The organism is Calothrix sp. FACHB-168, assembly GCF_963889195.1.
In the GTDB taxonomy this organism is placed as follows: Bacteria; Cyanobacteriota; Cyanobacteriia; order Cyanobacteriales; family Nostocaceae; genus Aulosira; species Aulosira anomala_A.
In genome coordinates this window covers 115,344-230,686 of sequence record NZ_CAWPNJ010000074.1, presented here as the reverse complement: position 1 = coordinate 230,686, position 115,343 = coordinate 115,344, and the positions used below count along the sequence as shown (strand labels likewise).

General features: G+C 40.7%; 89 protein-coding genes, 1 tRNA gene and 1 pseudogene (2 of these 91 cut by a window edge). 40 read left to right on the top strand and 51 right to left on the bottom strand.

Annotated elements, in window-relative coordinates:
• From AACW45_RS34245 to AACW45_RS34230, 4 genes are all read right to left on the bottom strand, one after another.
• Positions 1-313, bottom strand: the 5' portion of a protein-coding gene (locus AACW45_RS34245; protein ID WP_190630304.1) for a hypothetical protein. 299 nt of this gene lie to the left of the window's left edge; the window shows 313 of its 612 coding nt (coding positions 1-313); the start codon lies at positions 311-313; its stop codon lies beyond the left edge, outside the window.
• Positions 314-548: 235 nt separating this feature from the next.
• Positions 549-1,577, bottom strand: coding sequence for an alcohol dehydrogenase catalytic domain-containing protein (locus AACW45_RS34240; RefSeq protein WP_190630371.1), 1,029 nt, complete (start codon positions 1,575-1,577; stop codon positions 549-551).
• 86 nt (positions 1,578-1,663) lie between these two features.
• On the bottom strand, positions 1,664-2,227 hold the full coding sequence (locus tag AACW45_RS34235) for a Uma2 family endonuclease (protein WP_190630302.1): 564 nt from the start codon (positions 2,225-2,227) through the stop codon (positions 1,664-1,666).
• A 42-nt stretch (positions 2,228-2,269) separates the two neighbouring features.
• Positions 2,270-2,356: transfer RNA gene (locus AACW45_RS34230), tRNA-Ser, on the bottom strand.
• Between the two features lie 94 nt (positions 2,357-2,450).
• On the opposite strand from AACW45_RS34230, the gene AACW45_RS34225 reads away from it, so the two are divergent.
• From AACW45_RS34225 to AACW45_RS34205, 5 genes are all read left to right on the top strand, one after another.
• Positions 2,451-2,819: a 2Fe-2S iron-sulfur cluster-binding protein gene (locus AACW45_RS34225; RefSeq protein ID WP_096645582.1), complete on the top strand. Its 369-nt coding sequence runs from the start codon at positions 2,451-2,453 to the stop codon at positions 2,817-2,819.
• A gap of 89 nt (positions 2,820-2,908) precedes the next feature.
• Positions 2,909-3,535 carry a thermonuclease family protein gene (locus AACW45_RS34220; RefSeq protein ID WP_190630300.1) on the top strand — a complete coding sequence of 209 codons (627 nt, stop codon included), beginning with the start codon at positions 2,909-2,911 and terminating at the stop codon, positions 3,533-3,535.
• A 141-nt stretch (positions 3,536-3,676) separates the two neighbouring features.
• On the top strand, positions 3,677-4,489 hold the full coding sequence (locus AACW45_RS34215) for an inositol monophosphatase family protein (protein ID WP_190551662.1): 813 nt from the start codon (positions 3,677-3,679) through the stop codon (positions 4,487-4,489).
• Between the two features lie 207 nt (positions 4,490-4,696).
• Complete coding sequence (locus AACW45_RS34210) at positions 4,697-5,659, top strand: tetratricopeptide repeat protein (protein ID WP_190630298.1); 963 nt, start codon at positions 4,697-4,699, stop codon at positions 5,657-5,659.
• Between the two features lie 155 nt (positions 5,660-5,814).
• The gene (locus AACW45_RS34205) at positions 5,815-7,035 is read left to right on the top strand and encodes an ATP phosphoribosyltransferase regulatory subunit (protein ID WP_190630296.1); all 1,221 of its coding nucleotides are present in this window, start codon (positions 5,815-5,817) and stop codon (positions 7,033-7,035) included.
• 117 nt (positions 7,036-7,152) lie between these two features.
• On the opposite strand, the gene AACW45_RS34200 is transcribed toward AACW45_RS34205, so the two are convergent.
• Positions 7,153-16,278 (bottom strand): CHAT domain-containing protein, encoded by a 9,126-nt coding sequence (locus AACW45_RS34200; RefSeq protein WP_190630294.1) that lies wholly within the window; start codon positions 16,276-16,278, stop codon positions 7,153-7,155.
• A gap of 208 nt (positions 16,279-16,486) precedes the next feature.
• Positions 16,487-17,356: a trypsin-like peptidase domain-containing protein gene (locus AACW45_RS34195; protein ID WP_190630291.1), complete on the bottom strand. Its 870-nt coding sequence runs from the start codon at positions 17,354-17,356 to the stop codon at positions 16,487-16,489.
• 415 nt (positions 17,357-17,771) lie between these two features.
• On the opposite strand from AACW45_RS34195, the gene AACW45_RS34190 reads away from it, so the two are divergent.
• The 3 genes from AACW45_RS34190 (at position 17,772) to AACW45_RS34180 (ending at position 21,093) form a co-directional block, all read left to right on the top strand.
• Positions 17,772-19,562: a ShlB/FhaC/HecB family hemolysin secretion/activation protein gene (locus AACW45_RS34190; protein WP_190630290.1), complete on the top strand. Its 1,791-nt coding sequence runs from the start codon at positions 17,772-17,774 to the stop codon at positions 19,560-19,562.
• Between the two features lie 122 nt (positions 19,563-19,684).
• Positions 19,685-20,257, top strand: coding sequence for a hypothetical protein (locus AACW45_RS34185; protein WP_190630288.1), 573 nt, complete (start codon positions 19,685-19,687; stop codon positions 20,255-20,257).
• 53 nt (positions 20,258-20,310) lie between these two features.
• Complete coding sequence (locus AACW45_RS34180; RefSeq protein ID WP_190630370.1) at positions 20,311-21,093, top strand: ABC transporter ATP-binding protein; 783 nt, start codon at positions 20,311-20,313, stop codon at positions 21,091-21,093.
• Between the two features lie 38 nt (positions 21,094-21,131).
• Here the strand turns inward: AACW45_RS34180 and AACW45_RS34175 are convergent, their stop codons facing one another.
• A complete protein-coding gene (locus AACW45_RS34175) occupies positions 21,132-21,902 on the bottom strand; it encodes a response regulator transcription factor (RefSeq protein ID WP_190630286.1) in 771 nt (256 codons plus the stop codon).
• A gap of 554 nt (positions 21,903-22,456) precedes the next feature.
• Here AACW45_RS34175 and AACW45_RS34170 point away from each other — a divergent pair.
• Positions 22,457-22,711 carry a DUF6761 family protein gene (locus tag AACW45_RS34170; RefSeq protein WP_096645592.1) on the top strand — a complete coding sequence of 85 codons (255 nt, stop codon included), beginning with the start codon at positions 22,457-22,459 and terminating at the stop codon, positions 22,709-22,711.
• Positions 22,712-22,875: 164 nt separating this feature from the next.
• Here the strand turns inward: AACW45_RS34170 and AACW45_RS34165 are convergent, their stop codons facing one another.
• The gene (locus AACW45_RS34165; protein ID WP_190630284.1) at positions 22,876-23,031 is read right to left on the bottom strand and encodes a hypothetical protein; all 156 of its coding nucleotides are present in this window, start codon (positions 23,029-23,031) and stop codon (positions 22,876-22,878) included.
• 87 nt (positions 23,032-23,118) lie between these two features.
• Here AACW45_RS34165 and AACW45_RS34160 point away from each other — a divergent pair, with 87 nt between their 5' ends.
• From AACW45_RS34160 to AACW45_RS34135, 6 genes are all read left to right on the top strand, one after another.
• Positions 23,119-24,492 carry an NB-ARC domain-containing protein gene (locus tag AACW45_RS34160; RefSeq protein ID WP_190630282.1) on the top strand — a complete coding sequence of 458 codons (1,374 nt, stop codon included), beginning with the start codon at positions 23,119-23,121 and terminating at the stop codon, positions 24,490-24,492.
• Positions 24,493-24,717: 225 nt separating this feature from the next.
• Positions 24,718-25,104, top strand: coding sequence for a 6-pyruvoyl trahydropterin synthase family protein (locus AACW45_RS34155; protein WP_190630280.1), 387 nt, complete (start codon positions 24,718-24,720; stop codon positions 25,102-25,104).
• A gap of 2 nt (positions 25,105-25,106) precedes the next feature.
• Positions 25,107-25,280 carry a hypothetical protein gene (locus AACW45_RS34150; protein ID WP_190630279.1) on the top strand — a complete coding sequence of 58 codons (174 nt, stop codon included), beginning with the start codon at positions 25,107-25,109 and terminating at the stop codon, positions 25,278-25,280.
• A gap of 370 nt (positions 25,281-25,650) precedes the next feature.
• Complete coding sequence (locus tag AACW45_RS34145) at positions 25,651-26,172, top strand: hypothetical protein (RefSeq protein WP_190630277.1); 522 nt, start codon at positions 25,651-25,653, stop codon at positions 26,170-26,172.
• A 22-nt stretch (positions 26,173-26,194) separates the two neighbouring features.
• Positions 26,195-26,476 (top strand): hypothetical protein, encoded by a 282-nt coding sequence (locus AACW45_RS34140; protein ID WP_190630275.1) that lies wholly within the window; start codon positions 26,195-26,197, stop codon positions 26,474-26,476.
• 683 nt (positions 26,477-27,159) lie between these two features.
• The gene (locus tag AACW45_RS34135; RefSeq protein WP_190630272.1) at positions 27,160-27,375 is read left to right on the top strand and encodes a hypothetical protein; all 216 of its coding nucleotides are present in this window, start codon (positions 27,160-27,162) and stop codon (positions 27,373-27,375) included.
• A 44-nt stretch (positions 27,376-27,419) separates the two neighbouring features.
• On the opposite strand, the gene ribD is transcribed toward AACW45_RS34135, so the two are convergent.
• From ribD to AACW45_RS34075, 12 genes and pseudogenes are all read right to left on the bottom strand, one after another.
• Positions 27,420-28,607 (bottom strand): bifunctional diaminohydroxyphosphoribosylaminopyrimidine deaminase/5-amino-6-(5-phosphoribosylamino)uracil reductase RibD, encoded by a 1,188-nt coding sequence (gene ribD, locus AACW45_RS34130; RefSeq protein ID WP_190630270.1) that lies wholly within the window; start codon positions 28,605-28,607, stop codon positions 27,420-27,422.
• Between the two features lie 412 nt (positions 28,608-29,019).
• Positions 29,020-29,913 (bottom strand): DUF2207 domain-containing protein, encoded by an 894-nt coding sequence (locus tag AACW45_RS34125; RefSeq protein ID WP_190630268.1) that lies wholly within the window; start codon positions 29,911-29,913, stop codon positions 29,020-29,022.
• Between the two features lie 547 nt (positions 29,914-30,460).
• A complete protein-coding gene (locus AACW45_RS34120; RefSeq protein ID WP_190630267.1) occupies positions 30,461-31,339 on the bottom strand; it encodes a DUF2207 domain-containing protein in 879 nt (292 codons plus the stop codon).
• A gap of 162 nt (positions 31,340-31,501) precedes the next feature.
• Positions 31,502-32,239 (bottom strand): DNA-binding response regulator, encoded by a 738-nt coding sequence (locus tag AACW45_RS34115; protein WP_242045459.1) that lies wholly within the window; start codon positions 32,237-32,239, stop codon positions 31,502-31,504.
• Between the two features lie 484 nt (positions 32,240-32,723).
• Positions 32,724-35,405 (bottom strand): ABC transporter substrate-binding protein, encoded by a 2,682-nt coding sequence (locus tag AACW45_RS34110; protein WP_190630265.1) that lies wholly within the window; start codon positions 35,403-35,405, stop codon positions 32,724-32,726.
• A gap of 80 nt (positions 35,406-35,485) precedes the next feature.
• A complete protein-coding gene (locus tag AACW45_RS34105) occupies positions 35,486-36,592 on the bottom strand; it encodes a DUF1822 family protein (protein WP_190630263.1) in 1,107 nt (368 codons plus the stop codon).
• Between the two features lie 79 nt (positions 36,593-36,671).
• Positions 36,672-37,394 carry a hypothetical protein gene (locus AACW45_RS34100; protein WP_190630261.1) on the bottom strand — a complete coding sequence of 241 codons (723 nt, stop codon included), beginning with the start codon at positions 37,392-37,394 and terminating at the stop codon, positions 36,672-36,674.
• Positions 37,395-37,629: 235 nt separating this feature from the next.
• On the bottom strand, positions 37,630-39,405 hold the full coding sequence (locus tag AACW45_RS34095) for a serine/threonine-protein kinase (protein WP_190630259.1): 1,776 nt from the start codon (positions 39,403-39,405) through the stop codon (positions 37,630-37,632).
• Between the two features lie 519 nt (positions 39,406-39,924).
• Positions 39,925-40,170: pseudogene (locus tag AACW45_RS34090) on the bottom strand (zinc ribbon domain-containing protein); the annotation flags it as partial.
• 52 nt (positions 40,171-40,222) lie between these two features.
• Positions 40,223-40,684 (bottom strand): DUF4079 domain-containing protein, encoded by a 462-nt coding sequence (locus tag AACW45_RS34085; protein ID WP_190630258.1) that lies wholly within the window; start codon positions 40,682-40,684, stop codon positions 40,223-40,225.
• 235 nt (positions 40,685-40,919) lie between these two features.
• Positions 40,920-41,315 carry a DUF1830 domain-containing protein gene (locus tag AACW45_RS34080; RefSeq protein ID WP_190540855.1) on the bottom strand — a complete coding sequence of 132 codons (396 nt, stop codon included), beginning with the start codon at positions 41,313-41,315 and terminating at the stop codon, positions 40,920-40,922.
• Between the two features lie 387 nt (positions 41,316-41,702).
• Positions 41,703-41,843: a hypothetical protein gene (locus tag AACW45_RS34075; RefSeq protein WP_190630256.1), complete on the bottom strand. Its 141-nt coding sequence runs from the start codon at positions 41,841-41,843 to the stop codon at positions 41,703-41,705.
• Positions 41,844-41,908: 65 nt separating this feature from the next.
• Between AACW45_RS34075 and AACW45_RS34070 the strand changes: the two genes are divergently transcribed.
• Positions 41,909-43,498, top strand: a complete 1,590-nt coding sequence (locus tag AACW45_RS34070) for a photosystem II high light acclimation radical SAM protein (protein WP_190630254.1) — start codon at positions 41,909-41,911, stop codon at positions 43,496-43,498.
• 391 nt (positions 43,499-43,889) lie between these two features.
• Here AACW45_RS34070 and AACW45_RS34065 read toward each other — a convergent pair whose 3' ends face one another.
• The gene (locus AACW45_RS34065; protein ID WP_190630252.1) at positions 43,890-44,027 is read right to left on the bottom strand and encodes a hypothetical protein; all 138 of its coding nucleotides are present in this window, start codon (positions 44,025-44,027) and stop codon (positions 43,890-43,892) included.
• An 81-nt stretch (positions 44,028-44,108) separates the two neighbouring features.
• Between AACW45_RS34065 and AACW45_RS34060 the strand changes: the two genes are divergently transcribed.
• Positions 44,109-45,503 carry a DICT sensory domain-containing protein gene (locus AACW45_RS34060; protein ID WP_190630250.1) on the top strand — a complete coding sequence of 465 codons (1,395 nt, stop codon included), beginning with the start codon at positions 44,109-44,111 and terminating at the stop codon, positions 45,501-45,503.
• Positions 45,500-46,135 carry a pentapeptide repeat-containing protein gene (locus tag AACW45_RS34055; protein ID WP_190630248.1) on the top strand — a complete coding sequence of 212 codons (636 nt, stop codon included), beginning with the start codon at positions 45,500-45,502 and terminating at the stop codon, positions 46,133-46,135. The genes AACW45_RS34060 and AACW45_RS34055 overlap by 4 nt, the downstream gene beginning before the upstream one ends.
• 113 nt (positions 46,136-46,248) lie before the next feature.
• On the opposite strand, the gene AACW45_RS34050 is transcribed toward AACW45_RS34055, so the two are convergent.
• The 4 genes from AACW45_RS34050 to clpS form a co-directional block, all read right to left on the bottom strand.
• Entirely contained in the window at positions 46,249-46,413 is a 165-nt protein-coding gene (locus AACW45_RS34050; protein WP_199331002.1) for a PIN domain-containing protein, read from the bottom strand.
• Positions 46,410-46,637, bottom strand: a complete 228-nt coding sequence (gene vapB, locus AACW45_RS34045) for a type II toxin-antitoxin system VapB family antitoxin (RefSeq protein WP_096645609.1) — start codon at positions 46,635-46,637, stop codon at positions 46,410-46,412. The genes AACW45_RS34050 and vapB overlap by 4 nt, the downstream gene beginning before the upstream one ends.
• Positions 46,638-46,706: 69 nt before the next feature.
• On the bottom strand, positions 46,707-47,528 hold the full coding sequence (locus tag AACW45_RS34040; RefSeq protein WP_190630246.1) for a CPBP family intramembrane glutamic endopeptidase: 822 nt from the start codon (positions 47,526-47,528) through the stop codon (positions 46,707-46,709).
• A gap of 242 nt (positions 47,529-47,770) precedes the next feature.
• Positions 47,771-48,052, bottom strand: a complete 282-nt coding sequence (clpS, locus tag AACW45_RS34035; RefSeq protein ID WP_190630244.1) for an ATP-dependent Clp protease adapter ClpS — start codon at positions 48,050-48,052, stop codon at positions 47,771-47,773.
• 236 nt (positions 48,053-48,288) lie between these two features.
• On the opposite strand from clpS, the gene AACW45_RS34030 reads away from it, so the two are divergent.
• Positions 48,289-48,651, top strand: coding sequence for a hypothetical protein (locus AACW45_RS34030; RefSeq protein WP_190630242.1), 363 nt, complete (start codon positions 48,289-48,291; stop codon positions 48,649-48,651).
• A 207-nt stretch (positions 48,652-48,858) separates the two neighbouring features.
• Here AACW45_RS34030 and AACW45_RS34025 read toward each other — a convergent pair whose 3' ends face one another.
• A complete protein-coding gene (locus AACW45_RS34025; protein WP_190630240.1) occupies positions 48,859-50,031 on the bottom strand; it encodes a pyridoxal phosphate-dependent aminotransferase in 1,173 nt (390 codons plus the stop codon).
• A gap of 208 nt (positions 50,032-50,239) precedes the next feature.
• Complete coding sequence (locus AACW45_RS34020) at positions 50,240-50,437, bottom strand: hypothetical protein (RefSeq protein ID WP_190540890.1); 198 nt, start codon at positions 50,435-50,437, stop codon at positions 50,240-50,242.
• A gap of 473 nt (positions 50,438-50,910) precedes the next feature.
• Between AACW45_RS34020 and AACW45_RS34015 the strand changes: the two genes are divergently transcribed.
• From AACW45_RS34015 to AACW45_RS34000, 4 genes are all read left to right on the top strand, one after another.
• Positions 50,911-51,213, top strand: a complete 303-nt coding sequence (locus AACW45_RS34015; RefSeq protein ID WP_190630238.1) for an STAS domain-containing protein — start codon at positions 50,911-50,913, stop codon at positions 51,211-51,213.
• Between the two features lie 260 nt (positions 51,214-51,473).
• Positions 51,474-54,146 (top strand): TIGR03960 family B12-binding radical SAM protein, encoded by a 2,673-nt coding sequence (locus tag AACW45_RS34010; RefSeq protein WP_190630236.1) that lies wholly within the window; start codon positions 51,474-51,476, stop codon positions 54,144-54,146.
• 548 nt (positions 54,147-54,694) lie between these two features.
• A complete protein-coding gene (locus AACW45_RS34005; RefSeq protein WP_190630234.1) occupies positions 54,695-56,839 on the top strand; it encodes an Rne/Rng family ribonuclease in 2,145 nt (714 codons plus the stop codon).
• Between the two features lie 7 nt (positions 56,840-56,846).
• Positions 56,847-57,536 (top strand): ribonuclease HII, encoded by a 690-nt coding sequence (locus tag AACW45_RS34000; protein WP_190630232.1) that lies wholly within the window; start codon positions 56,847-56,849, stop codon positions 57,534-57,536.
• Here AACW45_RS34000 and AACW45_RS33995 read toward each other — a convergent pair.
• Entirely contained in the window at positions 57,523-58,110 is a 588-nt protein-coding gene (locus tag AACW45_RS33995) for a DUF1997 domain-containing protein (RefSeq protein ID WP_190630230.1), read from the bottom strand. The genes AACW45_RS34000 and AACW45_RS33995 overlap by 14 nt on opposite strands.
• 939 nt (positions 58,111-59,049) lie before the next feature.
• Here AACW45_RS33995 and pheA point away from each other — a divergent pair.
• The gene (gene pheA / locus AACW45_RS33990; RefSeq protein WP_190630228.1) at positions 59,050-59,919 is read left to right on the top strand and encodes a prephenate dehydratase; all 870 of its coding nucleotides are present in this window, start codon (positions 59,050-59,052) and stop codon (positions 59,917-59,919) included.
• A 102-nt stretch (positions 59,920-60,021) separates the two neighbouring features.
• Here pheA and AACW45_RS33985 read toward each other — a convergent pair whose 3' ends face one another.
• From AACW45_RS33985 to AACW45_RS33945, 9 genes are all read right to left on the bottom strand, one after another.
• A complete protein-coding gene (locus AACW45_RS33985; RefSeq protein ID WP_096645619.1) occupies positions 60,022-60,672 on the bottom strand; it encodes an LON peptidase substrate-binding domain-containing protein in 651 nt (216 codons plus the stop codon).
• A 266-nt stretch (positions 60,673-60,938) separates the two neighbouring features.
• Complete coding sequence (gene rpsJ, locus AACW45_RS33980; protein WP_010998474.1) at positions 60,939-61,256, bottom strand: 30S ribosomal protein S10; 318 nt, start codon at positions 61,254-61,256, stop codon at positions 60,939-60,941.
• Between the two features lie 175 nt (positions 61,257-61,431).
• The gene (tuf, locus tag AACW45_RS33975; protein WP_190630226.1) at positions 61,432-62,661 is read right to left on the bottom strand and encodes an elongation factor Tu; all 1,230 of its coding nucleotides are present in this window, start codon (positions 62,659-62,661) and stop codon (positions 61,432-61,434) included.
• A gap of 22 nt (positions 62,662-62,683) precedes the next feature.
• Positions 62,684-64,762: an elongation factor G gene (gene fusA / locus AACW45_RS33970; RefSeq protein WP_190630224.1), complete on the bottom strand. Its 2,079-nt coding sequence runs from the start codon at positions 64,760-64,762 to the stop codon at positions 62,684-62,686.
• 138 nt (positions 64,763-64,900) lie between these two features.
• Positions 64,901-65,371, bottom strand: a complete 471-nt coding sequence (gene rpsG / locus AACW45_RS33965; RefSeq protein WP_096645622.1) for a 30S ribosomal protein S7 — start codon at positions 65,369-65,371, stop codon at positions 64,901-64,903.
• A gap of 384 nt (positions 65,372-65,755) precedes the next feature.
• Positions 65,756-66,139 (bottom strand): 30S ribosomal protein S12, encoded by a 384-nt coding sequence (rpsL, locus tag AACW45_RS33960; RefSeq protein WP_086687982.1) that lies wholly within the window; start codon positions 66,137-66,139, stop codon positions 65,756-65,758.
• A 121-nt stretch (positions 66,140-66,260) separates the two neighbouring features.
• Positions 66,261-66,608 (bottom strand): HesB/IscA family protein, encoded by a 348-nt coding sequence (locus AACW45_RS33955; protein ID WP_190630222.1) that lies wholly within the window; start codon positions 66,606-66,608, stop codon positions 66,261-66,263.
• A 222-nt stretch (positions 66,609-66,830) separates the two neighbouring features.
• The gene (locus AACW45_RS33950) at positions 66,831-67,259 is read right to left on the bottom strand and encodes a phosphomannose isomerase type II C-terminal cupin domain (protein WP_096645624.1); all 429 of its coding nucleotides are present in this window, start codon (positions 67,257-67,259) and stop codon (positions 66,831-66,833) included.
• 282 nt (positions 67,260-67,541) lie between these two features.
• Positions 67,542-69,569 (bottom strand): phosphodiester glycosidase family protein, encoded by a 2,028-nt coding sequence (locus AACW45_RS33945; RefSeq protein WP_190630220.1) that lies wholly within the window; start codon positions 69,567-69,569, stop codon positions 67,542-67,544.
• A gap of 727 nt (positions 69,570-70,296) precedes the next feature.
• Between AACW45_RS33945 and gltB the strand changes: the two genes are divergently transcribed.
• On the top strand, positions 70,297-74,997 hold the full coding sequence (gene gltB / locus AACW45_RS33940) for a glutamate synthase large subunit (RefSeq protein ID WP_190630218.1): 4,701 nt from the start codon (positions 70,297-70,299) through the stop codon (positions 74,995-74,997).
• A 385-nt stretch (positions 74,998-75,382) separates the two neighbouring features.
• Here the strand turns inward: gltB and AACW45_RS33935 are convergent, their stop codons facing one another.
• A complete protein-coding gene (locus tag AACW45_RS33935) occupies positions 75,383-76,291 on the bottom strand; it encodes a polysaccharide deacetylase family protein (protein WP_190630216.1) in 909 nt (302 codons plus the stop codon).
• Positions 76,292-77,882: 1,591 nt separating this feature from the next.
• Between AACW45_RS33935 and AACW45_RS33930 the strand changes: the two genes are divergently transcribed.
• Positions 77,883-80,318 carry a hypothetical protein gene (locus tag AACW45_RS33930; protein WP_190630214.1) on the top strand — a complete coding sequence of 812 codons (2,436 nt, stop codon included), beginning with the start codon at positions 77,883-77,885 and terminating at the stop codon, positions 80,316-80,318.
• 2 nt (positions 80,319-80,320) lie between these two features.
• A complete protein-coding gene (locus AACW45_RS33925) occupies positions 80,321-81,853 on the top strand; it encodes an ArnT family glycosyltransferase (RefSeq protein WP_190630212.1) in 1,533 nt (510 codons plus the stop codon).
• A 101-nt stretch (positions 81,854-81,954) separates the two neighbouring features.
• Here AACW45_RS33925 and AACW45_RS33920 read toward each other — a convergent pair whose 3' ends face one another.
• On the bottom strand, positions 81,955-83,370 hold the full coding sequence (locus tag AACW45_RS33920; RefSeq protein WP_373461996.1) for a DUF2079 domain-containing protein: 1,416 nt from the start codon (positions 83,368-83,370) through the stop codon (positions 81,955-81,957).
• Positions 83,371-83,384: 14 nt separating this feature from the next.
• Entirely contained in the window at positions 83,385-84,551 is a 1,167-nt protein-coding gene (locus AACW45_RS33915) for a hypothetical protein (protein WP_190630210.1), read from the bottom strand.
• A 213-nt stretch (positions 84,552-84,764) separates the two neighbouring features.
• Here AACW45_RS33915 and AACW45_RS33910 point away from each other — a divergent pair, with 213 nt between their 5' ends.
• Positions 84,765-86,255, top strand: coding sequence for a mannosyltransferase (locus AACW45_RS33910; RefSeq protein ID WP_190630208.1), 1,491 nt, complete (start codon positions 84,765-84,767; stop codon positions 86,253-86,255).
• 542 nt (positions 86,256-86,797) lie between these two features.
• The gene (dxr, locus tag AACW45_RS33905; protein WP_190630206.1) at positions 86,798-87,994 is read left to right on the top strand and encodes a 1-deoxy-D-xylulose-5-phosphate reductoisomerase; all 1,197 of its coding nucleotides are present in this window, start codon (positions 86,798-86,800) and stop codon (positions 87,992-87,994) included.
• A gap of 112 nt (positions 87,995-88,106) precedes the next feature.
• Here the strand turns inward: dxr and AACW45_RS33900 are convergent, their stop codons facing one another.
• Positions 88,107-89,666, bottom strand: coding sequence for a cation:proton antiporter (locus tag AACW45_RS33900; protein WP_190630204.1), 1,560 nt, complete (start codon positions 89,664-89,666; stop codon positions 88,107-88,109).
• A 126-nt stretch (positions 89,667-89,792) separates the two neighbouring features.
• Between AACW45_RS33900 and AACW45_RS33895 the strand changes: the two genes are divergently transcribed.
• Positions 89,793-90,803 carry a DUF389 domain-containing protein gene (locus AACW45_RS33895; RefSeq protein ID WP_373461995.1) on the top strand — a complete coding sequence of 337 codons (1,011 nt, stop codon included), beginning with the start codon at positions 89,793-89,795 and terminating at the stop codon, positions 90,801-90,803.
• A gap of 57 nt (positions 90,804-90,860) precedes the next feature.
• Here the strand turns inward: AACW45_RS33895 and AACW45_RS33890 are convergent, their stop codons facing one another.
• Positions 90,861-93,872, bottom strand: coding sequence for an MFS transporter (locus AACW45_RS33890; protein WP_190630200.1), 3,012 nt, complete (start codon positions 93,870-93,872; stop codon positions 90,861-90,863).
• A gap of 279 nt (positions 93,873-94,151) precedes the next feature.
• A complete protein-coding gene (gene infC, locus AACW45_RS33885) occupies positions 94,152-94,685 on the bottom strand; it encodes a translation initiation factor IF-3 (protein WP_096645637.1) in 534 nt (177 codons plus the stop codon).
• A gap of 602 nt (positions 94,686-95,287) precedes the next feature.
• Here infC and AACW45_RS33880 point away from each other — a divergent pair.
• On the top strand, positions 95,288-96,241 hold the full coding sequence (locus tag AACW45_RS33880) for an alpha/beta fold hydrolase (RefSeq protein ID WP_190630198.1): 954 nt from the start codon (positions 95,288-95,290) through the stop codon (positions 96,239-96,241).
• A gap of 265 nt (positions 96,242-96,506) precedes the next feature.
• On the opposite strand, the gene AACW45_RS33875 is transcribed toward AACW45_RS33880, so the two are convergent.
• On the bottom strand, positions 96,507-96,893 hold the full coding sequence (locus tag AACW45_RS33875; protein WP_096645639.1) for a BON domain-containing protein: 387 nt from the start codon (positions 96,891-96,893) through the stop codon (positions 96,507-96,509).
• Between the two features lie 482 nt (positions 96,894-97,375).
• On the opposite strand from AACW45_RS33875, the gene ilvN reads away from it, so the two are divergent.
• A complete protein-coding gene (ilvN, locus tag AACW45_RS33870) occupies positions 97,376-97,897 on the top strand; it encodes an acetolactate synthase small subunit (RefSeq protein ID WP_096645640.1) in 522 nt (173 codons plus the stop codon).
• A gap of 236 nt (positions 97,898-98,133) precedes the next feature.
• Here ilvN and AACW45_RS33865 read toward each other — a convergent pair whose 3' ends face one another.
• From AACW45_RS33865 to AACW45_RS33855, 3 genes are all read right to left on the bottom strand, one after another.
• On the bottom strand, positions 98,134-100,290 hold the full coding sequence (locus tag AACW45_RS33865) for a pentapeptide repeat-containing protein (RefSeq protein WP_190630196.1): 2,157 nt from the start codon (positions 100,288-100,290) through the stop codon (positions 98,134-98,136).
• Positions 100,291-100,395: 105 nt separating this feature from the next.
• Positions 100,396-101,403: a zinc-dependent alcohol dehydrogenase family protein gene (locus AACW45_RS33860; RefSeq protein ID WP_190630194.1), complete on the bottom strand. Its 1,008-nt coding sequence runs from the start codon at positions 101,401-101,403 to the stop codon at positions 100,396-100,398.
• Between the two features lie 244 nt (positions 101,404-101,647).
• Entirely contained in the window at positions 101,648-102,229 is a 582-nt protein-coding gene (locus tag AACW45_RS33855; RefSeq protein WP_190630192.1) for a hypothetical protein, read from the bottom strand.
• 819 nt (positions 102,230-103,048) lie between these two features.
• Here AACW45_RS33855 and AACW45_RS33850 point away from each other — a divergent pair.
• On the top strand, positions 103,049-103,921 hold the full coding sequence (locus AACW45_RS33850; protein ID WP_190630190.1) for a WGxxGxxG-CTERM domain-containing protein: 873 nt from the start codon (positions 103,049-103,051) through the stop codon (positions 103,919-103,921).
• 226 nt (positions 103,922-104,147) lie between these two features.
• Here the strand turns inward: AACW45_RS33850 and AACW45_RS33845 are convergent, their stop codons facing one another.
• Positions 104,148-105,512, bottom strand: coding sequence for a pentapeptide repeat-containing protein (locus tag AACW45_RS33845; RefSeq protein ID WP_190630189.1), 1,365 nt, complete (start codon positions 105,510-105,512; stop codon positions 104,148-104,150).
• 319 nt (positions 105,513-105,831) lie between these two features.
• Between AACW45_RS33845 and AACW45_RS33840 the strand changes: the two genes are divergently transcribed.
• Complete coding sequence (locus tag AACW45_RS33840) at positions 105,832-105,969, top strand: hypothetical protein (RefSeq protein ID WP_190630187.1); 138 nt, start codon at positions 105,832-105,834, stop codon at positions 105,967-105,969.
• On the opposite strand, the gene AACW45_RS33835 is transcribed toward AACW45_RS33840, so the two are convergent.
• Both AACW45_RS33835 and AACW45_RS33830 read right to left on the bottom strand, forming a co-directional pair.
• Positions 105,966-107,435: a pentapeptide repeat-containing protein gene (locus AACW45_RS33835; RefSeq protein WP_190630186.1), complete on the bottom strand. Its 1,470-nt coding sequence runs from the start codon at positions 107,433-107,435 to the stop codon at positions 105,966-105,968. The two genes, AACW45_RS33840 and AACW45_RS33835, sit on opposite strands and share 4 nt — an antisense overlap.
• A 168-nt stretch (positions 107,436-107,603) precedes the next feature.
• Positions 107,604-108,365 carry a pentapeptide repeat-containing protein gene (locus AACW45_RS33830; protein WP_190630184.1) on the bottom strand — a complete coding sequence of 254 codons (762 nt, stop codon included), beginning with the start codon at positions 108,363-108,365 and terminating at the stop codon, positions 107,604-107,606.
• A 206-nt stretch (positions 108,366-108,571) separates the two neighbouring features.
• Between AACW45_RS33830 and AACW45_RS33825 the strand changes: the two genes are divergently transcribed.
• Positions 108,572-109,768, top strand: a complete 1,197-nt coding sequence (locus tag AACW45_RS33825; protein WP_190630182.1) for an FAD-dependent oxidoreductase — start codon at positions 108,572-108,574, stop codon at positions 109,766-109,768.
• Between the two features lie 17 nt (positions 109,769-109,785).
• On the opposite strand, the gene AACW45_RS33820 is transcribed toward AACW45_RS33825, so the two are convergent.
• Entirely contained in the window at positions 109,786-110,817 is a 1,032-nt protein-coding gene (locus tag AACW45_RS33820) for a PDDEXK nuclease domain-containing protein (protein WP_190630180.1), read from the bottom strand.
• Between the two features lie 156 nt (positions 110,818-110,973).
• Here AACW45_RS33820 and AACW45_RS33815 point away from each other — a divergent pair, with 156 nt between their 5' ends.
• The 5 genes from AACW45_RS33815 to AACW45_RS33795 form a co-directional block, all read left to right on the top strand.
• On the top strand, positions 110,974-111,636 hold the full coding sequence (locus AACW45_RS33815) for a TVP38/TMEM64 family protein (RefSeq protein WP_190630178.1): 663 nt from the start codon (positions 110,974-110,976) through the stop codon (positions 111,634-111,636).
• A 7-nt stretch (positions 111,637-111,643) separates the two neighbouring features.
• Positions 111,644-112,627 carry a glycosyltransferase family 2 protein gene (locus tag AACW45_RS33810; RefSeq protein WP_190630176.1) on the top strand — a complete coding sequence of 328 codons (984 nt, stop codon included), beginning with the start codon at positions 111,644-111,646 and terminating at the stop codon, positions 112,625-112,627.
• A gap of 147 nt (positions 112,628-112,774) precedes the next feature.
• On the top strand, positions 112,775-114,019 hold the full coding sequence (locus tag AACW45_RS33805) for an ABC transporter substrate-binding protein (RefSeq protein WP_190630175.1): 1,245 nt from the start codon (positions 112,775-112,777) through the stop codon (positions 114,017-114,019).
• Between the two features lie 53 nt (positions 114,020-114,072).
• On the top strand, positions 114,073-115,023 hold the full coding sequence (locus AACW45_RS33800; protein WP_190630173.1) for a branched-chain amino acid ABC transporter permease: 951 nt from the start codon (positions 114,073-114,075) through the stop codon (positions 115,021-115,023).
• A 7-nt stretch (positions 115,024-115,030) separates the two neighbouring features.
• Positions 115,031-115,343, top strand: partial view of a Uma2 family endonuclease gene (locus AACW45_RS33795; protein WP_190630170.1) — the 5' portion only. Its footprint extends 287 nt past the window's final position; 313 of the gene's 600 nt are visible here — the first part of the coding sequence; the start codon lies at positions 115,031-115,033; its stop codon lies off the right edge, out of view.

The following is a 115,343-nucleotide window of genomic DNA, read 5'->3' as shown; positions in this document are numbered from 1 at the left end:
CGTTAACGGCATCATACATAGTAATGCGTTCGTTACGAATGACACTGCGGTCTTTAGTAAAAGCTACTTTTCCCGGCGGTAACACTGATGCTAAAAAGGTAAATCGCTGGGCTGCTGTATCACTCTTTTGTATAAATAAGCGCTCTCCACTTCTAGGGCGTAGGGTAGGATGTGCTTGAATCCAGGTAGTTACTTCTTCAGTTTGTTGTCCTGGTAAGGCGTTGGTTTTGGAATCAGCAAGCATTCCCAGCGCTAACCAAGACAAGAAAGAAACAGGCAAAATCAATAAAGTAAGCAGAGGTTTTTTTAACATTTTCAAAATCGGGAACTATATCGCGAGGTAATCATAGTTTTCCCGTTTTGCTGGCAAATCATTTCATATAAATTTAAAAAAGATGGCTGGGTTTGTAGGTTGTTTTACGGATAGGGGCATGGGGCATGGGGCATGGGGCATGGGGCATGGGGCATGGGGCAAAAGTCAAATAGAATTCTTAATGTTGAATTTTGAATTGTTTGTCCTCCTTATCTCCCTTCTCCTCTACCTCAATTCATGCTTTCAGGGCTACTTTGATGACTTTGCGCGCTTTCATGTCATTAAATACTTGTGCTAAATCTTTTAGGGGGCGATGTTCGCTAATTAGTAGTTCTAAAGGATGTTGACGACTAGCTATCATTGCTAGGGCGGCGCGGACATATTTAGGGGTGTTGTGAAATACGCCTTTTAAGGTTAATTCGCTGTAGTGTAGTTGTTCGGTGTTGACGGTAATCGTGGTATCTCTGGGACAACCACCAAATAAGTTGACGGTTGCGCCTGGACGAGCAGATGCGATCGCAGTTTCCCAAACGCTAGGTACGCCAGTGGCTTCAATTACGATATCTGCACCCCAGCCTTGAGTTAGTTCTTTGACTACTCCAGGGATATCGGGAATTTGATGATAGTTAAATGTCTGGGTTGCGCCTAATTTTTTCCCAATTTCTAATCTGCGATCGCTACCACCCCACAGCCAAATCTCGGCTGTCTGTTTCTCGGCTAAAGCGGCGACAAACATCAGCCCTATAGCCCCATCTCCTAAGACGACGATTCGGTCTTGTGGTTTGATTTGGGTACGTCCTACCCCATGCAAGACACAAGCTAAGGGTTCGGTCAAGGCTGCTAATTCATAGGGCAGATCGTCGGGAATAGGTAATAAATTATGCTGGACTATGGGTGCAGGAATTTTCAGATATTGGGCAAAAGTCCCGTTATTCCAGGTCAAATTGGGGCATAAAGAATACTCTTGACGTTGACAAAAAAAACAATTCATGCATGGTGCGGAATTATTAGCGACGACGCGATCGCCTATTTGCCAACCTGTGACACCCGCACCCAAAGCGACAATTTGCCCAGCCGCCTCATGACCAAATAAAGTAGGTGGTTTCAGCATTCTGGCATGACCACCACGCCGCCATACTTTTAAATCTGTGCCGCAAGTTGTCGCCGCCTCTACTTGAATTACTACTTCACCAGCCGCCGGAGTCGGATCGGCGACCTCTTCTAAGCGTAAATCTTCTTGACCATAAAGCAAGGCTGCCAACACAACTTTTGACCTAAAATTAATGACTTCACCTGATTTTATAACGCTTTGTGTAGTGGAATTATTCAGGCGATCGCTAATTACAATAGTTAAGTTATGGGTCTTAACATTTCCCTTACCGTAATCAGGCAATTAGGAAACGCTAAAGGAGAAATTTGCACATCTTCTGCAAGAATCGTCTCACTTTGATAACCTTGCAGACTAGGTAAGCGATAAACATGAAGCTTGCGCCTATTTACATCTAAAACCCAGTAATCAACAATACCTGATTTCGCATAAATCGCCGCTTTCACCTCTGTGTCATATTTCAGGCTAGTATCAGCTACTTCAATAATTAAAAATATTTCTGATGGCGTAGGATGGCGGTCATCATAATCTAATGCATCGGGAACTACCACAGCTACATCTGGTTCTGGTTGAGAATAATCATCCAATTGCACGGGAGACTGAAACCGCAGCAAAACTTCATGATTGATACGATTCCGTAATAATCTATCTATGCGAGTAATGGCTGATTCGTGAGTTGTTCCCTTGGCTACCATCTGAATTATTTGTCCAGCAATTAACTCAACTCGTTCCTCTGGATGAAAGATTCCCGCCTCTGCCATGCGGTGATAATCTTGAACTGTTAACAGACGAATAGCTAAAACCATACAGTTCAGTCATGTTGGTAGTTACAAGTCTATCTTTTAAAACGGAGAGGGAGGGATTCGAACCCTCGTATACGTTGCCGCATAACAGCATTTCCAGTGCTGCGCCTTCAACCACTCGGCCACCTCTCCAGGTGCCACGATTTATGATTCTACGATGAAATCTCAAAAAATGCAAAGATAATTAAGAAGATATTTTTGAGCAAAGCTAAAATTCCCAATCAAGATGTCCCAAACATACAAGATAAAAGTTCGCGATCGCAATAATGGCAAGGAATACACCCTGCAAGTGCCAGAAGACCGCTACATTTTGCACAGTGCTGAACACCAAGGAACCGAATTGCCTTTTTCTTGCCGTAATGGTGCTTGCACTACTTGCGCTGTGAGGGTACTTTCGGGAGAAATTTATCAACCAGAGGCAATAGGCTTGTCTCCAGAGTTACGCCGCCAAGGTTATGCCTTATTATGTGTGAGTTATCCCCGCTCTGATTTGGAAGTAGAGACACAAGACGAAGATGAAGTCTATGAACTCCAGTTTGGGCGCTTTTTTGCCAAAGGGAAAGTCAAAGCGGGTTTACCGTTAGATGAGGATTAGACAATTCAAAATTCGTCTTGAAAAGTTTGCTCAACGGGGGGAACCCCCGCACGCAACTTTCCGCAAAATTCAAAATTCAAAATGAACAGATGCAATTTTGGCAATCTTGGCTATTGACTAGCAGGTGCTTGCAGGGTATCAATCCGGGCATCAAAACACAAATTACGGCTTGGCTAGCGTATTTTAGCGTAATTCTGCGAAAAATAGTAATTTTGGCTTGTCTATTCCTTCTAGTGAGTTGTCAAGCCAATAAACCGCCGACTAATAATCAAGCACAGGTGAAAGTAGCGCGGGTAGTCAGTGGGCAAAGTTTGGAAGTTTTAGGAATGGCGGAACAGCCAAATTTAATTTCCCAGGTGCGTTTAATTGGTATTGATGCGCCAGATACCCGCCAACGTCCCTGGGGAGATAACGCCAAGCAAGCCTTAGAAAAGCTCATCGGTGGTGCGGAAACAATAGTCACCCTGGAGTTTGACATGGAACCCAGAGACAAAATTGGCCGGACTTTAGCCTATGTCTGGAAAGAAAAGGTGTTATTGAATGAAGAATTAGTCAAACAAGGGTATGTATTATTTTTACCGCGATCGCTTAATCATAAATACGATCGGCGTTTAGAAAGTGCCCAACAATGGGCGAGAATCATGGGTTTAGGAATTTGGCAACCAGACAAGCCCATGCGCCTGACTCCTGCTGAATTTCGCCGTACCTTTCGTTAACAGAGGCTAGGGACTAGGGGGACAAATAATTCAAAATTCAAAATTCAAAATTCGCGCATTAAGAATTCTATTTGACTTTTGCCCAATGCCCAATGACTATTGACCATTGACTATTGACCATTGACTATTGACTATTGACCAATGACAAACTTACAAATCTTTCTCGATATAGCTACAGAAGCGGCTTTGGCTGGTGGTGAAGTTTTACAAAGCTATTGGGGTAAGTTAGAAGATGCAATTACCGAAAAAGGCCGGCCTGGGGATTTGGTGACGGCGGCTGATAAGGCTTCAGAAGAGGTGGTTTTAGCAGTTTTGCGGCGTCATTTTCCCCAACACTCGATTTTAGCTGAGGAATCTGGGAAACTGGGCAATCAAGATAATGAATATCTCTGGGCAATCGATCCCCTAGATGGTACAACTAACTATGCTCACCAATACCCAGATTTTGCAGTTTCTATCGGGTTGTTAATTAATGGTGTACCCCAAGTCGGTGTAATTTATTGCCCGTTTCATAATGAGCTATTTCGGGCGGCTGCTGGCTTGGGTGCGACACGCAACCGTCGCCCGATCCAAGTTTCCCAAACTACGGAACTCGGTAAAAGTTTGTTAGTCACCGGATTTGCCTACGATCGCAGGGAAACTACTGATAATAATTATGCGGAATTTTGTCACTTTACCCATCTTACCCAAGGCGTGCGCCGCAGTGGTTCAGCTGCAATGGATTTGGCTTATGTTGCTTGTGGGCGCTTAGATGGCTATTGGGAAAGGGGACTTTCTCCTTGGGATATGACAGCTGGAATTATTCTCGTGCAAGAAGCTGGGGGAAAAGTCACTGCTTATGATGGTAGCCCGATAAAAATTGAGTCTGGTAGAATTCTCGCGACTAATAGTCATCTGCATCACAGCATGAGTCAGGAATTATTACATATTCCTGCGTTGTCATCTTGGCAATAAAAATTGGGAATACTAAGTCAACGGTCAATAGTCAACGGTCAATAGTCAACGGTCAATAGTCAAAGTTAATACTCTTGACTATTGTATGGGTGGTTTAACTTACTTATCTTTTTTCTCTGTGACAATCTGACAAAACTCGCCCCTACTGACTCTCGGCTTTCAACTGGCGACTACCGATCGGTTGCTGACTTTGGTGCATAAATTTTTATGGCTTTAAGAATAGATCGCGGACTTTTTAAATATGATTTCATTGACCATCATGCAGTGTTATGCGTCCCTGTGGATGCAGATGTAAAGGAACTTCGTAAACGCTATCTCACTATTGCTCGTCGCTTACATCCAGATGCTAATATCAAGGCTAGTACGACTGAACAGCAGGTAGCTGAGGAATTTTTAGCAAAATTGGTGAACCCAGCTTATGAAAAACTTTCTACAGAACGAACTCGCGCAGAATACATGATAGTTTTGTCCCAAATGGGCAAACGTCTAGTGCAAGAAGCTTCGACTGTAGAACTGCAGACAGATTTGGCTAAAGAGTTAGTAAATGTGCCAGAATCCAATGTAAATCAACTCTATAAAGCAGCGATCGCCCATATTGCCAAAACACAATATGATTCCTTGCAAAACGTAGCGCAAGTAATTGCCCAAATTAGCGAGTTGAATTTAGTTTACTTGATGCGCAGTGCTAACAAATTATTCACAGCACAACCGCCATTAGTTCAGCCAACAACTACCTCTGGTTCCTCGTCACCAACTTCCGCAGCAGGTTCTACAGCTACAGCACAACCAATCTTTAACGAAGATTCCGTGGCGGAAACTTATATCCGCCGGGCGCAAAGTCTGCTAGACAAAAACCAACTTTCCCAAGCGCAAATCGAACTCCAAGATGCTTTAAAACTAGAACCAAAGAATAGTCGTGGCCATAGCCTGATAGCATTGGTGTATTTGAAGCAAAATCGCTTGAAAATGGCCAAGATTCATTTTGATAATGCACTCAAATTAGACCCCAACGATAAAACATCTTTGGAATGGAAACCAAAACTAGATAAGGCTTTAGGGTTACAATCTGGTGGTGCTAAGGGGACTCCATCTACCAATAATGCTGGTAAACAATCAGATAAATTTGGTGGTGGTTTGTTTGGTAGCTTGTTTGGTGGGAAGAAAAAATAGTCAGGGAAGCACAAATTTTGCGATCGCCCGATTTCTGGCCCCTAACCTTTGGCTTGGGGCCATCATCTATCTGAACGCCAACAGCAAAGTGCTGAAGAAGAATCCCATATATAAGGAGATTTTGCCAAAGCCAGGGATAAAAATACGGAGGATGAATGGTTTATCAACCAGCAGCAGGAGCCAGGGATTTATTACCTTTAGATGTGGCGCAAAAACGCTGGATTGAAGATAGGTTACAACAGGTGTTTCATCGTTGGGGATATCACAGGATTATCACCTCAACTTTGGAACGGATGGATACCTTAATGGCGGGAGAAGCAATTCAGCGTCAAACGGTAATTCAACTCCAAAATGCTGAAGATGAAGAATTAGGGTTACGTCCAGAACTGACAGCTTCGATTGCGCGTACTGTTGTTACGCGCATGGCGGGTGCTACTTATCCCCAACGGCTGTATTACAATGCCAATGTATTCCGCCGGATATGGGAAAATCGCCACAATCGCCAGCAAGAATTTTATCAAGCTGGGGTAGAGTTACTGGGTGCGGGCGGATTGCTAGCGAATGCAGAAGTTTTGTTGTTAGTAGCTGATTGTTTGTCAGCTTTATCGTTACAGCAATGGCATTTAATTTTAGGTGAAGCAGGAATTACGCGATCGCTTTTGAGTGTATTTCCGGCTAATCTACAAGCTAAGGTGCGTCAAGCGATCGCCCATTTGGATCGCATCGCTATCGATAATTTACCTCTAAGTGAGGAACTACGCGATCGCGCCAGAATCATCTTGGATTTGCGGGGTAATAGTCGGGAAGTCTTGCAAAAAGTCCAAAGCTTAGATTTAGATTCAGCCCAAAAAGAAGCGGTAGATAACCTCAAAGCCTTAGTTGAGCTAATAGAATCTAGCAGCGATTTTCCCTTAATTCTCGATCTCAGCTTGATTCAAACTATCGACTACTACACAGGGATTGTGTTTGAAGTTGTCAGTGATAGCGAAGGACAAGCCAGAGTTTTAGGAAGCGGCGGACGCTACGATCGGCTTTTAGGGCTATATCATCCCCAAGGCGAAAACATCCCCGGTATTGGCTTCGCCCTCAACATCGAAGATTTATACCAAATTATCCAATCTACTCAGCAATTACCGCAAAATCCCCCAGCTAGCGATTGGTTAGTAGTACCAGAAACCGCGAATGCTGATGCCGCCGCCTTTGCCTACGCGCAAAAGCTACGGTATGCTGGCGACATGGTGCGAGTAGAGATAGATTTGGGAGGAAGGGATGCACAAGCTATCCGCCAATACGCAAGCGATCGCAATATTACCCAAATCGCCTGGATTAAAGCTGATGGTTCACCTGTAATTGAATCATTACCTCAGAAAAATTAACACCAACCCTGAGACACATCAATAGATCAACATTAAGGGCACAATATACATTGTTGTGCCCTTAATGTTAATGTTAATCTCCCCTGCTCCCTGCCCCTCTGCCTTCAAAGCCAAGAATTACCAAGGGCTACCAATCATAATAAATGGTGCCCAGAAAAATGGATGTTGCAGAACTAATTGCTTGGCTTCCGAACTACTAACAGCTATTTTTGACAGGGGAATAGTGAGATTACTATTGCTGATAATTAAATTTTTGCCCTCAGCATCTATTGTTACCTTACCTTGAATCATTGCTAGCTGTGCTTGTCGCAGTGCTTCTACCTTAGTAGTTTGGGTTTGTAACTGGCGGTGAAACTCTGTCATTAATCCCAAAGTTCCCGTATCTGATACTTGCCATAAACTAGCAGTTACCGAATTCACCCCAATTTTAACTGCCGATCCAGCTAAACCCAACTGTGATTTGTCATCGCCAAAAGCTGTCTGACAAGCACTCAAAATTAATAATTCTACTTGTGGATTATTCCAGCGTAGGTTACGAACTTCATTAAGCTGGAGCTTGTCATTATACATTTGGATATATGAATCTTCTAGAGAATTTTCTCCAGGAGCAAAAACTGCGTGGGTTGCTAAATGAATAATTCCAAATGGTGTTTTATCTCGTTCTTGTTTTAGTCGTTCTTTGGTAAATTCTTGGTTAAGTACAACTTTACCCTGTCCGCGCCAAATCTGATTCACAATGGTTTCTACTTCTACAGGCGCACCAAGTAACTCTTTGACTGGATTTTCATTATTTGGCCCCGGATCGAAGCTTTCTGCGCCCATTGCTAAGACTTGAGTGTTTTTGAGATTAGCATAGTTGCTATTAATCAAGCTGAAAGTGGGAATGATACCCAAACTATATTTTTCAATCAAAAACTTATCTTGCTCATCTACTAGTGCAGCTAAAGGAAGCGATCGCAAACCTGCATCCTGGATGACAAACAGCACATTGTCAATACCGTCTTTTTGTAATTGAGCTTCTAAGGGCGCAATTAACCATTTATAAAGTTGTTTGCCTGATTTCTTATAACTGGTGGTGCTAAGTTTCTCCAACTCTAGAGGAGCATCAACATTTTCTTTGAGAGATACTTCTCGATAAAATTCTGCTGCTACCTTTTTCACCTCTCCTCTAGTAATACCTGTATGAATTTTCGGATTTGTAGATTTACCACCAGGTGTTACCATGAATATTTCTAAGGTATCACTATCTTGAGGTTCTGGCTGAGAATTATCTGCTTTGATTTGGTATTCTTTAGGCTTAAACCAGACATAGATAATTCCTGATTTCATTCCCGCTTTTTGCTGAATTTGGTTCAGTTCGCTAGTGATTTGTTCTATACTTTTAATTGGCACATTTTCTAACTTTAATTCTGATTGATATCGTCTAGTTTCATTATTTTCTAGATTAACAACCACTGAATCTTCACTAGAGTTAACATTATTGTTAACGCCTATTTGTGATAAGCTACTTTCTTCTCTACCTGGGACGATTCGTCCTTGAGTGATAATTTGAATTTTGCCTCTAGTTTCGCTCTGTGGGAATGATTCAACGGGTACAATACTATTAGGTAAACCGAAAATACTTAAACCTGTAGTAATAGTTCCAGCAGTACCATTACCATCAGCTGATACTCTACCAACAACAAATGGTCTGATGCTATCGCCACCGTGATCGATTTTGATTTCACCACCACCGTCTTTACCAATTGTGGAAATACTAGCCAAAATGGGGGTGTTATTAATCGAGGTAGTAAAAGTTTCTGTAGCGCGGAAGAAGCCTCTAGTTTTGATATCTACATTACCGCCTATACCATTGCTGCTACCACCTTGAGCATTGATATATTGCACCTGAATATCGTTATTTGGATCTAGTTTGACTGAACCACCATTACCATTGGTGGAACTAGTATTGATAGCTCCAGTATTAATTCTATCTTTCGCTTCAATAGTTAGGTTACCACCATTACCTACATTAGTATTAGTGTTGATATTACCAGTCTTGATCTCGCCTGTATTATTACCTAAGGCTGTTAAGCTAACATTGCCACCATTGCCATCGAGGTCTGTATTAGAATTTACATTACCTGTTGTGATGTTTCCCTTGTCGCTGGTAATTTTAATATCTCCCCCTGTAGTGGAAATATTACTCGTATTTACATTTTGACTTGCTTGGAGTGCGATCGCTGAATTTCCACTACCTGTAATATTACTTTTGAAATCTAATTCGCCAAGAGTGCTTGTAAAGTTGTGGTTAGAGGTGACTGTATTCCCATTACTAGTCAAAGTTACAGGACTATTAAATTGTTGATTGCCTGTGGTAGTAATGTTACTAGCAACATTAGTATTACCAGCCGTCACATTTAAGCTACTTAAAGGCGTCTTACCTACCTCATCATTTAAATTAATATTACCACTGCCGGAACGCAGGGTTAAATTTCCACCACCATCTAATGTACTCTTAAAACTGATATTACCAGTGCCGGAGTTCAAAGTTATTGGTGTAGTCGTACCGAATGATACCAGTTTTTCAAAGTTGATATCTTGATTACTGGTAGTAATCCCAGCGTTGAGAGTCGTATTACCATTTAAGGTAACAGAAGCATTATCTGTACCTGTAATTATTCCATTAACTATAATCCTTTCAGTGCCAGAATTAATGGTTACTGGATCTTTGAAAGTTACAGAATTAATAGTAATAGCATTAGCATCTTCACGCCCGATGGTAATGCTATTAAAGCCGTTTGCTAATGCATTGATGTCTGCTGTTGTCAAGTCTAAAGCAGCAGTATCGTTATTAGCGCCACCTAGAGTAATATTTTGGCTAGTTGTCGTCGGTTCGAGTTTCAGGGTACCACTACCGCTTACAGTACTTGATGTGAAGTTAATCTCGTCAGCTTTTAGCGTCAGGTTGTTGCTACCTGCGGTTAAGGAGTTATTGAAAGCGATCGCGCTATTATTAGAAGTAAATGTTTTATCGCTAGTACCAGTCAAGTTAACTGGATTATTAAATATTTGATTACCTGTGGTTGTAATATTACTACCAACATTATTATTAGAAGATCTAGTAGTTAAGCTACTTAATGGAGTTGTACCACCAACAGCACCACCGAAAGTAATATTTCCTGTACCTGCATTTAAGCTTAAATTACTAGTACCATCAATCGTACTGCTGAAGTTGATATTACTATTATTTGTCTTGAAGTCTTGGTTATTACCAGTCAGGCTAACTACAGTCTTAAATTCTTGATTGCCTGTAGTGCTAATATTACTTGCAACATTAGTATTTGCTGCTGTCAAAGATAAGCTACTTAATGGAGTTGCATCACCAACAGCACCGCCGAAATTAATTTCACTTGTACCAGCATTTAAACTTAAATTACTGCCACCATTAATATTACTGCTGAAATTGATATTACTATTATTTGTCTTGAAGTCTTGGTTAGTACCAGTCAAGGTAACTGTACTATTAAACTGTTGATTACCTGTGGTGCTAATATTATTGGCAATATTGGTATTAGCAGATGTCACAGTTAAACCAGTCAATGCAGTGGTATCGCCAACAGCACCACCGAAATTAATTTCACTTGTACCAGCATTTAAACTTAAATTACTGCCACCATTAATAGTACTGCTGAATGCGATATTACTATCATTTGTTTTGAAGCTTTGGTTAGTACCAGTCAGGCTAACTGTACTCTTAAATTGTTGCGCACCTGTGGTATTGATATTACTGGCAACATTTGTATTATTGGCGTTGACGGTTAAGTTACTCAACGCATTTGTACCACCAACTTCACCACTAAAGCTAATATTTGTGATGGCATTGAGAGTTAAATTGCTATTACCATCTACTGTACCATTAAAGGTAATATTATCAGCTTTAAAATTATTCGTAGCACTAGTCAACTTAACAGGGTTATCAAATATTAAATCGCCTTGGATATTTAGGCTACTAGGAAGATTGATATTAGAAAAAGCCAGATTTAAACTACTTAATGGAGTTGTACCACCAATTACACCACCAAAATTAATCGCACCTGTACCAGCATTTAATGTTAAATTACTAGCACCATCAATATTACTATCGAAAGTGATATTACTATTATTGGAATTAAAAGTTTGGTTAGTACCAGTCAGGGTAACAGGACTAGTAAATTGTTGATTACCTGTGGTGGTAATATTATTGGCAACATTGGTATTAGCTGCTGTCAAAGATAAGCCAGTTAATGGAGTTGTACCACCAACTGCGCCACCTAAATTAATATTTCCCGTACCTGCGTTTAAGGTTAAATTACTAGCACCATTAATAGTACTGCTGAATGCAATATTACTATCATTTGAATTGAAAAGGTTGCTACCACCGCCAGTCAGGGTAACTGCACTATTAAACTGTTGATTAGCTGTGGTGGTAATATTATTGGCAACATTGGTATTAGCAGATGCTACAGTCAATTCATTTAATGGAGTTGTACCACCAACTTCACCATTAAAGCTGATATTTGTGATGGCATTGAGAGTTAAATTATTATTGCCATCTACTGTATCATTAAAGGTGATATTATCAGCCTTAAAAGTATAGCTAGCATTAGTAAGGCTGACAGGACTATTAAATATTAAATCGCCTGTAACACTGAGGCTACTAGGAAGATTGATATTTAAAAATGCCAGACTTAAACTACTCAATGGAGTTGTACCACCAACTTCACCGCCTAAAGTAATATTTCCCGTACCTGCGTTTAAAGTTAAATTACCAGCACCATCAATCGTACTGTCGAAGGTAATATTACTATTATTGGAATTGAAGTTTTGGGTAGTACCAGTTAAGGTAACAGGACTAGTAAATTGTTGATTGCCTGTAGTGGTAATATTACTAGCAACATTGGTATTATCTGCTGTCAAAGATAAGCCAGTTAATGGAGTTGTACCACCAACTGCGCCACCTAAATTAATATTTCCTGTACCAGCATTTAACGTTAAACTACTAGCACCATCAATCGTACTGTCGAAGTTGATATTACTATTATTAGAATTGAAGTTTTGGATAGTACCAGTTAAGGTAACAGGACTAGTAAATTCTTGATTGCCCGCGGTGCTAATATTACTAGCAACATTGGTATTATCTGCGGTTAAAGATAAGCCAGTTAATGGAGTTGTACCACCAACTTCACCGCCTAAAGTAATATTTCCTGTACCAGCATTTAACGTTAAATTACTAGCACCATCAATCGGACTATCGAAAGTAATATTACTATTATTAGAATTGAAGTTTTGGGTAGTACCAGTTAATGTAACAGAACTAGTAAATTCTTGATTGCCTGTAGTGTTAATATTACTAGCAACATTGGTATCAGTGGCTGTCAAAGATAAGCCAGTTAATGGAGTTGTACCACCAACTGCGCCACCTAAAGTAATATTTCCTGTACCTGCGTTTAAAGTTAAATCGGCAGCACCATCAATCGTACTGTCGAAGTTGATATTATTATTAGTTGAATTGAAAGTTTTGTTACCACCACCAGTCAGAGTAACGGAACTAGTAAATTGTTGATTGCCTGTGGTGCTAATATTACTCGCAATATTGGTATTAGTAGCTGTCAAAGATAAGCCAGTTAATGGAGTTGTACCACCAACTTCACCATTAAAGCTAATATTTGTAATGGCATTTAGAGTTAAATTGCTATTGCCATCTACTGTACTATTAAAGGTAATATTATCAGCTTTAATAGTATTAGTAGCACTAGTAAGGTTGACAGGGTTATCAAATATCAAATCGCCAGAAACATCGAGGTTACTGGGAAAATTAATATTGGAAAATGCCAGAGTTAAACTACTTAATGGCGTTGTACTACCAACTAAACCACCTAAAGTAATATTTCCTGTACCAGCATTTAACGTTAAATTACTAGCACCATCAATCGTACTGTCGAAGGTGATATTACTGTTATTTGAGTTGAAAGTTTTACTACCACCACCAGTTAAGCTAACAGGACTAGTAAATTGTTGATTACCTGTGGTACTAATATTACTGGCAATGTTGGTATTAGTGGCTGTCAAAGATAAGCCAGTTAATGGAGTTGTACCACCAACTTCACCGCCTAAATTAATATTTCCTGTACCTGCATTTAACGTTAAATTACTAGCACCATCAATCCTACTGTCAAATGTGATATTACTGGTATTTGAATTGAAGGTTTTACTACCACCACCAGTCAGGGTAACAGGACTAGTAAATTGTTGATTGCCTGTGGTGCTAATATTACTAGCAACATTGGTATTTGCTGCTGTCAAAGATAAGCCAGTTAATGCAGTTGTACCACCAACTTCACCGCCTAAATTAATATTTCCTGTACCTGCATTTAACGTTAAATTACTAGCACCATCAATCCTACTGTCAAATGTGATATTACTATTATTTGAATTGAAGGTTTGGTTAGTACCAGTCAGGGTAACAGGACTAGTAAATTGTTGACTGCCTGTGGTGCTAATATTACTCGCAATATTGGTATTTGCTGCGTTTACAGATAAGCCAGTTAATCGAGTTGTACCACCAACTGTATCGCCTAAAGTAATATTTCCTGTGCCAGCGTTTAACGTTAAATTACTGCCACCATCAATCGTACTGTCGAAGTTGATGTTATTATTATTTGAATTGAAGGTTTTGCTACCACCACCAGTTAAGGTAACTGCACTAGTAAATTGTTGATTACCTGTTGTAGTAATATTACTGGCAATATTGGTATTAGTAGCTGTCAAAGATAAGCCAGTTAATCGAGTTGTACCACCAACTGCGCCGCCTAAAGTAATATTTCCTGTGCCAGCGTTTAAAGTTAAATTACTGCCACCATTAATTGTATTACTGAAGGAAATATTACTATTATTTGAATTGAAAGTTTTGCTACCACCGCCAGTCAGAGTCACAGGACTAGTAAATTGTTGATTGCCTGTAGTGCTAATATTACTAGCAACATTGGTATTAGCGGCTGTCAAAGATAAGCCAGTTAATGCAGTTGTACCACCAACTGCGCCGCCTAAAGTAATATTTCCTGTACCTGCATTTAACGTTAAATTACTACCACCATCAATCGTACTGTCGAAGTTGATATTACTATTGTTTGAATTGAAAGTTTTGCTACCACCACCAGTCAGAGTCACAGGACTAGTAAATTGTTGATTGCCTGTGGTGCTAATATTACTAGCAACATTGGTATTTGCTGCTGTCACAGATAAGCCAGTTAATCGAGTTGTACCACCAACTGCGCCACCTAAAGTAATATTTCCTGTACCTGCATTTAAGGTTAAATCTTCCGCACCGTTAATAGTGCTGCTAAAGCTAATATTACCTGTACCAGAACCAGTAGTGATAGTGGTAGCGCTACCCCCAAGGTTAACAGCACCGTTGAAGCTAATATTTCCGCCAGTCGTATTACCAGAAGAGTTGATACTGTTACCAATGGTAATGCTACCACCTGTTGTTGTAAGAGCGATCGCCCCACCATTGCCATCTGTGGCGGAAGAATTTAAAGTGCCTGTAGTAATGTTACCGCTTGTTGTTGTCAGAGCGATCGCCCCTGCTTTACCCGTACTAGCGGAAGCATCTAAAGTACGTGTAGTAATGTCACCTGTTGCAGTCAGTTTAATCTTCCCAGTCTCATCGGTTATTGTTGATGTGGTTTTGATATTTCTTACTTGAATACTGCCATCGTTTAAGGGAGGTGTGATTTTTTTGAAGTCTGTATCTCCCTCAGTTATTGGGAGATTATCTGTTCCGACTGAAGCTAGACCAGCACTTATAATTAAAGCGCTAGTTGTTTTCAATGCATTTAAATCTTCATCTGGTACAGAAATATTAACATTCTCATCTTTGCCCGTAATGGTAATATCTCCTCCCTGGACACTCCCTGTTGCCCGTATCATTAAGGCTGCACCTTTGTAATCGCCAAACTCAACATCGCTGTTAGCTGTGATAATTGGATCGAAGTAACTGACAAAATTACCTGCACCGCCTGATAGATTGCGAATGCTAAATTGTCCACCACTGCGAAAATGGGCGTCACCAGAAACATTACCATCACTAACTAAACTCAGGTTTTTACCACTGACAAAGGGTGTCTGGGGATGATTCAAAGCGAGAATATCAATACTTTGATTTCCCTGGATGTAAAGATTACCCCCAGCTTGGGCTAAAAAAGGATTGGCGACAGTATCCCGTGCTAAGACTGTATTTTTTGCTAATAAATTTAAATCGCCAGTGATGCGCAGTTGACTTTCAGGCAAAATTAAATTTTCGGCGGCGTTCAGGGTAGCTGTTTTTGCTGTCACGCCCGTGACGGCTACATCCCCAGCATTTACAGGGATACCTGATGCAGCTAGTTGCACCTGTCCGTTATTAACTGTCAAAGTCTGATTATTTGCTGTACCTCCACCAGTTAATAATTTTGGTAATGAGGCTACAGAAACATTTCCCGATACAGCTGCGTTGGCGGGAATTTCTAAACTGAGTAAATGTCCTGCTTGACTAATACGGATCAAACTTTGCCCCGGTACGGAGGCGACGGTAACATTACCATCTGGTGCAGATAGCTGTCCGGTGCTAACTACTGTACCACCTAGTAAATTTAAATTACCTGTATTTACAGTCAAGTTACCCAGGTTAATAATACTCCCTGGTTGATCTGTGTTGAAACTAAAGCTTGTGGGGTTATCGATTAAATCCGCGTAGTTATTATTACCTGATGCTAGAAACCAATTGCCACCAATACCAATAGCATTAGCAGTACTGACGGTAAAATCAGCCGGTACATTTAAGCTGGCGTTGGCACCAAACATAAAGCCAGCCGGGTTGAGCAAAAATAGATTAGAACTGCCGCCAGTAACTTGAATTAAACCGTTAATAATGGAAGGATCGCCGCCAACTACCCGCCCTAAGATATTTTGCACGTTTGGGTTAGACAGAAAATTGGCGATTTGGTTGTTATCTAAGCCAAATTGTTGAAAACTGTGGAAAAGATTGGCTTGATTGCTGGATAGAGTACCACCACTAATATCTAACTGGTTACCGTTAGGCGTAACTATAGTATTTGTACCGTCAGCTGCTGGTGTAATTGACTGCCCTTTAGCTGGGGCGATCGCGCTTAAAGAAAATATCTGCGCGATCGCTTGACTCACAATCAGTATTAATAGGTTAATTTTTTGCGCTAGTGAATTCATAGTATTTTCCGCTATAGAGGTAACTCAGTTACTTTGGTATGAGGGTATAAAAAAGCAGCAAGAAATTCCCCCATCCCAGCAGATGGGGGAATTTTTGACCACTCAAAACCTTGGTGGATGTGCTATCTTCACCTCAATTCGATTTAGAGTGTCAGACAGCGCCTTATTAGTACTGATTTTTCCTCAGAGCTTTTACTTAATTGCCAAGTTACCGATTCACAGCCTCAATATCTGTCTCGAAAATTTCTTGTTGGAAATTAAATGGTGTGTTGCCTCTCAGGGACATAGTTAATAATGGCGGTGTCAGGTCTAATCTAACACGCATTCTCGAATAATTACGCAATTGGCTAAACCCCCTTCTTTTGCCAAATGCCTTGCTCTGGTTTTGATTTTTGTCGAATAGCGTCACCACACGCCCCGAAGTATCAAACACCGGGCCACCTGCTAATCCTGATAAATTATACCTAGAAGGTAAGTTAGTGTAAGTCCGGGATTTATCTTTTTTCTGTAATTCTGTGACATGAAACATCCGGTTTTTACCGCTAGGAGGGTTAGCAAATCCACCGACGTATGCACCATTACATAGCTGTGGATCTGCTTGTAGACAATCTTGCGGATCTTCTGTTTCTACTAGTTTGGCAATTTCATAAGTGCGATCGCTTTTAAAACGCACAATGGCTAAATCTTCACCTGGAATTTCTTCAATATCAGCAGCAGAAATTCTGATTTTTTGGCGCTTATTGCCCCCTACACCGGAAGATAATGGTGTAATGATGTCATATTGAACATTTTTGTCTTGTACTACCTTCTTGGTTGTGAGTATGGCGTAAACGTTGATTCCTCCTTCTTGAGAGACACCGCTAATCACCCCCGAACCCGCAACACCCACACTAGATTCAATCCTGACTACCGTTGCTTGGGCGATCGCTGCTATGTCTTTTGGGTGTAATTCCCTGGCTTTGTCTGACTTTTGATTGATTGCTGGCGATTGTACAGCCTTTTGCGCCAGCGCCGGTACAACTCCTGTGAGGATCGTGACACCAGCTAGACAACTTGCTACTAAAGATTTATTTAACATTTACTTTCCTTCCCCTTGGATGCTAATCTTCCTCAATTGTTGATTCAGGCGTAGATAGAAACAATCTGCTTGGTTATTGTTACTAAATACAAATTTTGGTGAATTTGTATTCATTTTCTGCCGCTATCATGCTTTAGCCTTATTTTTAGTATCTAAACCATGCCTATAAAAAAACACACAAGAAATACTTAAATTTCAACCCATCACATATCAATCTAATATAAAACCGCGTAATTACTGATATTTTTACAGAAAAAATACATAAAATATAAGAATTCTCCAAAAAAGCTCAAAATCACCCATCTCATGGGGCGATCGGTTTTTATAGCTTTATAAAGATTCTGTAAAATGTGATATTTATTACGTATTATTGGGTATTAGTGCTTAAGTAAAATTTTTATCGCGCCACCAAAAAATGTATTCTTTATTACAAAAATTCGTAACAGGGATTGTATGTTTATTTTCTAGCAGCCTTGTGATTGCTGGGATATTCCCTAATTATGCTGATGCCAAATTAGCCACAGCAATATCAACGGCAGCTAGCAATACATCTTTGCATCCCAACAGTCAACCAGAAGAAAAGGGACAGGGTGCAGGGGGCTTAGTCCTTCCCTATAGAGATCCTTTTGTGCCTAACTTTGCTGGTGAATTAGAGATAGCTCAAGCAACACCCACCCCAGAAGCTTCGCCAACGCCAGATTCTCCGCCGATTACCGTCACGAAAATCGATTTACAAGGTAGTAGTTTTGCCGAATCAGCCGCCATCCAATCTATCTTGAAGACTGTAGAAGGACAGACAGTCAGTTTAGCCCAGTTGAAGAATATTGCAGACCAAATTACTGGTTGGTATTTTCAGCAAGACTACATTACCTCAGAAGCAATTGTAGACGAGTCATCTATTAAAGATGGCGTAGTGAGAATTCAGGTAATTGAAGGTACTATCGAAGAAATTCAATTTGACCCACCAACAAAACGCATTCATCCTGATTATGTGCGATCGCGGTTGGGAATGGGCACTCATAAACCTTTTTCTCCATCTAAGCTAGAAGAACAATTAAGGTTATTGCAAATTGACCCGTTATTTAGCAAAGTAGAAGCTAGTGTTCGTCCGGGAACCAATCGAGGTCAAAGTATTGTAGTAGTGCGCCTCACCGAAGCCGAACCCTTTGATTTAAATTTGAGTGCAGATAACTATTCTCCCCCTAGTTTGGGTTCGGAAAGATTGGGTATTGGTGCTATTTATCGCAACCTGACCGGAATTGGTGACCAAATCAGCGCAAATTATTACTTTACTACTAAAAGTGGCGGTTCCAATCTTTACGACTTTAGCTATCAAGTACCGCTAAATCCCATGAATGGGACTTTGCAATTAAGAACTGCAATTAACAAAGTCAAAGTAGTTCAAGCACCATTCGATATTTTTGATATTCGCGGTGAATCTAGTTTGTATGAAATTACCTATCGTCAGCCAATAGTGCGATCGCTCGCGCAAGAATTTGCCTTATCCTTAGGTTTTAGCGTCCAAAACGGTCAAACATTCACCTTTGCAGGGCCAACCCCCTTCGGTATCGGGCCTGACAATGATGGTAATAGCCAAACCCGGACAATTAGATTTAGCCAAGATTACGTACAACGCAGTCTTGAGGGTGTTTGGGGATTGCGATCGCAATTTAACTTTGGCATAGGTGCTTTTGATGCTACCATTAACGACGACCCCAAACCCGATGGTCAGTTTTTTAGTTGGTTATTGCAACTACAGCGACAGCAAAAATTAAGTCAAAATCATCTGTTAATCGCCCAACTTGACCTGCAACTCACACCCAATGGTTTATTACCCTCCCAACAGTTTGTCATTGGTGGCGGTCAATCAGTGCGCGGCTATCGTCAAAATGTCCGCGCAGGTGATAATGGATTGCGATTATCTATAGAAAACCGCATAGGTTTACAAAAAGACCCCGACAACGGTCAAGATGTGCTGCAATTAGCACCATTTTTTGATTTAGGATATATCTGGAATGTCGATAGCAACCCCAACCTAATCCAAAGACAAAAGTTTATCAGTGGTTTAGGACTAGGCGTTTTATGGAAACCCCTACCAGATTTTAACTTGCGTCTAGATTATGCCGTTCCCCTAATTGAGCTAGACGATCGCGGAACAAATGCGCAAGATGACGGCTTGTACTTTAGCGTTGGCTTACATCTTTGACAAATTTCGCTACGAAGTGACATAAATGTTGGGTTTCGTTCCTCAACCCAACCTACCCATATTCCCTAACCCCTAACCCCTCGCTTCGGTCACAATAAAGATAAAGATATCTAACTTGAGCCGTGACAGCAAACCTAGTTAATCCTTCAACCTCTGTTTTTCGCCTCTCACCGTTAATTCGGATTACACTGTTGAGTTTATATATCGCACTCACAGTTCCCTTACCTTTTTTAGCCCAAGTAACAGCTGCACCTATCCCACCGTCATTATTATGGCTAGGAATTGGTATTGGTTTGATTGCTTTATATGCAGTGTTGACCGAAAGAGTTATTGTAGACGACCAAGGAATACAAGTCGCCTATCCTGTATGGGTACCGCGATTTTTTCGTAAAGGTTGGTCTTTGGCTTGGTCAGATGTGAAAGAATTAAAACCCCGTACCACTGGTCAAGGAGGTATTGTATATTATTTCCTGAGTCAGTCTGGACAAGCTTATTTATTGCCGATGCGTGTAGTAGGATTTGCTCAACTCGTTAGGCAAGTACAAGCAAAAACAGGTATCGACACCACAGATGTGCGTCCTTTAGCACAACCTTGGATGTATTTTATATTGCTGGGTTTCACGTTATTGTTGCTGTTGGTAGATGCTTGGACTATCTCTACAGCTTTAACCCACCCAATAATTACTAATTCGTAATTCGTAATTCGTAATTACGATTGATTTTGACCAATCCCTAAAGAAAGTTGAACTTGGATACTGTCACCCCAAAAGCCATACTCAAATTAGAGCAAGTTAATCTGTTTACAAAGCTCAAAACCCAACTATCAGCGAATCACCAAGGATATCCCATATTGCAGGATATTTCCTTTGAGGTTTACCCAGGCGATCGCATTGTCATTGTCGGGCCATCAGGTGCGGGAAAAACAGCTTTATTTAAGCTGATTAACCGCCTGATGGAACCAACTAGCGGCAAAATACTTCTAGAAGATAGGGAATATCGCCAAATCCCCATCGTCCAGTTACGCCAGGTAGTCACGCTGGGATTACAAGAGTCTAAGCTTTTGGGTATGACAGTCCAACAAGCATTGGCTTATCCACTGGTATTGCGTGGTTTATCCAAACAGACAATACAGCAACGAGTCAGTTATTGGATGGAACAACTGCATATACCAAATGATTGGTTAGGACGCACTGAAGTACAACTTTCTCTGGGACAGCGCCAACTAATTGCGATCGCCAGAGCTTTAGTCATCCAACCAAAAATATTATTATTAGATGAGCCAACTTCCGCCTTAGATTTTGGTATTGCCACCCATGTAATAGAAATCTTAATTCAGCTGGCTGCCAGCCATCACACCACAATTTTAACAATTAATAACCAGCTAGAATTAGCACAGGTATTTGGTACAAGACTCTTCCATCTCCAGCAAGGTCAGTTATTAGCAGATAGAACAACTGCTGAGGTAGACTGGTCTGATTTACGCACCAGCTTGCAACAAGCAGAAGCTCAAGCCTCCCAAGAGTGGATTTAGTCAACAGTCAACAGTCAACAGTCAACAGTCAACACCCCCTACACCCTTTGCGTACTCAGGGTTGAGCGTTGATTGCTAAATCTCTCCTTGGGCAATTTTGCTGGTGATTGCGGTAAGTTGGAATTTAAAATTTCCATGTTAAACCGGTATCCTACATTCCGGATAGTTTGAATTAAACTGGGTTGCCGAGGATCTAGTTCAACTTTTTTCCGCAGCGATAAAACGTGAGTATCAATAGTGCGTGGATTATCAATGGCGTCAGGCCAAGCTCTTCTGAGCAATTCTGACCTAGACAGAGGTACTCCTCCAGCTTGTGCTAAAACGTATAGTAAACTGAATTCTTGAGGTGTTAAATCGATAAATTCTCCCTGAAATCTCACCCGACGTTGCACTAAATCAATTTGCAAGGCACCATAATCTAAGTAAGCTGGTGCCACAGGCGTGCGGTTGCGACGAATTAGCGCTTCTACTCTGGCTAAAAACTCTTGCATTCCAAATGGTTTGCTCAAGTAATCATCTGCTCCCGCCTTTAAACCGACCACAACATCACCTTCGTTAGCACGGGCAGATAGCATTAAAATTAACGGCTGTTGCTGACGATGCAGCCAACGGCAAAATTCAATGCCATCACCATCAGGTAAATCAGCATCTAGAATCACCAGTGTTGGTTGCTGGCTCAAAAACACTTCCCTTGCTTGATATATGCTGGCGGCTTGATGTACGCGATATTCGAGCTGCTGCAAGTGCCAACCGAGCAACGACCTCAGATGGGGATTCCCCTCAACGATTTCAATACAAACCGAACCCACGGTGGCAAGACCCCTTAGCGTTGATGACTTTCAAATTAACAAGCCCATGCCCAAGGTTTTGTAGTCTTTGTTACTCCAATTATGATTAACTTGACATTTTCTGATGACAATATTAGCTAAAAGTTTAACTTATGCTTTAACTCCAGCCGATTAGTAATATTCTTAAATTTTTGTTAGACTTATGAAAATTATTTCTGGCTACACATCCTAGCTCCATCGAAGGGGGTAAAGCACCAATAAGCGATCGCTAAACTCACCGATCCTGCCCAAAGGTATATCCTGACTTCATTCCCAAAGCAGATCGCACCCGGCAAAACTTAGTTTTAAGATAGTCTAAAAACGCAGGAAGTTACAAAAGCAAATTATAAAAATAACTTACTTACTTGACTTATTTTGTGCTTTCTGGAATAGGATCAGAATACGTTGTAGCTGCTGGAGGGTAACACCCAAAGTAGAGAAATTGATTTTGACTCCTGGATAGGGGGAAAGTCACACTTCACATTTTTGCCCGGATCATTTACAATTCTCATTCCAAAGAGATTTATTCAGCAGTTATGCTCCAAGACACACAAACCATCCGCTATTACCAAAGAATTACCGACGCCTTCGTCGAGTTATGGAATCGCGGTTATCGTATGGACGATATGCGGATGTATTTGGATGGATATTTAGCCGCGCTGAGACATGGGAACGCCATTGAACCCTATTTGATTCATCGCCTCGAAGAGGAAGCCAGCCGCTACCTATACGATGCCTCAAACTTTGCAATGGTGCAACCAGAACCAGAACCACAACACGATTATTACTAATGTCCTGCTGGGGTCAATGGTAGTTACCACTAATCAACGCAGATGATTATAGCATATTAACTGCTTTGATCAAGGGGTCGTGTGGTATGGAATTTTGAAGATATTTTTCATAAAACATTTTCCCCCAGTCATCTAATCTTTTTGTCGAGACTACTGGGGGGATTTTAGTTTGGGGGTAATTGTTGACGGTTGACGGTTGACCGTTGACCGTTGACTGTGCATAACTCAGCAACGCCCCATGCCCAATGCCCAATGCCCAATGCCCACTCGCCTTGAGCGAAGTCGAAAGGATGCCCAATGCCCCATGCCCCATGCCCCATAACAAAATGTAAACTTTTGCGGGAACTGCATAAAACCTTAAACCATCTCCGATAAGTGGATGCAGATCTTAGCTAGGAATATTTTATGTGACAGTCATAGAGTTAAGTTTTGAGCAAGCAATGCTTGTTTTAGACAAAGCATTGCAAAAGAAGCATCTGAGTAATATCCAAGAGATGGTGCTTAGATTGTGCTGGAGTGGATATACTTATGCAGAAATTGCCGAAAGCTCGGGTTACGATGATGATTACATCCGAGATGTAGGCTTTCGGTTATGGCAAATGCTCTCAAAAGCGCTGGGGGAAAATATTGCTAAAAGTAATGTCAAGACAGTCTTGCGCCGCCATTATTCCAGCCTGAAGCAATTAGAGTCACAAGTATCTACTATCGCCGCATTTCCCACCCCAAAAATCCAACAGCAGCAAGATTGGGGAGAAGCGATTGATGTTTCTGTGTTTTATGGACGCCAGAAAGAACAAGAATTGCTGCAACGCTGGATTATTGATGAAAAATGCCGTTTGCTCATGTTGTTAGGAATGGGGGGTATTGGTAAGACAGCTTTGTCTGTGAAAGTTGCAGAAAAGTTACAAAGTAAGTTTGATTTTGTTTTTTGGCGCAGTCTCCGCAATAGTCCAGCAATTTCTGATTTGATGCGGGAGTTAATTTCTTTCGTCTCCCAGCAATCAGCAGCGAGTTTACCAGAAAACCTGGATGTACAAATTTCTTACTTAATGAAGTATTTGCGCTCTCGACGCTGCCTCATTTTATTGGATAATATCGAATCGCTTTTGCAAAGTGGAGAGACATCCGGACATTATTGCGCTGGATATGAAGGATACGGTCAACTTCTCAGAAGGATAGGAGATGAAGTCCATCAAAGTTGTCTAGTTTTTACTACCAGAGAAACCCCTAGTGGGTTTACAGCTAGAGAAGGTGACGCTTTACCGGTGCGATCGCTCCAACTCACTGGTTTATCTGCGGTAGAATCACAGCAAATCCTCGCAACTAAAGGATTAGTAGATTCTACAGATGAATGTCAGCAGTTAATTCAGCGTTATGCAGGTAATCCTTTAGCTTTGAAAATTGTCGCTACGACAATTCAGCATTTGTTTGATGGTAATATTTGCCAATTTTTACAGCAAGGTTCAGTGATTTTTGGCGATATTTGGGAAATATTAGAGCAACAGTTTAACCGCTTATCTGCTAACGAAAAGCAGGTGATGTATTCCCTAGCAGTTAAGCAAGATTGGGTAAGTTTACAACAATTACAACAGTATGTGATTCCGCAAATCTCGGAGCGAGAATTACTAGAAGCACTTTTTTCTTTACAAAGGCGATCGCTAATTGAACAGCGATCAGCTAATTATACTCAACCAACTGTAGTCATGGAATATGTGAGTGAAAACCTGATTGGTAAAGTGTGCTGTGAAATACCTACAGCAGAGAATTATTCATTAGCTTAATCATGTTGGTTTCCTTCATACTTATTTTTTCAGCCAACTAGCGCGATCGCATTTGGGGAGGGTAGCATCAAGTGCGATCGCGCTTTTTAATTGTTTGTCTGATAAACCCGCTTATAGTCAAGCCCGTAAGAATTAAGCAATACTTGTAAATATCTAGTTGTAATTGTGAATGAGATATGGTGGCGTGAGTATTTCAGTCACTATAGACTATGAGGTGATATCAAAATGCCCAAATGGAAGTTAGTTACAGAATTCACCTTTGATAGCGCTCACTATATCAAAGATTATGATGGCCCTTGTGGTCGAATGCACGGACATACTTATAAAGTGAGACTCGAAGCTACATCATCAATGTTGCACTCTTCAGAATATTGCCCGCATCCAGTTATGGTAGCTGATTTTAAAACCTTAAAATGGGCTAAACAAGATGTAACCAAAGGCGGACTCGATCATTGCGTTCTCAATGAAGTCTTACCTCCAGAATACGAAACAACTGCGGAGATGATCGCCAAGTATATTTACGATCAAACTAAGCAGAAGTTACCCGCAGAGGTACAGCTCAAAGTTCGAGTTTCCGAAACACCGAATAGTTGGGTAGAGTATCAAGATTGAAGATGGTCAATGGTCAATGGTCAATGGTCAATGGTCAATGGTCAATGGTCAATAGTCATTGGTCAGTAGGGGCGGGTTTATTTGGATCTTTGTTAATAAATGAGGATATCGGTGAACCCGCCCGTACAGTTTTTATGGGAGCATCCCAAATGTGCAAAAACGCCCTCACCCTATAAGGGTGGGGCTAGAAATACGAAGCCTGCCTTGGCAGGCTATCAAACTTTTAGCCTGCCAAGGCAGGCTTTGTTGGTATAGCAATACCCTTCTAGGGTATTGCGTCAAAATTGGGATGCTCCCGTTTTTATTGGTCATTTGTAGGAAAATTTGGCTAAAATAACTTTCTTCGTCTCTTATTCGCCAATTATTCGGGTAATTTATCGTAATTTGACGCAATAATCATCTAAAAATTAATCCGATCGCTCGTTTATAAGTCGGCGATCGGATTAATTTTTGTTGAAGCAAAAATTTTTATAAAAAAAATAGCCGAATAAAAAGTATATAGTTATACTTTTTATAATCAAATTCCTTTGAGTTTACCAGCGAAAAATGACGAAATTTAAACATATACTCACTGGCATAGCTTTATGCTCGCTTTCTTTAGGTGGTGGTGTCAGCAGTAGTTTTGCGCAATATAAAGTATCAAATCAATCTAGCCAGCAGACGCCAACCACTGCGCCTAATTGTCCTTTACCGCTAGAAATTGCAGTCACTTTCTTAGACTCTAAATGTCAGGAAATTAAACTCCAAGAAGACAAAACTTACTACCGCTACTTTAGTACCGATAAAAATAAATTTGGCAGATATCTGACTACTAATCTCTATAAGAAAAATGTTGATGTCATCAGGAATTTAGCTTTAAAGCAAGAATGGGGTAACCAAGCGACGATGATGTTAACTGTGACGGTACCTGCGGGAACGACAGTTTATGAAGGGGTAGTAGCTTCCCAAGACCCAGCACAATGTTACCCTGGGGGTGGACAGCAAACCTTTATTCAAGATTCCAAAGATCCCAATTTAAAATGGTCTGAGGGAACACCAATGAAAGTCAAAGAATTTAAGTGTCCCTAAGCAAGGTGCTAACTGCAAAAAGATGGAAGCAAAAAAACAAGAATTTCTCCAACTGGTAGATACAGCGCTAGAAGTCGGGAAAGGAATGCTTGCTGCAAATGATTCGCCTTCAGAACGATTAAATACGCTGATTGCGCAATTACAGCAGCTTAAAGCCAATACAATTAGCGATCGCCTCGAACCATCAGATGGATATGTGACGTTAGGATTGGCGCGTGAAGTAGCTGATTGGATTGAAAATTTAGATTCACCGTTACTGAAAGCTGTAGGTGCAATCGAGATATATTACCAACAGCAACTCTAGAGATAAAAGTTATACCAATTACTGAGGAAGGGGATTCAGCATTAGCGATCTGTCCCATGAATTTTTTGCTCTTGTCTGAAGACGAGTAAAAAACTTTACCAATGGTAGAGGTTAAACAATTAACCTCTACCATTATTATTAATGGTTTACTGCTAGCTGATGAATAAAGATTGCAAAGTTATTGAGTAATTTGTTATACTCCACATGCCCAATAAATCTTAATATTTTTCTTCCTCCTTAAGGTATAGAAATCGTTAAGCACAAGTAAAATAAATGCTATTAATAATTCTTTTTATTGTGTTTTTGCCGGAAATTAATCTCTAATCCCCGTATTAATAAAGTTGCTCTAGCAATAAATGACAATATCGCAGTTACAATCTGTGGTTTATATTAACGGTAAGCCTTGCTCTAACGAGATTCTGAGTTAACAGAATAATATTATTTTTTCTTCCACTGAAAGCAGTAAGTTTTAGGTTAATATTAAGTATATATACTTGAAAAACAAGTAAAACTAGCCCAACAATTAGCCGATAGCGATTGATAATCCTTAACCTTCATAAAGTTATAAATCGCTTTATTAAGCTTTTGATAATAGTTATCTCAGGTTCTACATTCATGCCGCAATCTGTTGCCAGAATTGTGTAATCTGAAAACAGCGAAGCTAATAATTAAATTGAGGTCTGATGACTCCTAAGATTATGCGTCAGCTTTGGTCGGTGGTGGAAACCGCCCAGGCCAAGACTTTATTACAACTAGACGATGCTAGTTTGGTGCAATGGTTAGTCAAGCAAACCAACACTGAAGCATTGTTAGAACAGAAAGAGACTGATTTTCTGTGTGATTACATTCAATCGCGCCTGTCTCTGATTCGCGATTTAGCTTATGAACGACAGTGTTAAGAGCGATCGCTCTTTGCTTTTGTGATATTTCTGAGATTGAAGATTTATTGAGTATGTCGGGGAAGATAACCTTCTACCAAGCAATCAGAACCAATTACACGCCAACGAACATTTTCGAGGGGTAACGCTTCAGTCATGGTGGTAAAGCCCAAATCACCTACGGGTGTAGGAGCATTACTACCACCAACGATTTTTGGAGCAATAAAAGCAAGAATTTTTTGGACTGCTCTGTTGGCGATCGCACTCGCAGCTAAAGTTCCACCACATTCCCACAATACGCTACAAAAACCCCGTTCATACAAGTGCGCCATAACATTATCTGGTGTCAAGGAAGTGAACTCTACCACTTCCACCCCCCGTTGTCGTAACATTTCTTGAACATTAGGGTTAGCAGCTACTTCTGTCAAAACTAAGGTAGGAGCCTCAGATGTTTGCCATAGGCGAGCATTTTCTGGCAAGTTGAGATGGCGACTCATCACGACTCGTAAAGGATTATGAACCCCTACCTGATGGCTGGTTAAATAAGGATTATCCTGTCGCACAGTATTTCCGCCGACAATCACAGCATCACAAGCAGCCCGTAGCTGATGTACTTCATTGCGGGCTGCTTGATTTGTCACCCAAGCGCTATGACCGGAAGTTGTAGCAATTTTGCCATCCAAAGTCATGGCATACTTCAAAATACCTAAAGGTCGTTTGTAAAGAATGCGATGGACAAAAGCTTCGTTGAGTTGCTGACAGGCGGCTTCTTCTACCCCTACTAAAACTTCTATACCAGCAGCACGTAAACGGGCAATCCCACCCCCAGCGACTAGGGGATTTGGATCTACCATCCCCACTACTACTTTAGCTACTCCCGCATTAATTAAACCTTCTGAACAAGGTGGAGTACGCCCATAGTGGTTACAAGGTTCCAGATTTACGTAAACAGTAGCACCACGAGCTGCTTCTCCTGCGGCTCTGAGGGCAAAAACTTCTGCATGAGGTTCGCCCGCACGGGGATGAAACCCTTCGCCCACAATCTCCCCATTCTTGACAACCACTGCACCCACTAAAGGATTGGGGGAAGTGCGCCCCAAAGCACGACGGGCGAGTTCTATACACCGCAGCATCATTAGGGAATCAAAATCACTCCCTACCCGTTTCTCTGTTGAATTCATGGGCGGGGTATTTTCTAGATTGTAGTTAGGTAGAGAGCCATCTATTTGAGCAAGCACAGGGGAGTTATCCATAAGTTTGGGGAACACTCTCAATATTTTCCACGCTAGCTGGTCTTTTGCGCGATTTTTTAATAGTAATATTCAGCTTTTACTTTTGGCGATCTTAACTTATGGGGATATTCACAAGGGCGGGGAAACCCATTGGTGTCAACTTAAGTTCTCTGGCTTACCCGACGTACCGCCCGCAGGCTGTAAGCCTGGGGCTAAGGTTACATGAGCTTACCTACGTGGGCTAAGAAAATTTAGCCCACGTAGGTGGGTTTTGTTCAATTAGCCGCACCCTTCGAGGGTGACGGCGGTTTATTGGGTAAGCGAGGGGTTGGGGGTGATGGCAAAAACCTTGCAACCAAGAGGGTTTTACGTTAAGTTGACGCCAATGGGGGAAACCCCGCCCCTACGGATTTGGTGGGAAATTGGTATTTGTTTAACCGCCGCCACCGCCGCCACCGCCACCGCCGCCACCGCCACCGCCACCGCCGCCACCGCCGCCGCCACCGCCGCCGCCACCGCCACTGTAACTACTGCTACTGTTGTTACCGAAGAAGATACCGAATAAGATACCCAAGACGAATAAGAAGACTAAAAAGAAAAATCCCAACCCTAGAATAGCCAGTAAAATAGACTTTATCCAAATAGAAAAAGATTGTGAACTTTGCCATTGGGGGGTTTTAATGTCTGTACCTGTGCGATCTAATGTGACTTGGATTTCTAACTCTTCTCCTGGTTGAATAGCGCTTAAAGCGATCGCTTCTATGGTTTTGGTATCTACCTTGCGAATTTTGGCATCTTTACCAAAGCTTTGGAAATCTTTAATTTTAGTAGCGAATTGTTCGGGAAATTTAACTGTCACTTTTGCTTGTTTAATCGGTGCTTTGCGGTCAGGAAAGATAGCCTTCCAATAAACTAGAGCATCATTTTCATCTACATGCAAGCCGCCAATTACACGATATTTCAGCACAAAAGTATGACTTTCTGGCGCTTTTAATGGATGTTCCCAATTAATCCAGAATTGATTATTTTTTTCACCTATTTTACTAGGTAACGGTTGACCATTTTCTGATACGCTTACTTCGGTAATTTCGTCTACTTTATCCAGAGGAATATAGCGATAACGTTGATTGGTGTAGTCAGCAGTAAAGGTATATTTTTGGGTTTCTGTGACTAACATATCGCCGTTAGGTTGTACGCCGATATCAACATTGATAAATTCCCAATAGAAAGGCACTGGCTGGGCTTGGACATGATGAAGAGAAAATGTTAGGCTAAAAATTAAGGTGATACAAAACAGCATCAGCCTTTGAATTATTTTGCTGAACATGGTGAATTATTCGATAAATTGGTGTTGTCTAATATTGAAAGCAAGGATTTGGCAAACCATAAAATCATTCGCCAATTATGTGTGATATTTATCAAGACAAAAATCACTTTTGAGTGATTATTTACTCGTTAAATGGCTATCTTAAATTAGAGTAAAAATAGACGAATACTTTACGTAAGTTTACAAATTTATGTCGAGTTAAAAAAAGAATATGACCGATGCTAGGGTCATGGCAATGCCGTGCCCTCTAGAATATATTGATGTATCGCCAGTATTATTTAAATTGGTAGTTAGAAATTAAGTATATCGGCGTAATTAAATATAACTAGCAAGGGCTGTCATTAGTCAGTAGGGGCGGGTTTATGCGAGATAATCATGCATATTTGAGGATATTTGTGAACCCGCCCTTACAGGATTTCAAGCCGAGTTACGTTTCGTAATATAGTTTGTTTTAGTTACACCAAATTACTTAAATATTGAGTAAATTAAATAAAAAATGCGGGACAAACCCGCAGTGAAAAATTATTTTTTTAGCTGGTAGTATTAGTTAACCACCACCGCCACAACCACCACCACAACCACCGCCGCAGCCACCACCACCGCCGCCACAGCTACCACCGCTACCGGTACCGCCACTACCGCTACCGCCACCAGTGCGATCGCTACTGCTGTTATTACCAAAGATTATGCCGTATAAGAATATAAGACCAAAAAATCCCCAAAATATCCAGCTAAACCAATTATCAGAAGATTCTGAACTTTGCCATCGTGAGGGTTTGATATCAGTACCAGTGCTATCAAAGTTTACCTGAACTGCTAACTCTTCCCCTGGTTCGATGGCTTTTGATGCGATCGCTTCAATAGTTTTAGTATCAACTTTGCGAATATTGGCTTCTTTACCCCAGGTTTGAAAATCTTTAATTTTTGTAGCGAATTGTTCTGGTAATTGAACTGTGACTTTTGCTTGTTTGACAACAGCTTTTCGTTCAGGAAATATAGCTTTCCAATAGACTTGTGCATCATTTTCATTGACTTCTAATCCACCAACAACACGGTATTTCAGTACAAACGTATGACTTTCTGGTGCTTTTAATGGATGTTCCCAATTAATCCAAAATTGATTATTTTCTATTTTGGTGGCGCTGTCTAATATTTGCCCATTCTCTGATACTGTTACTTCATGAATTTCATCTATTTTATCTATAAGAATATAGCGATAACGTTGATTTGTGTAATCACCAGTAAAAGTATATTTTTGGGTTTCAGTGATTAACATATCACCGTTAGTTTGTACGACGACATCAACATTGATAAAGTCCCAATAGAAAGGGACGGATTCAGCTTGGACATGATAAAGAGAAAATGTCAGGCTGAAAATTAGGGTTATTGAAAATAGAATTATTCTTTGAATTAGTTTGTTGTACATAAATCGTTTGACTCATTAATATTATTGGATATGGCTATATTTGAATTAGTTTCGCTTCTCAAAGTTGAGAAATTAATTTTGTAGTAAGAACTTCAGTCATCACTATAAATTTACTTATTTTGTACTGAAAATCTTACCCATACCAGCTTGATTATTTATCGATCAATCAATTAATCCTGCTGCTCTCGCTCGAATTTTTGTAAAAATTCTGATGTTTATCCCTTGATTTCTTAATTCATGACAATCAATACCTAAAGCTGCTTGCAATGTCTCCCAATGTTTACGTACAGTGCGTTCAGATACGCAAATATGTGCAGCAATTGCTTTATCTTGCAATCCTTCATTAAAAGCTAGGCTTAGTAGTTTTAATATTTCTGGTTTCAGGTTGAATTTTTCATAAATATCTGGATATATATAGATATCTGTAATTCCTTTAATTCGAGTAAATCCTTTTAATGCTCCATCTATTATTGAGAGCATTTCTTGACTAGTAATATTTTTATCAGCAATGACAAAGCCGCCTTGATGTTTATCAATTGCAGGTTTAATTTGCACTAGTCTTTTAACATAAGGACTTTGGACAAATATATTCAATTTAGGATATTTTTGCATTACCTGTTGTAAGAAATCCAAACCTGTCTTAGTTTGTGCTATTTCTCCTAATTTTTCTGGTAGGTAAATATCCATGATAATTAGATCGGGTTGCCAATTTACAATTTTATTAATAGCGTCATTTGCTGTTCGCGTACTGATAATATTTCCATCAGGATATTGAGTCTTTACCAATTGGGCTGTTGCATTGAGAGCAATATCATAACTATCAACTAGCAAAATTTGCAGTGATACTTTTTTTGCTAAACATTGGTTCATAGGAATAAATGCTTCTGGAAAATAAACCATTAAGCGATCGCTTTTCACCCCGCTAAAGGAATATCTACAGTTAGAGTCACAATTTCCGCAATTGTTACTAAAATTTACACAGTTTGCTTTACCCTACGCATGTTTTGCATAAAAAATAAAAATCTTATACCAATTTAAATAGAGTGGCACATAAATAAGCGGCGACGCATCTAATTTGTATATAAGACGCGGGCAAGACTTCGGCGTGAGCGCTCAGTCGAACGCTGCCCGCACTACAATTATTTTGCGTTTTTGACTTATATAAACCACATCTACTTTGAGAATCATAGTTTTAAAAGTAGTGGGAGCATCTTGCTCCCAGGGCTTCTTAGCGGGCAAGACTTCGGCGTGAGCGCTCAGTCGAACGCTGCCCGCACTACTCCAGGTTTCAAAATGGACGAGGTTTAATTTAGCTGCACAGCAGCTTATATACTAGAGGGCATGGCACTGCCATAACCCTATTATCTGTCGCATTGTTTCTCACCTATTGACAAGGAATATTTTTGGCGAAATCAAACTTCAATTGCTGATTATGTTCTTTAACAGTTAATATGGGTTGCGTGTCAATTCCTTCGCGATCGCCTGTGGCTTTAAAAATAATCTTCCAACCTTTCAGCACATCACTAGAGGCTGCTTTATTTGGGTTAATACCTGTCTCAGACAATTTCTGTTGAATTGTTTTTCTATCAATGGGTTTACCTACAGCTTGATTTCTAATAGCTTGGACAATTGCTTGCACAGCCTCGTATGATAGGGCGACTCTCCTATTTAAATCACCACCCCAATATTCATTAATCTGTTTAGCAAAGTCTTGCGCACCACACTGTTTTGGATGCCATTCACTTGCTAAAAATAAGCTTTTTGTCGCTGCTTTAGCTTGATTAATAACTTCTTGAAGATAAAGAGTATTGGCTCCTAAAATAGGTTTTTTACCATTATTTAACTTGATAATTTTAATCGCATTTTCCAATGTTTTATTACCATCAGTTCCGCCATCAGGTAATAGTACCAAAGCATCTGCCTCTTGAACCTCGGACGGAAGTTTACTAGCATCAAAGTTTGGATCTGATAAGTCAACTTTAAGAAGTATTTTTCCTTGATATGATTGGATTACCTTCTCAAATTCGTCAGTCAAATCTCGGCTAAACCATTCTTTACTGTAAAAAATGACTACTTTTGGTTGATTTCTTCGCAAATCATTAACTAAATATTGCACCAAACTTTTTGCTTCGTCTCGAGTAGATGTAGTTGTGCGGAAGAATACTTTATTGGCAGTAGCACAACTTTGTAAATTCAATACAGTGCTGGTGGGAGAAATTAAGACAAGTTCGTTTGGTGAATAAACTTTTAAAGCTTCACAGGTATTAGGTGAGGTGTAATGTCCTACTACAGCGAGAATTTTTTGATTTTGGGATAGTTTTGTAGCAATTTGTTGAGCTTGCTTTTGTTGATTGAGATCGTTAGCAATGACAACTTGTAAATTTATCCCGTTTTTAACTGCTACATCTTGAGCTTGAGCCACGCCAAATAAGATATCTAATCCAGAATTAACATTTAAGGGTGCTGCTACAGCAATGGTGTAAATTGGAAAGATAGGATTTTGTTTATGTCGCGTATTTACGAAAGCATTGTTACGATAAATTAGCACTTCTGGATCTTGCAATGCGGCTAAAGCTGTTTGACGTAAACCTTGAACTTTTTTATTGTTTCCTGCTTGAAAGCGGAGACTATCAAAAGTTTTGTATGCACTCTCATAGTCACCTTGAGCAAATTCTTTAATTCCTTGCTCTTTTAATCCAAGATATGGTTGACTCAATTTGACTGTGCTATCAGCAATTGCTTTTTCACCCAAGCTAATAAGGTTGTCTATTTTAGGTTGAATTGTTTCATCATTTCCTGGGGGTTTACAGCTTGAAGAGAAAATTGAACAGCGATTAATATAAATTAAAGTGGCTGCAATAATTCCTACGACAGCAGCCAAACCTAAGATTTTCTTAAGCAGTGGGAAAGGTGGAGGGGGAGGAGAGGGATTTGGTATCATTTCTGAGGTTTGAGTAGGCCAAACAAATTCTGGTTGATTGGGATTGAGACAAACGACAGGTAGCCAAGAAGCAGTGGGAAAAGTAGCCTTTAAAGCATCTAGGCGATCGCGTGCTTCCCTAACTGCTAAACACAGGGGTATACCTTGCGAAAATTGTCGTAAAAAGTAGAGTAAAAATTGACCAGCAATTCTATCTGGTACGGGTTCCCGCATAACTATTGAGGCTGGAACGTTTAACTGTGTCAAAAAATCTGCAATTCCTAAGCCATCACAGGAATTGAAAATTGCTAATTTTAAACCTTGACTTACTGCTCGCCTTAAGCTGGGAGTTAATGCTTCTAAAGGTAAAAATCTATCCTGACTAATTTGAATTTTTCCGCCTGTTACTTCACTAGAACTATGACCAGCAAAAAACAGAATATCCCAAACATTATCAAATAATAAATGAGCAATCTCTTCTTCTGTTGGCTCTACTTTCCAAGTAATTCTCGCTCCTCTTGCTTCCAAAAGTTTGAGAGCTTCTTTATCGGCTTCTAGTTGTAAATTTCCCTGAGAACTGCCGAATATAGCTAAAACTTTGACTGGTGTTTTAAAGGTAGCTACTTGATTGTGAAATTTAGTAAATAAGGCAAATTCAGTGTTAGGGAGTTTAGAAAATAAATCCCAGATATGCCAAGGTAGTCTCCGTAAAACATCATTATGCCGATGATTTGCAGTGTGACATCTAATGATAATCGGCACAGATTGATCGGCTTTGACTTTGATATTGGCTTGAATGCGATCGCGTAAACTTTTAAAGGCTGGATTTTGAAACCAGTTCTTACAGTAATCCTCTAGCTCTTTGGCTCTTTGTTTCCAACTATCTAAAGCTACGTTTGTTACCTGTCCGGGAACAGCTTGTAATGTTCGACTATTCTCAAGTAAGATATCTTGCCAATTTTCGTATAACTTTGGTATCAGCGACGCTGGGGGAATCTCAGTTAAATCATAGTGTTCATCAATAATTTTACCGTCTTCAAAAATTTGCACTCTAACACAAAAGCCGTCATCAAAGCTACCGCTACTAATCTCAAGTACAACAGCGACATTTTGAGGAGGTTGAATACTAGAGGAGGATAGCATCATAAACGACCTAGCGAGGATATTGGGAATTCAAGGGTTTATTATTAGATAAGCATGATTCCGCAAAACTACGCAAGAGTTAGCTAAATTAAAAAATCTTCGCTAAAGCTGGCATCATTGAGAACAACAAGGGCACGGAAGCGATCGCCTGCATCGGCTGTAAACTTGAACTGAATATAATCATCTTTCTGGCGTGATTCTACAGAAAAAAACTGCCTACCATTTTCATCTAACCCCATGAGCTTTAATCCTGATGGTAAATGAGACGATTTTTCTAAGGGATAAACTCGCAATAAAATTAACATTTTGCCATCTAATTTTGGCAAAATTCCTACCATTAAGGCTATGGAATATCCCAGCAGATAAATACCTAAATCTTTAGCATTAATTACTGGACATCCTGGATATTTTGGTTCTATTTCCCACAATAACTCAGCAGCTTGCCAGCGAATTTCATCATCCCCAGTTGTTTGGATAAGTTTTACCAAAGCCTCTTGAGGAGTGAGATATAAATCACAATAATCTCCACGATAAAGTTCCTCAACTCTTTGGCGCATTACAACGTTACCTCCATTTTGCAGTTGCTGTTGTGGCTGCTTAATTAATGTTTTCGTACTGCGAAAATTGCTGAGTAATTTTGGTGCAGGTTGCCAATCAGATTCAAATCTATGTTGTAGCCATTGTGTCAGTTTTACAATTGGTGCTGCTGCTGGTTCTAAGGTTAAACGCTCTAGCAATAAATCCAATGATTGAAAATAGCTACGGGGTAGTTCTGTTACAGATATAGATTCAACAAATCCTAAAATGTGCCCTTCTTGGTAAGGTTCATCGAGTTGCACGATCGCGTAACCAATGCGTTCTGTCCAAACTTCTTGTGGGATGTGACATTTGCGATCGCGCTGACGCAAGCAACGACATTCTAAAAAGCCTTCCAAACTAGGAATATACAAGTCCGCAATATTTTCGATCAGGCGTTCTAGGGGATTCCAGCTATGACTGAGTTCTAAATCGCTGTCGATACCTAATAGTTGTAAATAACGCCGCATGACTAATACAGCCAAGGTATTGCGGTAAACTTGTTGCGATCGCTCTTCGGTTAGTTGCTGTTGCGCAAATTTGTAAGCTTTTATTCGATCCGTTGCTGTAATTGCAATTGCAATCTGCGGAAATCTTTCTGCGGTATTTATCATGATTTGTTCGTTGTCATTTGTCAGAGACGCGATGAATCGCGTCTGTACAATTGTCTCCCCAGCCTCTAGCCCCTAGCCCCTATTCCAACAACTGTTTTAAATGGGAGAAACATCTTGTGCGACAAAATCTCCTCACTGCTGATGGTTCGATTGCATATTCTTGGGCGATCGCATTCCAAGAAAAATTTCCGGAATCTCGTAACACCTTTAAAATATGAATCAACAAAATTTGACAGTTAACCTGGGGATAACTCTGCATTCGACAATTTTTGAAGGCTTGGGGATGATTTTGCACTAAATCTAGCCATTCTTGGATAGTTTCATCCCAGCGATCCGGATCTGGCGCTGGCGGTTCCATCCACTGATGATTTTCTGCATCTGTAACAGCATTTAACCGTCTTCTTTCTTCATCAGCTTTTTGGCGAATTACATCATGAATCGCCCAGCGCAGTTTTTGGTTAAACCAGGTGACAAAACTAGCCGTTGTTGGCTGATACTGTCCCAGATTTTCCATAAACCATACCCAAGTTCTTGATAAAGCTTCACTATATACATCTGGTGATATTCTTGCGCCGTTCCAAATTAATCGGGAAGACTTCATCATCGCGATAATGAAATCCTTCACCCGCTCTGGATTCTCGGCTTGAGATAATTGTGCAAATAACCATTGACGCGCCGGAATATCATTCATAATTTCCTGGAGCGTTTTTTGTTGCTGTAATAACCTGCTTCTGGGCATTGAGTTATTTAAAGCAGCTTCCAGCAAGCCAATCAAAGGAGATTCCTTCAAGTCATTAGACATAAAAGTCATCCCGACCCAATTAATATAGGTTGGAATATCATGACAATTGCGAACCTCCTTTCACCTGTTTGATAGCTTATCGGCGTTACAGGTAGGAATAATTCAAATTATTTACAAAACTTTATAAAAAAGAAAAGGAGGACAATTGTAGAGACGCGATTCATCGCGTCTCCGAGAAATGCCCAATGCCCAATGCCCCATGCCCAATGCCCCATACCCAATGCCCAATGCCCCATTACTGCTGAAGTTGTTGTATAAAAGACTGGGCTAGCTTGGCACAATTCGTCAGTCCTTGTTGACTACAAAGTGTATCAGCTTTCTCAAAATCTTGAATGGCCTCTTCCCTAGAGCCAAGTGCAGCGTAAACCCGACCGCGATTAAAGTAAGCTTGGGCAAAATCTTTTTTATGTTCGATTGCTTGAGTGAAATCGTCAATCGCTCCTTGTAATTTATTTTGGGCGGCTAAAGCATTACCTCGGCCATCATAGGCGATCGCGGCGATATCTGGTTTATTGGTGGTTAATTGTAGAGCTTGGTTATAATCAGCGATCGCCTTATTGTAATCTTGAAATTGTTCAATATATAAAACACCCCGGTTAATATAAGCCTGAGGATCGTTGAGATTTAAGTCTATTAACTTAGTAAAATCTGCCAATGCTCCGTCTTTATTTTTTAAATTACGCCGCGCATTAGCTCGATTTAAGTAAGCATCACCATACATCGAATTAAGCTTAATGGCTTGCGTGCATTGCTCTTCGGCTTTCTGGGGTTGTTGTAGCAGTAAAAGTGCAGCACAGTGACGACTATAAGCTTCAACATAATTTTTCTTTAATTCAATCGCCTTGCTTGCATCTTCAGCCGCACGCTGAAAGTTACTCGCCATAAAGTGAGCATTTGCTCGTTGATAATATGCTTCCGCATACTTAGGATTAAGCTTGATAGCTTCTGTGAATTCTCTAATAGCTCCCGACTTATCTTTTTTCTCTAATTTTTCTAGTCCCCGTTTATAAAACTCTACAGCTTTGGTTGTCGGTAACTGAAGATATACAGCAAAACCAATTCCTGCAATTGCAATTACTCCGATTACCCCAATGACAATAGATGCTATAACGGGAATTTTTAACGATATTGGCTTATTTTTACTAATTTTTGTGGGCAGTGGCGAAAAACCTGGAGAGTAAGCCGCGATTGTACTTAAATCTGCCAGTACTTCACTAGCTGCTTGGTAACGCTTGCGCCAATCAGTCACAACCATTTTATCAATCACATCTGCTAAAGCTGGACTAACTTTAACTTGGTTGCGCCAAACTATTTCGCCAGGTGTAGGACTGCTGTTACCGCGCAGTTTTGTTAAATCATGGGCTGGTAAACCCAACAGCGCTTGGATCGCAATCATTCCCAAAGCATAAATATCACTGTTGAATTGGGGAAAACCATGAAATTGTTCCATTGGCATATAAGCCGCAGTTCCAACAGCCGCAGTGGGTGTCAATTGTCCATGCGGAATTTGCGCGTTGATTTCTTTGACAGCACCAAAATCAATTAATACCAATTTTCTATCAGTAGAGCGGCGCATTAAATTAGATGGTTTAATATCGCGGTGAATCACTCCCTGACTATGTACAAATACTAAAATGCTTAAAACTTCTGTTAATAGCTGGGTAACTTGCTGTTCATGCCAAGCTTGATGTGGTTGTATTTCTTGGTGTAAAGGATGACCATCAATTAATTGCTGAACTAAGTAAAATTCTTTATCTTGCTCAAATTCTGCTAATAAAGTGGGTATTTGGTCATGTCTACCCAATTTTTCTAATATTTCTGCTTCTTTTTTAAATAATCGGCGTGCCGCACTTAAGGCTAAAGGGTCTTGGCTTGAGTAGCTCAGCTGCTTAACCACGCATTGCGGATGAGTTGGACGCTTGAGATCTTTTGCCAAAAAGGTTTTTCCAAAAGCCCCTCCGCCCAAGACTTGAACTATTTCATAACGTCCGTCCAAGAGTTGACCGATCATGGTATTTTTGCTGCTACTGTTAGCTAATTTTAACACTGATAATAATATTTCGTACTGAAATAAAAATCAGCGATCGCGATCGCATTCATCTTATTTTTCCAGCATAAGTGAGAAAATAAGATATTTGGACTATCTTATCCGTAATGTGCCAAAAGCTGCCACAAATTCAGTATTTTACAACAACCAAACATTTAACAGCTTCATGTACCCGTGTATCTTCTGAGACTGGGCTTGCTGCTGAAAGTTTGTAAATAATCAATAAATAATTAAGGTGAACTACCTACACTGACCTGACGGTACAGTGTAGGCTTCCCAATTCAATGGGGATTGCCTCAACCTTCGTAGATTTTTTACGTCCCGAAGTTTTTGGTCTTATATCCCCTCCTGGGGCAGAAGCGCTAGTATAGGTAGGCGGAAATGAGCATACCATTGTAGTGCGAGCATCTTGCTCGCTGACAAACGCGAGCAAGATGCTCGCACTACTCTAGATTATCAAAATGAATTTATAAAATGGTATGGTTATTTACGCCATGCAGCACTAGTTCCTAACGCCCAAAGTCGCAATCCTTCATTTCTAATATTTATTGCAGCATTGATATCTCTATCATGCTGTTTTTGGCAGTGAGGACAGTCTACAAACCTTACACCCAATGAATCATAACCATGTTGCAGCATTGGGATTGGTAGCAAAGTTTCACTACAAAGTTGAGAAGATGGGAAGAAACGACCTATTTCTTGGTAGGTATGACCAAATCTTTCAGCTTTGTTCATCTCAACACTGACCTGAGTACAGGTACAGTGTGAGCCTTCTTGCTGTTTAAGGTAAATATTTTTGCACGACAATCCAACCAGTAAGCGATACCCAAGCAAAACCGATAAATAAAATAATATTGATAGTGATATGTAAATTTCTGATCCAAGGTCTTTCAGGGGTAATTTGCGTAGCGCTGAAAGCCGAAAGCAAAACTAAGACAACTACTAATAATCCAGCAACCAAGTGTGATGAGTGACCAAGGGAACCAAAATGACCCAAAGTCCCGATAATCCCAATGGCCAGCAATAGCAACACCAAGCTGACCATAGTAATACCCATAGTAAAGTGAAGCGATCGCATTCCCCCCAACCCCCGATGAAACATCGGTAAACTCGGAGGCTGTTGCAAATTTCTCGCCTTATACATCCAAAAGCCAGTCGTCGCCAACATTACGTATGTCAGCAAGGATAACCCCATCGACCAAGCCGCTATTTTCCACAACCAAAGAAAAGAAGGCAAATTCATACATTGATTGTAGAGTACAACGCCAATTAGGAGGCAGGGGGCAGGGGGACAAGGAATTTTAGATTTTAGATTTTAGATTTTAGATTTTAGATTCAAACCCAATCCAAAAGACGCTCGCGGACTCGCTAACGCTGCGCTATCGCAAATCCAAAATCCAAAATTGAATTGCCCAATGCCCAATCAACAAAAAAGGCTGCTGAACCCAGCAACCCTAAAATTTGAGAAAAAAATTTTTTTAATCAATTGATGCTAAACCAGCTACTGATAATGGTTTTGTTGTATCTTCAATTTTTGTATTAATTGGCTGCACCAGTGGATTTTTATGAATAGAGCCTATTGTTACATCTGAGTTGTTACTTGACTCATAAGTACCATGCTCATTAATTGCTAGGCGTATGCAAGGTATAGTATCCGATAAAATTGCACTTGCCATCATCCCCGTATGAATTTCCATTTGACCTTCTCTAGGGGCTTCAAACACGAGCCTTTGCCCAGGAAAAACAACCCTTTCAAAATACCAATTGGGAATATTTGTGATGCGGGCAACCTGGATTTTGCTCGTGGCATTTACGTAGCAGCAGAGAATTGTCCCCGATTGCTCAGGTGGTAGTGGATCTAGTATTTGAGCCATAACTGCTGAGGAGCTTTACGCCACAATTTTACATTACACTAGCAAAACTAACATTGAGCGATCCCCACAAGCTGTAACTCCGACTACCAACTGCATATTTCTGCATTATTTCTATCTAAAGATAGGTGTCTAATATAAAATTTTTGTAAATATTTATTATTTCTGTACAATTATACACTATAAAAGAAGTTTTTCATATTGATTTTTTGACAAACGCTTTGCCAATTCTCAATCCCAGTCTTGAAAAATATGGCATGGCAACGATCCCCTCACCTTTGCTTCGCCACCACAAAAATTTTTGCTTGATCTCTACCAACAGCAAAACATGACGATTCATCGCTTAATGAAGAAGGTGAATGTTATGGTAAAGCTATATGAAACATATCTTTATAAAACCAATCTCATGGATGTCATAGCTATGAGATGCGCAGCAATTATAGCTATTTCCCCGGTTACCACGAGAGGGTTGACTTTGAGCGGACGGTAGCTGAAATCTCCAGCGCGATCGCCATCAAAGAAAACAAGCACAACTTACACAGACAGTTTAATACTGGATGTCTCTTTCACTTTAGTTTCTCCACACAAACGACAAGATGGCAGTTGACGCAAGCACAATGGAAAATCGAATTCTTTACGTTCGCCTTCCCTGTAACCCCATCTTTCCCATTGGGGTTGTCTACCTAAGCGATCACGTTCACAAACAGTTTCCGAATATCGAACAACGTATTTTTGATTTGGGATCTGTACCACCGTTAGATTACACATCAGCTCTAGAGCGATGTATAGATGAATTTCAACCCACACTATTAGTATTTTCTTGGCGAGATATCCAAATATACGCTCCTGTTGGTGGTCGTGGTGGTAACCCTCTACAAAATGCTTTTGAATTTTACTATGCGAAGAATCCCCTAGTGAAATTACGCGGCGCTTTGGGGGGATTGCGAATTTTTATCGCTTACTACGTAGAATTATGGCGAAATTTGGGATTAATTAAACGCGGTTTAAAACGCGCCCAAAAATATCAACAATCCGCCCGCGCAATTGTTGGTGGTGGTGCAGTTAGCGTCTTCTACGAACAGTTGGGTAAAAGTTTACCGTCAGGGACAATTATCTCTGTAGGTGAAGGAGAAACTCTGTTAGAAAAATTTTTAAGTGGGAAAGAGTTTCGGGATGAACGCTGCTATGTTGTGGGTGAAACTCAACCCCGACAACGGCTAATTCACGAACAACCCACCCCACTGGAAAAATCTGCCTGTAACTACGACTATATTGAAAGCATCTGGCCGGAATTTAACTATTATCTCCAAAGCCAAGACTTTTATATCGGCGTGCAAACCAAACGCGGCTGTCCCCATAACTGCTGTTATTGTGTATACACCGTAGTCGAAGGTAAACAGGTACGGATTAATCCCGCAGATGAAGTTGTGGCGGAGATGCGCCAATTGTACGATCGCGGAATTCGCAATTTCTGGTTTACTGATGCTCAATTCATCCCTGCTAAGAGATTTATCGATGATGCAGTAGAACTGTTACAGAAAATCGTCGATTCTGGGATGACAGACATCCATTGGGCAGCATACATCAGAGCGGACAACCTCACACCCGAGTTGTGCGACTTGATGGCGAAAACTGGGATGAATTACTTTGAAATCGGGATTACCAGTGGTTCTCAAGAACTCGTGCGGAAAATGCGCATGGGTTATAACCTGCGTACTGTCTTACAAAACTGTCGCGATTTAAAAGCTGCTGGTTTTAATGACTTAGTTTCTGTCAACTACTCCTTTAACGTCATTGACGAACGTCCCGAAACCATCCGCCAAACCATCGCCTATCACCGCGAACTCGAACGGATTTTTGGCGCAGATAAAGTTGAACCGGCTATTTTCTTTATTGGCTTACAACCCCATACCCACTTAGAAGAATATGCCTTTAAAAAAGGTATTCTCAAACCAGGGTATAATCCCATGAGCTTGATGCCTTGGACAGCCAAAAAACTTTTGTGGAATCCCGAACCCCTTGGTTCCTTCTTTGGCGAAGTCTGCTTACAAGCTTGGCGACAAAACCCCAATGACTTTGGGCGCGAAGTCATGAACATCTTAGAAGAGAAATTGGGTTGTGCTGATTTAGAGGAAGCACTATCTGCACCAATTGAGAAAAACGAGAAACAGTTGGTAGGTGTTTAATGAAAGCGGCGGGAAACTCCGATCCTTGGGTGGAGCGCCTGGGGCATAGGGCATAGGGCATTGGGCATAGGTAATTTCTTTGCCCCATTCCCCATGCCCAAAAACTCCATCCCCTGGTGGGTGGAGTTTTTCATTTTTGAACCGCAGAGAACACAGAGAACACAGAGTTAAGAGCAAAGACTTTTACCGCCAACGCTTGATATAGTGTTGATTTTCTTGATTGAGACAATCTTAATTAACAGATTTTTTGTACTAGTGGACTGTCTAGACTAAAGTAGTGGATTAGTCAAACTCTTGTGGGATGGGCGTCCTGGGCGGACAAGATGTCCACCCCACAAAAAAATCACTCTTTCCCATGCCCAATGCCCAATGCCCCATGCCCATTTTCTAGCTAGAGTGAGTCAGAATAGCGATCGCGTAAAATAATCAGCAAGCCAATTTCTGCTGTTTTTGGCAGATAAAGTTGTTCTCGCTCCATAACAGCAACTTGAGCAATAATTTCTGCTATATAGCGTAATTCGTACCTCAAAAAGTAAACTTAAAAGAGTTATAGATACAAATTTACAATTCTTTACTTTATCCGCCTTGGCGGTGAAATTAAATAAACCTCATGTTAGAAGGCTCAATACTCCAACAATTAGAAAGTATTCATCGCCGTAGTACTAGACCAATTCGGTTTGGCGTGTACTACAAAAATACCCTAGTTGCCTTGTGTCATGCCCTAGAAGACCATATCCTTAAAGATGATGGTCAGCCATTAGTGATAACTGCCTTCCAACGGGGTAAATGGTATCTCCAAGAAGCAGAAAGATACGCAGACATCGCTCAATACAGCCGCCAGATAGTAATTATGGCAGCCCCCGATGGTGGCTTTGGCGAACATCCTACTAGTCAACTAGCTAATGTAGACTTAGTTGCCTTAGATCCAGGCGATGCCGTAGCTCAAGAGTGGCATCTAATAATTCTTTCACCTAAATACACAGCAATGGTAATTTGTCAAGAATTATCAGAAGCTGATTATGGTAGTGGTGGCTTACCTGCATCGGACTTAGAGCGCAAATTTTACGGTTTATGGACATTTGAGCCAGAGTTAGTGAGAGAGACAGCAGAATTAGCGATCGCTCATATTAAACCATACAACCCCGAACTCGCAGACAAACTCACCGCCCAGAAAAACTCCATTCAGCCAAGCTATGTCACCCCAGAAGATTTGAGTACTGTTGTCTCCCTGGTGGTACATTACCTGCAAGATGGGCAGGAACATTTACCCGTTCCCACAGCCCCGCGTCAAAAAGTCCTAGATAACAACTTGGTTTCTAACGAAATTCAAGCATTTTTGCGGATGGCGCAATTAATCGATTTAGCAGATATTAATAACCCAATGGCGGCGGCGGAAGTCGTAGCCTTATCAGAAACAATGGGGCAGCTGTTAAACCTCCCCGCATGGCAAATTAAAAGATTGCGCCTAGCCGCATTACTACACCGCATAGATCCTTTACAAAAAGCCGAAAGCGTTCTCGTAGCTGGTAGTTCTAGACGTTACCCAGAAGAATCCGCTAATCCTCCCTTAAGCTGTCCCCTAGTACCAGGCGCACAAGTATTGCGCACCATGCCCAGATTACGCGCAATCGCCCAAATTATTACCCATCAAACCGAATGGTGGGATGGTACAGGCGAACCAGCAGGTTTAGCTGGAGATGAAATACCTCTAGAATCGCGAATTTTATCTTTAGTCGCAGACTTTCAATGGCGAGTTAACCAGAAAAAATTAGCTCAAATCAGCCCCGAAGAAATTTTTACTCAAGCTTTAGATGAGTGCAAACAACAAGCAAACCGCTTTGACCCTAAACTAATAGATACCCTAAGTTTGTTAGTCATGGGTTTGCAACAAGGACTCGACTTAACCCTCATAGAAACCAAAGTCAGTGCCGGTATGTGGCTCATAGATTCCCGATGGGATAGCCAAAGCAAGACTAGTCAGGAAATTGGTAGTTACCCTCAATGAATATCGAAGCGATTAAATTAGGAAATCTCAAACAACTTTCAGGGGCAAATTTAGAAGACGAAGAACTCTGTCAACTAGATTTAAGCCGGATTAATCTTGCAGGCGCTACCCTTGTTGGTACTAATTTCACAGGTTCCAAACTCGAAGGCGGGCATTTAGAAGGCGCAAATTTGATGGGCGCAAACCTCCAAGCCACCGACTTGCGGGCAAATCTTATGGGCGCAAACCTCATGCAAGCAGATTTAACTGGTGCTGACTTGCGTGGTAGCAATTTACGCGGCGCTAACTTCATGGGTGCAACACTTGCTGATGTATCCTTAGCTGGTGCTTTTTTGAGTGGTGCTAATTTGATGAACGTCAATTTGCAAGGCGTTGATTTACGTGGGGCTGATTTACGCGGTACTAACCTGACAGGTGCTAATCTCAAAGGTGCAGATTTAAGCCGCGCTGATTTGCAAGGGGCGTTATTCAGTCAAGCCAATCTCGAAGAAGCCGACTTACGCGGCGCGAACCTCGCCGGGGCTAATTTTACAGGGGCAAATTTATTATGTGCTGAATTAGAAGGAGCAAATTTAAACGGCGTAAATTTAGATAAAGCTTGCGTCGTCGGCACAATTGTGGAGAAGGTTTAACTTACAGCAGTTTTCACCTATTTGAACCACATCTATCGTAGGGGCACGGCACCGACAATCTTTTGGTACATACAATAATTTTACTGATGCCGTGCCCCTACAGCGTGGTCTATTTAGCTGAAAATAGCTGTAAGTTTAATCGCAATTTCCCAAAGACTAGCAATACTAAAGAAAACAGTTTCAGCAGATTCAATTTTTTCTTTAGTTGAAACTGGTAGATTTGCATCATTGGAGACAAACCATATCAAAGTATGAGTATCCAAAAGTAATCTATTCATTCCATGTATTCTTTCATATCCTCAAGTGGCGCATCAAAGTCATCAGGTAGCGGTAAAACAAACATATCTTTCATTGTTCCCGCAACACGAAATTTCTTTGTCAGTTGTTCTTGGGTAGACTGTTTAGCGTGCTTCTCTAACAAAAACTCAATATAATGAAGCACTTCTGTCTGAAGAGATTCAGGGAGTTCTTCTAGTTTTTGTAAAATTAATGGCTCTATCATTATGTATTTTCCTGATTAATCTTTACTCAAAAAATCATAGCTGCCTATGTTGTCTAATATTAAAAATTATTAATTTTTCTTCTTCCACATCCACACTGCCAAGATACTCATAAATAATACCCCCATTACACCTTGCAAAGGATTATTATTCACCCCAGTTACCCAATCAGGAACTTGACCAGAATATTTAATTAATTGACCAACATTAATAATGTAATATCCCCCAACCAAACCCCCATGCAATCCTATTGGTAAGCCCAGCCTTCCTCTACGCCAACGTTTACCCCACACTTGGGTTAACCCCAATAATACTAAAGCAGGAAATTGTGGCAGAGTATGAATAATTGCTGCTAATGGTTTAATAAAATGCAATCCTGCAAATATAATCGCATCTGTCCATAGAGAAATATTGGGGCTGTAATTTCGCTCTAATTCATTCAACAACCAACCGCGAAATAATAACTCCTCGGCAAAACCTACGCCTATACCAACAATACAACCTTCTAAAACAATTTTTAGTAAAAATACCTGGGGTTGTTGCCAAATTAACCAACCAAAAGCCCCTTGTAAGCCAAATAATATTAAAACGCTAGTAATACCAATAGCCAAACCCCATACTAAGTCTACGCCGTTATTGCGGGAAAATTCTAAACCATAATGCTGTAGTATATGCGGTTCTTGATAAACATATTTACCCCATATTTTTAATAAGAAAATAAACTCTACATAGAGCAATACCATTGTTAATATACTTACTAAATTAGCATCCTTGACTAGTAAGTATATTGGTGCAGCAAATGGCAACCATAGCAATAATAAGGCTAATATAAAACAACCCAGCCTTATAGGGGCAGGGCGTTGAGCTAAATGATGAATAAATTGAATTTTCATAAAAGCAAAGCCATAAATAATTTGTAATTCGTAATTCGTAATTCGTAATTCATAATTAAAGATAAGTCTAGACTTAATCTTTGAGGATAGAAACCCACACTGATGTTTAGTAAGTAGGTAATGTTACCTCAGCATATTACAAAATGTAAAAAGCTGGTAACTTTGATTAAAGACAAAAGTTATCTTGCAATTGTGCCTACCTACTTGATTACGAATTACGAATTATCAATTACGAATTATTTTTATTCATCAGGTTCAATTGTGCTACTTAAACCATGACTTTTTAAAGTTTCACAGTAGAACTCAGCATGTTCTTGCGCACAAGTAATCACTAAAGCTAGCCCGTTATGATGGGCTTCCATCATAATGCTCACAGCTTGGGGCTGACTGAGGCTCGGCACTGTAGTCATTAGTACCTGCACCACGTACTCCATAGAGTTGTAGTCGTCGTTATGGAGCAAAACGCGATACTGAGGCGCGAGCTTGCGGGTTGTGGAACGCTTCTCAATGGTTTCGACTGACACGGTTCTTTGCTCTTTCAGGTTTGCTTTACTACAACAAAGTTACTGTCAAGCGATCGCTTCACAGTTATTCACCTATTTTATAGCATTTATATCCTGATGCCTGCCCAGAAAAATTTTTGCTTTTCAAAGCCGATGACGAAAATCTAGTTTCCAACAAGGTAGGTGTAATAGTGCTAACCTAATGGTTGCAGCCGTTTTTCCTTGACAAGATTACCGCCTGCTACAAGCGGCAGATTATGGACATGAGCCTAGACTTTCAACCAGGACAAATTGTCTCTTTAAAGCATCGCGACATAATTCTTTATGCAGAAGTCATTCAAGTTGTGCTTTCCCGTCAATTGTGCTGGGTACGTCCTGTAGTGCTAGTTGATTACATCCTTGAACCACCCCATCTCACCGATTTGCGAGATGCTTCGGATTTACTCTGGCCTGTAAATTTATTTCAACCCGCCCTAGATACCGAAGTTATTGCGATATTGAGTCAAGTATTAGCCAAAGAACCGAAAACTGAACCCGACTCAGGCGCTAAACAGAAACTCCATCAATTTATGCACTTAGTTTGGCAGGAATATCAGCAGGAGTTAGGAGCTAGGGACTAGGAATTTTAGATTTTAGATTTTGGATTTTAGATTCAAATACAATCCAAAAGACGCTCGCGGACTCGCTCTAAGGGAAGCTATGCCGTTGGCGAAGCCTCTCGTTCGCGTAGCGTCTCCCCTTGGGAGAAGAGAAGGCTTTACGCTACGCTAACGCAAATCCAAAATCCAAAATTGTTTCAATGCCCAATGCCCAATGCCCAATGCCCATCATTCATACCTAATCCCCGCATCCTTGAGGCGTTGAATTGCTTCGTGCATTCGCTCGTCAGATATGGTGAGGGCGATGCGAAAAAAGCCTTCTCCTGCGGCACCGTAACCGTTGCCTGGAGGCACAAGAATGCCGCATTTGTCAAGGAGAATGTTGACAAATTCTGTGGAAGTATATCCTGAGGGTACTGGAACCCAGACGTAAAGAGTCGCTTTTGGCGGTTGAATCGGCCAGCCTAGAGATTGCAGTCCTTTGACGATAATATCCCGGCGATTTTGGTATACAGAAATTACGGATTGCAGTTCTGATTCATTGGTAGAATAGGCTGCGATCGCACTCACTTGAATGGCTTTAAATACCCCAGAATCAACGTTACTTTTTACCTGTGTTAAACCTTTAATCCCCATAGCATTACCGACGACAAAACCAATCCGCCAGCCGGTCATATTGTAAGACTTAGATAAACTGTGAAACTCAATGGCTACATCCTTAGCACCGGGAATTTGGAGAATACTCGGCGGTTTATAGCCATCGTATGCCATTTCTGAGTAAGCGTTGTCATGGCATAGCAAAATATCGTATTGCTTGCAGAAAGCTACCAATTCCTCAAAAAATTCTATTGTTGCTAGTGCCCCTGTGGGATTATTTGGATAGTTAATCCACAACAGTTTTGCTTGACGGGCTACTTCTTCGGGAATCGCCGTTAAATCGGGTAAAAATTGATTCTCTGCCTTTAAAGGCATAGTATAGGGTTCCCCACCTGCAAATAATGTTGCAGTTCGGTAAACAGGATAACCAGGATCGGGTATGAGGGTGTAATCTCCTGCTTCCACAAAGGCGAGGAAGGTATTATGAATTGCTTCTTTAGAACCAATAGAAGACACAACTTCTGTATTGGGATTTAACCCAGCTACTCCAAACCGTCGTTCCATCCACTTAGCTGCTGCTTCCCGGAATGCTTGAGTACCTTGATAGGGGGGATAGTTGTGGGTGGAGGGATTATCTATCGCCTCATGCATTACTTGGAGTATATGGGCTGGAGTCGGTCTATCTGGATCGCCCACCGCTAAATTGATGATATCAACTCCCTGAGCTACGAGTTCATTTCCTTTGCGATTAATCTCAGCGAACAGATAGGGAGGAATTTTTTCTAGGCGTTTAGCGAAGTGCATGGCGAATTATCAAGAGTGCAAATGTTAATGCTCATTAGCACAGTTTACGCCAGAGGAGGGATCTAAATATTTAACTCACCCAAAATTGCCCTAGATGAGAGCAGTGGAGTTATTGGTGCAAGAGTTTTCCGAAATGAATATTGAGAATGCTGAAGTTATATAGCTCTAGGTAGAGAAAAAAAATGCCAATTCGCACAATAATTGATTGTTATCCCCAGCTCGGAACTAATTTAATTCTGCCGGCATCCATCTCTGCCATTAATAATTCCAGAGCTTCATAATCAACATCAGATATATAACCCATTTGTGTTAATTCTGAGTTGATTTCATTTTCAATTTCTGGGGTTAACTTTTTAATATCCAGAGCCTTTTCTACTAATTGCCGAATAACATGTTTAGTTCCCATAAAGTGTAAGCCAAATTGTATTTGCTCTTAATTATCCAAGATAAAGTTTGGTATAAAAAGTGATCTGAACCCATAATCCGTTGTGATCTAGGTCACAATGATATACCAAGGGACTTCACAATTAAACTCAGTATTTACCGATGTTCAGCAGAAAATTACCGGATTTTCACGGAAAGGCTAACCCGATTATAAATCAACTTCAACAGCAGACAAACTAACTTTCTCAGCATAGTTACTTATGTTAATCTGCTGCTATAGTTGACTATGTTGATTGTTTTTTAACTTTGAATAAAAAAAAGTATATATACATACAATTTCCCATGTATTTAGGACAATCTTTAAAAGACTACGTAAGTGAGTAAAGATTCAGCAAAGGAACATCAGACAATTGGCCGATGTAATGAAAAAAAGTTTATGTTCAAATACATCTCAGCTAGAGTTTACTGTTCAATAACTTTAATTAGGATTTGATTATGCAAGCGGTACTTACGTGTCCACAAATTACAGTTATTCGTCCCCAAGGTTGTCTCAATGCTACTAATGCGTTGGAATTTGAGCGGGAGCTGACTACCGCTTTGGCAAAGGACGATACCTCCACTTTGGTAGTGGACTTAGCAAAGGTAGAATCTTTAGACAGCGCAGGTTTGATGGCTTTAGTATCGGCTTTGAGGCTAGCGGGAACTTTAGGCCGAAGTTTGCGTCTAACCTCTGTTTCTGCGTCAATAAGAATTATTTTTGAATTGACACAATTAGACCAAGTATTTGAAATTTTTTAAATTAAATCTGGATAAACAGCAATATCGCTGAGGGAGATGGCAAAATATGGGAAACAAGGCAGGATTTTCGGTCTTGAATCCGTAATTTACCCGATCTCCCTCATCAAAGCTTCAACAAGCTGGCGGTTTGCTCTTCAAACTTTAATTTTCTCTGTATGTAACAGAATTGTAAGTTGCAGCGCATATTTCTGTGAAATGACCTAATCAATGCTATGTTTAGAGGTGAGTAGCTGTAATTAAGGTAGCTAGAAGATAGCACAGTGGCTGTTGCAGTTGAAAAATTAATCACACCGGATATTTTTAAGCCAGCGCGTTACTTAGGTAATGAGCGTTTAGCAATACACAAACCTTGGGAAACGGCAACAATACGCTGGGTGCTTACCTATCCAGAAGTATATGAAGTCGGCTCGTCCAACTTAGGACATATCATTCTCTATAACATTTTAAATGCCCAGCCGCGACAGTTATGCGATCGCGCTTACCTACCCGGCCCGGATTTATCAGCGAAACTCCGACAAACAAATACACCGTTATTTGCTGTCGAATCGAAGCGATCGCTGAATGAATTTGATATTTTGGGCTTTAGTCTCAGTTACGAGCTGGGAGCCACCAATATTTTAGAAATGTTGGATTTGGCAGGCATACCCCTAACCTGGCAAGAACGAACAGAGGGCAATTACCCCCTAATTTTTGCTGGTGGACAAACAGCAACTTCTAATCCCGAACCTTACACCGACTTCTTTGACTTTATTGCCCTCGGCGATGGAGAAGAACTATTACCAGAAATTGGCTTAGTTTTAGAAGAAGGTAAACAAGTCGGGTTGAGCCGGAAAGAATTGTTGCTGGACTTAGCCCAAATCCCAGGTGTATATGTACCCCAGTTTTATCAAATGGCAGAGGATGGTTCGGTACATCCGATAGAGCCAAATGTTCCCAAACGCATTTTGCGCCGGGTGGCTACCCCCATCCCGGCTTATTCCATTGGGCTAGTTCCCTACGTCGAGACAGTACACGATCGCCTAACCATTGAAATTCGCCGGGGCTGTACTCGTGGTTGTCGCTTTTGTCAACCAGGAATGCTTACCCGTCCCGCCAGAGATGTCGCCCCCGAAAAAGTCGTCGAAGCCATTGAAGCGGGAATGCGGGCGACTGGTTACAATGAATTTTCCTTGCTCTCCCTGAGCTGTTCTGATTATTTAGCCCTCCCAGCCGTGGGGATGGAAATTAAAAATCGGTTAAAAAATGAAAATATTACCCTGTCTCTCCCTAGCCAAAGGGTAGATAGATTTGACGAAAATATTGCCAATATCCTGGGCGGTACCAGACAAGGCGGGTTAACCTTTGCCCCAGAAGCGGGAACCCAGAGAATGCGAGATATTGTCAATAAAGGACTGACCAATGAAGAATTGCTCAGGGGGGTAAAAACAGCTTGGGAAAATGGCTGGGATAAAATCAAGTTGTACTTTATGATTGGTTTACCGGGTGAAACCGATGCCGATGTCGTCGGTATTGCCGAAACCGTCAGCTGGTTACAGCGTGAATGTCGAGGACAAGGTAGAAGACCGCTCAACTTTAATATTACGATTTCTAACTTTACGCCCAAACCCCATACCCCCTTCCAATGGCACTCAGTGGCGACAGCAGAATTTGCCCGCAAAAAGCAGTTATTGCGGCAAGAATTTCGCCGGATTAAAGGAGTCAAGCTAAACTTTACTGATATCCGGATTTCTGCAATGGAAGACTTTATAGGCAGAGGCGATCGCTCTTTAGGCAAAGTCCTCCGCCGAGCTTGGGAGTTAGGAGCAGGAATGGATTCTTGGTATGACAGTGTAGATAAAGCTTTTGCCGCTTGGGGGGAAGCGATCGCTGAAGCAGGTCTAGACTGGAAATACCGTCAAGTAGAACAGGGTGAATGGAACCTGTTTCATCAACAAGACAATCAATTAGAGAAGGCGGCGACGCTAAAAGACAACGATCGGGACAATTCCCTGTCAGCAACTTCCACCGTTTCCCCTTCCCATACAACCGCCCTTGATGTACCCTTACCTTGGGATCACATTGATACCGGAATTGACAAAAAGTGGCTGAAAGAAGATTTACAACGCGCCCTAGAAGCCGCAATTGTTCCAGACTGTTCTTTTGATGGCTGTTCTCATTGCGGTGTCTGTGGCACCGATTTTGGTCACAATATCGTCATCGAGCCACCGCCCATCCCGGAATTTGCTGGTGAGTTTGTGCCCAATACTACTAAAGTCCAACGCTTGCGCGTCTGGTTTGGTAAGCAAGGTGACATGGCTTTAGTCAGCCACTTAGATTTACTCCGCCTGTTCGATCGCGTGGTGCGCCGCGCTGGTTTACCCATAGCCTTTACTGGCGGGTTTCATCCCTCTCCGCGTATTTCCGTAGCTAATGCCTTAGCTTTGGGAGTAACAAGCAATGGTGAAATAGTAGATTTTGAATTAACGCAGTTAATGGCAGTGGAAACTTTCCGCGAACATTTAACTCAAGAATTACCCAAAGACATCCCTATATATGATGTCCAACAAGTGGATTTAAAAGCTCCTTCAGCTAGTCAAGCAATTGTCGCCGCAGAATATTTCATTACTGTGTCTACAATGACAGAAGTTACGCCTAGTCAATGGCAAAACTGGATTGAGCAAATTCAAGCTCAAACCGAAATTACTTACGAGCAAACCAGCAAATCTGGGAAAACCCAGGTAGTAAATCTGCGCGATCGCTTATTTGAACTGGAATTGATTGCTAGCGACAACAGCCCCACCGAGTCTACAGCCAAACTACGTTATTTAGGCAGCTGTCGTCCTGATGGCGTGTCGTTGCGTCCCGAACAAATTCTATTTATGTTAGAAATAGTAACAGGCTCAGAATTTGTTCTGTTGCACATCCAGCGCAATCGGCTAGTTTTAGGTATATAATCCGTCAAGGGTAACTGGCTAGTAGTTGCCCTAACTTGGTACATCGTGGGAATTGATTTTTGGCAAGGTTGCGTTAGAATGGGATGAAGAGAAATTTTCTGGCGCTGCATTGAATCAGCTAATTCACTACCCGATTCAGGGTCAAAAGCAAAAATATTAGAGTGCAACTTCTAGGATAGTATCCCGGAAAAACTGAGGCAGGTTAAAGAACACTCTCTCTATAGCTACTTAGTGAATTAGTCATTAATAACAGGCTCGTCGGCAACTCTTCCTCCATGCTTTTAAAACAACTGCTGAATACCTAATACTTCAACGTTAAAGGTATAGCATCAAAAATCAACCATAGATGGTTGATTCAATTGCTTAAACATATGCAGCCTTTTTGGAATAATAGCGCGTGGAAACGCCATCACACCTTCCCTAGCTCTTTAATTCAGAGCTTAGATTCACAAATTTTATTACCAGCAGCACCTTTTAAGGATTGCAGGGGCGAGAGGCATAATAAACCTCCTTTACCAGTTAGTGCTGCAAATTTTTGAGGAAATTGAATGCCAAAGCAAATTATTATCGCGGAACAGCATCAAATCGCGGCTGTCTTTTCGGAAGATCAAATACAAGAACTGGTGGTAGCCACAGGTCATCACCAAATTGGTGATATCTACCTGGGTGTAGTCGAAAATGTATTACCAGGTATTGATGCAGCCTTTGTGAATATTGGCGATCCAGAACGTAACGGTTTTATTCATGTTACTGATTTGGGGCCTTTAAAGCTCAAACGTACCGCCGCCGCCATTACAGAATTATTAGCACCACAACAAAAAGTACTGGTGCAAGTGATGAAAGAGCCAACGGGAACCAAAGGCCCAAGGCTCACTGGTAACATTACCTTACCAGGGCGCTATGTAGTGCTGATGCCCTATGGTAGAGGTGTCAACTTATCGCGGCGGATTAAAAGTGAAAGTGAACGTAACCGTTTGCGCGCCTTAGCAATTTTAATTAAACCTGCGGGAATGGGCTTACTAGTCCGCACAGAAGCAGAAGGTAAACCAGAAGAAGCAATCATCGAAGATTTAGAAGTATTGCAGAAGCAGTGGGAAGCAATTCAACAAGAAGCCCAATCTACCCGCGCACCAGCCTTACTGAATCGAGATGATGACTTTATTCAACGTGTCCTGCGGGATATGTACGGTGCAGATGTGAATCGGATTGTTGTCGATTCCAGTACCGGTTTGAAGCGAGTCAAACAGTATTTGCAAAACTGGAGCGGGGGTCAAACACCGCAGGGATTGTTAATCGATCACCATCGCGATCGCTCCCCAATTTTAGAATACTTCCGCATTAATGCTGCTATTAGAGAAGCCCTCAAACCAAGAGTAGACTTACCTTCTGGGGGATACATCATCATTCAACCTACTGAGGCATTAACAGTTATAGATGTTAACTCTGGCTCCTTTACACGTTCTGCCACAGCTAGAGAAACAGTGTTGTGGACAAACTGTGAAGCCGCCACAGAAATTGCCCGCCAAATGCGTTTACGTAATATTGCTGGGGTGATTGTAGTTGATTTCATTGATATGGAATCACGTCGCGACCAACTGCAAGTTCTGGAACACTTTAACAAAGCCCTGAAAGCCGATAAAGCCAGGCCGCAAATCGCCCAACTCACCGAGTTAGGTTTGGTCGAACTTACCCGGAAACGCCAAGGTCAAAATATTTACGAACTATTTGGTGAAACTTGTTCCCACTGCGGTGGTTTAGGGCATACAGTGCGTCTCCCTGGAGAAAGCGAAAACAGAATGCCGACACCCCCAGCAGAAATTCCCGATCGCTTTGTCTTACCCCATAGAGAGCCAAGAGAAGCAAGAGAACCCAGAGAAATCCGCGAAACCAGAGAAATCCGCGAAACTAGAGAACCACGGCTACCAGTTGCCCGGATTCCCGAACCCAGGGAAACATACGATGGCTTTGGCGAACCATTTGATACAGACTCAGACTTAAGTGCACTGAATCTGATGAATCATCCCAGCTATCAAGAAATGAGCGATCGCGATAAGCGCCGCACCCGTACTCGTCGCAGTCGCATTGGTATCGGTACTCCCAATGGCAAAGATGAACCCAGAGTAATTAACAGTCCACTCACTTATAATAGCGAAGCCGACTTAGATCTTGATGCTGATAACGAACTAGCAACAACATCAGAGATACCTGCACCTACCCTCAATAAACAAAGTTGGGGCGAACGGGGAGAACGGACGAAAATTACCAAAGTCGAGCCAGTCAAACCAGTGGTAGAACCACCGGAAATTAGGACTGTAGAAATGACCATAGAAGAGCAGGATGTTTTCGCTTTAATGGGTATTTCGCCTTTGGTGAAATTAGAGCGGGAAGTCAAAAATCCCAAATCTGTGATTATCAACATTGTCCAACCCGGACAAACGCCAACTGCATCCCCCGAACCAGTTTTAGAGCCAATTTCTGCTCCCCAGAAAACTAAAACTGAAGTTAGCGCCGTTAAATTAGCTGCACCACCAGTTGAAGTTGAACCACAACCTGTTTTACCCCAACCAGTAATCGAACCATCAGGATTTACGGATTTTGCTGATGAAGGGGAAGTAACTACTTCCACAGCCAGCCGTCGCCGTCGTCGCCGCTCTTCCGCCACTGACGGCAGTAGCTCCACCGAAGAAAGTTAATCTAAGTATGGTGAAAACCAGACAAGCTGCTGCAGATATTTGCTCCGTACCATCCCCCAGCGCATTCAATTGGCTGGAGTTATCTGACTTTTCAGGTACTTCAGCCATAGCGGGTGTAGATGAAGTGGGGCGAGGGGCGTTATTTGGCCCTGTAGTTGCAGCAGCAGTGTTACTACCTGCTGCTGCTTTGCCGGAACTAATCGCAGCTAAAATTAACGATAGTAAAAAGCTGTCTAGTTCCCGCAGAGCGCAACTAGCAAAGCAAATTTGTACCCTAGCAATAGACTGGAAAATTGGCTTCGCTACCACTGCGGAAATCGATCGCCTAAATATTTTGCAAGCTACATTGTTGGCAATGAAGCGGGCTGTGCTGAAATTGAAGGTACAGCCTGCTTTGTGCTTAATTGATGGTAATCAGTCAATCAAAGACTTATTGCTACCACAACAAACAATCGTTAAGGGAGATGAGCGATCGCTAAATATAGCCGCAGCTAGTATAGTGGCTAAAGTTTGGCGCGACGATTTGGTGCTGCGTCTAGCATCAAAATACCCCATGTACGACCTCACAAGTAACAAGGGTTATGGTAGCCAAAAACATTTACTAGCTCTGCAAAAATACGGGCCTTCGCCCCTGCACCGCAAATCTTTTCGTCCTTGTCAAATCTCATGTAGAGAAAAGACGTTTATTCCGGATTGAGAATTGGTAATTCTCCAGTGCGATCGCTCAGTCCTTGTTCTTTTGTTTGGACGCTCACCCAACGACGATAATCTGCCAACAATTGATGTAGCAATCTTTGCTTGACAGTCAACAGCACACTCTTGAGTAAACCATTACCAGTAGCTTCTAAAATTGGTTTAGGAGTAAAACAAAATGGTGGTGGTAATTCTACCTGTACTGCTAAATCCGCTTTGCCTTGTAGATGAGTTTCTGTATTGTGTTGTAATGGAGAGAGATAGCCTTTTAAATTCAGCGCAAAGCGTTGATTAATATAGTCAACACCCAGAATTTCACAACCTACAGAACGTAAATAAAGAGTTCCCTGGGAATCTGCCCATACTCTCATGTCTACAGTAGGTTGAATACTGAGTGACATAAAACTCAAAGGACGCATTTTCAAACGAAATACTTCTTCAGAGATTTGCTGAATGCGATTATTATCCACCAACGCATAAACTAGTCGCTGGGGTTGACGCAAGTAGTGCTGAATGGGAATAGGCTGCTTGGGAATAACTATTTCCACCGATTGAGAAGCAGTAAACTGGGTCGTCATGGGTAGTTATATATAATTTGTCATTTAATCTTTTTAGTTCTTTAAAAAAATTAAATTGACTGGTAAAAAGTTTAAACTTATTTGATTATAAAAATAATTGTTGCTAAAAAACTATCGCTTATGGGTAAAAACTTGATAATCTGATTACTATCTTTAGATAGAAAAATATATGCGTAGTCATTGAAATTAATGATTGACAAAATAGATAAACTATGTAAAGCCTGATGATTAATGAATAGTAAAATTACTCATTAATCCAGTGCAAGATTAAATCACAGGTTAAGAATTATCTATTTGTTGAAAATAGTTTTGGCAACCTAATTTACCCTTAGGGAACTCCAAAAAATAAATTATGCCAAATTGTAGGGGCGGGGTAACCCCGCCCCTACGAGTTGCGGGTTTGGTAAGTTACAGCAGTTTTCATGCATTTGAACCACAATCGTAGTAGGGGCACGGCACCAGTAAAATTATTGTATATATGAGAAGATTGTGGATGCCGTGCCCCTACAGTGTTGCCTATTTACCTGAAAATTGCTGTAATGATTGGAATATTTTTTTATTTGGAAATCCCTTAGTAAAAATCCTTACTCTCGTCCAGTATTTTATTGTTAATAGGAGTTTAGCAAATCAAATTCATTCTAGCCAGTTTTCAGTCATAAATAATATATGTAGCACTATCCCCGGCTATTTAAAATGTACCAGAACATCAATGTTGAGCATTTTTTGTCAATGTGTAAGTCCTATTAAATACTGACAAATTACAATTGAATTTCGGGAACTCTAAAAAATAAATATATTCCATTCAAGTCGTTGACTGTTGACGTTTCACTGTTAACAGTCAACACTCAACCGTGAACAATAACTTCGGGAATATTTTTTTACTTGCAAGTCCCTTCTCACCCTAGTTATCACTTCAAATCGCATTTTACAGCTAAAAACATGACATTATCCATCGCACATTTAGGCCCGCCAGGTACTTACGCAGAGCAAGCAGCTGTTATTTATGCTAACTGGTTAAAGCAAACTACAGGAATTGAAGCTACTTTATGTCCTTATCCTAGCATTGCCCAATCACTCCAAGCTGTTGCCCAAGGAAATACTCAATTAGCAGTTGTACCGGTAGAAAATTCCATTGAAGGTAGCGTCACCATGACAATGGATGCGCTGTGGATGTTGGATAGTTTGCGAATTCAGTTAGCGCTGATATTACCAATTACTCATACTTTAATTTCTTGCGCTACTAGTTTAGATGAAATCAAAACTGTTTATTCACATCCACAAGCTTTAGCACAATGTCAAGGATGGTTAGAGCAGTTTCTCCCAAACGTACAGCTAATTCCTAGCAATTCGACCACGGAAGCATTAAAGTTACTTAAAGAAGATACTACATCAGCTGCGATCGCATCTATGAGAGCAGCTGAACTCTACAATCTCCCCACATTAGCTACAGGTATCAACGATCGTCCAGAAAATTGCACGCGCTTTTGGGTAATCAGTCAAGGTGAAACAGACAATTCATACCACAAATCTTTAACCAGTCGGACTCATACATCCCTGGCTTTTAGTTTACCTGCTAATCTACCCGGCGCACTTGTCAAACCTTTGCAGATATTTGCACAATTAAACATCAACCTCAGTCGGATTGAATCTCGTCCCACAAAGCGATCTCTGGGAGAATATTTATTTTTCATGGATTTAGAAGCAGATGCGGATACACCGAAAATGCAATCTGCTTTGGCAGAATTAAACAGCTACACAGAAATCCTGAAAATTTTTGGTAGCTATAATATTCTGCCAATAGAAATTTAGCATGGGGCATGGGGCATGGGGCATTGATTATTTTTACACGCCATACCTTAAGAAAGTTTTCCTCATCGCCCTGATTCAGCAATGCTATGGTTTGCTATTGCTCTATAACTTTTGGTTAAATGTGTCTTTGAGAACAGTCCGGGCTGCTAAATGATTTCTAGTAGAAGTTAAGATTTCCGATTCCCGTTCTAGACGAGCAGCAGTATCTCGCATTTCTAACAATGATTGCTGTTCTGCGGCTACCCCATAAAGGTTACTAGCTACCCAATAAGATAATTCTGTGGGTAAATCGGGGACATCTTCTGGTAATTCAATATTTTGTTCTGTTAACTTGGCGGAAAGACGCACAACATCACGCAGCAGTTGTTCAACTTCAGACGCTAAAGGCCGTAAATCTTTGGTTGGTGCTTGATCTTCAATCCACTCAACTAAAGCTACGCGGTAAGGTTTTTCGCGCACATATTCTAAAATACGGAATCTTTGCTGACCTAAAGTTAACATCTTCATCCGGTCATCTGGCAGTCGCTGATAATGAATAATTTCTGCACAGCAACCAACATTAGCAATGGTTCCTTTGACTGGATCGACCATTAAAACACCAAACCTGCGATCGCTTTCCAAAATCGTGTTCATCATGATTCGGTAGCGAAATTCAAATATGTGCAGAGGTAATGGTCTGCTGGGAAAAAGAACTACATCAGGCAACGGGAACACAGGTAGTTCGCGAACTGCAATTCTAGATGAGGATGTCATAGTTACTTTGGTATAAAGTTAATCTCTAAGATTTAAAGTACTCTGCTTCTCCCGTAATTTGTTTTTATTCTATCATTTGTTTTGAATGCTAATTAAAAAGCCCTGAGGTAGATTACATCAGGGCAATGTCAATGTGAATACAAGGGTCATTGGTCATTGGTCATTGGTCATTGGTCATTGGTCATGTGTCATTTGTCAAGGTTAATGGCTATAGACTTTTGACTATGGACTTTTGACTATGGACTTTTAACTATAGACTTTTGACTTTAAAGCTTAACTTCGATATCTACACCTGATGGTAAATCCAACTTCATCAGCGCATCAATTGTTTTAGAAGAAGGTTGATAGATATCAATGATCCGGCGATGGGTGCGAGTTTCAAAATGTTCTCGGGAATCTTTATCTACGTGAGGCGATCGCAATACACAATAGATTTTACGTTTTGTCGGTAAAGGAATAGGCCCAATAGCTGTAGCGTTGGTGCGGTTAGCGGTGTCTACAATCTTCTCGCAAGATGTATCCAATAAACGACGATCAAAAGCTTGTAAGCGGATTCTAATTTTCTGCTGCTGTAGAGTTGCCATCTTTAGTTTTCTAGGTTCTGGTTAGTTAAGTTACTAGAAAGAACTGGAGACTGGGGACTGGGAAACGAATATTTCCATTCCCAATTGCCAATCCTTTCAACAAAGGGAAGATAAAGGAGCAGAGAATGATTGTGCTATCTCTGCTCCTTTTTAATGAGAGCTACAAACGGTGTTGCTATTTGAGAATCTTAGAAACAACACCCGCACCGATGGTACGACCACCTTCACGAATTGCAAAGCGCATCCCTTGCTCAATCGCGATTGGGTTGATCAATTCTACAGTCATTTTGATGCGATCGCCTGGCATTACCATTTCTGCTGCGCCGCCTTCATCGGAGGTAAAAGCTGTGATGGTGCCGGTTACATCAGTTGTCCGTACATAGAACTGGGGACGGTAGCCAGGGAAAAATGGAGTTTTCCGGCCGCCTTCTCCTTCTTTGAGAACGTATACTTCACCTTCAAATTGAGTGTGAGGTGTAATTGAACCGGGTTTGGCAATTACCATTCCCCGTTCAATATCAGTTTTCTGAATACCCCGCAGTAGTACACCTGCGTTATCCCCAGCCATACCTTCTTCGAGACTCTTCTTGAACATCTCGATACCAGTTACGGTAGTGTTACGAGTGTCTCTAATGCCTACTAATTCAACGTTATCACCAACTTTGACTTTACCCCGTTCAATCCGTCCGGTAGCAACTGTACCACGACCTGTGATGGAGAATACGTCTTCTACTGCCATCAAGAAAGGCTTATCTACATCACGCTCAGGAGTAGGAATGTAGGAGTCTACAGCATCCATCAAGGCGTAGATTTTATCTACCCAGGGGTTTTCACCGCGTTGGGTCTTAGGACTCTTGGTCATTACTTCCAAAGCTTGCAGACCAGAACCTCTAATAATGGGGATGTCATCACCAGGGAAATCGTAGCTGGTAAGCAGTTCCCGCAATTCTAATTCCACTAGTTCCAACAGTTCTTCGTCTTCCATCATGTCTTCTTTGTTCAAGAAGACAACCAAGCTGGGAACGCCTACTTGTTTTGCTAACAGGATGTGTTCGCGGGTTTGGGGCATAGGGCCATCGGTAGCAGCTACTACCAGAATGGCTCCATCCATTTGTGCTGCACCAGTGATCATGTTTTTCACGTAGTCAGCGTGTCCGGGACAGTCTACGTGAGCATAGTGGCGCTCAGTGGTTTCATACTCAACGTGAGCTGTGTTGATTGTGATACCCCGCGCCTTTTCTTCGGGTGCGTTGTCGATTTGGTCGTAGCCTTTAGCTACTGCTTGGCCCAGAGCCGCCAAGGTCATGGTGATAGCTGCTGTTAATGTTGTTTTACCGTGGTCAACGTGGCCAACAGTACCGATGTTAACGTGGGGTTTATTCCGTTCAAACTTTGCGCGTGCCATGAATGCTCGTTTCCTTTTTTAATTAAGCGTTCCCTTTGCTTTTAGCGATGATTGCCTCAGCCACGTTGCGAGGCACTTCTTCGTAGTGGCTAAACTCCATTGAGAAGATGCCCCGACCCTGGGTTTTAGACCGGATATCGGTGGCGTAGCCAAACATTTCTGCTAATGGGACTTTAGCAGTCACTTTAGCAAGACCTTGCTCAGATCCCATACCCTCAATTTGTCCGCGACGGGAATTGAGGTCACCCATGACATCGCCCAGGAAGTTCTCTGGAACTTCGACTTCGACTTTCATCATAGGCTCTAACAGGACAGGCGAAGCTTTGGTTACTGCTTCTTTCAACGCCATAGATCCGGCGATTTTGAAAGCCATTTCTGAAGAGTCTACATCATGGTAAGAGCCATCTACCAATGTAGCTTTGACATCAATGAGCGGATAGCCAGCTAAAATCCCAGATTCGCAGCATTCTTTCATTCCTTGCTCTGCGGGGCCGATGTACTCTTTCGGTACGACACCACCCACAATCTTAGAAACAAATTCAAAGCCGCTTCCTGGTTCGCCTGGTTCCAAATCGATCACTACGTGACCGTATTGACCCTTACCACCACTTTGGCGGATAAATTTACCTTCGATTTTGGAGACTGCTTTACGAATTGTTTCGCGGTAAGCTACTTGGGGCGCACCCACATTTGCTTCCACTTTAAATTCACGTAACATCCGGTCTACCAGAATTTCCAGGTGTAGCTCTCCCATCCCTGCAATCACTGTTTGGTTGGTTTCAGGATCGACGTGGACGCGGAAGGTCGGGTCTTCTTCTGAAAGCGATTGCAGTGCCTTGGATAATTTATCCATGTCATTCTTGGTTTTGGGTTCAACCGCCACCGAGATTACAGGCTCAGGGATGAATAGAGATTCCAGAATTACTGGCGCTCCTTCATCAGTAATGGTGTCACCTGTTAGGGTATCTTTCAAACCCAACGCTGCACCTAGGTCTCCAGCCCTCATTTCTTCGACATCTTGTCGTTCATCCGCTTTCAAAATTACGAGGCGGGAGATCCGTTCTTTCTTATTCTTGGTCGCGTTGAGAATGTAACTACCTTTCTTCAGGACACCTGAATAAACGCGCACAAAGGTTAGGCGACCGTATGGGTCAGCCATAATCTTGAATGCCAGAGCTGACAAAGGTTCGTTATCATCAGCACGACGCTCAACGGTATCGCCGTTGGGTAATGTACCTTGAATTGCGGGTACATCAATTGGTGCTGGTAGGTAATCTACAACCGCATCCAGCATCAGCTGTACGCCTTTATTTTTAAAGGCTGAACCGCACAGCACAGGCACAATTGTACCCGCGATGGTTCCTTTGCGCAGAGCAGTTTGAATTTCCGCTTCTGTAAGTTCTTCGCCCTCGAAGTACTTATTCATCAAATCGTCATCGGTTTCTGCTACTGCTTCGATGAGTTTGGCTCGGTATTCTGCTGCTTGCGGTTGCAAATCTTCGGGAATTTCAGTGTCCTGAATATCTGTTCCCTGATCGTTGTTGTAAATATAGGCACGCATCCGTACCAGGTCAACGATACCTTTAAATTCAGTTTCAGCACCAATTGGTAGTTGAATGGCGATGGCGTTAGCTCGCAAGCGATCGCGCATTTGCTCGTGAACTCTATAGAAGTTCGCGCCTGTACGATCCATCTTGTTGATAAAGGCGATGCGCGGTACTTTATAGCGATCTGCTTGTCGCCATACTGTTTCTGACTGGGGTTGTACGCCACCTACAGAACAGAACACGGCGATTACACCATCCAACACACGCATGGAGCGTTCAACTTCGATTGTGAAGTCAACGTGACCTGGAGTATCGATAATGTTTATTTGATGATCTTTCCAGCTGGTACTGATAGCTGCTGCGGTGATGGTAATTCCTCTTTCCCGCTCTTGCTCCATCCAGTCTGTGACGGCGGTTCCTTCATGGACTTCGCCAATCTTATGAATTATCCCAGAGTAAAACAATATTCTCTCTGTTGTTGTTGTCTTGCCCGCATCTATATGCGCCGCAATGCCGATATTGCGTACTCTCTCTAGCGGGATCGTGCGTGCCACAGTAGCCTCCTATAGTTTTCGCCTCATGATATCTTGTATATTACTCTTTGTTAAGATTCTATACTTTTACGGAAAACCGTCTTTTTTTTGAAACCCGCGATATATCGTTACCAGATACACGATATACCGCTTTTGGATTTAGTAACGATAATGAGCAAAGGCTTTGTTGGCTTCTGCCATGCGGTGTGTTTCTTCCCGCTTACGAATAGCATTTCCGGTTTCGTTGGCTGCATCCATTAACTCATTGGCTAATTTGCCTGCCATTGTACGTCCGGGTCGAGAACGAGAAAATTGTACCAGCCAACGTAGTGCTAGGGTAGTACCCCGTTCGGAACGCACTTCCATTGGTACTTGGTATGTAGCGCCACCTACTCGGCGGGCTTTGACTTCTACTAGAGGCGTTGCATTGCGCACTGCTCTTTCAAAGGTTTCTAACGCTGGATTACCAGTGCGTTCTTCAATTGTTTTCATGGCATCATAAACGATGCGTGCCGCTAGTGATTTTTTTCCATGACGCATTATGCGCCGCATTATCATGCTAACTAGGCGACTATTATAAACTGAGTCAGGCGGAACTGGGCGCCTTTGACTAACACCACGACGAGACATACTTCACCCTTAATTCGGTTTTGGCAACGAAATTATATGCTATCAGACACCGGAAACTAAAAGCGGTACGAACCGCCGCTCAAACTTCCTGAATTTTTCTTTTACAGATGCAGCCAGGTCAACCTAATTCACTTGTTACCCGACTTCAGATAAACAAGGCGACAACAGTAATAAACCTTAATATCTAGATTAAAGCGTTGCTGTCACTTTACTTTAGATTCTGGTCAAAAGTTTTGACACTTGCTCGCTTAGTGCAAAACTTGATTTGTTGACACAGACAAAAGAAGTATAACTAATGCTGCGGCGAATGCCTTTTTTTGTTCGGTGCGTCTTTTGCAACCAGACGATTAATCGTATATTTTGATGCGATTAACCGCCTAGTGACTATTTTTTCGCTTCTTTGGGACGCTTGGTTCCATATTTGGAACGTCCTTGCTTGCGGTCTTTGACCCCGGCTGTATCTAAGGTGCCACGGATAATATGGTATCTCACGCCTGGGAGATCCTTAACCCGACCACCGCGAATCATCACAACAGAGTGTTCTTGGAGGTTGTGACCGATACCTGGAATGTAAGCTGTGACTTCAAATCCAGATGTTAGCCTGACTCTTGCCACTTTGCGGAGGGCTGAGTTAGGCTTTTTAGGAGTAGTCGTGTATACTCTGGTACATACACCCCGGCGTTGGGGGCATTGCTTCAGAGCGGGAGACTTGGTTTTCTGACGCGCTTTTTCGCGTTCATTACGTATGAGCTGCTGTATAGTTGGCATGAGTTACAGCGCGTGAAGCTGCTTAGGGTCTAAGTTTTAACAAATCCTAATTATAACTTTTTTTAGGATTTCATGTCAATTGGTATTTTTGAGGGATTTTTGGGTCTGGGAATGTTCTGAATTATTGATGATTGACTATAGATTCTGGATTCATTTCAAAAGAATTTCCACAACCACAAATAGCGATCGCCTGAGAATTTTGGAAGCGAAAGCCCCCACCCATGAGATCTTCTGAATAATCTACTGTTAAGTCATTAATATATTTTAAACTATCGCCATCGATTACTGAGGGAATGCCATTGAGGTCAAAAGTGCGATCGCCTACTTTGACGGTTTCATCAAAAGACAAATCGTAAAACCAGCCAGAACAACCACCAGACTTAATTGTTAATCGAAATAAAACATTTTGTGGCTGTTTTAATTTTAGCCGCCTGATTTCACTGGCAGCTGCGGGACTCAACTGAATCATAAAACTTATTTTGAGACATTTTCAACCCGATCTTTAGAGTATTACAGAATGGGGCATTGGGCATCGGGCATGGGGCATGGGGCATGGGGCATTGGGCATTGAGAAGAAAACGACTATTGCCTTCTTAACAACTGACAACTAACAACTGACAACTAACCATAACGCAAAATCCCACCCGACAAGCAGATGGGATGAGTGGAAATAATTTTAATTTAAGAGGATTTAGCGACTTTGTTCGCCAGTGCGGGCGTAATCATCTTGATAGCGAATGATGTCGTCTTCGCCCAAGTACTCGCCATTTTGGACTTCGATTAAAACCAAGGGAATCACACCAGGGTTTTCTAAACGGTGGGCTGTACACTGAGGTACATAGGTAGATTGATTATTGGTTAATAAAATTTCGCGATCGCCACACAATACCCTAGCCGTACCACAAACAACAATCCAGTGTTCGCTGCGGTGATGGTGCATTTGCAGGCTGAGGCGGTGTCCTGGCTTAACTTCAATGCGTTTAATTTTATATCCTCGTCCTTCTTCCAACACTGTGAAAGAACCCCAAGGGCGTAATTCTGTAGCTGCAACGCCTCTAGAAGTCACAGATGAAGGTAAAGGAAGAGTGTTAGTTTGGGTTGTTTCGGAAATTTGAACCATAGTAACCTCATTTAAAGACATTAAAAACCGTCTGTACTCTAAGAACCATTGATGAGAACTCTGGTGTTACCGTGTAGTTGCGAACATCAAGAATTGAGTCGTACCTTGCCTACCATAACAAAGAGAAAAATATAGTGCAGGAAATGTGTTGAGTAGGCACAGAGGAGGGAGAGGGGGGACAAACAATTCAAAATTCAAAATTCAAAATTCGCGCATTAAGAATTCTATTTGACTTTTGCCCAATGCCCAATGCCCCATGCCCAATGCCCCATGCCCAATTCCTTACTTTTGTTCCAAGAAAATACCAATACCGTTGTGGACGCGGGCAGCAGTATTAGGGGAACGGTCAAGCAATTGCCCACCTAGATAAAGACTGGTGGAACTGCCACCGTCTAAATTGAGAGCATCTACACAACCTAGAAGTTGCATGAGTTGAGCATGTTCCGCTAAAGTTGGGCCGGGGCCGCCTGCACGGTTGTGTGTGGCTGTAATCATCAATTGACCTGTACTATTGGTACAGATACCACTGCGAATTGCTTTTTCCGCAATAAAGGCATCACTGAATCTTTCGGCTTTACCATCAAGGACAATTTGACGATTTTTGATGAGTAGCGGCCCTGCACCGATAATGTTGGGATAACGACTAAATTCACTAGAAATTGTGGTGCTAGTAATGTTTAGTACGGTACCTATTGGTAATTGGGCAGCAGTATTGACAGCGTTACCTCGAAAAACAAGCAGGTAGCCATCAGGGGGAATAGGAAAGCTTGTTTGCCCAGCTTTACCACCCGGTAATTGAGTGATAACTTGCTCTTTCTGGACTGTCAAGATGATTTCGTTATCTGAAAGGGGGGTGTAAGACTGTCCCCAAAGCCGAGTGTAACGGGCTATACCGCTTTGAATATAGGCACTGTTAAGGAATAATATTGGCGATCGCAGATTATTCGCTGTTGTTAATGTTTCTTGTAAGGTGAGGCGATCAAAGTAAAATTCTCCGGCATCATTCCAAGCGATCGCGCCTCGGTTTAAGATCGGCCCGGATATCCATTGACCATTTTGGCGAATTGCACCTAAAGGTAAGCGATTATTGCGGTTAAAGTAACCAGCATTAATGGCGGCTGCGGCTGAATATCTCGGTGCGATTTGCAGTAAAGGCGCTGTTCCTTCTACTGCATTGGGATTGCTGCGAATGGGTTTGAGGGTTAATCCAAAGGCGCGGGGATTAATTTCTAGCCAAACCACTGGAAAGCGTTCTTTACCTAAATTAATTATCTGCTGTCGCCATCGTAATCCCCTAGCCCAGGTAATATCTTTTGCTACTAGTGCATCCGGTCGCACATCAACGATTAGGCGATTGGGGTTAGCAACAGTAGTAATTCTGGGTGACATCCCAAAAGGAATGCTCAAACTAATGACTGTTTGATTGTTGACTACCTCCACTTGCTTAATCAAAGGTTCTGGTGCAGGTAATAACTGTTTGAGCGGATTTGGTAATGGTGCTGGTAATGGATCTGGTAATGGCGCTGGCGGTAAGGGACTATACCGTTGTATTAAAGCTGGATCGGCTATCCCATCGATGGTGATTTTCCAGATGCGATTGGGAATTTTAGCAGGTTTAGCCGTTGGCGTATCTGGATCTTGAGGACTTTTAACGGGTAACTCTTGTCTAACTTGCCAAGGTGCGGGACGATCGAGATTTACAATCAAACGAGCCTCCTTTGGAGGAGCTTCGCTAACGCCAAAACTTTCTTGATTTTGTGAGATTTCTCTGACATTGGCAGTAGGGGTAGAAATCACCAAAATGTTGCCATTGGCTTGGATTTGCCATCCTGCTGTCTGCACTAAATTTGTAATATCTAAATAGCGGTATCCTCTTTGCAGCCAAGCATTTAAAGAAATTTGGGTGTTAGTGGGTGAAAACCAATCTATTGGTTGTTCGACAGGATTGTTAGTATTTAATAAATCCACTCCGATTAATTGCCGGAGTGCGCCGTCACTGATGTAAATTGTCGGTTGATCTGCGTTTCCCGGACGCTGTAACCAAGCGCCTGCAACAGTCCGACCATTCAGGGAAATTTGATTGCCATAGATGATACCCCCAGATCCGGGTATTGTAGAAACCTCTGGTTTTACATTTGGTGCGGGGATATTGCTTGTTGGTATCTCTTGGGCCCTGGTAAGACTGGTAGTATATAAACACAGTGCCGTAACAACTACAGGTGAGATATAAGTCAGAAACCATCTGCTATAACCCTGGTTGACAATAGCGTAACTGTATTTTTGGCGATCGCAATTCGGCATTTTTAACATTATTTACGAGATACTTGGAAAAGTGTTCACCCAAGATATAGGTTCACTTATGATGCAGAATTATTAAACAATCACGAGCTGAGTTGGAAATAAAAGTGATAGTATATATAATGGCTCGTTATCTCTTGTAGACGAAAATAACCATTTCTTCATAAAACTACTGCAACTCAGTGTTTTAACTGGCACTTTCAGCAGCCCAAGACAATCGTCATGGTAATTAATGCTGGATTGAATTATTCCCTCCTCACCGATGTTTGCTACTGTTGCTACTTGAGTGAGGTATAGCTAGTAGTGACGCCAGTGGCAATCAATAAAATCAACAAAAATTTTAGATACCAAGAGCAATATTTAGGAAGTGTCAAATGGGCATATAGTGGAATAGGCTGAATTTTCTGACTGTATTCAGGTAACTTCAGCAACTTTGCTGTCAGGTTGGTAATAACTACCTTTACCTGAAAAATCACTGTCATCGGGAAAAGAATTGAGAAAACACTTAGCTTCACGATATAAATATAAAGCTAATAGTTGAAAAGTAATTTAGCTAACTCAGCATAAACACATAAAAATAACGCGAATATTTTAACACGGGTAAACCTAATATATAGAACCGAAGTTAAATTTTTCCCCTAAATTTCGGTGTTGATATTTTTCCCCCATTGCTCAAGGTTGAGAAGTTTTTCTCACAAGCAGCAGCAAAATTCGTAACTCAGGATTTCAGGAACAGTCTATGAATAATCAACCAAGGAAGCAAGTGCAGAATATGACATTTTCAGATACTGACTCACAGGGTAATTACCAAGGACAAAGGTGGTTAGTTGAGGAACGAGATGCTTGTGGTGTTGGGTTTATCGCCCATCGCCTAAATTCTGCCAGCCACGAAATTGTGGACAAAGCTTTAACAGCTTTGACTTGCTTAGAACACCGGGGTGGTTGTAGTGCCGATCAAGATTCAGGGGATGGTGCAGGGATATTGACTGCTATACCTTGGGAGTTGTTCCAAGACTATATCCCCAGGGGGACAGAATCTAACTCTACCAGCAATTTAGCAGTAGGGATGATTTTCTTACCGCAAGAAAGCGAAGCCGCGCAAAAATCGCGGGTAATGGTAGAAAAAATTGCGGCTGAAGAAAAATTAACTGTATTGGGATGGCGAGTAGTCCCCGTACAGCCAGATACTTTAGGGATACAAGCGAAAGAAAATCAACCCCAAATAGAACAAGTCTTTTTATCTGCGGCGATAAGCGGTGAAGAATTAGAAAGGGCGCTATATATTACCCGGCGGCGGATTTTTAAAGTTGCTAAAAGCATTTCCGAAGACTTTTATATCTGCTCCTTGTCGAGTCGCACAATTGTTTATAAAGGAATGGTGCGTTCGGCGGTATTGGGAGAGTTTTATCTAGATTTAAAAAATCCTGCTTATAAAAGTGCTTTTGCTGTTTATCACCGCCGCTTTAGCACCAATACCATGCCTAAATGGCCTTTAGCTCAACCCATGCGGTTGTTGGGTCATAATGGCGAAATCAACACTTTGTTAGGCAATATCAACTGGATGATGGCGCGGGAAGCGACTTTAGCCCATCCAGTTTGGGGCGATCGCATTGAAGAATTCAAGCCTTTAGTGCATATTGACAATAGCGACTCAGCTACATTAGATAACGTCCTCGAACTCTTAGTGCGATCGGGACGTAGCCCCTTAGAAGGTTTGATGATGCTAGTTCCCGAAGCTTATCAAAATCAGCCTTCTTTGCAAGATTATCCAGAGATTACCGATTTTTACGAATATTACAGTGGTTTGCAAGAAGCGTGGGATGGCCCAGCACTATTGGTATTTAGTGATGGGCAAAAAGTAGGCGCAACCTTAGATCGTAACGGTTTAAGACCTGCACGTTACGTCATCACTAAAGATGATTACATCGTCGTTGCTTCCGAAGCTGGTGTAGTAGATCTCCCTGAAGCAAACATCGTAGAAAAAGGTAGACTCGGCCCGGGGCAAATGATTGCCGTGGATTTGACTACCAATGAAGTGCTAAAAAATTGGGAAATTAAACAACGGATTGCGAAGCAGCACCCCTATGGGGAATGGTTGCAACAGCACCGTCAAGACCTAAAGACATTGGTAAACGGTCATTTGGGAAGTACCAATGGTAATGGAAATGGTGTAGCGAATAGTAATGGCAATGGGCATGTTGCTAATAACAACGGACACATCACCCCAGAAAAGACAATAGATAGACAAACCTTGCTACAACATCAAGTAGCCTTTGGTTACACCACAGAAGATGTGGAAATGGTGATTCAACCAATGGCGATGCAAGGTTCAGAACCCACCTTCTGTATGGGTGATGATATTCCTCTGGCGGTGTTGTCAGAAAAACCCCACTTGCTGTATGACTATTTCAAACAGCGCTTTGCGCAGGTAACTAACCCGGCGATTGACCCCTTAAGAGAAAAGCTAGTGATGTCTCTCAAGGTGGAACTGGGCGAACGGGGTAACTTATTAGAAATCAAGCCAGAATATGCGAAAAGAATCAAACTCGATTCGCCCGTACTCACAGAAAAAGAATTAGCGGCGATTAAACTTTCCGGCTTTGCAACGGCGGAATTATCAACATTATTTGAAATTGCTTCCGGGCCAGAAGGCTTAAAAGCAGCCGTGGAGTCATTACAAGCTAAAGCGGCGGAATCAGTGCGGGCGGGTGCAAAAATTTTGATATTGAGCGATCGCTCTCCCTTAGGCGCAGAATACAGCTATATTCCCCCTCTGTTAGCAGTTGGTGCAGTTCACCATCACTTAATTAGTCAAGGCTTGCGGGTGAAAGCCTCGCTGATTGTCGATACAGCCCAATGTTGGAGTACCCATCACTTTGGCTGTTTGATTGGCTATGGTGCTGGTGCTGTTTGTCCTTACATGGCTTTAGATACCGTCCGCGATTGGTGGTCAGATCCAAAGACACAGCAATTTATGACCAGAGGTCAGATTGCGACGATTACCTTAGAACAAGCGATCGCCAATTATCGCAAAGCTGTAGAATCTGGTTTACTGAAAATTCTCTCGAAAATGGGAATTTCTCTGCTGTCCAGCTATCAAGCAGCCCAAATCTTTGAAGCCATCGGTATTGGTGGCGATTTATTAGCACTCGGATTCAAAGGTACAGCTTCCCGCATCGGTGGTTTGAGTGTTAGTGAATTGGCGCAGGAAATTCTCTCCTTCCACCACAAAGCTTTCCCCGAACTGACAACCAAGAAATTAGAAAACTTAGGCTTTGTGCAGTATCGTCGTGGCGGCGAATACCACATGAACAGCCCCGAACTAGCCAAAGCATTGCATAAAGCTGTAGATGGGAAGCAATACGACCATTACGAAGTTTATAAACAACACCTGCAAAATCGCCCAGTCACCGCCTTACGTGACTTGTTAGACTTCCAAAGCGATCGCCAATCCATTCCTTTAGAAGAAGTCGAGTCAGTTAGCGATATTGTCAAACGCTTCTGTACTGGGGGAATGTCTTTAGGTGCGTTGTCTAGAGAAGCCCATGAAACTTTAGCGATCGCCATGAATCGCATCGGCGGTAAATCTAACTCCGGCGAAGGTGGCGAAGATCCAGTCCGTTACAACGTCTTGGATGATGTGGATGAATCTGGTCATTCGCCCACCCTTCCCCACCTCAAGGGATTAAAGAATGGTGACACAGCTTCCAGTGCAATTAAACAAGTAGCATCCGGACGCTTTGGTGTGACACCCGGTTACCTAGCCAGCGCCCAGCAAATTGAAATTAAAATTGCTCAAGGTGCAAAACCAGGGGAAGGCGGACAATTACCAGGGCCAAAGGTAAGTCCTTATATCGCCATGTTGCGGCGTTCCAAGCCTGGTGTCACCTTAATTTCCCCACCACCGCACCATGATATCTACTCCATTGAAGACCTGGCCCAGTTAATTTTTGACCTGCATCAAATTAACCCGAAAGCCCAGGTATCTGTGAAGTTAGTCGCAGAAATCGGTATTGGTACCATCGCCGCAGGTGTAGCGAAAGCTAACGCCGATATCATCCAAATTTCCGGTCATGATGGCGGTACAGGTGCTTCACCATTGAGTTCGATTAAACACGCTGGTTCACCGTGGGAACTCGGATTAAGCGAAGTTCATCGCGTACTCATGGAGAACAGTTTGCGCGATCGCGTAATTCTGCGTGTTGATGGCGGTATCAAGAGTGGCTGGGATGTCCTCATTGGTGCCTTGATGGGCGGCGAAGAATTTGGTTTCGGTTCCATCGCCATGATTGCGGAAGGCTGTATTATGGCGCGGATTTGCCATACAAATAACTGTCCTGTAGGTGTCGCTTCCCAAAAAGAAGAACTCCGCAAGCGCTTCTCCGGTATGCCTGAACATGTTGTGAATTTCTTCTACTTTATCGCCGAAGAAGTGCGCAGTCTGTTGGCGAAGCTAGGTTACCGTTCCCTATCGGAAGTAGTTGGACGCGCAGACTTATTGAAAATGCGCGAAGACATCAAACTCACCAAAACCGAATCAATCAACCTCAACTGCTTGCTTCAGTTACCAGATACCAAAGAAAATCGTAGCTGGTTGGTGCATGAAGAAGTTCACAGCAACGGTGCAGTGATCGATGATGAATTACTCGCCGATCCAGACATTTTAGCGGCGATTCGTCATCAATCGACAATCTCCAAAACCGTGAAAATAGTCAACACCGATAGAACCGTGGGTGCGAGATTATCCGGCGCGATCGCATCTAAATACGGTGATAGCGGCTTCGCAGGACAAATTCATCTCAACTTCCAAGGTAGTGTGGGGCAAAGTTTTGGCGCTTTCAACCTACCCGGTATGATTCTCCGTCTCGAAGGCGAAGCCAACGACTATGTAGGTAAAGGGATGCATGGTGGTGAAATCATCATCAAACCCCCAGCTAATGCTAGCTATGACCCAGCACAAAACGTCATTGTTGGCAATACCTGTCTCTATGGTGCTACCGGTGGCGTGTTATTCGCCAACGGTTTAGCCGGAGAACGGTTTGCGGTGCGTAACTCCAAAGGTGTCGCCGTGATTGAAGGCGCTGGCGATCACTGCTGCGAATACATGACAGGTGGTGTAATTATCGTCCTTGGTAAAGTTGGACGCAACGTTGCGGCGGGGATGACAGGTGGATTAGCTTACTTCTTAGATGAAGATGGTTCCTTCCCCGAATTAGTGAACAAGGATATTGTCAAGATTCAACGAGTTAGCACCGAAGCAGGTGAGAAACAACTCAAAGAATTAATTCAAACACATTGCGATCGCACTGGTTCGCCTAAAGCAAAATTAATTCTGCAAAATTGGCAAGAATACTTACCTAAATTCTGGCAATTAGTACCACCTTCTGAGGCTGATAGCCCAGAAGCTAATCCTCAAATTAAACAATTGAGTGCAGTTTAGGGATTAAGTTTGTAGTCAGGACTAAGTTTCTGGCTACAAACTATTGTGAATATCAAATTAAAAAGGGACACAGGTAAATATCAATTTATCTGTGTCCCTTGATTTTTATTTTAGATTTATGCAGATTTGGGAAAAATCTCTAGGGTTTTATTTGGTTTGCAGAATGAACTACAGATTATTTTCACCCTAAGATCATGATTTCAAAATCAAATAGTAACTCAACGGCTAATTGAGGGTTGAAATTTAAACGCAAAGGGGCACAAAGGGAAGCGTAGAGGTACGCAGAGAATTAATGAAAGTTGTAATCCGCTAAATAAGGTCAAGAGATTGTAACCAATGACAAATGACAATTGTACAGACAAGGGTTCATCGCGTCTCTGAGCAATCACTTTTTATTTGCTGCTATTTTTTGTTCTTTTTCTTGCATTTCTAAGAGTTCTGGAACAGTGACAAAGCTGTAGCCTTCTTTGCGGAAGTTTTCAATTATAGTTGGTAAAGCCGCCACTGTTTGGGAACGATTACCACCACCATCATGCAAGAGTACAATTCCCCCAGGTTTAGCGGTTCTAAAGACATTATTGACTAAGTTTGGCACAGAGGGGCGCGAATAATCTTTAGAGTCAGAAGACCACATGATAATAGCGTATTTGCTATTTCTGGCGTAAGCCGCTACACCATTGCGCATATTGCCTCCTGGTGGGCGAAATAAGTTAGTTTTCACCCCTGTAAGTTGATAAATTAAGCTAGTGGTATTCTCAATTTCATAAGCCGCAGTTTGGGGATTCATGTGATGATACCAGTGATGCCAAGTATGGTTGGCGATCGTGTGACCCTCAGCTACTACTCGCTTTGTTAAATCGGGAAAATTTTTGACGTTCTGTCCAACGACAAAAAATGTCCCCTTGATATCATTCTTTTTTAAGATATCTAGTACTTGTGCAGTGCTTTCCGGCCAAGGGCCATCATCAAAAGTCAGCGCAATCACTTTCTTATCTGGACTGAGTTTCGCTGATTCAATGGTTGCACCGAGAAAACTTTGTGGTACAGCATAAGCAAACCCTTTAGCTGAGGCTTGTTGTTGCCAAATTGTCAGCATTGTGCTTCTTAAACCTTCAATCCTTGCTTGAGTCCCAGCTTTAGCAGATGTAGCGATTTCATTTATACTCTGCTGACTCTGTGCTTCTGAGGTATTTGGTTTAACAAGCAACATCAAGCCCAGACTAAAACTACTAACTAAAGCAACCAGCGCAATTAATAGTCCTTGCGGCCAAAAAAACGACTTATGATTTTCCACTTCATAGCTCCTTCAAGGGTCAAACCTTCAAACACGTACATGGCAGTACGTTACCAGATATCTTTTTACACAATTAGATACAGTAATAATTACTGCTATTCTTGAAATTTTTAATCAAGATTAACAGAAATTTCGTGATTAGTCATATATGTAAAAAATTACAATGAAATCCAGGTTCTCTAGTTTCCAGAAAACCGATACATACACGATATTAGGTAATTATGTCAACTCATAAATACCTAAGGCTTTGAACTTGCATTCATCATAATTAGTCAGCACAATTAGTCAACAGTAAAACTAGGTGATTTACTGCAATTTATGCAAATTATGTTAATAACAGAACTAAATTGTCCGAGACCTCTTGCTTATTAGTTGATAAATTAGGAAACCATTGACCTATACTGAACTTAGGCAGATTAATTCCTGAAGTTTTGGCAAATCTATCAGCTAACTAATTAGCTTGTTTAGAAATATCTAAGCAAAAGCATTGTACTAATTATTCAGTTTTGTTAGACGACTAGGTATATTGTACTGTTGACAGTTGATTTTTCTTTTTTAAGAAAAAGTTAAATTTTCAACTAGTAGACTATTAACCTTATCTTCCATAGAGTAGAGAGACTATATTTACTAAGATATAGTTTCCCATCGATCAAGCTAATTGAGTAGTTAATTTAGATACTCTTTAGTGGTTGACCAACCAAAATGTCATTGGTATTTGATTTCTCAGGGTGAAAATAATACCTTAACACTACTTAAATTATTAAGCCATGATTTAGTTGGTGCCAATAGCAAACAATTATTAGAGCTACCCAAATCACACTAATTATTTATTACCATAAACAATATTCATTAGTCAGCATTTATTTTAATAAATACAATACTTTTTTAACCGCATATTTACTTAGATATAATTTTAAAGTTGGCTGCTATTATAGCATGTTTTGATAAAAATCAATATAAATTCTATGGCAACTGAAAAATAGCAGATTAAACTCTTGATTGGTACTGATGTTAATTTTACAAAGTTCAAAGAGCTATACGGTGTAAAGATTTTGTTGTTTGAACATAGATGAGTAAGTTAAGTAACTGCTGTACTTGAAACTTCTGCATCCGAATCAAAGTAGCGATCGCTAAATGTAAAAAGTTTAATATAGCACTCAGTATTATGCTGACATATATGGCAATCTTATCTGAGTTGTGAAAATATTTTCTTATTGAACCGCCAAGTACGCCAAGTACGCCAAGGGTAAGAGGAAAAACTGAGAGTTTGTAAATCTTACCAATGATTTAGGATGGCTATAGAGAGCAACTTTTAGTCAACTGCATCAACTATAGGAATCCGCTTTGATTCCTGAAATTATTTGCGTAGGGAGGGAACAGGGAAGGGGGAACGGGGAACAGGGAAGAAGAAATAAAAGTGTACTTACTTTTTTTCAAAAATCAAATATGAGTCCTATAGGCAAGTTGCGTAATAAGATTAACTCTATGAACAACATCCAGAGAATTCATCTACACTCCAATATGATATTGTCAGTTGCAATCATAAAATATCATCTTTTTAGGTTTTAAACTTAACTGATATAAATAAACTATGAATTATTCAATTACTCGGTTTAAAAAAGATTATTTAATACTATTTTTAATCTGGTTAACTGGGTTAATTATAGATAGATTATGGTTTTTTCTAGATGAATCCATTCCATCTTACGATCAAAGCGCCCATTTAACCACAGCATTACATCATTATCGAATTTTTCAGAATATCCACATTTTCTCAGGTGATTGGTGGTTATCTCTGTGGAAGCTCACGCCAAGTTATCGCGCTCCTTTTGTCTATATTTGTACAGTACCGTTTTTTTTCTTATTTGGTAAAGGTTACGATCAAGCGAGTTTAGTTAATTTAATATATAGCGCTGTAATTATAATTACAGTCTATCATTTAGCTAATTATTTATTTAAAAGTTCAAAAATAGGTATCACCGCGAGTTTATTTTGCTTATTATTTCCCATTTTGGGAATTATGCGGACTGATTATTTATTAGATTATGGTTTAACGGCAATTGTTACCCTTACTTTCACTATCTTAACGATTTGGCAAGATTATACTCGTGGTGTTAAATCTTGGCTATTAACCCTAGCTTTGGGATTGGGTATTGGGTTAATCATGCTAGCAAAACCGACAGGGTTTATTTTTCTGTTAATTCCTGCTGTTTTGTTATTAATTAGCTTTATCCGCCAGCATAAATACATTAAGTTGCTGCAAACTGGGTTATCTGTAATTACAGCTTGGTTAATTTGTGGCTCTTGGTATAGTTTAAATTGGTTAACGATTATTACCTCTGCAATCAATGCGAATAATGTTGGTAAAAATGAGGGAGATCCACCAGTGACTACGCTTGCTGGTTGGTTAGTTTATCCGCAAATGTTACCGGAAACTGTTGGTTTTCCAATATTATTTGTGAGTATGGGGATTTTATTAGTTTATGTAATTAAATATAAATTTGCGCATCAGGAAGCTAAAGAGCCAAGAATTACATCAGGTATAAATTGGTTAATCATTTACTTATTAAGTAGCTATATTATTTGTTCTCTGGGGACAAATAAAGATGTGCGATTTATTTTACCTTTATTTCCCATCATCAGCTTAATTTTAGCTTATTGGTTTAACTTAATAGATAATAAACATTTTGATAAAGTCAGATTAATAGCGATTGGGTTAAGTGGGATAATTTTACTTAATAATTTATTTCCTTTACCGCTCATTCAAGCATGGGGAGGAAAACATTTACCCAGTGATGAAGGTAAAAAATATCCTCTAGCGCAGTTAATCGATAAGATTAATCAAACTAATCCATATCTCAGATCAACTTTAGGGGTAATTCCTGTATCTACATCCCAAGTTAATGAATTTACTTTAGATTATTTTGGTACCTTAGCCGATTTTCGCGTCTATGGTAGGAAAGTGACGATGAAATTATCGCAAGTAGAACAAGATTTAAAATACTTTCCTTGGTATGTCACTAAAGATAATGAACCAGATGAACCAGGAGAACGGGGAGAGACGAAACGCAAATTTAAAGCTTTAGTAGAATCCGATCCTGATTTAAAATTACAGGCTGATTGGGTATTACCAAGTGGAGATAAATTAAGATTATATAAAAGAGTAAATCCTGATGTAGTCGTTGAGAAAGTAAATAATGTTAATTCGGAAATTAATTTAAAGCCAGTAATCAGTAATAATCAGTTAGTAGTCGGACAAAATAACCCAGTTAGTTATCAAATAACTGGTGAATGGGATGATTTGCAACATGGCTTATTACTCTTAAAATGGCAGCATGACAAATCATCTTGGTATCACGATCGCGCTATTGGCTTGGGTAATTTATATTGTGGCGTTAAATGTCATCCCCAAGGAAGTTTTCAGGTAACTGAGAATATCTCTACATTCATTCCTCAAGGATTAGCATTAGGAGAATATCAACTTTCTGCACAGTATTTAGATAGAAGAACTGGTAAAGTGACACCTTTAAATATTCCGCCAACTACTGTAAATGTTACAAATAAAGGAAAAATCGATAAAGCACCGGCTTTAGATTTAGTTTCTCAGATGTCACAAATAGCATTAGAATTACAAAAGGGGAAACTAGATAATATCTTTGTGCAGATAGATAACTTCAATCAATACGATCCTACGCAAGATTATTTAAATCAAATTGAATTAGCTGCTAATTATCGCCTAAAAAATGAACCAAGTAACCTCAATTGGCGCTATACTTTAGTGTTGGCAGAACTTTTACAGCGGAAAGTTCCAGAATTAATTGAAAATTTGACAGAATTAACTAAATATGATGCAAAAAATCCCTATGTGTGGCTGTATTTAGCTTTTGTTTATTTATATGATTTTCAACCAAGACAAGCAGAACCCAAATTAGCGATCGCAGAAAAATTAAACCCCAATATTCCGGAACTAAAAACTTTAAAAACAGTAACAAATATTATGAAATTTTTACCAATAATTCATTTTTAAATATGCGCCCATTCACAGATAAAGAATGGTTAATCAGCTTGCTAGTGGCTTCTCTAGTTTTGTGGCTGATATTTTTAGGTAATCTACCCTTAAGAGATTGGGATGAAGGTACTTATGCAATCGTCGCTAGAGAAATTTACCGCAATGGTAATTGGTTGTATAACACACTTAATGGAGAAGCATTTTTATTAAAACCACCTTTGATGCAGTGGTTAATTGCACTTTGTTACCACATTGGCGGAATACAAGAATTTACCACTCGCTTTCCTGGGGCTATATTAACAGCTTTGGGAGTACCTTTGCTTTATTTAGTAGGGCGTTTGGTGTTTCGACAAAGCCTACCAGCTTTACTTGCAGCTTTAGTTTATCTGACAATGTTGCCAGTGGTGCGTCATGGCAGATTAGCAATGTTAGATGGGATGACGATTTCATTTTTTCTTCTATTATTATTTTGTCTATTCAAGGCGCGTCATAATCAAAAGTATGCTTTAGGGATAGGTTTTTGTTTAGGGCTAATTACTCTGACTAAGGGCTTATTAGTTTTAGTTTTAGGAGGAATTGCGGGATTATTTATTTTAGTAAATAGGCAATTTAGTTTATTTAAAAACCCTTACTTATGGTTGGGAATGTTATTAGGAAATGCGCCTGCGATCGCGTGGTATTATCTCCAATGGCAACATTACGGCGATTTCTTCTTAAAAGTGCATTTTCAAGCCCAAGCTTTAGATAGACTAGGACAAGCTGTAGAAGGTAATACTGGCCCTGTTTGGTACTATTTAATTGAAATAATTAAATATGGCTTTCCATGGCTATTATTCTTACCCGGAGGTTTATATTTAAGTTGGCAAAAACGTCAGACTACTTGGGGTAGTTTAATTCTCATCGGGACAATTGTTTATTTAGGCATTATTTCTGTGATGCGAACTAAACTACCTTGGTATGTGATGCCTATATATCCCTTTTTAGCTTTAGCAATTGGAGCGAAATTAAGCAATATTTGGCAACAGCAAGCTAAATTTAAAAGTAAATTTTTAACTGTATTCTTTGCATTTCTCTCGGTTGTCGGCTTGGGAGGCTGCGTTTACTTTATAATTGCTGAACCCCAGCCAACATTAATTGTTATGAGTATTGTTTTGGCAATTAGTATGGGTGTAAACTCATGGCTAATTCAACAGCGTAACCGCCAGTTTATTCCAGTTTTATTGTCTGGAATGTATTTAGTTTTAGCACTGTTTGTAAGTTCCCAATCTTGGGTTTGGGAGTTAAACGAAGCTTTTCCAGTTAAGCCAGTAGGTGCATTAATTCGGGCTAATGTACCAGCAGGAACACAAATTTATACTTCTTTTGCTTATAATCGCCCCAGCTTAGATTTTTATAGCGATTGCAAGGTGACTGCTGCAAATTTACAAGTTTTGCAACAAATGGTAGATAAAAAATCTTACGTGTTGTTGGATAAAGAAACTTTACCGAAAATCAAGCTTACTAATAGTAAAATTGTAGGAGAATCTCAAGGATTTACACTAGTTTCTCCATAAATAGATTTATCAATGTATAATGCAGAACTTCCAGGCAACTTAGCTGACTTTGGGGAATTACTGCGTAGAGTTTTGTCTGGAACAGATTAAGCTTTTTGAGACTAATTAAACCTTATTGAAGGAAGGATAGGGGATTTTTTTACAAACAAATACACATCATCTTTTTGATATTGCAATTGAAATTCTGACTTTGTTTGCAATTGATTAACTAAATTTTGATAATCTGTAGCGCTTACAGCCCAGCCTGGGTGACGCAGATTCAGTAAAATATAATGGAACTTATCTAAATCTTGAGGATTATATTTAAAACTAATTAACTTTCGATGAGTTAAATGGGGGGTAATGATATCTGTAGTAAATACGCTATCTTGAGTTTTGACAAGAGCGATCGCATCTTTTGTAGCTTGCCAATTATCCAAATTTTTGAGATATTTGGATGTAAAGAAACCAAACTTACCTAAAACTAAAAATCCCATTAAAGACCATAATATAATGACGCGGTTTTGCTTAATCCAGGCTTTACCGTTGGTGAGGGTGGCAATTACAGCTAAAATTAAAAATGGTAGTGCTGGTAAAGAGTAATGCAGCACCAGATTTTTTTGTGATATGTGATTGGCAAGAATATTCAATCCTATACAGGGAATTGCGCCTATTAGGGGTAGGATAGATTCTGAACTTAAACCCCATAATACAGGGGCGAATAAAAAAAATAAATATTCTAGATTAATAGATGAAAAGATATTATTAATAATCACTCCTGGCTGGGATAGGAAAATTTGCACCATCTCCGCAAAGGAGTTTCCTAAATAGGAATAGCGGTAAAGATGGCGGTTGAGTAATGCTGCTTCTGTGCCAAAAACGGGGATAATAAAGTTATTCGCAATTATAAACCAAGCTGTACCGCTAAAAAGCGCGATCGCACCATAAAAACGTTTCTGTTCAAACCAAAGTAGCCAAATTCCCATCGCTACTACAGTTAAGGATAATACAGCTTTACAACCCAACACTAAAATAATACTGAAAATCAACCAAGCTGTTTTTCTACTTCTTGCTGCTAACACTGCTGTTAAAAGTGCAGGTACAGCAATCACATCTGGATGAAAATCACACAAATTACTGTTATAAATTACCGGGTAGAGGAGATATACACCTACCATAACTAATGCTTGGCTTTTTTTTAAACCTGCTTGTATTGCTAGCAAATATGTAGGTAAACCACCTAAAGCCAAAGCAAAAGATTGGACTGCAAATAGCCAATAAACGCTAGGATAAATTTTGTATAATAACGCCAAGGGATACAAAATCCAAGCAGCATGATCGGCTAAAGCATGAAAACCGATAATTGAAGAAATTGGCGTTTCTCCCTGACTAATTAAGTAAATTCCTTGATCGAAAAATGCTAAATCTCCCGATGAATTGAATAATTCATGTCTCAGGCTGCTAGAGATAAATAAAATGCAGGTGCTAATCCCAATAATTGCACCGAGAATATAAGATTTTTGGAAAACTTTTTCCACTATTATTAATGTTGTTAAGAATTTTTAGCTTTTAATTTTGGAAAGATTGTATCACAATTTTGAACAATAAACCAAAGCGTGAAACCTAAAGGTATCGAAAAGATTTGGATATATATATGAGTTCCCAAATAGCTAAAAAATGAAGCCATTTGCACTGAGATTGCTACCCAACGATATTGAGGAAAGTAAAAAGCAAAAATAATTGATAAGATATCAGCCGGATAGAAATATCTTTCATGCATTTTCGGGAGGATATATGGCATAAACAACACAGAGATTGTCGCCAAATGTATCAGCCTATCTTGAGTAATTTCTAGCCGACTTTTATACACACGATATGCTAAAAATAGCATTGCCGCTACAGTTAAACTTAACCCAATAGGCACAACAATATTATAGAAATTATTCGGAATCCATTGATAAAGGTTAGGAGAGTTTTTCGCTAATTCTTTATATTTATTCGCTTGATTAAAGTAAACTAGAAGTAATTCTGTAATTGGTCTACCAGCAAACCAAGCTGGCAGCATGAAAATTACATATACTAAGGGAATTATCGGTAATAAATACCAAGATATTCTCTTTTTTACCACCATGATTAATAATAAAGGTGAGAGAAACATTGCTTGGAATTTAAAAGAAATTGCCACACCAAAACTGACTAGGGCGGGTATTTGTTTATAAATAGATAAAAAATAAATACAGGCTATCAATCCAGTTGTATAAATAACATCACATTGACCCCACAAAGCACTATTATAAATAACAGTCGGACTTAAGATAATTGCCAAAAATGCTAGTATTGGCATATTACCTGTAGGGTATTTTAATTTGATAATTTTGTAAGTAAAAAAGGCGCATAAAAAATCAACAGACATAGCGAAAAGCTTGATTGCCAGAATTTTTGGCAAGCCAAAAAGCAGGGTAGCTGCAATCAAAATCCAGTAGAGATAGGGGGGTGTATAGTCAGCAAAACCATGTTTTAAAGCGCTAAAACCACCATTAGAGGTGATAAAATCATACCAAGGATCTAAAAAATATTTATAATCAACTGATTTATTGGGAACACAAATCCAACGGATGAATATAGCAAATATCACACCTGCAATTAAATATTTGGTAACTGGATAATTGAACCAAGATTTGATTGATTTTAATAATGTTTTTTCGGAAGTTTTCGCCATAAATGTCAATCAGTTATCCAGAAATTAATAAAGCTGTTGCTCCACAGGCTGATAATTTGGATAGCATAGCAAAATATCTAAAGCTATGCTCAAAGGCACAATACCATAAACTAGACCATTAATTGAGATCAATCTAGAGCGATCGCCCAATTCACAATTTTGTCTCAACTTAGGGTGACGCAAGCAGGATAACATTTTTGTATACAGCAGCAAATGAATAGCAAACTCAAGTTAAACACGCTCTTATGTAGCATTCTGATTTTACTTGCCTTACTGCTGCGCGTTGGCTGCGCGTTGGCTTTTCCCAATATTTTTTGGGCGGATGAAATATTCCAGACTCAAGAACCCGCACACCGCCTCGCTTTTGGTCATGGGATAATTACCTGGGAATTTAGAGATGGTATCAGATCGTGGATATTTCCTGCCCTGTTAGCAGCGATTATGCGCCTGACTGCTTGGCTGGGAGATGGTTCGACAGGTTATGTAACTGGCGTAAATATTTGTTTGTCTGTGCTGTCGTTAACGACGATAGTTGTTGCTTTTCTTTGGGGACATCGCACAGGGGGTTTATTAACGGCTGTCATCACGGCGGGTATTTGCAGCGTTTGGTATGAATTTGTCTACTTTGCACCCAAGGCTTTTAATGAGGTAGTAGCCACTCATCTTTTTCTCCCAGGCGTTTACCTTGGCGTTCATGGAAAGTGGTTTCAGCCTCGGACTCGTCTATTTTTAGCAGGTTGTTTGTGTGGGTGCGCTTTAGGTTTACGAATTCAATTACTACCTGCTGTAGCTGTTGCATTGTTATATATTTGTTGGCGCAAAGATTGGCAAGAAAGAACTATTACTATGATGGCTGGTATTATCGGCCCCTTACTAATTTTTGGGCTGGTGGATGCATTTACTTGGTCTTACCCTTTTCAATCTTTTTGGAAACATTTTTGGATTAATATTATTGAAAAAAGAAGTCATATTTATGGGGTTTCTCCTTGGTATGAATATTTTGTATTCATGTTGAAAAGCTGGTCTTTTTTTATTGTACCGATCGCACTTTTAGCAATTATCGGTAGTTTTCAGAGTCCTATTTTGGCATGGTTAGCGATCGCAGTTATCTTAATTCACAGTCTCCCAGCCCATAAAGAATACCGTTTTATTTATACCGCCTTGCCCCTAATCTTAATGTTAGCTGGCTTAGGAACCTCACAGGTAGTCAAATTCTGGCTGTTAAAATGGCGATCGCATCAGGCAAAATTCGTAGCAGTATCGTTATGTTTAATACTTTGGGCTTCCACTTCTGCGGTATTGGCTGGCAGATTTAACCTTTATACAGAATTAAGCTGGCAAATGCTGTGGAATAATCGGGGATGGACGCACTGGAATGCGGAATCTGGTAATTTGCAAGCTTTACAAAAATTAAGTCAGGAAAAAACAGTTTGTGGTGTCGGTCTTTGGGGTATTCATTGGGCATTATCTGGCGGCTATACCTACCTACATCAAGATGTGCCAATGTTTTTGATGGAAAAAACCAAGGAATTTGAGACGCAGAAACAAAACTTTAATTATCTGGTTGCTAATATCCCCATTCAGCAACCAGGCTATTCATCGCAGCATTGCTGGGGAAATACTTGTATTTATCAGCGAGAAGGTGATTGTCAGCCAGTCAGAAGCGATCGCATTAACCAAGTGATTCAACAAACTGGAGGATAGGGAATCAACCTAATCCTATTTAATATAGGAACAAAAAGGACAAGGGAGACAGGGAGGACAAGGGGGACAAGGAAGATAGAGAAATGCGATCGCTAGTTTCTCAAATTTGCTTTGTTGAAGGATACCTCAGCAATTTATCGAAAAACTGGGTCTAAAACTCCGTCCTTATAGGACGGCTTTAAGTGGTAAAATAATGCCAACAGGAAGGGTAATTAACCTGTCTAAAAACCCAATTGCTGCTTAAATCGCAGACGCTGTACCTTGACAACTAAATCTTGCTGGTTCTACTTCGTAGTTCTAGTATCACCTGGAAGTAGGTAAAAGATTTACAGGTACTAGATGTTCAGTATTTCAAACAAACAAATTTTGGAGCAATCCAACTATGGTCGGGCAGACCAAAAGTTAACGCTTGGGGAGAGAACCACCTCTGGGATAGGTAACGCAAGGAATCTATTCTAAGTGGACTCGTTGAACCAAGAATCCTCGCCCTTTTAGGGCGCTGGAGTGTCAAAGTGAGAGTTGTCTGTAAATATTAAACAATTGTGAAAGCGATTACTCTTGTTGGTTCCACCGGCTCTATTGGTACTCAGACTTTAGATATTGTCTCTCAGTACCCGGATCAATTTCGGATTGTTGGATTAGCAGCAGGAAGCAATGTAGAAATGTTGGCTGCTCAAATTCGCCAATTTAGACCGCAAATAGCAGCTATATGTGTAGAAGATAAATTGTCAGCGCTGCAAGAAGCAATCAAAGACCTCGATCCCCAACCAATTCTTCTGGCTGGTGAAGCGGGAGTGATTGAAGTTGCACGTTATGGTGAAGCGGAAACCGTTGTTACGGGAATCGTTGGTTGTGCGGGATTACTCCCCACTATCGCTGCTATTGAAGCTGGTAAAGATATTGCTTTAGCAAATAAAGAAACTCTCATTGCTGGGGGGCCTGTAGTTTTACCTTTAGTAGAAAAACATGGCGTTAAATTATTACCAGCCGATTCCGAACATTCCGCAATTTTTCAATGTCTCCAAGGTGTACCTAAAGGCGGATTAAGAAAGATATTGTTAACTGCTTCTGGGGGTGCGTTCCGAGATTGGGAAGTAGAAAGATTAGCAGAAGTTACTGTTGCAGATGCGCTGAAACATCCTAATTGGTCGATGGGGCGTAAAATTACTGTAGATTCTGCAACTTTAATGAATAAGGGTTTGGAAGTAATTGAAGCGCATTTTCTTTTTGGTATGGATTATGACAAAATTGAGATTGTTATCCATCCCCAAAGTATTATTCATTCCTTAATTGAATTGCAAGATACTTCAGTTTTAGCTCAACTCGGCTGGCCGGATATGCGCTTACCTTTGTTGTATGCTTTATCTTGGCCCGATCGCATTTACACCGACTGGGAACGCTTAGATTTAGTTAAAGCTGGTAATTTAACCTTCCGCGAACCAGACCATAAGAAATATCCTTGTATGCAACTAGCTTATGCAGCAGGTCGCGCTGGCGGTTCCATGCCTGCTGTATTAAATGCTGCTAACGAGCAAGCTGTGGCTTTATTTTTAGAAGAAAAAATTCGCTTTTTAGATATTCCCCGTTGTATTGAATGGGTATGCGATCGCCATCAAAATGATAATTTACAAAATCCCTCTTTAGATGACATTTTGACAGCCGATAAATGGGCAAGACAAGAAGTTTTAAAAGCAACTGAAAATCTCGCCAGTTCTGCAAAAGTAATTTCCTTGAGATAGTTAAATAAACCCAACAAATATTGGCTTTTGTTGGGTTTTACTTTAGCAGGAGGACAAGGGAGACAAGGATGACAAACGACAATTGTACAGACGCGATTCATCGCGTCTCTAACTATTGACCTTTTTGCAAAACTTCCTGAAGCATCGGCGCAAGGTCTTTATTTAATCGACCAGATTTGACAAATTCTGCATAAGTGTCTGCCTCAATGGCAAAAAGTTCTTCGCGGAACTGTTCCAATGTAAAGTCTTGCAGATTTGGATACTCTTTTTGTAACTTGTCTATTTCTGTTTGCAAATTGGCTATTTCACCTTTAATTAATGCCTCTTGATAACGGTAAAATTCGAGATTGATACCAGGACGGCTATCTGTATTTAAGTGTTGTAGCACTCGCTCTAAAGCTACATGACGAGCAGTCAATTCTAAATAGCGATCGCGTAAAGGAGCATCGCCTAAAAGATTCAACTTTTGCAACAAAGGTTTAATCGTTAATCCTTGAACTAACAAAGTAAATAAAACCACACCAAATACTGTAGCAATGATTGTTTCCCGTTCTGGTAATATTGTCGGTACGCTTAACGCTAAGGCAATAGAAACCGAACCGCGCAATCCACCCCACCACAAAATAGTTTGATCGGGTAAACAAATTTCTGAATTAGTTAACTTAGTACTTAAATTACTAAGTAAATAAATCGCAATGAAACGCATAAAAATCATCGCTGCCACTGTGATAGCAATGATGTGCAAATTTTCTGCTAAACCTGTAAAGTGAATTTGGTCGCCAATCAATAAAAAGACGATTGAGTTGACAAAAAAAGCTAAAAATTCCCAGAATTCAGAAACTATAATTCTGGTGCGGGGATTCATCCCAATTCGAGAACCAAAGTTACCTAAAATCAAGCCTGTGGTAACAACTCCAATTACTCCCGAACCACCCAAATCTTCTGTAATTAAGTAAGTAGCGTAGGCGGAAACTAAGGTGAGAGACTGTTCTACCATTGGTAAATCAAAGCGTTGGGTGAGGTAGGAAATGCCAAACCCAATTAAACCTCCTACCGCTACACCAATACCAACAACTGAAAATAATTGCAGCAAAATTGGCTGGAATCCTAATTGAGCATTTCCTAAAGGTAAGGCGACTAAAACACCAAAGGCAACTACTGCCATACCATCATTAAATAAGCTTTCACCTTCCATCAAAGTCACAAGTCGGCTACTCACACCTAATTCTCGAAATAAAGCAGTTACAGAAACCGGATCGGTAGCTGATAAACTTGCGCCAATAAGCAAAGCAGTAGTTAATGATAGTCCAGCAAATTGATTTAGACCTATTGCTACCCCGAAGATAGAAATAACTACTCCCAACACCGCATATAAACAAATTGGTAGGAAATCTCGCTTCAAATCCAACCATTTTAAATTCCATGCGGCTTCAAATAACAAAGGTGGTAAAAAAATTAAGAGAATTAATTCTGGAGACAGATTGACTAAGCGGATATCCACAAATGCCAAACCTAATCCAACAATTACGAGGAGTAAAGTATAAGGAATATGGCGAAACCAACTAAATATTTGTGGTAAGGTTGCTACCCCTAAAGAGACTGATAGTACTAAAAGAAATTGCTTTATATTAGCCGCAATGACTTCTTCCGCAATTGCTGGTTCAAGCATCATAAAGAGAATCCTGGTAATGTCTTTTACTTACTCTGCATCTGACTATTTCTAGATGACATCAGCCAAATATAGGATTTTAAATAATCAATAGGTCAAAATTAAGTCAAAATTCACAAATCAAGGAGGATGGTCTTGGGTAATAACATTCGAGACCGCTTTAAAAATTTCCGTCGCCAAGGTTCTCAACCAGAGCAAATCCAACAAATACAAACAGATTTGCTAGCGGAATCGACCTTAGACCCATCCTACATAACTTTAATTGTGGGTTCCTGCGCGATCGCCACTTTTGGTTTATTGTCTAACAGTACTGCCGTAATTATCGGTGCCATGATTATTGCACCTCTGATGTTACCTATCCGGGGGTTAGCCTATGGCGCTTTGGAAGGTAATGTAATTCTGTTCCGCAAAGGTGTGATTGCTGTAGTAGTAGGAACACTTATAGCTGTAGTCATGGCTTATACTCTGGGTTTACTCGTTGCCATACCCAGCTACGGTAGTGAAGTGCTAGCCCGTTCCGAACCGACACTTTTAGATTTGGGAATTGCCGTGGCAGCAGGTGGTATTAGTGGCTACGCTAAAATTCAGCCAAAAATTTCTGGTAGTGTGGCAGGAACTGCGATCGCAGTAGCGCTCATGCCTCCCATCTGTGTGATTGGTTTAGGCTTGGCACAAGGAAACTGGTCATTAAGTATCGGGGCGACTCTGCTTTATTTAACTAACTTACTCGGCATTACCCTATCCTGTATGCTGACATTCTTGGTTGCAGGATACACATCTTTATCACGGGCACGCCGCCCCCTACTTTGGACATTAGCTTTAACCGCAGTTTTGCTCATTCCTTTAGGTGTCAGTTTTGCTCGATTGGTGCGACAAGGGCAATTAGAAATGAGCTTACGCCGAGCATTATTAAATCGAACCGTCACCTTTCAACGCTTACGCTTAATCAACAGTAATACTAACTGGCTAGCCAATCCGCCAGAAGTCCGCTTAATTGTCCGCGCCCAGGAACCAGTCACGCCCCGACAAGTGCAGTTATTAGAAAACTTTATTGAGCGAGAAATGGGACAACGCTTCACCTTAATTTTTGAAGTCGGTCAAGTAGAAGAAGTTCGTTCTAATAGTCAGAGACGCGATTAATCGCGTCTGTACAATTGTCATTTGTCCTCCTTGTCCTCCTTGCCCAATGCCCATTCTCTAAACTTCCTGCTCAATTCTGTAATTCTGCTCTGTATATTGTGCCATCAGCTTTTTAACTTGAGCGACTACAAGGGGGTGTTTATCTTTTTGCAGTTGAGGTAGGAGTTGAATGATAAAACGGTGTGACACTACACTCAGATATGCGATCGCGGCTTCTCTGACAAAACCTGTGGGATGGCGCAAAGCAATCATAATTTCTGGGATTGTCAAGCGAATTTGGCTGACTTTGGCAAAATGAAAACAGCAAGCTAAACACCAATCAGAGAGAAAATTCGAGATCATCAATAACTGTCGCAGGCGATCGCTAATTGATAATTGTTGATATTCAACTAATCCTGAAGCTGTCAACAGATAAAGTTTTTCTTCATAGGATCGCCGATCTAAAATATTCAGCAACAAAGATTTACAGGAAAGATTCACTGTATGGTCGAGAATTTCCAAACCTCGCGCTAAGTTGATATTTGAATCAGAGCGAATATTAAAAGCTGCGGCTTGCATTTTATCTGGAGAATACAATAACTTTAGCAACAGTAATAATCTTTCTTTAACATCCATTTCTAACTCTAATAGGGCGCGTTGTAGTAAATCAAAAACTTCTTTTGCTTGCTGGTTATTGATAGTTTGCAGTAAGGTAAAGTCGATGTATGCTGCATAAATACTGCCTAAAAATTTGAGTTCTTCCTTAATTAAATTTTCTACTCTACTTTCATAAAATTTATCCTCTAAGCTTTTAATTTCTGGTTGTTTATGTATTTTTAATAAGCTGCGCAGAATATGAATTCTGCTAGAACCCCAAGATTGTTCTAAGTTTTGCCATAAACAATCCACAGCTTCCGAAGTACCTATTTGGGCAATGGTACGCCAAGCATATACACGTACTAGTTCAGGTTTGTAAATATTGGTAGCTAGATCCAACAGCATTTCTATGGCTTCATTTTCTAGCTGTACTAAAGCACGCATTGCTGTGTTGCGGGTGGATTTATAGTAAAGTGCCCCTAAGAGTGCCGCATAGTATTCTTCTAACTTAGTAGCTGCGATCATGTCCAAGACAGCACAACGTACTCGTAAAGACTCATCTTGCAATAAATTTGGGATATGAACCCGTAAGGCTTGTAAATAAACTGCTTCTCTTAAAGCTTTAACTCCATTCACCCGTTCTCGTTCGTTTTTATGCGTGAGCATTCGCCGCATAGCTTTAGTCGCCGCAACTTTTTGCATTGGCGTTCCTTGACGTAGAAGTAAGGCGGCTGCGGTGGCACGGATGAGTGAATGTTGTCGCGGGTGGAGATACTCTTCTAATAAGCTTAAATTGGGATGTGGTTCGGCTAGCCAAACGTAGCGCAAAGCCAAAGCAAACACCTCTGGCGTCACATTATCTTCAGACTGTTCTAATAAAGGACGAACATAGGGTAAATAAATCGGTTGCGCCTCAGCCATGAGCATAACTTCTAAGCTTTGGCATTGTAAGTCTGGTGGTAATTTTACTAGTAAGGGTGCTAAAACTTCTACCGCGCCATGCAAATCAATTTGCGCTAAAAGTTCAATACAAGAACGTTTATCTGCTAAACTACCCTTTTCGCCTAAAGCCTTAACTACTCCTTGTTGAAATACTCGTAAACCCACATTTGCAGCACTAAGTTCACCCCTGTCTGCACTGAACACTAATAAATCAACATAGCGCGATCGCAGTAACATTACTACTCTTAAACAAATAGCAGCTACTATGACCGTTTCAACGATAAATACCCACTTTCTTAAATCTTCTGGGACATAGCGATCGCAAAAGATTAAAGTCACAAAAATTACTACTCCGGCTAAACCTGTGGCGATCGCTTCGGCTGTTCCCCCCGATAATATTTGTGTGCGATTGCGAATTCTTTCGGGAATTGGTTGGTAAAGTGCCGGGCCGCTACTCATAATAAAGGTGTAGCGCAAAAGTTCATCGCAGAATTTGAGAATTACTAACCCCCAGAAAAAGTTGGGTAATTCCACACCAGTAATGACATTGAAAAAGGTGATTCCGGCGGGAATTAAACAACCTACAGTAATTGGTAACAGTGCAGCTGCAAAAAATACACCTAAGCGTTCAATGAGGCGGCTAGAAATAAACCACTGTGTCATTAATTCACACAGTCCAACGATCCCGCCAAATAATCCCAAAAAGCTAGCTAAGTCTTTTTCACCAAAATTAGATTTCAACTCGCGCAGATATTGAAAGTCTATCAGCAAGCCAATCACTTGCAAAAGACCAACAAAGCCAAATAGCAGCCAGATATAACGTCTGAGTGGTACTTCTAGGCGGCGGTGTCTAGCGGTTGCTTCTTGAAAATTGAGCTTTTGTGGCGCATCGGGAAAGGCTTCGCGATAGTGATGACTCAGGTAAAAGAGAATTCCTGTACCAAAAATAATCAATACACAAGCAATAATGATGACTTTATTCAGCTTGGCGAATGCTAATAGCCAAGGTAAACTAAAGCCACTGATCACATCAGCTACTAATAAACCGCTACTCACCAGTGGATAGGTGCGCTTAATCTCACGAATATTAAATAATTGATTAGCTACGATTGAGGTATTGAGATCGTTGACTACATATAGTGCGTCTACCCACAGCCGCATTAAAAAGACAAGAATAATTGTCCAGTAAGAAATTTGTATTCCCGAATGCAAGAATACTAATATGAGTAATGGCGTCACCATACAAGGTGCGATCGCCACAATTACCCAACGCAAGGGAAAAATCTTTTGTAACCCGGAGTATAAAAAAACCAATCCAAAACCCAGGGCGGCACTAGCCATATACACCAAAGGTAGGGGATTAGCGCCATATTCATCTAAAAATAACGCTACTGTACTGTCTTCTGCCCATCGTAATCCTACAGATACGATTGTATAAAAAACAAACATTAGCCATGTCCGTTCAGTCTCCTCAGGTCGAAGATTCAACCAATGTAGCAGCCGAGACGGAATGCCTTTATTTGCAGTTAACCAGGTATGTTTTAGTTCCATTCAGCTTTTTTCTGGTATTTTTACTGTGCATAGGGAATTGGGAATTGGGAATTGGGAATTGGGAATTTTTTCTCTAGCCCCTAGTCCCTAGCCTCTAGCCCCTAGCCCCTAAACAAAAGTCACAGAACTTACCTAGAAATGGCAAAAGTCCTGAACAACTGAGTATTATTTTTCCCTCTCAGCGTTCAGGACTATCATGTTTTCAGAAATTCCGCCGACTTGGATATCGGCTTTAAGTCTTCAATTGAGGTTTACAATTCTGGCAGCGAATAAGGAACATTACTTTTTCGGAGAAATCAGCATCATCATGTTCCTTCCTTCTTTTTTCGGTGCTTGCTGCACCTCACCAAATGGCTCTAAATCAGTCGCCATTCGCTTGAGTAAATCTTCTGCTAAGTCACTGTGCTGAATTTCCCGACCCCGGAACATCACAGTAGCCTTAACTTTATCCCCATCTTTGAGAAAGCGTTCTGCTTGCTTGACGCGCACATTATAGTCGTGTTCTTCTATTTTGTAGCGCATCTTCACTTCCTTGACATCAGCTGTGTGCTGCTTCTTCCGGGCTTCCCGCGCCTTCTTCTCTTGTTCAAACTTGTACTTCCCGTAGTCCATAATCCGGCAAACTGGCGGATCGGCTTTATCACTTAGCAGCACTAAATCTAACTCTTTTTCTTCAGCTAGCTGAAGTGCTTCGTGCGGGGGCATAATTCCCAATTGAGCACCATCAGTATCAATGACGCGAATTTTCGGGAAGCGAATACGTTCGTTAATTTGGGGCAGATCGCGAGTTCTTTTTTTCTCAATCACAGGCATTATGATTCGTGGGAGCTCTTTGTTAAGAATTTGGCTTGGTTTTGATTGGCTGAGTTTTTGATTGATTTGCCTCAGGATAAAGTACTAAAATAGCTGAGGACTTAAAAATGAGCCTTACAGTTATAGCTTAACTAATCCATAAGGTGGTTGTGATTTAGTCTGTATTTGTCATTCTACTCAGTCTGAGAGAATTTCTCGAAAATTGTTAATCTAAATTACACAACCTAGAGAAGCATTAAGTATTGTATCAATCAGTTAACAACTAATTGACATTTAGTTTTACAACTATATTTCCAGAATAGCAATATTACAGATAAAATACCTGGTTACCAATAAAATGTAATATTTTATACAAAAATTTACAATTGTCATTGGTCAATAGTCAATAGTCAATAGTCATTGGTTATTAGTCTCCCTTCCCTTCCCTTCCCTTATCCATCTGCGTAGGTTGGGTTGAGGCTCTGCGAAACCCAACATTTCCAGGGGTTTGTTGGGTTTACACAAGGTAAGCCCAACCTTATATCTTAGAAGAAGTGGTAGACCGTATTGGCTTTTAAGATGGAAATGAAGAGGATTTCCAGATTCAAAAACGGGAGGCATTTGTGACAGCTGGGATAAACTGGCAACAGAGGGTTGGTAATCAGAGAGACTGGATTTGGCGAGGTTGGCAAACCCGCTATACTTATATCCGCTCTGCCCAAAATCAACAAAAGACTGTACCTTTAATTTTGTTGCATGGCTTTGGTGCTTCTATTGGTCATTGGCGACACAATTTAGAAGTATTGGCAGAACACCACACAGTCTATGCTCTAGATATGCTGGGTTTTGGCGCGTCGGAAAAAGCCGCAGCAAACTACAGCGTAGAATTGTGGGTAGAACAGGTATATGACTTTTGGAAAGCTTTTATTCGTCAACCAGTCATATTAATTGGTAATTCTAATGGTTCACTCATATCTTTAGCTGCTGCCGCCACTCATCCGGATATGGTGCAAGGTATAGTCATGATGAGCTTGCCTGACCCTACATTAGAGCAAGAAGCAATCCCTGTTGCAATGCGACCGATTTTAATGCCAATTATTACCACAATTAAAAAGATAGTCGCTTCCCCAATGGTGCTAAAACCTGTGTTTAATTTTGTGCGTCAGCCCAATGTATTACGCCGTTGGGCTAGTCTCGCCTATGCCAATCCAGAAGCGATTACCGATGAATTAATAGATATTTTAGCCGGGCCGCCACAAGATAGAGGTTCTGCTCGTGCTTTTAGCGCCTTATTTAGAGCGGCTATGGGTGTGAACTTTAGCCCTAGTGTCAAGACTATGTTGCCAAATTTAACAATTCCCATGCTTTTGATTTGGGGACAAAAAGACCGATTTGTGCCGCCAATACTTGCTAATCAATTTGCCAAATACAATGAGAAATTGCAAGTACTTAACTTAGAAAATGTGGGTCATTGTCCCCATGATGAAAGTCCAGAGGAAGTAAACCAGGCTATTTTAAATTGGATTAATCAATGTCTTGAAGCTAGTGAAAAGCTTGTGACTTTGCCTAATCAGTAATTCTGCTGTAGTTAGAACTTAAGTTTTGATATCAAGCCCATAGTACAACAAGGCCTAAATAAAGCTACCATTTCAAACAGTCACAAGCTTTGATTTATTAAGCTTTTGACTTTGGGACTTCCAAATAAAAAAATATACAACTATTTATTGTGGGGTGGGCGTCTCGCCCGCCCATAGTCAAAGGCGGGCAAGATGCCCACCCCACAAGATTGGATAATTTATTTCTTGGAAGTCCCTTTTGACTTTTGACTTCCGCATAGCGGTACTAGCCTATCGTTACTTGGTTTGTTTCCACACCTGTAGCACCATTAACTGAACGGGCGACAGAAACCATGCGAGTGAGAATTTCTTGGCTGGGGACTTTACCTTTTAGTACTACAGTTCCGCCTGTTTGAGCAACCCACAGAGTATTAATATCATCTAGTTGGGCATCTTGATCAAAAGCTAACGCTACTCGCTTGGCTAAACCACTTTGATCGTATTCTCCGTTTAATCCTAAACGTTCTGGGGGAATAGATTGGGTAGCAGTAGAACCAGCAGTAGTTTCCGGTGCAAAGGTTGCATTAGAACCTTGTGGTACAGCTTGGGGAGTGGGGTTTACTTCTGCGTTTTGTGGTTTTTCTAATCCAAATAATCTTTTGAGCCAACCCATAAAATTTTGTCTCCTATCAGAGGTGCTTACAATCTGAGGATAAAATTCCTAGTGATTGTTGACATCTACCAGTGAAAAGATATGTATTGTTAGGGGTTTATGCTTGCAGGATGATTTGTGGGCAATTTAAACTCCAGCTAAAAGTTTAAAATAGGGGCTAGGGGCTAGGGACTGTTTTCAAACTCCAAAAGTAGGTTGGGTTAAGCCAAGCGCAACCCAACGAAGTGACGTAAATGTTGGGTTTCGTTCCTCAACCCAACCTACAATTAAGTCTAATTTAGAGTTTGAAAACACGCCCTAGGGGCTAGGGGCTAGGAAAGAGAGATTTTCATATTTGGTTGTGAGATTTTCTCGTGATTGACTGTCTTAAGTTTAAAATTAGAGATCATATTTATTTAGAAATTTAGTAGGCAGTACTTGTAGGGCAAGCATTAGCTAATGTTTTTATTAGTCAAATGAAGCCTGAGCCTGTGTTGGCAAACATGAAACATACCCTTTCAGTTCTGGTAGAAGATGAGGCGGGTGTTCTGTCCCGCATTTCGAGTTTATTTGCCCGTCGCGGTTTTAATATAGAAAGCCTTGCTGTTGGCCCGGCTGAACAGGGAGGCGTTTCCCGAATCACGATGGTGGTACCTGGTGACGATCGCGTGATTGAACAGCTGACCAAACAATTATACAAGCTGGTCAATGTCCTGAAGGTGCAGGATATTACAGAAACTCCCTGCGTTGAACGAGAATTGATGCTTGTTAAGGTGAATGCTACTAGCAGCAACCGCTCAGAAGTGATCGAATTATCTCAGATTTTTCGGGCGCGAGTGGTAGATGTGGCGGAAGATTCGCTGACGCTGGAGGTAGTGGGCGATCCTGGTAAGTTGGTGGCGATTGTGCAGGTGCTACAGAAGTTTGGGCTGAGGGAAATAGCCCGCACCGGTAAAATTTCTCTAACCCGTGAATCGGGTGTGAATACTGAATTGCTGAAATCTTTGGAAGCAAAGGTGAGTTAGCATCATCAAACAGATTGGCGATAGACGCAATCTTGTCATGAGTTTGTAATATCTACGTCAAAACCATGTGTCATATTGAATTTGGTATTTGGTTACAAAATGCTTTGATTTCGGTTAGAGGTGGGTTTGCCTACCTTTAACTGAATTTTTTCTTTTTTAGGGTTTATTCAAGCTCGTTAGTTGATTTTGTGCCAAAAACCAGATTTATCCTGCTATTTGTGCCATTTGGCAGCATTTCACTTGAGATAAATCAGCAAGTTTAATCCGGGGATGGTACGGGAAAGCGTCCACAAGACTAAGGTGATGTACAGTAAACCCAAGCTCCACTGATACCAGCCAAGTGTAGCAATTATGCTAGGTAAATGCTCATCTCGCATCCGAATATCGTTAAAGCCTAACCGCACTAAGTTATTCAAGCTAAAGTCATAGTAGTTTAGCCAGTTCCAGCGCCGATCCCATAAAAGATGCATATAGCGATCGCGGAATGTGGGATTTCGGGGAATGACAGGTAAGCGTCCAATTAGTAATCGTAGCTGGCGGAAGGTACCATCTTCTGTGAAGTAAGAAACCTCTAATAAGTCGTGATAGCGCCCTTGTTGATACAGTCGCATTAGTAAAATTACTGGGACGGGGACAATAATCGTTAACAGACATCCCAGAGTGAGCCAAGGTTGTTCCGCACTGCGAAAGATGGCTAATAAACTGAAAAATTCCAAGCCTGTAAAACTTACTAATATAGAAATAGTTTCGTAATATGTAGGGATAATTGGTGTAGGACGCAGACGACGATAGCGATCCACAAGCCAAAATATTAAGCCAAAAAAGGCGATCGCAACACCACCAACACCAAAAGCGAGCCAAATATTTGTACCATAGCCACTCAGTAGCAGTAGTAAACTTAACGCTAACCAACTCCAAGCGAGGAGTAACCAGCTACCTAATGATAGCGGTTCGCTGACAATCAAGCGATCGCGTACTTGGTTATAGGTATCTAAATCAATATCTGCTAGAGTTAGTAATTCACTGCTGTTACGGAATAATTTAACTTGACGGCGTTGAGCGATCGCTTCTGCTTGGGTGCTAGTAAAACCTAATCGCTTTAAACTAGCTAAAGGAGCCTTATTAATATTTGTAGACAGCAAACGGTGAGTTAACTCCCGCAGTCGCAATCGCTGTTTTGTATACTCCAGTTGATTAGCATCAGCAATTTGCTGTTGCTGACGGAAATTTTGCCCTAAATTACGTAATACATTCTGATTTCCTTGCAAAGTCGGGACGCAAAATCTCTTACCAATTTCACCAGTATTACCTAAAATTTTGGCTTGATTGGAGTTAAAACTCAAACCAGCCACAGTTAAAAAAGCATCTTGAGCAAAATTTGCATCGCTAAAATCTGCCAAGTTGAGAATGCTAGCACCTTGCAAACTCACCGATTGATCGAATTGGGCTTCGCGAAAAATCACTGCTTGATCGAATGTCGCATCTGTTAATAAAAGAAAGTCATCGAAATTGGCTTTAGTAAACTGTGCTTGTCCGAAAAAATGCACATCAGAAAAATCAGTATTTCCCAACCATTGCACTGTATTAAATTTCGCTAACTGCTTAAAATTAGCTTGGGTAAAATTCGCAGCACCTACAAATACACTATGTTGAAATTCAGCAGTTTCTTGAAATTGAACTTGCTTAAAACTACCTTTATTAAAAAAAATACTTTCCTGAAAATTACTCAAATGTCGAAAAGTCGCACCATTAAAGCTGACATCACGACTGAATCGAGTTTCATTCCAGTGTGTAGGCTGAGTAAAAATTGCGCCTTGGGCATCTACAGATTGTAAAAAGAAGATATTAGGAAACCAAACTTCACCATTAAACCGAGTTTGGATTAACGTTAAAGAACCGCGAAATACTGTAATTTCACTAGCTGCTGCTTGCGTCCCTAAAAGCGAACGACAATCTTTAGAATTAGGTAAACCAACAGCGAGAGATTGCAAACAAACTAGGCGTAAACTTTCCAATTGTTCTTTTTCATTTGGGGTAAAAATTGGCGCTATCTCTTGAGCATAAAGGGGAGTCCTTAAACCTAAATCGCTCCCCATAAAATCCCCTTGAATCAGAGAATAACTCAGATCTAAACCTAAAGAATTGGCGCGGTTTTTTTGTAATTCTTTCCGCAGCAATTGGTAAAAATTATCACGAAAACTGGCATTTTCTGGACGTAAATCAATAACCATCTGCCGCAAATCTACGGTTAAATTACCTTCGCGGAGTATAGGTGTCTTTAACCGTTCTTGTAACAACTCCAGAGTTAAAGGTGTACGCTGAATTGAAGTTTGAACTGCGGAAGCTGGTAGGGGAAATATAAGTAGAACAATTAATAAAACGCAAAGAAACATAGGAAAAAGCGCAGAGGATCGCAGAGAAAATACTTTGCGTACCTTTGCGTATAACCTTTGCGTACCTTTGCGTTTCCCAAATAAATTACTCAAACTGTTTTTCAATCATTCATCGCCAATCAGCAGAACAATTTTACCTGTGATAGAACCACTTTCAAGTAATTGATGAGCTTTTGCTGCTTCTGCTAAAGGAAATTTGTGACTGACATGAATTTTTAGCTTACCTTCATCAATCCAAGTTGCGCATTGTTGGAGAATTTCGGCGTGATGCTGCAATCCTTCCACCATTCCTTGTAACATCGGTGTTAACATCAGTTCCAAACCGATGCGGAGGTTACGCATTCTCGCTGCTTTCCACACAGTATTGGCATCTGGTTCTAAAATTGTCACAATATCGCCATATACTCGCACTGCGGGGAAGGTTTTGTGAAAGGTTTCGCCACCAATAGTATCAAAGGCTAAGTCTACACCTTCGCCACCAGTCCAATCTAGAGCGGCTTGTACAAAGTCAGTTTGTTTATAAAAAATTATTTCGTCAGCACCTAGTTGCTTGACAAAGTTCGCCTTCTCTTGAGAACTAACGGTAGTGGCGACATTCGCACCTTTGAGTTTAGCTAATTGAATGGCAACATGGCCGACACCACCAGCACCAGCGTGAATTAATACGTTTTCTTTGGGTTCTAAGCGTCCCCTTTCATATAAAGCTTCCCAAGCAGTAATTAATACTAAAGGTGCGGCTGCGGCTTCCGCAAAAGATACGGAAGCAGGTTTATGTGCTACAAACCGCTCATCAACAATAGTATATTCCGCATAATTACCTTGGTGTGCGCCTAAACCGCCATAGCAAAAATAGACTGCATCCCCTGGACGAAAGCGCTGTACCCCAGCACCAACAGCTTCTACAACACCTGCACCATCACATCCGAGAATGGCGGGCATTTGTTCGGGGTAGAATGTACCGCGTTGACGCAGTTTTGTATCGATAGGATTTATACCAGCTGCTACCAAGCGTACTAAAAGTTCAGTATCTCCGACAGGAACAGCAGGGTTTGTCACTTGTTGTATTTGCAGCACGTCAGGGCTTCCGGCTGCTGTCATTAAGACTGCTTTCATCACTTTTTCCTCATGGCTGAAGCTAGATGCACAATCATTTGCCACTTTAGCTTATCAGCATGAAGGATTCTCTAGTTAACAGAAAAAGAGCGATCGCTTTAAGGACAATACGGTTCAGTTAAGGATAAATGTAGGTTGGGCTTACCTTGTGTAAACCCAACAAAGCGCCGAAAATGTTGGGTTTCGTCCCTCAACCCAACCTACGCCAAATCTGTTTTTCGACGCTAACTGAACTGTATTGGCTTTAAGGATGGATCTGTGATTGAATTTGCTGTGTACTTTGCAATGGTGCATCTGGATTGCGGGTAAGTGCAGTGACTGTAACGCCTAACGCAGACAGCGCCACAATACAAAACCCAGCTAGCCATCTCACTTGCTGACGTAAATAGTTGATTTCTCGGTTCATGCGATCTACTTCTAGCGGAGAATATGGGTTAGCTGGTGAAGTTTCTACAGCGATTTCTTGCGGTAAATTTGTGGGATCTTCAAAAGCAATTTTTGTTTCTAGCCAGTTAGTAATTAACTGCGGACAATTCTTTTGGAACCAATGCCATGCAATTACTCTGAATACAGGTTTAGACACTCTGGCAATTAATTTGATTGTCCGGTTTAAAGGACGAAAGCGCAGCCTGCGGTTAATTAAGTTAACTGAGCCAATATCATATAAACAATCAATAATCAGCTTAATAGTTGCTTCTTCACTATTAGCTAAATTTTGTAATAAAAGGTTAACATCTTGCATTCTTTGAGCAGCAAGACGCTGATGGGCTAAGTTCTCTGGAGATATAACAGTTTGAGGTAGATGATTGCTAGGAACTATGGTCATACTGGTATATGAAAATTCTCAAATCTTAAAGGTGAGGTTTTTAAAAGAGCAATTTTAACCGCAATAACTAAAAATATATAACTTAATTTCTGTGTTCTATATCTGTAATAAGATGTAATTTAATAAGTTTTTAAATTCTTTTAAAAAATATAAATTCATATATCAGTAAAAACCTTATTAGAAATAGATTTCCAGCTTAATTTTATTTATAACAATCAAAACTAACAACAACAAATTTCATCAATGGCAATTAATTACTTTATATATAAGTTTCAAGCACTGTAAACAGTTATATGAACAACTGTACTGCTATCACTGATAAATATTCAAGATGCGGCAGAAAAGATATATCTAACGGTAAGAAAATCTGGTATTGATGACAGGCTAATACTTTGGATAGAAAGAGTTTTAATCCTATGGTAGACGTTTATCAAAAAAGCAAAAGTTATTCTTAGTCAAAGTTACCTCGACGTATAGCAAACCGTCGTGGGGGTTTTTACGAGGGTAAAGAATTACTGTATCTATAAAGCTGATGCAATCAGCATTCGCCAAGCTCATACTCAAAACACAAATTTTTCAGAAGATGAAGATAATTATGAATCTAGCGAGAATCTTCATGTTGTTTAAATATCGCTGAAAACTGCTGAGGCTTTTTCTTAATCCCATATATTTCAATGTTTTTCGACTTTTGCCACAATCGGGCAGGGTATTAAGGTGTGGTGCTTACCAAGACTGAGTTTAGTCACAGATTGAGTCGTTAACGGCGTTGTTGGCAATCTATTAACCACAAAAATCTAGAGCCTATAAGGAAAAATAATCATGAGGCCTTTGAATTTATCCAAATTTGTTTTGGCTGGTATCTTTGCTCTCAGTTTTGTTGCTGTACCCTTATCTATATCAGTTTCTGCTCAATCCGGTTCTTCTGGTGGTAGTGGTTCCTCTGGTGGCAGTACTGGTGGTACAGGCACTACGGGTACTACGGGTACTAGTGGTACAGGTACTAGTGGTACAGGCACTACAGGCACTGGCACTACAGGCACTGGTACCACTGGCACTGGTACTAGCGGCACAGGAACTACAGGTACAGGCACTACTGGCACTACTGGCACTGGTGGTAGTGGTACAACTGGTACAGGAACTACAGGTACAGGCACTACTGGCACTGGTACAACTGGCACTGGTACTACAGGTACAGGTAGTAGTGGTACAACTGGTACAGGCACTACAGGTACAGGTACTACAGATTTCGGCGGAACTGGTACAACAGGTACAGGCAGTGGCGGTACAACTGGTACGGGCACTAGTGGCACAGGTTCTACAGGTATTGGCGGTAGTGGTAGCACAGGTACTGGTACTACGGGTACAGGTTCTACGGGTACAGGTTCTACAGGTACTGGTACTACAGATTTTGGTGGTACAGGTACAGGTACTAGTGGCACAGGCACTACAGGAACTGACTCGACAGGTACCGGTACTAGTGGTACAGGCACTACAGGAACTGACTCGACAGGTACGACTACAGGTAACCCTTCGTTGCGAGGAACCAGTGATGTCAGAAGCGATCGCGGTACTGATTGGGGTTGGTTAGGATTGCTGGGTTTAGCAGGTTTAGCAGGTTTAGCGCGTAATCGCAAAACTCCTCGCGCTTATCAAGATCCTAATCAAGTCACGGGTTCAGGCACAAGATATTAAGTGTCATTAGTCATTAGAGACGCGATGAATCGCGTCTGTACAATTGTCATTTGTCATTGGTTATACCAGCAATGTGACAGATTGTAGGGGCATGGCACTGCCATGCCCTCTAGAATATATTGTTGGGTGCAATTACCAATTTACCTATCAAAATTAATCCCACGCTCACCTGCAAGGTAAACGTGGGATTAAATGGATGATGCAGCTAAAGAATTAGGCTTTTTGGTTAAGTTTCAGTTTCAAAAAGCGAAATATCGGCTATATTGGGACACCAATTTTCAGGTATTGTGAGGTTTTCGGGTAATAGAGTAGTGCGATCGCCAAAAGCTAACTCTAGCTGTTGTGATTCTAAATTTTCACATCTTGTCATATCTGCGCCAAAAACTCTCGCTTTCTGGAGAATAGCCTGATTTAAGTTCGTACCAGTGAGAATTGTTTGCTCTAGATTGGCTTCATAGAAATTGGCTTGTTCTAAGTTAGCTTCATAGAGGTTAGCTTGTTGTAGATTAGCTGTACTGAACAATACACCTTCTAAATTGGCACCGATCATTTTTGCGCCTTGCAAGTTACTACCAATCAAATTTGCGCCAAAAAGGTTACTTCCTTCTAAATTTGCCCCTTCTAGGTTAGTATCGCAAAGAATAGCTGCTTCTAAATTAGCATTTTCAAGTATCGCATCTTGCAAGTCAGCATCGTACAACATTGCGCCTTGCAAATCCGCTTCACACATGACAGCCTTAGATAAATTCACTTTTCGCAAAACTGCTTCTTGTAAATTTGCTTCTGTAAGTATTGCTTTTCTCAAGTTAGCTTCGTAAAGAACTGAGCCACAAAGATTGGCGTCTGCTAAGTTGGCGCTTGATAGATTGGCTCCAATCAAATTTACCCATTGTAAATTGGCTCCAATTAATATGGCTCCAGCTAAGTTAGCGTCCATTAAATCAGCGCCACTGATATCAATATCGCGTAAATCTAATTTATGATTTGCCAAATCATTTAATGTATTGCGTCTACCAATAACAGTCAAAGCTGTTTGAATATCTGTAGGGATTTTTTTCGCTAAATTTTCTTCAATATCACCATTTATCGGGGAATTCTCGCGGATAAATGCAGCTAGGATTTCCATAATTGTCCAATGGTATTTTGGACAATCTCTGGCAATTCTTTCTAAAACATAAATTGCAGCAAAACGTGTTTCTATTTGACTGCTACCTAAATGTGCGATCGCTTCTGAAAAACGTTTGGCAATTAATTCTTCTGGATTTACTGGTGGAGAATTTACCTGGCTGTTGATGATTTGCTTACGCTCCATAATTTCGGAAAAGGTTTTTGATAATACAGTCTGACCGATTGTTAAAGAAAGTTTTGAGGTATAGTACGTATGAATGCTAAGTACTATTCCCCATGCCACCAGAGAAATTAAAGTGATTATTTGGAGAAATATGGCAATTTCTTGCGTGATAGAAACTGCCGGAAAAATCGCCAAAGCGCTAATAATTAAAGATATGCCCAGAAATAATATAGCAGGAGTATATATATACCAAGTAGTTAGTCTATCTATATTGAATAAAGACGTATCAGGAGTCTTCATTGCTGAATTTTTATGTAATTTGGCTTATCCATACTATTATTTGTTAATCCCTTTTAGTACAGTAAATACACTGACTTAATTAATCAATAAATTTGTTCCCCTAAAAATCTCTATGGATTTACTTAGCACCATAATAATTACTGTAATTAGGCGCAATCAAAAACCCTACAAATTTTCAGAAGCTATTATTGAGGGTTTGCCGATTCAGATTATTCATAAATACCATATATAGGATAAAATTTGCACATACTCTGTAGACTTAGTTATGCGATCGCATTTATTAAATGTGTAAATTTAGCTCGTCATCAGGGCTACAGTTATGAAATATGCAGCAATAAACTGCGAATTACAAAATCAGCATGAATTTCGCGATGCAGCAATAAATGCGATCGCTAAAATAGCCAATAACAGCAAAAATATGCCAATTTTTTGGCATAAATTATTTATTTTGACTTAACTAGATTGCCGCCAATGTGTAGGCGCTTCTACATCATCAGGTAGGCGAGTTGTGCGATCGCCTAAAGCTGTTGTAATTTGTTGTAATTCTAAATTCTTCACCCCTGTCAAAATCGCTCCGGCTAATTTGACATCACAAAAGTTCGTCTCGAACAGGTTAGCACCCATCAAATTTGCGCCGTGGAGATTAGCTTCATAGAGAACGGCTTGAGAAAGGTTAGCGCCTATCAGGTTGGCTTGATGCAAATCAGCCTCAGCCAAGCTAGCTTCGGAAAGGTTAGCAAAGTAGATTTCTGTTTGTTGCAGTTTCGCTGCATTTAAGTTAGCGCCTTGAAGATTAGCTCCATTTAAGTTAGCGCCTTGGAGGTTTGCGCCAATTAACCCTGTGAGCTGTAAGTTAGCTTTACCCAACTTTGCACCTTGCAAGTTAGCTAGAAATAACTTGGCGGCGGAGAGATTGGCAACTTTTAAGGTAGCTTGTTGTAAATTCGCTTTATACAGGTTGGCTCCTTGCAAGTTAGCTGCACGCAGACTTGCGCTTGTGAGGTTAGCACCCCGCAGGTTAGCATTAGACAAATTAGCGCGATTTAAGTTAGCCCAAGCCAGATTTGCTCCCCGTAAATTAGCTTTAAGTAAATTAGCTTCATACAAAATTGCGCCAAAAAGTTTAGCACCAGCCATATCCGCACCAACTAAAACCGCACCGCGCAAATCTGCACCAGATAAGTCACAACCCCGTAAATCAAAATTTTCTAAGTTAGCTCCTTGTAAGTCGGCTTGTCTAATATCTGTATTGCGTAAGTTTATTTTCTGGTTTTCTCTATCTTCCAAATAATTACGCCTACCAATTACCGTCAGGGCTACTTGAATATCGGTGCGAATTTTGGGTAATTCGTATGGGGTATTTACTTCAATTTGTGGTGTGCGATGATTGTCTTTTTTGTACTTATCAAAATCTAGAGGTGCAACACTTTCCTCACGCATGAGTTCGTGGTGATGGAGAGGTGCATTTTCGCGAACAAAAGCCGTGAGAATTTCCATAATTGTCCAATGTTCTCTAGGAAATTCTTGGGCGACTCTTTCCAGAGCATAAATTGCTCCTGTACGGGTTTCACTTTTTTCATGCCCTAGCTGGGCAATAGCTGTCATAAAGCGTTCGGCTGTTAACCGCTCTTGGGAGAGTTTAGCATTTTGAATCGCTAGTTCGATGTTTTTTTCCGCCGCGATCGCACTTTTTTCTAAAGCTTGGGCACGCTTGGCTCCATAATATGCATTCACCAGCAATGCCAAGCCTAAAAAAATAATTGCTAAGGTGGCTACGGCTTGAATTCCATATTGTATTTGTTGTTGAATTGATAATTGCCGAATATTTGACAATGTAAAGAAAATCACAGTCAATAACAGCACAAATATCACTGCGATCGCTATCAACCAATTTAACAGTAAGCCTGTCTTGTTAGCAGACATTGCCCAAATATTCCTCGTTACTCAGGATTATTACTTATATTCTGAGGCTAAACAGTATAGCATATTGCCAGCCATTTGCATATATCCCCCAAGGTTGAGTTTTTTGCTTTCCATATCATTAGCCAGTAGGGGCGGGGTTTCCCCGCCCTTGTGCGAGTTTCGATTTTACTATTTGCTAGAGATATCGACATCAGAAAATTTTGCCTCTCTCAAGTTAGCTCCATTGAGGATCGTATCTTTAAGAATTACCCCATCTAACTTTGCTAAATATAGGTTTGCTTGATTTAAATTGGCTCCAGAAAGGTTTGCGCCGGAGAGATTCGCCGCACTTAAAATTGCTTCTTTGAGGTTAGCACCAGCCAGATTTGCGCCGGAAAGATTCGCCGCAGTTAGAATGGCTCCATGCAAATTAGCACTACATAAATCTGCGCCAGAAAGATTAGTTTGATAAAGGTTTGTCATTTCAAAATTAGCCCCGGAGAGTTTAGCACCCCTAATATCTATATGGCTTAAATCTAGTTGTTCAATTTCTCTATCTTGTTGAGTATTTCTGTTAGCCAGTATTGATAAAGCTGCTTGAATATCAGCACGAATTGTTGATAATGGGTTGTCTTGTACTTGGATATGAGTCTCTTGGGCGGCATTATTGCGAATAAAATTTGTTAACGCTGCCATAATTTTTCTATGTAATTTTGGATCGCCTTGCGCCATTGTGGCTAAATCATCAAAGACAGCTAAATTAATTTCTCTGTTTTGGTGTTCTAGTTGTTCAATTGCTTGATTTAAACTCTGGATATAAGAATATTTATTAATATTTTCTAATTTATTTTTATTAGCAAATAGCGCTTGATATATTTTGTCTAATAAAGATATATTTCTCTTATTATTGTTTCTTACCGTATTATAAGCATCTATAATTACTTTTAACATACATCTAGTTAATTTTAATAATTTAGATATTTGTCACCAAAAAAATCATACACTTTATCTGTAAGTATATCACTGAGATGTATAAGTAATCTTGGTAACTTAGATTTAGCAACGATCGGTAATATATATTAGCCAGAGAAATTAATTATTTCCGGAATTTATCTGTTCACAATAGATAATGTCACAGAGTTAGGGAAAGTTATCAGATGCCGCCAGAAAAATCAGCGAAATCAAAAAATTTGGTCTTAGTAGGAGGGGGCCATTCCCATGCAATTGTGCTGAGGATGTTAGGGATGAAACCTTTAGCTGGAGTAGGTTTAACTTTAATTAGTCCAAATTCAGATACTCCTTATTCGGGGATGCTTCCGGGACACATTGCTGGTTTTTACAACCATGATGAATGTCATATTGATTTACACCGATTAACTCAATTTGCACAAGCACAGTTTTATGTTGATCGAGCGATTAACCTAGATTTACAAAATAAAAAAGTAATTTGTGCGCATCATCCTGCTGTAGATTTTGATGTACTGTCTGTTGATATTGGCAGTACTCCCGCAAAAATATCTGTATCTGATGCAGCAGAATGTGTTGTTCCCGCTAAACCTGTTTCCGAACTACTCAAACACTGGTATCAATTATTGAAAAGTGTAGAAGCAAATCCGCAACAACTGCTAAGAATAGCGATCGCAGGTGGTGGTGCAGGTGGTGTAGAATTGGCGCTGTCGATGCAAGCACAGCTAAAACGAATCTTATCACCATCAGCGATTCTAGAGGTGCATTTATTCCAGCGCGATCGCCAATTAATGTCCAAGCATCATGATTCAGTGCAGCGACTCGTTGAAAAAATTCTCACCCAACGGGGTATAAAACTTTATTTAGGCGAAACTGTTACGCAAGTCACACCCCTTGCACAGACAGGAAATCAACCGACATTACAAGTTAAATGTGAATCGGAATTAACCGTAGATTGTGACAAAATTTTTTGGGTGACTCAAGCTGCTGCACCTGATTGGTTAAAATCTACAGGACTGCGGACTGATGAGCGAGGCTTTATTTTAGTAGGAGATACTTTACAATCTCTGTCTCACCCTGATGTGTTCGCGGCTGGTGATATTGCCACAATGATCGATCATCCCCGTCCTAAAGCTGGGGTATTTGCTGTCAGACAAGGTAAGCCTTTGTATACAAATTTACGACGATATTTGTTAGGTAAACCTCTCAAAGCCTATGTACCGCAGAAACAATACCTAAGTTTAATCGGTACAGGAGATAAAAGTGCGATCGCCACAAGAGGTGCATTCACTTTACCACCCAATAAATTATTGTGGTATTGGAAAGATTGGTTAGATCGCCGTTTCATGGAACGCTTTCAAAAGCTACCACAAATCGAAGATATATAGTAGTTCAATTTTTAATTTCATTCTGAATCTACTATTTCTACAGAAACTGCATCTAGCTCTGCTTCTAATTGCTCAATAGTTGGTAATTGTGTTTGTAATTCTTTTGGCAGTGACTTAGTTAGTCCTACCTGCCATTCAGCAATACCAATTGGCTTATTAACATCACGTAATGCATACTCAGCTATAACATTATCTTTACTTGCACATAAAATTAAGCCAATAGATGCATTATCCAAATTGGATTTCAATAAATCATCTACTGCAGAGAGATAAAAATTTATTTTTCCTGTATATTCAGGTTTAAATTTCCCAGTTTTCAATTCAACAACCACAAAGCAATGCAATTTGACATGATAAAAAAGAAGGTCAATATAAAATTCTTCCTCACCTATTTTTAATGGGTATTGTTCTCCTACAAAAGCAAAACCAACTCCTAATTCAAGAAGAAATTTAGTAATATGTTTAACAAGCTCTTTCTCAACTTCTCGTTCTTGGGCGTCTTCCCCTAAACTTAAAAAATCAAAGACATAGGGATCTTTAAGGGTTTCTCTAGCTAAATATGATTGGCTAGAGGGTAAAGTAGCATTAAAGTTAGTAATAGCTTTTCCTTGGCGGTTATAAAGTTGACTTTGAATCTGTAGATTGAGAATATTTCTACTCCAGCCATTTTCGATTGTTTTTTGTATGTACCATAGTCTTGCTGAAGCGTCTTTTACAGAATCTAGAATGCGAATGTTATGTCCCCAGGGAATTTGTCCAACAAGTTGTTGGACAATTTGTTCATCAGGGTAAGCTTCTGCAAAAGCCCTCATATAAAGTAGATTTGTCCGCGAAAACCCCTTCATTTCTGGGAAAGATAGGCGCAAGTCCACTGCTAACCTATCAATTACTTTTGCGCCCCATCCCTGCTGCTGCTGTCGATTAAGAATATCTCGTCCAATGTGCCAATAGAGTAATACTAATTCTTGGTTAACAGACAATACTGCTCGTTTTTGAGCGCTTTGTATGCGTTCTTTTAAATCCCGCAAAAAATTGTCATAATCGTCCATAAATAACCGTTTAACAGAGACAGTATAAATGAAAGGATACGATCGCCCAAGTTCGCCAATATCAACAGAAAAAATATTATAGGTCTAGATTGTATTTCTCAACATCTTTTGGATGTTACGCTATTTCTGCCAAGCTGTACTAACATTAATGTATTTATGTTTAATTTTAAAACTAGTTTTATCTTATTATTTATTATTTGTGTGGTAGCGACTGCATTAACAGCCTATTATTTAGGGGGAATTAGTCCGGATGTCATTAAATCTTGGTTGAAAAACTCTGGTATTTGGGCACCTGTAACTTATGTAGTTATCTATGTCATCGCCACCATTTTAGTATTACCTTCCACCGCCCTGAATTTAACCGGGGGTGCGATTTTCGGCCCTTGGCTGGGGACATGTTGGACAAGTACAGGGGCAATTGTCGCCGCGATCGCGGCTTTTATTTTTGCCCGGACAATTGGATATAATGCAGTATCCAAAAGGCTAGCAGGGCGTTGGCAAGCGATTGACGCCGAAATTAGGCAAGGCGGAGTCTATTACATGTTTGCCATTCGTTTATTACCGATTATGCCCTACGGTTTGGTTAACTTCGCAGCTGGGCTATCATCAGTCAGCTTTAAAGATTACCTCATCGGCACTATTTTAGGGACTGTACCGTCAGTATTACCATTTGTTTTATTGGGTAGTTCTGGCTTAAAAGCAATCCGTACCGGCGAAGTTATGCCACTTGTGGGCGCTTTAGCCTTACTAGGAATGCTAGTTGCTGGCTCTACTTGGTATCGTCGTCGTCGCCGTTTTCCCTTTCATCGCAAACGTTAAGTAAATCATGCTACCTAAATATTCTTTTATCGTCCCGATTTATAACGAAGAAGAAACCATCCAAGAAATGTATCGCCGCATTTCCCAAGTCATGAATCGCATGGATGGCGAGGTAGAGTTATGTTTGGTGAATGATGGTAGCCGCGATCGCTCTTTACAAATGATGCGAGAATTACATCAACAAGATCCGCGCGTGGTTTACTTAAGTTTGGCGCGAAATTTTGGACATCAAATTGCTGTGACGGCGGGGCTAAATTTTGTTCGCGGCAAAGTAATTGTGATTTTAGATGCCGATTTACAAGATCCGCCAGAATTGATTCCCGATATGGTAGAAAAATGGCGACAAGGATATAAAATTGTCTACGCCCAACGCATCCAACGCCGTCAAGAAGGGTGGTTTAAACGTTTCACCGCCTATGCTTTTTACCGCATTCTTAAAAATCTTGCAGATGTTGATATCCCCACAGACACAGGGGATTTTTGTTTATTAGATCGTCAAGTTGTAGACGTACTCAATGCTATGCCAGAACGCAATCGTTACATTCGCGGATTGCGGGCTTGGGTAGGTTTTAATCAAATAGCGATTAAATTTGAACGCGATCCGCGCTTTGCTGGTGAGGTGAAATATACATTTCGGAAATCTTTAGCATTGGCAATTAATGGATTAGTTTCCTTTTCTAAAGTACCTTTACAACTTTCAACTTATATGGGATTTTTCGCCGCCCTACTTTCACTGTTTATGTGTGTAATGGTGTTGTACTGGCGACTTGTTCAACCCCATTCTTCCCTCACGGGAATGGCTATTATTTTGATGGCTATTTTCTTTATTGGCGGCGTACAACTATTTAGTATTGGCATTTTGGGTGAATATATTGGGCGAATTTATGAAGAAGTAAAACAAAGGCCGCTTTATACCCTAGCAGAAGTAGCCGGGTTTTATGAGGATTATGCCGAACGCCAAAAAACCATGAGTATGGTAGACGAGAAATAGTTGTAACCAGCACAGCAAATTACCCCAGCGATGATGAGGAAATCGCCCCATTTTGTTAATTAAAATTTAAGAGCATATAACTACTTGGAATCTTGATCCTTATGTGGTCAAATAAAGATGATTCCCAAAATATATCGTTGCTCATCCATGAAAAACTCTGCTGCGCTAACAACTACATTTTGTATTACCTTAAGTTTGCTGCTAACAGCCTGTAATGGTGGTAACAGTGCTAATAATGGAGGAACTTCTACACCTACTCAGACTACAACTAACAGTCAATCAACAACAAATACATCAGGCGTAATTCCCATTGGTATTGCCTTTGCACAAACTAGTAACGTAGCATTACTAGGGCAAGAACAAGTAGCTGGTGCAAAAATTGCCGAGAAGTATTTCAACGATAAAGGTGGTATTAATGGTACGCCAATTAAACTAGTGTTTCAAGACACTAGCGGTGATGAAAATGGTGCAATTAACGCCTTTCAAACCTTAATTAATAAAGATAAAGTTGTCGGGATTGTGGGGCCGACTTTATCACAGCAAGCTTTTAGTGCAGACCCTGTAGCTGATCGTGCTAAAGTACCTGTATTAGCAGCGTCTAATACCGCAGATAAAATTCCCGAAATTGGCGATTATATAGCGCGAATTTCTGCACCTAGTTCTGTAGTTGCACCGAATTCTGTTAAAGCCGCAATCAAACTAAATCCTAATATTAAAAGAGTCGCGGTTTTCTTTGCGCAAAATGATTCTTATAGTAAATCAGAAACCGACATTTTCCAGAAAACTGTGAAGGATCAGGGTTTGGAATTAGTCACAGTTCAAAAGTTCCAAACTAGCGATACAGATTTTCAAACCCAAGCTACCAATGCAATTAACCTGAAAGCAGATTTAGTGATTATTTCCGGTTTGGCTGCTGATGGTGGTAACTTAGTCAGACAATTACGAGAACTCGGTTATAAAGGTTTAATTGTCGGCGGTAATGGGCTGAATACTTCCAACATTTTCCCAGTATGTAAAGCATTATGTGATGGCGTATTAATTGCCCAAGCTTACAGCCCAGAACATCCTGGTGAAATTAATTCAACATTTCGTAAAACCTATAGCGAACAATTCAAAAAAGAACCGCCACAATTTACAGCCCAAGCCTTTACAGCAGTTCAAGTTTATGTCGAAGCACTCCAAACTTTAGATAAAAAAACTAAAGTTAATACCTTAGCCCTGCCACAATTGCGCAATGAATTAAATAAACAGATACTAGCAGGAAAATATAATACACCCTTAGGCGAAATTGCTTTTACCCCCGTTGGTGAAGTCATCCAAAAAGATTTTTACGTAGCGCAAATCAAAATGGATAAAGATGGTAGCCAAGGTAAATTTACATTTTTAAAATGACGTATAAAAGGAGGAAAACTGACAACTGACAACTGACAACTGACAACTGACAAATGACATTCACCTTATTTTTGCAACAATTTTTAAACGGGCTATCGATTGGTAGCGTTTATGCAATTTTCGCCTTAGGATACACTCTGGTGTACTCCATTTTAGGCATCATTAATTTAGCGCATGGAGCAGTATTTACCTTAGGCGCATATTTTACTTATGCACTCATGGGTGGTAGTTTTGGCTTCAATGGTTTGCTAGCTAATGCCACTCTACCCATCAAATTACCATTTGCGATCGCCTTATTTTTAGGTAGCTGCTTGGCGGGATTGGTAGGGATAGCAATGGAACGCATCGCTTTTCAACCCCTACGTCGTAAAGGATCTGATCCTTTATTAACTGTAGTTTCTAGCTTGGGCGTAGCGGTAGTTATCGTTAACCTCATCCAATATCTAGTCGGTGCAGAAAGTTATACCTTTCCTTCCAATGCCTACGGGAATTTACCACCCTCTATAAACTTTGGTACTGCTGAAAGCCCGATTCCTATACGCAGCGTGCAAATCGTGATTTTTGCGGTTTCTGTGGTATTTGTGGCAATTCTTACCTATTTTATTAACGGTACTAAATATGGTAAAGCCATGCAAGCGATCGCCGAAGACGCAACTACCGCCAGTTTATTAGGAATTAACACCGATGGCTTTATTGTCCTGACATTTTTCATCAGCAGTTTCTTAGCCGGATTAGCCGGTACTTTAGTCGCTTCTAGCGTCAGTATAGCCGGGCCTTATTTTGGTATCGCCTTTGGTTTAAGAGGGTTAGCAGTCATCGTCTTAGGCGGTTTAGGAAGTATTCCCGGTGCGGTATTAGGCGGTTTACTCATTGGCTTAGTCGAAGCATTCGTCCCCGGCGAATATTCCGGTTATAAAGACGCCGTAGCATTTGCAATTTTATTTGTCATGCTATTAGTTAGACCCCAAGGTTTACTAGGACGCAGGTTTATTCAGAAGGTTTAAAGACTGTATGACCTTTACTAAACAGAAATTAACTTTTTATCAGTTTCTTGAACAATGCCCAGAGGAAGGTTTTTATGAATTGGTAAATGGAGAAATTGTTGAAGTGCGTGCTACGAGAAATCATGATGATGTCGCCAATTTGCTTTTATTTGCTTTCAATGATGAAATCAGGCGACTACTACTAAATTATGTCGTTAATAACACAGCAGTAATTAAAACAATAACTGCTGAAGGAGTAGAACAAGGACGCAAGCCTGATGTCAGTGTCATAGATAAGGATATATGGCGCTCAAATCGTACTGCTTACTCTGCACTGGAAG

Bases quoted from the DNA above. Each gene is read 5' to 3' on its own strand.
- AACW45_RS34235 (WP_190630302.1), bottom strand. From the start codon at position 2,227: ATGGTTTTAGCTATTCGTCTGTTAACAGTTCAAGATTATCACCGCATG.
- AACW45_RS34225 (WP_096645582.1), top strand. From the start codon at position 2,451: ATGTCCCAAACATACAAGATAAAAGTTCGCGATCGCAATAATGGCAAG.
- AACW45_RS34220 (WP_190630300.1), top strand. From the start codon at position 2,909: ATGCAATTTTGGCAATCTTGGCTATTGACTAGCAGGTGCTTGCAGGGT.
- AACW45_RS34215 (WP_190551662.1), top strand. From the start codon at position 3,677: ATGACAAACTTACAAATCTTTCTCGATATAGCTACAGAAGCGGCTTTG.
- AACW45_RS34210 (WP_190630298.1), top strand. From the start codon at position 4,697: ATGGCTTTAAGAATAGATCGCGGACTTTTTAAATATGATTTCATTGAC.
- AACW45_RS34205 (WP_190630296.1), top strand. From the start codon at position 5,815: ATGGTTTATCAACCAGCAGCAGGAGCCAGGGATTTATTACCTTTAGAT.
- AACW45_RS34200 (WP_190630294.1), bottom strand. From the start codon at position 16,278: ATGAATTCACTAGCGCAAAAAATTAACCTATTAATACTGATTGTGAGT.
- AACW45_RS34195 (WP_190630291.1), bottom strand. From the start codon at position 17,356: ATGTTAAATAAATCTTTAGTAGCAAGTTGTCTAGCTGGTGTCACGATC.
- AACW45_RS34190 (WP_190630290.1), top strand. From the start codon at position 17,772: ATGTATTCTTTATTACAAAAATTCGTAACAGGGATTGTATGTTTATTT.
- AACW45_RS34170 (WP_096645592.1), top strand. From the start codon at position 22,457: ATGCTCCAAGACACACAAACCATCCGCTATTACCAAAGAATTACCGAC.
- AACW45_RS34165 (WP_190630284.1), bottom strand. From the start codon at position 23,031: ATGGGGCATGGGGCATGGGGCATTGGGCATCCTTTCGACTTCGCTCAA.
- AACW45_RS34155 (WP_190630280.1), top strand. From the start codon at position 24,718: ATGCCCAAATGGAAGTTAGTTACAGAATTCACCTTTGATAGCGCTCAC.
- AACW45_RS34150 (WP_190630279.1), top strand. From the start codon at position 25,107: ATGGTCAATGGTCAATGGTCAATGGTCAATGGTCAATGGTCAATGGTC.
- AACW45_RS34145 (WP_190630277.1), top strand. From the start codon at position 25,651: ATGACGAAATTTAAACATATACTCACTGGCATAGCTTTATGCTCGCTT.
- AACW45_RS34140 (WP_190630275.1), top strand. From the start codon at position 26,195: ATGGAAGCAAAAAAACAAGAATTTCTCCAACTGGTAGATACAGCGCTA.
- AACW45_RS34135 (WP_190630272.1), top strand. From the start codon at position 27,160: ATGACTCCTAAGATTATGCGTCAGCTTTGGTCGGTGGTGGAAACCGCC.
- ribD (WP_190630270.1), bottom strand. From the start codon at position 28,607: ATGGATAACTCCCCTGTGCTTGCTCAAATAGATGGCTCTCTACCTAAC.
- AACW45_RS34125 (WP_190630268.1), bottom strand. From the start codon at position 29,913: ATGTTCAGCAAAATAATTCAAAGGCTGATGCTGTTTTGTATCACCTTA.
- AACW45_RS34120 (WP_190630267.1), bottom strand. From the start codon at position 31,339: ATGTACAACAAACTAATTCAAAGAATAATTCTATTTTCAATAACCCTA.
- AACW45_RS34115 (WP_242045459.1), bottom strand. From the start codon at position 32,239: ATGGTTTATTTTCCAGAAGCATTTATTCCTATGAACCAATGTTTAGCA.
- AACW45_RS34110 (WP_190630265.1), bottom strand. From the start codon at position 35,405: ATGATGCTATCCTCCTCTAGTATTCAACCTCCTCAAAATGTCGCTGTT.
- AACW45_RS34105 (WP_190630263.1), bottom strand. From the start codon at position 36,592: ATGATAAATACCGCAGAAAGATTTCCGCAGATTGCAATTGCAATTACA.
- AACW45_RS34100 (WP_190630261.1), bottom strand. From the start codon at position 37,394: ATGTCTAATGACTTGAAGGAATCTCCTTTGATTGGCTTGCTGGAAGCT.
- AACW45_RS34095 (WP_190630259.1), bottom strand. From the start codon at position 39,405: ATGATCGGTCAACTCTTGGACGGACGTTATGAAATAGTTCAAGTCTTG.
- AACW45_RS34085 (WP_190630258.1), bottom strand. From the start codon at position 40,684: ATGAATTTGCCTTCTTTTCTTTGGTTGTGGAAAATAGCGGCTTGGTCG.
- AACW45_RS34080 (WP_190540855.1), bottom strand. From the start codon at position 41,315: ATGGCTCAAATACTAGATCCACTACCACCTGAGCAATCGGGGACAATT.
- AACW45_RS34070 (WP_190630254.1), top strand. From the start codon at position 41,909: ATGGCAGTTGACGCAAGCACAATGGAAAATCGAATTCTTTACGTTCGC.
- AACW45_RS34060 (WP_190630250.1), top strand. From the start codon at position 44,109: ATGTTAGAAGGCTCAATACTCCAACAATTAGAAAGTATTCATCGCCGT.
- AACW45_RS34055 (WP_190630248.1), top strand. From the start codon at position 45,500: ATGAATATCGAAGCGATTAAATTAGGAAATCTCAAACAACTTTCAGGG.
- AACW45_RS34050 (WP_199331002.1), bottom strand. From the start codon at position 46,413: ATGAATAGATTACTTTTGGATACTCATACTTTGATATGGTTTGTCTCC.
- vapB (WP_096645609.1), bottom strand. From the start codon at position 46,637: ATGATAGAGCCATTAATTTTACAAAAACTAGAAGAACTCCCTGAATCT.
- AACW45_RS34040 (WP_190630246.1), bottom strand. From the start codon at position 47,528: ATGAAAATTCAATTTATTCATCATTTAGCTCAACGCCCTGCCCCTATA.
- AACW45_RS34030 (WP_190630242.1), top strand. From the start codon at position 48,289: ATGGACATGAGCCTAGACTTTCAACCAGGACAAATTGTCTCTTTAAAG.
- AACW45_RS34025 (WP_190630240.1), bottom strand. From the start codon at position 50,031: ATGCACTTCGCTAAACGCCTAGAAAAAATTCCTCCCTATCTGTTCGCT.
- AACW45_RS34020 (WP_190540890.1), bottom strand. From the start codon at position 50,437: ATGGGAACTAAACATGTTATTCGGCAATTAGTAGAAAAGGCTCTGGAT.
- AACW45_RS34015 (WP_190630238.1), top strand. From the start codon at position 50,911: ATGCAAGCGGTACTTACGTGTCCACAAATTACAGTTATTCGTCCCCAA.
- AACW45_RS34005 (WP_190630234.1), top strand. From the start codon at position 54,695: ATGCCAAAGCAAATTATTATCGCGGAACAGCATCAAATCGCGGCTGTC.
- AACW45_RS34000 (WP_190630232.1), top strand. From the start codon at position 56,847: ATGGTGAAAACCAGACAAGCTGCTGCAGATATTTGCTCCGTACCATCC.
- AACW45_RS33995 (WP_190630230.1), bottom strand. From the start codon at position 58,110: ATGACGACCCAGTTTACTGCTTCTCAATCGGTGGAAATAGTTATTCCC.
- pheA (WP_190630228.1), top strand. From the start codon at position 59,050: ATGACATTATCCATCGCACATTTAGGCCCGCCAGGTACTTACGCAGAG.
- AACW45_RS33985 (WP_096645619.1), bottom strand. From the start codon at position 60,672: ATGACATCCTCATCTAGAATTGCAGTTCGCGAACTACCTGTGTTCCCG.
- rpsJ (WP_010998474.1), bottom strand. From the start codon at position 61,256: ATGGCAACTCTACAGCAGCAGAAAATTAGAATCCGCTTACAAGCTTTT.
- tuf (WP_190630226.1), bottom strand. From the start codon at position 62,661: ATGGCACGCGCAAAGTTTGAACGGAATAAACCCCACGTTAACATCGGT.
- rpsG (WP_096645622.1), bottom strand. From the start codon at position 65,371: ATGTCTCGTCGTGGTGTTAGTCAAAGGCGCCCAGTTCCGCCTGACTCA.
- rpsL (WP_086687982.1), bottom strand. From the start codon at position 66,139: ATGCCAACTATACAGCAGCTCATACGTAATGAACGCGAAAAAGCGCGT.
- AACW45_RS33955 (WP_190630222.1), bottom strand. From the start codon at position 66,608: ATGATTCAGTTGAGTCCCGCAGCTGCCAGTGAAATCAGGCGGCTAAAA.
- AACW45_RS33950 (WP_096645624.1), bottom strand. From the start codon at position 67,259: ATGGTTCAAATTTCCGAAACAACCCAAACTAACACTCTTCCTTTACCT.
- AACW45_RS33945 (WP_190630220.1), bottom strand. From the start codon at position 69,569: ATGTTAAAAATGCCGAATTGCGATCGCCAAAAATACAGTTACGCTATT.
- gltB (WP_190630218.1), top strand. From the start codon at position 70,297: ATGAATAATCAACCAAGGAAGCAAGTGCAGAATATGACATTTTCAGAT.
- AACW45_RS33930 (WP_190630214.1), top strand. From the start codon at position 77,883: ATGAATTATTCAATTACTCGGTTTAAAAAAGATTATTTAATACTATTT.
- AACW45_RS33925 (WP_190630212.1), top strand. From the start codon at position 80,321: ATGCGCCCATTCACAGATAAAGAATGGTTAATCAGCTTGCTAGTGGCT.
- AACW45_RS33915 (WP_190630210.1), bottom strand. From the start codon at position 84,551: ATGGCGAAAACTTCCGAAAAAACATTATTAAAATCAATCAAATCTTGG.
- AACW45_RS33910 (WP_190630208.1), top strand. From the start codon at position 84,765: ATGAATAGCAAACTCAAGTTAAACACGCTCTTATGTAGCATTCTGATT.
- AACW45_RS33900 (WP_190630204.1), bottom strand. From the start codon at position 89,666: ATGATGCTTGAACCAGCAATTGCGGAAGAAGTCATTGCGGCTAATATA.
- AACW45_RS33895 (WP_373461995.1), top strand. From the start codon at position 89,793: ATGGTCTTGGGTAATAACATTCGAGACCGCTTTAAAAATTTCCGTCGC.
- AACW45_RS33890 (WP_190630200.1), bottom strand. From the start codon at position 93,872: ATGGAACTAAAACATACCTGGTTAACTGCAAATAAAGGCATTCCGTCT.
- infC (WP_096645637.1), bottom strand. From the start codon at position 94,685: ATGCCTGTGATTGAGAAAAAAAGAACTCGCGATCTGCCCCAAATTAAC.
- AACW45_RS33875 (WP_096645639.1), bottom strand. From the start codon at position 96,893: ATGGGTTGGCTCAAAAGATTATTTGGATTAGAAAAACCACAAAACGCA.
- ilvN (WP_096645640.1), top strand. From the start codon at position 97,376: ATGAAACATACCCTTTCAGTTCTGGTAGAAGATGAGGCGGGTGTTCTG.
- AACW45_RS33865 (WP_190630196.1), bottom strand. From the start codon at position 100,290: ATGTTTCTTTGCGTTTTATTAATTGTTCTACTTATATTTCCCCTACCA.
- AACW45_RS33860 (WP_190630194.1), bottom strand. From the start codon at position 101,403: ATGAAAGCAGTCTTAATGACAGCAGCCGGAAGCCCTGACGTGCTGCAA.
- AACW45_RS33855 (WP_190630192.1), bottom strand. From the start codon at position 102,229: ATGACCATAGTTCCTAGCAATCATCTACCTCAAACTGTTATATCTCCA.
- AACW45_RS33850 (WP_190630190.1), top strand. From the start codon at position 103,049: ATGAGGCCTTTGAATTTATCCAAATTTGTTTTGGCTGGTATCTTTGCT.
- AACW45_RS33845 (WP_190630189.1), bottom strand. From the start codon at position 105,512: ATGAAGACTCCTGATACGTCTTTATTCAATATAGATAGACTAACTACT.
- AACW45_RS33840 (WP_190630187.1), top strand. From the start codon at position 105,832: ATGAAATATGCAGCAATAAACTGCGAATTACAAAATCAGCATGAATTT.
- AACW45_RS33835 (WP_190630186.1), bottom strand. From the start codon at position 107,435: ATGTCTGCTAACAAGACAGGCTTACTGTTAAATTGGTTGATAGCGATC.
- AACW45_RS33830 (WP_190630184.1), bottom strand. From the start codon at position 108,365: ATGTTAAAAGTAATTATAGATGCTTATAATACGGTAAGAAACAATAAT.
- AACW45_RS33825 (WP_190630182.1), top strand. From the start codon at position 108,572: ATGCCGCCAGAAAAATCAGCGAAATCAAAAAATTTGGTCTTAGTAGGA.
- AACW45_RS33820 (WP_190630180.1), bottom strand. From the start codon at position 110,817: ATGGACGATTATGACAATTTTTTGCGGGATTTAAAAGAACGCATACAA.
- AACW45_RS33815 (WP_190630178.1), top strand. From the start codon at position 110,974: ATGTTTAATTTTAAAACTAGTTTTATCTTATTATTTATTATTTGTGTG.
- AACW45_RS33810 (WP_190630176.1), top strand. From the start codon at position 111,644: ATGCTACCTAAATATTCTTTTATCGTCCCGATTTATAACGAAGAAGAA.
- AACW45_RS33805 (WP_190630175.1), top strand. From the start codon at position 112,775: ATGAAAAACTCTGCTGCGCTAACAACTACATTTTGTATTACCTTAAGT.
- AACW45_RS33800 (WP_190630173.1), top strand. From the start codon at position 114,073: ATGACATTCACCTTATTTTTGCAACAATTTTTAAACGGGCTATCGATT.